At 64.5% G+C, this 110949-nt stretch carries 121 protein-coding genes (2 of these 121 cut by a window edge); 57 read left to right on the top strand and 64 right to left on the bottom strand.

Going from position 1 to position 110949, the window contains the following annotated elements; translation table 11 throughout:
• From meaB to KU306_RS08745, 6 genes are all read right to left on the bottom strand, one after another.
• Window positions 1-656: the 5' portion of a methylmalonyl Co-A mutase-associated GTPase MeaB gene (gene meaB / locus KU306_RS08770; RefSeq protein ID WP_049918895.1), read on the bottom strand. Its footprint begins 433 nt before the window's first position; only the first 656 of its 1089 coding nucleotides appear in the window; it begins with the start codon at window positions 654-656; the stop codon falls past the left edge of the window.
• A 2-nt stretch (window positions 657-658) separates the two neighbouring features.
• The gene (locus KU306_RS08765; RefSeq protein ID WP_008323397.1) at window positions 659-1078 is read right to left on the bottom strand and encodes a cobalamin B12-binding domain-containing protein; all 420 of its coding nucleotides are present in this window, start codon (window positions 1076-1078) and stop codon (window positions 659-661) included.
• 72 nt (window positions 1079-1150) lie between these two features.
• The gene (locus KU306_RS08760; protein ID WP_258301723.1) at window positions 1151-1579 is read right to left on the bottom strand and encodes an RDD family protein; all 429 of its coding nucleotides are present in this window, start codon (window positions 1577-1579) and stop codon (window positions 1151-1153) included.
• 103 nt (window positions 1580-1682) lie between these two features.
• The gene (locus KU306_RS08755) at window positions 1683-3485 is read right to left on the bottom strand and encodes a S9 family peptidase (RefSeq protein ID WP_258301722.1); all 1803 of its coding nucleotides are present in this window, start codon (window positions 3483-3485) and stop codon (window positions 1683-1685) included.
• Between the two features lie 41 nt (window positions 3486-3526).
• Complete coding sequence (locus KU306_RS08750; RefSeq protein WP_258301721.1) at window positions 3527-4249, bottom strand: hypothetical protein; 723 nt, start codon at window positions 4247-4249, stop codon at window positions 3527-3529.
• Window positions 4250-4265: 16 nt separating this feature from the next.
• A complete protein-coding gene (locus KU306_RS08745; RefSeq protein WP_007545282.1) occupies window positions 4266-4523 on the bottom strand; it encodes an MTH865 family protein in 258 nt (85 codons plus the stop codon).
• 131 nt (window positions 4524-4654) lie between these two features.
• Here KU306_RS08745 and KU306_RS08740 point away from each other — a divergent pair, with 131 nt between their 5' ends.
• Window positions 4655-5701, top strand: coding sequence for a M42 family metallopeptidase (locus KU306_RS08740; protein WP_007545281.1), 1047 nt, complete (start codon window positions 4655-4657; stop codon window positions 5699-5701).
• A 174-nt stretch (window positions 5702-5875) separates the two neighbouring features.
• Entirely contained in the window at window positions 5876-6505 is a 630-nt protein-coding gene (locus KU306_RS08735) for a halocyanin domain-containing protein (protein ID WP_007545280.1), read from the top strand.
• 106 nt (window positions 6506-6611) lie between these two features.
• Here the strand turns inward: KU306_RS08735 and KU306_RS08730 are convergent, their stop codons facing one another.
• From KU306_RS08730 to KU306_RS08715, 4 genes are all read right to left on the bottom strand, one after another.
• Complete coding sequence (locus KU306_RS08730) at window positions 6612-7670, bottom strand: glycosyltransferase family 4 protein (RefSeq protein WP_258301720.1); 1059 nt, start codon at window positions 7668-7670, stop codon at window positions 6612-6614.
• A 113-nt stretch (window positions 7671-7783) separates the two neighbouring features.
• Window positions 7784-8413 carry a DUF420 domain-containing protein gene (locus KU306_RS08725; RefSeq protein ID WP_007545277.1) on the bottom strand — a complete coding sequence of 210 codons (630 nt, stop codon included), beginning with the start codon at window positions 8411-8413 and terminating at the stop codon, window positions 7784-7786.
• A gap of 78 nt (window positions 8414-8491) precedes the next feature.
• Window positions 8492-8956, bottom strand: a complete 465-nt coding sequence (locus tag KU306_RS08720) for a GNAT family N-acetyltransferase (protein ID WP_258301719.1) — start codon at window positions 8954-8956, stop codon at window positions 8492-8494.
• Window positions 8957-9187: 231 nt separating this feature from the next.
• Window positions 9188-10234, bottom strand: coding sequence for an NAD(P)-dependent glycerol-1-phosphate dehydrogenase (locus tag KU306_RS08715; protein ID WP_007545275.1), 1047 nt, complete (start codon window positions 10232-10234; stop codon window positions 9188-9190).
• A gap of 157 nt (window positions 10235-10391) precedes the next feature.
• Here KU306_RS08715 and KU306_RS08710 point away from each other — a divergent pair, with 157 nt between their 5' ends.
• On the top strand, window positions 10392-11264 hold the full coding sequence (locus tag KU306_RS08710; RefSeq protein ID WP_007545272.1) for a DUF726 domain-containing protein: 873 nt from the start codon (window positions 10392-10394) through the stop codon (window positions 11262-11264).
• 72 nt (window positions 11265-11336) lie between these two features.
• On the opposite strand, the gene KU306_RS08705 is transcribed toward KU306_RS08710, so the two are convergent.
• The 4 genes from KU306_RS08705 to KU306_RS08690 all read right to left on the bottom strand — a co-directional run bounded on the left by KU306_RS08705 (window position 11337) and on the right by KU306_RS08690 (window position 14750).
• Window positions 11337-11984 (bottom strand): LysE family translocator, encoded by a 648-nt coding sequence (locus KU306_RS08705; protein WP_049918897.1) that lies wholly within the window; start codon window positions 11982-11984, stop codon window positions 11337-11339.
• A 99-nt stretch (window positions 11985-12083) separates the two neighbouring features.
• Window positions 12084-12779: a TMEM165/GDT1 family protein gene (locus KU306_RS08700; RefSeq protein ID WP_007545268.1), complete on the bottom strand. Its 696-nt coding sequence runs from the start codon at window positions 12777-12779 to the stop codon at window positions 12084-12086.
• Entirely contained in the window at window positions 12776-13480 is a 705-nt protein-coding gene (locus KU306_RS08695) for a metal-dependent transcriptional regulator (protein WP_007545266.1), read from the bottom strand. The genes KU306_RS08700 and KU306_RS08695 overlap by 4 nt, the downstream gene beginning before the upstream one ends.
• 100 nt (window positions 13481-13580) lie before the next feature.
• Entirely contained in the window at window positions 13581-14750 is a 1170-nt protein-coding gene (locus tag KU306_RS08690; RefSeq protein ID WP_258301718.1) for a threonine synthase, read from the bottom strand.
• Between the two features lie 94 nt (window positions 14751-14844).
• Between KU306_RS08690 and KU306_RS08685 the strand changes: the two genes are divergently transcribed.
• A complete protein-coding gene (locus tag KU306_RS08685; protein ID WP_258301717.1) occupies window positions 14845-16125 on the top strand; it encodes an NAD(P)/FAD-dependent oxidoreductase in 1281 nt (426 codons plus the stop codon).
• An 18-nt stretch (window positions 16126-16143) separates the two neighbouring features.
• Here KU306_RS08685 and KU306_RS08680 read toward each other — a convergent pair whose 3' ends face one another.
• Complete coding sequence (locus tag KU306_RS08680) at window positions 16144-16836, bottom strand: metallophosphoesterase (protein WP_258301716.1); 693 nt, start codon at window positions 16834-16836, stop codon at window positions 16144-16146.
• Window positions 16837-16951: 115 nt separating this feature from the next.
• On the opposite strand from KU306_RS08680, the gene KU306_RS08675 reads away from it, so the two are divergent.
• Window positions 16952-17731: a DUF7839 domain-containing protein gene (locus KU306_RS08675; protein ID WP_007545256.1), complete on the top strand. Its 780-nt coding sequence runs from the start codon at window positions 16952-16954 to the stop codon at window positions 17729-17731.
• A 54-nt stretch (window positions 17732-17785) separates the two neighbouring features.
• On the opposite strand, the gene KU306_RS08670 is transcribed toward KU306_RS08675, so the two are convergent.
• A complete protein-coding gene (locus KU306_RS08670; RefSeq protein ID WP_007545254.1) occupies window positions 17786-18385 on the bottom strand; it encodes a J domain-containing protein in 600 nt (199 codons plus the stop codon).
• Window positions 18386-18818: 433 nt separating this feature from the next.
• Between KU306_RS08670 and ppsA the strand changes: the two genes are divergently transcribed.
• The 8 genes from ppsA to KU306_RS08630 all read left to right on the top strand — a co-directional run bounded on the left by ppsA (window position 18819) and on the right by KU306_RS08630 (window position 27800).
• Window positions 18819-21086 (top strand): pyruvate, water dikinase, encoded by a 2268-nt coding sequence (gene ppsA, locus KU306_RS08665; RefSeq protein WP_007545253.1) that lies wholly within the window; start codon window positions 18819-18821, stop codon window positions 21084-21086.
• A 102-nt stretch (window positions 21087-21188) separates the two neighbouring features.
• A complete protein-coding gene (locus KU306_RS08660; RefSeq protein WP_258301715.1) occupies window positions 21189-21926 on the top strand; it encodes a CPBP family intramembrane glutamic endopeptidase in 738 nt (245 codons plus the stop codon).
• 86 nt (window positions 21927-22012) lie between these two features.
• On the top strand, window positions 22013-23086 hold the full coding sequence (gene mfnA / locus KU306_RS08655) for a tyrosine decarboxylase MfnA (protein WP_258301714.1): 1074 nt from the start codon (window positions 22013-22015) through the stop codon (window positions 23084-23086).
• 44 nt (window positions 23087-23130) lie between these two features.
• Entirely contained in the window at window positions 23131-23697 is a 567-nt protein-coding gene (locus KU306_RS08650) for a YqaA family protein (RefSeq protein WP_007545247.1), read from the top strand.
• 241 nt (window positions 23698-23938) lie between these two features.
• Window positions 23939-24616: a LiaF transmembrane domain-containing protein gene (locus KU306_RS08645; RefSeq protein WP_007545245.1), complete on the top strand. Its 678-nt coding sequence runs from the start codon at window positions 23939-23941 to the stop codon at window positions 24614-24616.
• 264 nt (window positions 24617-24880) lie between these two features.
• Window positions 24881-26971 carry a methionine--tRNA ligase gene (metG, locus tag KU306_RS08640; RefSeq protein ID WP_258301712.1) on the top strand — a complete coding sequence of 697 codons (2091 nt, stop codon included), beginning with the start codon at window positions 24881-24883 and terminating at the stop codon, window positions 26969-26971.
• 79 nt (window positions 26972-27050) lie between these two features.
• Complete coding sequence (locus KU306_RS08635) at window positions 27051-27356, top strand: DUF7979 domain-containing protein (protein WP_007545243.1); 306 nt, start codon at window positions 27051-27053, stop codon at window positions 27354-27356.
• A 138-nt stretch (window positions 27357-27494) separates the two neighbouring features.
• Entirely contained in the window at window positions 27495-27800 is a 306-nt protein-coding gene (locus tag KU306_RS08630) for a DUF7979 domain-containing protein (RefSeq protein WP_258301711.1), read from the top strand.
• A 10-nt stretch (window positions 27801-27810) separates the two neighbouring features.
• Here KU306_RS08630 and KU306_RS08625 read toward each other — a convergent pair whose 3' ends face one another.
• Window positions 27811-28629, bottom strand: coding sequence for a cytochrome b family protein (locus tag KU306_RS08625; RefSeq protein WP_258301710.1), 819 nt, complete (start codon window positions 28627-28629; stop codon window positions 27811-27813).
• Window positions 28630-28790: 161 nt separating this feature from the next.
• Here KU306_RS08625 and pyk point away from each other — a divergent pair, with 161 nt between their 5' ends.
• The 8 genes from pyk (at window position 28791) to KU306_RS08585 (ending at window position 36916) form a co-directional block, all read left to right on the top strand.
• The gene (gene pyk, locus KU306_RS08620; RefSeq protein WP_007545241.1) at window positions 28791-30551 is read left to right on the top strand and encodes a pyruvate kinase; all 1761 of its coding nucleotides are present in this window, start codon (window positions 28791-28793) and stop codon (window positions 30549-30551) included.
• An 89-nt stretch (window positions 30552-30640) separates the two neighbouring features.
• The gene (locus tag KU306_RS08615; RefSeq protein WP_258301709.1) at window positions 30641-30856 is read left to right on the top strand and encodes a DUF7312 domain-containing protein; all 216 of its coding nucleotides are present in this window, start codon (window positions 30641-30643) and stop codon (window positions 30854-30856) included.
• 153 nt (window positions 30857-31009) lie between these two features.
• Window positions 31010-32740 (top strand): DUF7282 domain-containing protein, encoded by a 1731-nt coding sequence (locus tag KU306_RS08610; protein ID WP_258301708.1) that lies wholly within the window; start codon window positions 31010-31012, stop codon window positions 32738-32740.
• On the top strand, window positions 32737-32934 hold the full coding sequence (locus KU306_RS08605; protein ID WP_258301707.1) for a hypothetical protein: 198 nt from the start codon (window positions 32737-32739) through the stop codon (window positions 32932-32934). Before KU306_RS08610 ends, KU306_RS08605 begins: the two co-directional genes overlap by 4 nt.
• Window positions 32934-34076: a DUF4352 domain-containing protein gene (locus KU306_RS08600; RefSeq protein ID WP_258301706.1), complete on the top strand. Its 1143-nt coding sequence runs from the start codon at window positions 32934-32936 to the stop codon at window positions 34074-34076. Before KU306_RS08605 ends, KU306_RS08600 begins: the two co-directional genes overlap by 1 nt.
• A 78-nt stretch (window positions 34077-34154) precedes the next feature.
• On the top strand, window positions 34155-34751 hold the full coding sequence (locus tag KU306_RS08595; RefSeq protein ID WP_007545237.1) for an NfeD family protein: 597 nt from the start codon (window positions 34155-34157) through the stop codon (window positions 34749-34751).
• A 120-nt stretch (window positions 34752-34871) separates the two neighbouring features.
• Complete coding sequence (locus tag KU306_RS08590) at window positions 34872-36134, top strand: SPFH domain-containing protein (protein WP_258301705.1); 1263 nt, start codon at window positions 34872-34874, stop codon at window positions 36132-36134.
• Between the two features lie 161 nt (window positions 36135-36295).
• A complete protein-coding gene (locus KU306_RS08585; RefSeq protein WP_258301704.1) occupies window positions 36296-36916 on the top strand; it encodes a winged helix-turn-helix transcriptional regulator in 621 nt (206 codons plus the stop codon).
• A 175-nt stretch (window positions 36917-37091) separates the two neighbouring features.
• On the opposite strand, the gene KU306_RS08580 is transcribed toward KU306_RS08585, so the two are convergent.
• Window positions 37092-37361 (bottom strand): DUF7123 family protein, encoded by a 270-nt coding sequence (locus KU306_RS08580; protein WP_258301703.1) that lies wholly within the window; start codon window positions 37359-37361, stop codon window positions 37092-37094.
• 222 nt (window positions 37362-37583) lie between these two features.
• Between KU306_RS08580 and aglD the strand changes: the two genes are divergently transcribed.
• Window positions 37584-39452 carry a flippase domain-containing glycosyltransferase AglD gene (aglD, locus tag KU306_RS08575; protein WP_007545225.1) on the top strand — a complete coding sequence of 623 codons (1869 nt, stop codon included), beginning with the start codon at window positions 37584-37586 and terminating at the stop codon, window positions 39450-39452.
• Between the two features lie 18 nt (window positions 39453-39470).
• Here aglD and yjjX read toward each other — a convergent pair whose 3' ends face one another.
• Window positions 39471-39998, bottom strand: a complete 528-nt coding sequence (yjjX, locus tag KU306_RS08570) for an inosine/xanthosine triphosphatase (RefSeq protein ID WP_007545223.1) — start codon at window positions 39996-39998, stop codon at window positions 39471-39473.
• A gap of 20 nt (window positions 39999-40018) precedes the next feature.
• Window positions 40019-40813, bottom strand: coding sequence for a helical backbone metal receptor (locus KU306_RS08565; protein WP_258301701.1), 795 nt, complete (start codon window positions 40811-40813; stop codon window positions 40019-40021).
• Window positions 40814-41049: 236 nt separating this feature from the next.
• Between KU306_RS08565 and KU306_RS08560 the strand changes: the two genes are divergently transcribed.
• From KU306_RS08560 to KU306_RS08545, 4 genes are all read left to right on the top strand, one after another.
• Window positions 41050-42054: a transcription initiation factor IIB gene (locus KU306_RS08560; protein WP_007545220.1), complete on the top strand. Its 1005-nt coding sequence runs from the start codon at window positions 41050-41052 to the stop codon at window positions 42052-42054.
• 149 nt (window positions 42055-42203) lie between these two features.
• The gene (locus KU306_RS08555) at window positions 42204-43313 is read left to right on the top strand and encodes a DNA-methyltransferase (RefSeq protein ID WP_258301700.1); all 1110 of its coding nucleotides are present in this window, start codon (window positions 42204-42206) and stop codon (window positions 43311-43313) included.
• Between the two features lie 111 nt (window positions 43314-43424).
• Complete coding sequence (locus KU306_RS08550; protein ID WP_258301699.1) at window positions 43425-44120, top strand: type I 3-dehydroquinate dehydratase; 696 nt, start codon at window positions 43425-43427, stop codon at window positions 44118-44120.
• 27 nt (window positions 44121-44147) lie between these two features.
• Complete coding sequence (locus tag KU306_RS08545) at window positions 44148-44546, top strand: DUF7575 domain-containing protein (protein WP_007545217.1); 399 nt, start codon at window positions 44148-44150, stop codon at window positions 44544-44546.
• A 9-nt stretch (window positions 44547-44555) separates the two neighbouring features.
• Here the strand turns inward: KU306_RS08545 and KU306_RS08540 are convergent, their stop codons facing one another.
• The 7 genes from KU306_RS08540 to trpC form a co-directional block, all read right to left on the bottom strand.
• Complete coding sequence (locus KU306_RS08540; RefSeq protein ID WP_258301698.1) at window positions 44556-45731, bottom strand: 3-dehydroquinate synthase II; 1176 nt, start codon at window positions 45729-45731, stop codon at window positions 44556-44558.
• A gap of 560 nt (window positions 45732-46291) precedes the next feature.
• Window positions 46292-46486, bottom strand: coding sequence for a hypothetical protein (locus KU306_RS08535; protein ID WP_258301697.1), 195 nt, complete (start codon window positions 46484-46486; stop codon window positions 46292-46294).
• A gap of 406 nt (window positions 46487-46892) precedes the next feature.
• A complete protein-coding gene (locus KU306_RS08530) occupies window positions 46893-47315 on the bottom strand; it encodes a methylated-DNA--[protein]-cysteine S-methyltransferase (protein WP_258301696.1) in 423 nt (140 codons plus the stop codon).
• 83 nt (window positions 47316-47398) lie between these two features.
• Window positions 47399-48199 carry a 2-amino-3,7-dideoxy-D-threo-hept-6-ulosonate synthase gene (locus tag KU306_RS08525; RefSeq protein WP_258301695.1) on the bottom strand — a complete coding sequence of 267 codons (801 nt, stop codon included), beginning with the start codon at window positions 48197-48199 and terminating at the stop codon, window positions 47399-47401.
• A gap of 24 nt (window positions 48200-48223) precedes the next feature.
• The gene (gene trpA, locus KU306_RS08520; protein WP_258301694.1) at window positions 48224-49057 is read right to left on the bottom strand and encodes a tryptophan synthase subunit alpha; all 834 of its coding nucleotides are present in this window, start codon (window positions 49055-49057) and stop codon (window positions 48224-48226) included.
• The gene (trpB, locus tag KU306_RS08515) at window positions 49057-50295 is read right to left on the bottom strand and encodes a tryptophan synthase subunit beta (RefSeq protein ID WP_258301693.1); all 1239 of its coding nucleotides are present in this window, start codon (window positions 50293-50295) and stop codon (window positions 49057-49059) included. The genes trpA and trpB overlap by 1 nt, the downstream gene beginning before the upstream one ends.
• Window positions 50292-51053, bottom strand: coding sequence for an indole-3-glycerol phosphate synthase (gene trpC, locus KU306_RS08510; protein WP_258301692.1), 762 nt, complete (start codon window positions 51051-51053; stop codon window positions 50292-50294). Before trpC ends, trpB begins: the two co-directional genes overlap by 4 nt.
• 153 nt (window positions 51054-51206) lie before the next feature.
• Between trpC and KU306_RS08505 the strand changes: the two genes are divergently transcribed.
• On the top strand, window positions 51207-51662 hold the full coding sequence (locus tag KU306_RS08505; RefSeq protein ID WP_258301691.1) for an MGMT family protein: 456 nt from the start codon (window positions 51207-51209) through the stop codon (window positions 51660-51662).
• A 27-nt stretch (window positions 51663-51689) separates the two neighbouring features.
• On the opposite strand, the gene KU306_RS08500 is transcribed toward KU306_RS08505, so the two are convergent.
• From KU306_RS08500 to lonB, 4 genes are all read right to left on the bottom strand, one after another.
• The gene (locus tag KU306_RS08500; protein WP_258301690.1) at window positions 51690-52181 is read right to left on the bottom strand and encodes a DM13 domain-containing protein; all 492 of its coding nucleotides are present in this window, start codon (window positions 52179-52181) and stop codon (window positions 51690-51692) included.
• 90 nt (window positions 52182-52271) lie between these two features.
• On the bottom strand, window positions 52272-52610 hold the full coding sequence (locus KU306_RS08495; protein ID WP_007545198.1) for a hypothetical protein: 339 nt from the start codon (window positions 52608-52610) through the stop codon (window positions 52272-52274).
• 50 nt (window positions 52611-52660) lie between these two features.
• Window positions 52661-53575, bottom strand: a complete 915-nt coding sequence (locus KU306_RS08490; protein ID WP_258301689.1) for a CPBP family intramembrane glutamic endopeptidase — start codon at window positions 53573-53575, stop codon at window positions 52661-52663.
• A gap of 6 nt (window positions 53576-53581) precedes the next feature.
• Window positions 53582-55663 carry an ATP-dependent protease LonB gene (lonB, locus tag KU306_RS08485; RefSeq protein WP_007545194.1) on the bottom strand — a complete coding sequence of 694 codons (2082 nt, stop codon included), beginning with the start codon at window positions 55661-55663 and terminating at the stop codon, window positions 53582-53584.
• A 169-nt stretch (window positions 55664-55832) separates the two neighbouring features.
• On the opposite strand from lonB, the gene KU306_RS08480 reads away from it, so the two are divergent.
• Genes KU306_RS08480 through KU306_RS08470 form a run of 3 tightly spaced genes read left to right on the top strand, consistent with a single transcriptional unit; the run spans window position 55833 to window position 57776 of the window.
• Complete coding sequence (locus KU306_RS08480; protein WP_007545193.1) at window positions 55833-56378, top strand: nicotinamide-nucleotide adenylyltransferase; 546 nt, start codon at window positions 55833-55835, stop codon at window positions 56376-56378.
• 1 nt (window position 56379) lies between these two features.
• Window positions 56380-57162: an SAM hydrolase/SAM-dependent halogenase family protein gene (locus KU306_RS08475; RefSeq protein WP_258301688.1), complete on the top strand. Its 783-nt coding sequence runs from the start codon at window positions 56380-56382 to the stop codon at window positions 57160-57162.
• Entirely contained in the window at window positions 57162-57776 is a 615-nt protein-coding gene (locus KU306_RS08470; protein WP_007545191.1) for a trimeric intracellular cation channel family protein, read from the top strand. The genes KU306_RS08475 and KU306_RS08470 overlap by 1 nt, the downstream gene beginning before the upstream one ends.
• Before the next feature lie 30 nt (window positions 57777-57806).
• Here KU306_RS08470 and thsA read toward each other — a convergent pair whose 3' ends face one another.
• The 3 genes from thsA to KU306_RS08455 all read right to left on the bottom strand — a co-directional run bounded on the left by thsA (window position 57807) and on the right by KU306_RS08455 (window position 60589).
• Window positions 57807-59369, bottom strand: coding sequence for a thermosome subunit alpha (gene thsA / locus KU306_RS08465; RefSeq protein WP_049918888.1), 1563 nt, complete (start codon window positions 59367-59369; stop codon window positions 57807-57809).
• A 134-nt stretch (window positions 59370-59503) separates the two neighbouring features.
• Window positions 59504-59785, bottom strand: a complete 282-nt coding sequence (locus tag KU306_RS08460; protein WP_074791598.1) for a HalOD1 output domain-containing protein — start codon at window positions 59783-59785, stop codon at window positions 59504-59506.
• Window positions 59786-59911: 126 nt separating this feature from the next.
• Entirely contained in the window at window positions 59912-60589 is a 678-nt protein-coding gene (locus tag KU306_RS08455) for a helix-turn-helix domain-containing protein (RefSeq protein WP_258301687.1), read from the bottom strand.
• A 147-nt stretch (window positions 60590-60736) separates the two neighbouring features.
• Between KU306_RS08455 and KU306_RS08450 the strand changes: the two genes are divergently transcribed.
• On the top strand, window positions 60737-61561 hold the full coding sequence (locus tag KU306_RS08450; RefSeq protein ID WP_258301686.1) for an amidohydrolase family protein: 825 nt from the start codon (window positions 60737-60739) through the stop codon (window positions 61559-61561).
• A 75-nt stretch (window positions 61562-61636) separates the two neighbouring features.
• Here the strand turns inward: KU306_RS08450 and KU306_RS08445 are convergent, their stop codons facing one another.
• Window positions 61637-62539, bottom strand: coding sequence for a glycosyltransferase family 2 protein (locus tag KU306_RS08445; protein WP_007545185.1), 903 nt, complete (start codon window positions 62537-62539; stop codon window positions 61637-61639).
• Between the two features lie 69 nt (window positions 62540-62608).
• Window positions 62609-63367, bottom strand: a complete 759-nt coding sequence (locus KU306_RS08440; RefSeq protein ID WP_007545184.1) for a class I SAM-dependent methyltransferase — start codon at window positions 63365-63367, stop codon at window positions 62609-62611.
• A 378-nt stretch (window positions 63368-63745) separates the two neighbouring features.
• Between KU306_RS08440 and KU306_RS08435 the strand changes: the two genes are divergently transcribed.
• From KU306_RS08435 to KU306_RS08420, 4 genes are all read left to right on the top strand, one after another.
• The gene (locus tag KU306_RS08435) at window positions 63746-64018 is read left to right on the top strand and encodes a winged helix-turn-helix domain-containing protein (protein WP_049907542.1); all 273 of its coding nucleotides are present in this window, start codon (window positions 63746-63748) and stop codon (window positions 64016-64018) included.
• 100 nt (window positions 64019-64118) lie between these two features.
• Window positions 64119-64916 (top strand): MBL fold metallo-hydrolase, encoded by a 798-nt coding sequence (locus KU306_RS08430; RefSeq protein WP_258301685.1) that lies wholly within the window; start codon window positions 64119-64121, stop codon window positions 64914-64916.
• Window positions 64917-64961: 45 nt separating this feature from the next.
• A complete protein-coding gene (locus tag KU306_RS08425; protein ID WP_258301684.1) occupies window positions 64962-65687 on the top strand; it encodes a YkgJ family cysteine cluster protein in 726 nt (241 codons plus the stop codon).
• A 61-nt stretch (window positions 65688-65748) separates the two neighbouring features.
• On the top strand, window positions 65749-66153 hold the full coding sequence (locus KU306_RS08420; protein ID WP_007545178.1) for a TRAM domain-containing protein: 405 nt from the start codon (window positions 65749-65751) through the stop codon (window positions 66151-66153).
• A 278-nt stretch (window positions 66154-66431) separates the two neighbouring features.
• Here KU306_RS08420 and KU306_RS08415 read toward each other — a convergent pair whose 3' ends face one another.
• Window positions 66432-68129 carry a radical SAM protein gene (locus KU306_RS08415; protein ID WP_258301682.1) on the bottom strand — a complete coding sequence of 566 codons (1698 nt, stop codon included), beginning with the start codon at window positions 68127-68129 and terminating at the stop codon, window positions 66432-66434.
• A 197-nt stretch (window positions 68130-68326) separates the two neighbouring features.
• Between KU306_RS08415 and KU306_RS08410 the strand changes: the two genes are divergently transcribed.
• Window positions 68327-68485 (top strand): DUF7559 family protein, encoded by a 159-nt coding sequence (locus KU306_RS08410; protein WP_007545175.1) that lies wholly within the window; start codon window positions 68327-68329, stop codon window positions 68483-68485.
• A complete protein-coding gene (locus KU306_RS08405; RefSeq protein WP_258301681.1) occupies window positions 68482-68991 on the top strand; it encodes an Hsp20/alpha crystallin family protein in 510 nt (169 codons plus the stop codon). Before KU306_RS08410 ends, KU306_RS08405 begins: the two co-directional genes overlap by 4 nt.
• Before the next feature lie 46 nt (window positions 68992-69037).
• Here KU306_RS08405 and KU306_RS08400 read toward each other — a convergent pair whose 3' ends face one another.
• Both KU306_RS08400 and KU306_RS08395 read right to left on the bottom strand, forming a co-directional pair.
• Complete coding sequence (locus tag KU306_RS08400) at window positions 69038-70165, bottom strand: NAD(P)/FAD-dependent oxidoreductase (RefSeq protein WP_258301680.1); 1128 nt, start codon at window positions 70163-70165, stop codon at window positions 69038-69040.
• 360 nt (window positions 70166-70525) lie between these two features.
• On the bottom strand, window positions 70526-71308 hold the full coding sequence (locus KU306_RS08395) for a DUF7388 family protein (protein WP_258301679.1): 783 nt from the start codon (window positions 71306-71308) through the stop codon (window positions 70526-70528).
• A 390-nt stretch (window positions 71309-71698) separates the two neighbouring features.
• Here KU306_RS08395 and KU306_RS08390 point away from each other — a divergent pair, with 390 nt between their 5' ends.
• Window positions 71699-72229 (top strand): DoxX family protein, encoded by a 531-nt coding sequence (locus tag KU306_RS08390; RefSeq protein ID WP_007545167.1) that lies wholly within the window; start codon window positions 71699-71701, stop codon window positions 72227-72229.
• A 139-nt stretch (window positions 72230-72368) separates the two neighbouring features.
• Here the strand turns inward: KU306_RS08390 and KU306_RS08385 are convergent, their stop codons facing one another.
• From KU306_RS08385 to KU306_RS08375, 3 genes are all read right to left on the bottom strand, one after another.
• The gene (locus tag KU306_RS08385; RefSeq protein ID WP_007545165.1) at window positions 72369-72965 is read right to left on the bottom strand and encodes an NUDIX hydrolase; all 597 of its coding nucleotides are present in this window, start codon (window positions 72963-72965) and stop codon (window positions 72369-72371) included.
• Window positions 72966-72994: 29 nt separating this feature from the next.
• Entirely contained in the window at window positions 72995-73483 is a 489-nt protein-coding gene (locus tag KU306_RS08380; protein ID WP_258301678.1) for a DUF7109 family protein, read from the bottom strand.
• A gap of 151 nt (window positions 73484-73634) precedes the next feature.
• On the bottom strand, window positions 73635-74798 hold the full coding sequence (locus tag KU306_RS08375; RefSeq protein WP_258303387.1) for an MFS transporter: 1164 nt from the start codon (window positions 74796-74798) through the stop codon (window positions 73635-73637).
• A 135-nt stretch (window positions 74799-74933) separates the two neighbouring features.
• Between KU306_RS08375 and KU306_RS08370 the strand changes: the two genes are divergently transcribed.
• On the top strand, window positions 74934-75104 hold the full coding sequence (locus KU306_RS08370; RefSeq protein WP_007545159.1) for an HVO_0758 family zinc finger protein: 171 nt from the start codon (window positions 74934-74936) through the stop codon (window positions 75102-75104).
• A 26-nt stretch (window positions 75105-75130) separates the two neighbouring features.
• Here the strand turns inward: KU306_RS08370 and KU306_RS08365 are convergent, their stop codons facing one another.
• The 12 genes from KU306_RS08365 to KU306_RS08310 form a co-directional block, all read right to left on the bottom strand.
• A complete protein-coding gene (locus KU306_RS08365; RefSeq protein WP_258301677.1) occupies window positions 75131-76222 on the bottom strand; it encodes an aldo/keto reductase in 1092 nt (363 codons plus the stop codon).
• Window positions 76223-76298: 76 nt separating this feature from the next.
• A complete protein-coding gene (locus tag KU306_RS08360; RefSeq protein ID WP_258301676.1) occupies window positions 76299-77483 on the bottom strand; it encodes a DHH family phosphoesterase in 1185 nt (394 codons plus the stop codon).
• Window positions 77484-77583: 100 nt separating this feature from the next.
• Window positions 77584-78480 carry an SDR family oxidoreductase gene (locus tag KU306_RS08355; RefSeq protein WP_258301675.1) on the bottom strand — a complete coding sequence of 299 codons (897 nt, stop codon included), beginning with the start codon at window positions 78478-78480 and terminating at the stop codon, window positions 77584-77586.
• Complete coding sequence (locus KU306_RS08350; RefSeq protein ID WP_008323278.1) at window positions 78477-78896, bottom strand: DUF5791 family protein; 420 nt, start codon at window positions 78894-78896, stop codon at window positions 78477-78479. The genes KU306_RS08355 and KU306_RS08350 overlap by 4 nt, the downstream gene beginning before the upstream one ends.
• Window positions 78897-78974: 78 nt before the next feature.
• Window positions 78975-82067, bottom strand: coding sequence for a DUF7286 family protein (locus KU306_RS08345; RefSeq protein ID WP_258301674.1), 3093 nt, complete (start codon window positions 82065-82067; stop codon window positions 78975-78977).
• Entirely contained in the window at window positions 82055-82933 is an 879-nt protein-coding gene (locus tag KU306_RS08340; protein WP_258301673.1) for a DUF7284 family protein, read from the bottom strand. The genes KU306_RS08345 and KU306_RS08340 overlap by 13 nt, the downstream gene beginning before the upstream one ends.
• Window positions 82930-83328, bottom strand: coding sequence for a DUF7285 family protein (locus KU306_RS08335; RefSeq protein ID WP_007545152.1), 399 nt, complete (start codon window positions 83326-83328; stop codon window positions 82930-82932). Before KU306_RS08335 ends, KU306_RS08340 begins: the two co-directional genes overlap by 4 nt.
• Entirely contained in the window at window positions 83306-83866 is a 561-nt protein-coding gene (locus tag KU306_RS08330) for a DUF7283 family protein (RefSeq protein ID WP_258301672.1), read from the bottom strand. The genes KU306_RS08335 and KU306_RS08330 overlap by 23 nt, the downstream gene beginning before the upstream one ends.
• A gap of 51 nt (window positions 83867-83917) precedes the next feature.
• Window positions 83918-85651 carry a hypothetical protein gene (locus KU306_RS08325; protein ID WP_007545150.1) on the bottom strand — a complete coding sequence of 578 codons (1734 nt, stop codon included), beginning with the start codon at window positions 85649-85651 and terminating at the stop codon, window positions 83918-83920.
• Window positions 85645-87663, bottom strand: a complete 2019-nt coding sequence (locus KU306_RS08320; protein WP_258301671.1) for an ATPase, T2SS/T4P/T4SS family — start codon at window positions 87661-87663, stop codon at window positions 85645-85647. The genes KU306_RS08325 and KU306_RS08320 overlap by 7 nt, the downstream gene beginning before the upstream one ends.
• Window positions 87664-87752: 89 nt before the next feature.
• Entirely contained in the window at window positions 87753-88193 is a 441-nt protein-coding gene (locus KU306_RS08315; protein ID WP_007545147.1) for a DUF7311 family protein, read from the bottom strand.
• Window positions 88190-88702, bottom strand: a complete 513-nt coding sequence (locus KU306_RS08310; protein ID WP_258301670.1) for a DUF7310 family coiled-coil domain-containing protein — start codon at window positions 88700-88702, stop codon at window positions 88190-88192. The genes KU306_RS08315 and KU306_RS08310 overlap by 4 nt, the downstream gene beginning before the upstream one ends.
• Before the next feature lie 194 nt (window positions 88703-88896).
• Here KU306_RS08310 and KU306_RS08305 point away from each other — a divergent pair, with 194 nt between their 5' ends.
• A complete protein-coding gene (locus KU306_RS08305; protein ID WP_007545144.1) occupies window positions 88897-89979 on the top strand; it encodes a tubulin/FtsZ family protein in 1083 nt (360 codons plus the stop codon).
• Between the two features lie 91 nt (window positions 89980-90070).
• Here the strand turns inward: KU306_RS08305 and KU306_RS08300 are convergent, their stop codons facing one another.
• On the bottom strand, window positions 90071-91420 hold the full coding sequence (locus tag KU306_RS08300; protein ID WP_007545142.1) for an alkaline phosphatase family protein: 1350 nt from the start codon (window positions 91418-91420) through the stop codon (window positions 90071-90073).
• A 176-nt stretch (window positions 91421-91596) separates the two neighbouring features.
• A complete protein-coding gene (locus tag KU306_RS08295) occupies window positions 91597-92445 on the bottom strand; it encodes a hypothetical protein (protein ID WP_258301669.1) in 849 nt (282 codons plus the stop codon).
• Window positions 92446-92596: 151 nt separating this feature from the next.
• On the opposite strand from KU306_RS08295, the gene KU306_RS08290 reads away from it, so the two are divergent.
• The 3 genes from KU306_RS08290 (at window position 92597) to KU306_RS08280 (ending at window position 95366) form a co-directional block, all read left to right on the top strand.
• Complete coding sequence (locus tag KU306_RS08290) at window positions 92597-93037, top strand: DUF5788 family protein (protein WP_258303386.1); 441 nt, start codon at window positions 92597-92599, stop codon at window positions 93035-93037.
• Window positions 93034-94782 carry a DNA polymerase/3'-5' exonuclease PolX gene (polX, locus tag KU306_RS08285; protein ID WP_258301668.1) on the top strand — a complete coding sequence of 583 codons (1749 nt, stop codon included), beginning with the start codon at window positions 93034-93036 and terminating at the stop codon, window positions 94780-94782. The genes KU306_RS08290 and polX overlap by 4 nt, the downstream gene beginning before the upstream one ends.
• 98 nt (window positions 94783-94880) lie before the next feature.
• Window positions 94881-95366: a Mut7-C RNAse domain-containing protein gene (locus tag KU306_RS08280; protein ID WP_258303385.1), complete on the top strand. Its 486-nt coding sequence runs from the start codon at window positions 94881-94883 to the stop codon at window positions 95364-95366.
• 47 nt (window positions 95367-95413) lie between these two features.
• Here KU306_RS08280 and KU306_RS08275 read toward each other — a convergent pair whose 3' ends face one another.
• On the bottom strand, window positions 95414-96502 hold the full coding sequence (locus tag KU306_RS08275; RefSeq protein WP_258301667.1) for a cell division protein CdpA domain-containing protein: 1089 nt from the start codon (window positions 96500-96502) through the stop codon (window positions 95414-95416).
• A gap of 146 nt (window positions 96503-96648) precedes the next feature.
• Here KU306_RS08275 and KU306_RS08270 point away from each other — a divergent pair, with 146 nt between their 5' ends.
• The 4 genes from KU306_RS08270 to KU306_RS08255 all read left to right on the top strand — a co-directional run bounded on the left by KU306_RS08270 (window position 96649) and on the right by KU306_RS08255 (window position 98741).
• The gene (locus KU306_RS08270) at window positions 96649-96930 is read left to right on the top strand and encodes a DUF5789 family protein (RefSeq protein ID WP_007545131.1); all 282 of its coding nucleotides are present in this window, start codon (window positions 96649-96651) and stop codon (window positions 96928-96930) included.
• 2 nt (window positions 96931-96932) lie between these two features.
• A complete protein-coding gene (locus KU306_RS08265) occupies window positions 96933-97604 on the top strand; it encodes a CPBP family glutamic-type intramembrane protease (protein ID WP_007545129.1) in 672 nt (223 codons plus the stop codon).
• Window positions 97601-98176, top strand: a complete 576-nt coding sequence (locus KU306_RS08260; RefSeq protein WP_007545127.1) for a GrpB family protein — start codon at window positions 97601-97603, stop codon at window positions 98174-98176. Before KU306_RS08265 ends, KU306_RS08260 begins: the two co-directional genes overlap by 4 nt.
• Before the next feature lie 109 nt (window positions 98177-98285).
• Window positions 98286-98741, top strand: a complete 456-nt coding sequence (locus KU306_RS08255) for a DUF302 domain-containing protein (protein WP_007545126.1) — start codon at window positions 98286-98288, stop codon at window positions 98739-98741.
• A 32-nt stretch (window positions 98742-98773) separates the two neighbouring features.
• Here the strand turns inward: KU306_RS08255 and KU306_RS08250 are convergent, their stop codons facing one another.
• The 3 genes from KU306_RS08250 to KU306_RS08240 all read right to left on the bottom strand — a co-directional run bounded on the left by KU306_RS08250 (window position 98774) and on the right by KU306_RS08240 (window position 101356).
• Window positions 98774-98947: a DUF8066 domain-containing protein gene (locus KU306_RS08250; RefSeq protein WP_007545124.1), complete on the bottom strand. Its 174-nt coding sequence runs from the start codon at window positions 98945-98947 to the stop codon at window positions 98774-98776.
• Window positions 98948-99027: 80 nt separating this feature from the next.
• Complete coding sequence (gene nreA / locus KU306_RS08245; RefSeq protein WP_258301666.1) at window positions 99028-100290, bottom strand: DNA repair protein NreA; 1263 nt, start codon at window positions 100288-100290, stop codon at window positions 99028-99030.
• Window positions 100291-100378: 88 nt separating this feature from the next.
• Entirely contained in the window at window positions 100379-101356 is a 978-nt protein-coding gene (locus tag KU306_RS08240; protein ID WP_074791536.1) for a transcription initiation factor IIB, read from the bottom strand.
• Window positions 101357-101475: 119 nt separating this feature from the next.
• On the opposite strand from KU306_RS08240, the gene rnhA reads away from it, so the two are divergent.
• Together rnhA and KU306_RS08230 are read left to right on the top strand one after the other, a co-directional pair.
• A complete protein-coding gene (rnhA, locus tag KU306_RS08235) occupies window positions 101476-102069 on the top strand; it encodes a ribonuclease HI (RefSeq protein WP_007545119.1) in 594 nt (197 codons plus the stop codon).
• The gene (locus tag KU306_RS08230; RefSeq protein WP_007545117.1) at window positions 102062-102625 is read left to right on the top strand and encodes a DUF7108 family protein; all 564 of its coding nucleotides are present in this window, start codon (window positions 102062-102064) and stop codon (window positions 102623-102625) included. Before rnhA ends, KU306_RS08230 begins: the two co-directional genes overlap by 8 nt.
• A gap of 20 nt (window positions 102626-102645) precedes the next feature.
• Here the strand turns inward: KU306_RS08230 and KU306_RS08225 are convergent, their stop codons facing one another.
• Window positions 102646-103005 (bottom strand): PadR family transcriptional regulator, encoded by a 360-nt coding sequence (locus tag KU306_RS08225; protein WP_007545115.1) that lies wholly within the window; start codon window positions 103003-103005, stop codon window positions 102646-102648.
• Window positions 103006-103395: 390 nt separating this feature from the next.
• On the opposite strand from KU306_RS08225, the gene KU306_RS08220 reads away from it, so the two are divergent.
• From KU306_RS08220 to KU306_RS08200, 5 genes are all read left to right on the top strand, one after another.
• Window positions 103396-103929: an inorganic diphosphatase gene (locus KU306_RS08220; RefSeq protein WP_007545114.1), complete on the top strand. Its 534-nt coding sequence runs from the start codon at window positions 103396-103398 to the stop codon at window positions 103927-103929.
• A gap of 171 nt (window positions 103930-104100) precedes the next feature.
• On the top strand, window positions 104101-104223 hold the full coding sequence (locus tag KU306_RS08215) for a hypothetical protein (RefSeq protein WP_258303422.1): 123 nt from the start codon (window positions 104101-104103) through the stop codon (window positions 104221-104223).
• Window positions 104224-104350: 127 nt separating this feature from the next.
• Window positions 104351-105274, top strand: coding sequence for a rhomboid family intramembrane serine protease (locus tag KU306_RS08210; RefSeq protein WP_007545113.1), 924 nt, complete (start codon window positions 104351-104353; stop codon window positions 105272-105274).
• A gap of 1 nt (window position 105275) precedes the next feature.
• Window positions 105276-106085 carry an endonuclease V gene (locus KU306_RS08205; protein WP_007545112.1) on the top strand — a complete coding sequence of 270 codons (810 nt, stop codon included), beginning with the start codon at window positions 105276-105278 and terminating at the stop codon, window positions 106083-106085.
• A gap of 62 nt (window positions 106086-106147) precedes the next feature.
• Window positions 106148-106990, top strand: coding sequence for an SDR family oxidoreductase (locus KU306_RS08200; RefSeq protein WP_258301665.1), 843 nt, complete (start codon window positions 106148-106150; stop codon window positions 106988-106990).
• Window positions 106991-107008: 18 nt separating this feature from the next.
• On the opposite strand, the gene KU306_RS08195 is transcribed toward KU306_RS08200, so the two are convergent.
• Entirely contained in the window at window positions 107009-108280 is a 1272-nt protein-coding gene (locus tag KU306_RS08195) for an ArsA family ATPase (protein ID WP_258301664.1), read from the bottom strand.
• 140 nt (window positions 108281-108420) lie between these two features.
• Here KU306_RS08195 and KU306_RS08190 point away from each other — a divergent pair, with 140 nt between their 5' ends.
• Complete coding sequence (locus KU306_RS08190) at window positions 108421-108945, top strand: CinA family protein (protein WP_258301663.1); 525 nt, start codon at window positions 108421-108423, stop codon at window positions 108943-108945.
• Window positions 108946-109028: 83 nt separating this feature from the next.
• Complete coding sequence (locus tag KU306_RS08185; protein WP_007545108.1) at window positions 109029-109553, top strand: metal-dependent hydrolase; 525 nt, start codon at window positions 109029-109031, stop codon at window positions 109551-109553.
• A gap of 24 nt (window positions 109554-109577) precedes the next feature.
• On the opposite strand, the gene KU306_RS08180 is transcribed toward KU306_RS08185, so the two are convergent.
• Window positions 109578-110312 (bottom strand): PHP-associated domain-containing protein, encoded by a 735-nt coding sequence (locus tag KU306_RS08180; RefSeq protein WP_258301662.1) that lies wholly within the window; start codon window positions 110310-110312, stop codon window positions 109578-109580.
• Window positions 110313-110440: 128 nt separating this feature from the next.
• Between KU306_RS08180 and KU306_RS08175 the strand changes: the two genes are divergently transcribed.
• Window positions 110441-110743 (top strand): DUF7565 family protein, encoded by a 303-nt coding sequence (locus KU306_RS08175; RefSeq protein ID WP_007545106.1) that lies wholly within the window; start codon window positions 110441-110443, stop codon window positions 110741-110743.
• A gap of 92 nt (window positions 110744-110835) precedes the next feature.
• On the opposite strand, the gene KU306_RS08170 is transcribed toward KU306_RS08175, so the two are convergent.
• Window positions 110836-110949 carry the final stretch of a transcription elongation factor Spt5 gene (locus KU306_RS08170; RefSeq protein ID WP_007545105.1) on the bottom strand. It continues 339 nt past the right edge of the window, so 114 of the gene's 453 nt are visible here — the last part of the coding sequence; its start codon lies beyond the right edge, outside the window; its stop codon occupies window positions 110836-110838.

Raw genomic sequence — 110949 nt, 5'->3', positions numbered from 1 at the left:
GGGTCGTCGCGGAGGTGAATCATCTCCTCTAGCTCGGCGACCGTGCGCGACGCGCCGGCCATGTCGGCTTTGTTGACGACGAACACGTCGCCGATTTCGAGGATGCCAGCCTTCAGCATCTGCACGTCGTCGCCGCTGCCGGGTTGGACGAGGACGACTACCGTGTCGGCCGTCTTCACGACGTCCACTTCGTTTTGGCCCGCGCCGACGGTCTCGATGATGATGCGGTCTTTGCCGAACGCGTCGAGCGCTTTGACGGCGTCAGACGTCGCAGTCGAGAGGCCGCCGAGTTGGCCGCGCGCGCTCATCGACCGGAAGAACACGTCCATGTCGCCGACGTTCGAAGCCATGCGAATGCGGTCGCCGAGGACCGCCCCGCCCGTGTAGGGCGAGGAGGGGTCCACGGCGATGACACCGACGGTCTCGCCTCGGTCGCGGTAGAACTTGGCGAGTTTGTCGACGAGGGTGGACTTGCCGGCACCGGGACTGCCGGTGACGCCGACCACCGAGGCGTGGCCCGTGTGTGAGTGGATGTCGGAGATGATGTCGCGGTAGCCGGGTGCACGCGACTCTATCTTCGTGATGACGCGCGCCAGCGCCCGGTGTTCGCCGTCGAGGAGTCGCTCGACGAGGTCGGATTCCGCCGCCTGATTCATCGTCACGTCCGCTCGGGTGCGTTTTCCTTCACGAAGTCGATGGTCTCCTGCATCGGCGTCCCGGGGCCGAAGATGGCGTCGACGCCCTCTTCGAGCAGTCCCGGTCGGTCTTCCTCGGGGATGATGCCGCCGACGATGACGAGCGTGTCGTCGAGTGCGCCGTACTCTTCGAGACCGGCCATCACCTTCGGGACGAGCGTGTTGTGCGCGCCCGAGAGGATAGAAATCCCGAGCACGTTGACGTCCTCTTGGACCGTCGCCTGAATAATCTCGTCTGGGGCACGGTGGAGGCCCGAGTAGATGACCTCGAATCCCGCGTCGCGGAAGGCGCGAGAGATTACGTGTGCTCCACGGTCGTGCCCGTCCAGTCCCACCTTCGCGATGAGACACCGGATAGTCTGTTGTTCCGAGTCCGCGCTCATGGACAGAGCTTCGGCGTGCCGTGGTTTGACTCTAACGGAAGATAAGGCAGTTTACCGTGCGACTGCTGACCACTATTGGTCGCGGACGACCACGGTACTGGCGACGATGTCACCGAGGCGCTGTCGTTTGTCGGTGCGAGCCATCGAAACAAAGCCAACGAGGTAATAGAGGATGGCGTCGACGACGCGGAGCACGTTTCTCACCAGCGACGATGTGAGGTCACAGGCGTCGCCGTCGACTGTCACGACTTTGATTTGGAACAGGCGCTTCCCGAGGGTCCGTCCATCCCACAGCCCTTCGAGCAAGAAGGAGTACACGAAAGCCACGACGAGGAACAAGAGGTCACCGTATGACCGAGACCCACCAGCCGCGTCGCCGAGTGGAACGCTCAGTGCGAACATGAACACCAGCACGATGAGCGTGTCAGTTATTCGTGCTCCGATTCTGGCACCGACGACGGCTGTGTCGTCACGGTCGGGCGTCCGGTCGTAGCCGCTCATGTATCAGGCGGTGAACCGTGGCCCGAAGTAAACGGTTTCGTCTACTCTCTGGATTGACATTCTCGAATCGGCGGTCCGAAAAGAGCCACCTCGAACGGTCCGGTTAGACGAACTCGTCGAGGAAGTCGGCGATTTGGGAGTACGCTTCGATGCGGTTTTCGAGCTTCGAGAAGCCGTGTCCCTCGTCGTCGAAGATGAGTTCGCGGACGTGGGCGTGCTCGCGTGCCTCCTCGACGAGTTGGTGTGCTTCGCTCACGGGCACGCGCGGGTCGTTCTCGCCGTGAAGGACGAACAGCGGCGCACGAATCTTCTCGATGTTGTTTATCGGCGAGATGGATTCGAGGAACTCGCGGTCGTCTTCGAGAGAGCCGTATTCGGCCTCGCGGAGTTCACGCCGCCAGTCGCCCGTGTTTTCGAGGAACGTGACGAAGTTGGCGATGCCGACGATGTCGATGCCGGCGGCCCACAGGTCGGGGTACTCGGTCATCGACGCGAGGACCATAAAGCCGCCGTAGGAGCCGCCCATGGCGACGATTTTGTCGGGGTCGACCGCCGGATGGTCGTGGAGCCACTCGACCGCCGCCTCGATGTCGGCGACGGAATCCATTCGCTTTTCCACGTCGTCGAGGTGGCCGTAGGCCTTGCCGTAGCCCGCAGAGCCGCGGACGTTCGGTTCGAAGTAGGCGTACCCCCGCGAGAGGAAGTACTGCTTGACCGCCGAAAAGGAGGGCCGGCGCTGCGATTCCGGACCGCCGTGAATGTCGACGATGACCGGTGTCTCGCCTTCTGGCGACTCCTCGGGCAGGGTGAAGAACGCCGGGATATCGCGGCCGTCGAAGGTCGGGTAGTGGACGAGTTCCGGCGGCACGAACGTATCTCTCGGGATGCCCGCCGTAGCTGCGCGCGTCCAGCGTTCCGCCTCGCCGGTCTTGAGGTCCACGACGTAGACGTTTGCCGTGTCCGCGCTCGCGGTGACGGTGACGGCAGCGCGGTCGCCGTCCGGCGAGAACGAGATTCCGCCAGCGACTCCCTTCGGGAGGTCCGGTTCGGGGTACACGTCGATTTCGTCCGGGGCGGTGAGTTCGCCGAACGTGAGTTCGGTGTAGCCTTCGACGTTGCGGGCGTAGACGATGCGCCGCGAGTCTTCGTCGATGCCGACGCCTTCGATTTCGTAGTCGCCGCCGGATTCGACGAGCGAGAACTCGCCCGAGTCGAGACTGTAGCGGACGAGTTCGAGCGTGTCGCTGGCGCGGTCCGACACCATGTAGACGTTCTCGCCGTCCGGCCCCCACGTGGCGCTCTGGAACCGAACGGTCCCCTGATGGGGCGTGATATGCGTCAGTTCGCCCGTCGCGAGGTCGAGGACGGAGACGTCTTGGTCGAAGTTCGAGTACGCTTCGGCGACGATGAGTTTCGAATCGTCGGGGGACCAGCCACCGAGCGTGAGCCACCCGTCACCTTCGTGAACGAGTCGAGCGTCGGCTTCCGTCGCGTCGCGGTCCTGTACGTACACGTCGAAGACCGAGTTGTCCCGACGGTTCGACGTGAAGGCGAACTGCTCGCCGTCGTGGCTCCACCCGCCCCAGCGGTGTTTGGCGTCGGGACTCTGTGTCAGGTCGTCGATGACGCCCGTATCGGGTTCGAGGCGGAACAACTGCTGGCGCTCGTTTCCGCCCTTGTCCATCCCGAAGATGACCTCGTGGTTCTCCGGCGACCACGACGCGAACGTGACGCGCTCCTCGTAGAAGGTGCGCTGTTCGGGCCACGCACCCGGTTCGTCGACAGTCCACACCTGCGGGACGCCCGTCGTGTCCATGAGAAACGAGAGGCGCTCGCCGTCGGGCGCGAAGGAGGCACCGTACGCGCTCCTGATGTTGAGATACCGCTCGATGTCGTAGGTTCGCATACCACCAGTGTTGGCGCGGTGGCGAGAAATCGGTTTGGGTGTCAGAAGTCCGAGAGTCTCGTGTCCTCGCGGTCGGTCCAGCCGCGCATCTTCGCGTACGCCTCGGGGTTCGTCGGCACGCCCTCGGTGTTCAAGAGTCGCTCGGGAAACAGTTCGAACGCGATGCCGATGAGTTGGTATTCGAGTTCTTCGAGGTACGGCCGAGTGTCTGGATACGGTCCTTCGGTGCCGACTTCCCACGGTTCGACCCAGAAGTAGACCGGCTCACGAAGGCGAAGCGGGTCGGTCGATTCGAACAACTCCGAGACCCACCGGTCGTACTTGCCCGGCCCGTCGTCGGTGAACACCGCCGCAGAGAGGTCGCCGAAGTGGTAGTATCGGCCGTATCCCCAACGTGCGAGTTTTCCGTCGTTCGTCTCGACGCTCTTGAGGTTGCTGTTGAGGGCGGTTCCCGACGCGCCGAACTTCCCGCACTTGCCGAGATATCGCGGAACGACCACGTCGCCGTCGAGGGTGTACATCATGTATACGAGACCCTCGTAGCGACCGGTCTGTCGCTCGTGGTCGGCGACGACACTGCCACCGGCTTCGCGGAGGACACGCTCCATGCGGTGGCCTCGTTCGAGTACAGGACGGTTCGACCGGCCGTACTCGATAGCCTGGACTGTTCTGTCGTCGGTTGTCTCGAAAAGTGGTATCGGGTCGGCGGTGTCGACGAAGCGGTCGACCCACCGTTCCCAGAGCGTTCGCTTCGTGTGCGTCACGGCGTGGGTGCCGTGATTAAATCATCCCTTCTTCCTTGAGTCCCGCGATAACGTCGTCGACGAGACTCTCGGCGTCTTCGTACGGGAAGTCCTGGTGCTTGCCGAGCTTTGCGGCGAGTTCCATCGCCGTAATCGTCGTGTCGCCGGCTTCGAACTTCGTGCCGGGGCCGTTCGGGAGCGCGGGAACGAGCGACATCTGGTTGTTCACGGGGAAGCTGGCGTTTTCGAACGCGTCCATGAACTGCTCGCGGAGCTGGGATTCGACATCTGACATACACGCTACGTCCGCAGTGAACTCCAAAAGGGTTCCGGAACAACCAACAACTCGTTTGGTGTTTGTTAGGACGTGACGAACGTTCGGTCGAGACTGATGGACTTATCTACAGTGGCAAATCATGCACAACCATGAACTTCGATTTCGACAAACTGAAAGAACTCACCGAGACCAGCGGCGTCCCCGGGTACGAAGACCGCATTCGCACCATCGTACGCGCAGCCCTCGAAGAGACGACAGACCGCGTTCGCGTCGATGCGATGGGGAACGTCGTCGGGACCATCGAGGGGTCGAGCGACTACGAAGTCGCCGTCGCCGCCCACATGGACGAAATCGGCTTCATGGTCCGCCACATCAACGACGACGGCTTCCTCCAACTCGACGCGCTCGGCGGCTGGGACCCCCGCGTGTTGAAGGCCCAGCGCGTCACCGTCCACACCGACGACGAGGACCTCACGGGCGTCATCGGCTCTGTTCCCCCGCACACGCTCACTGAAGAGCAGAAGAAGAAAGAACCGAAGGTCGAAGACGAGTACGTCGACCTCGGGCTTCCGAGCGAGACGGTCGAAGAGAAGGTGTCCGTCGGCGACCTCGTGACGATGCAGCAGACGACCGTCCGGATGGGAGACCACGTCACGGGCAAGGCCATCGACGACCGCGTCTGTCTGTTCGCGATGCTCGAAGCCGCAAAGCGCATCGAGAACCCCGACGTCACCATCCACTTCGCGGCGACCGTCCAGGAAGAAGTCGGCCTCCGCGGCGCGCAGGCACTCGGCGTCGACCTCGACCCCGACCTCGCGCTCGGTCTCGACACCACCGTCGCGAACGACGTCCCCGGCTTCGACCCCGCAGACCACGTCACGAAACTCGGCGAGGGCGCGGGCATCAAGCTCAAAGACTCCAGCGCCATCGCGAACCCGAAAGTCCACCGCCGACTCCGCGCGGTCGCCGAAGAGAACGACATCCCATTCCAGATGGAACTACTTCCCGCGGGCGGCACGGACACCGGCGGCTTCCAGAACACCTACGGCGCGAAGCCCGTCGGTGCCATCTCGATGCCGACGCGCTACCTCCACACAGTCACAGAGAGCGTCCACAAAGACGACGTCGAAGCCTACATCGACCTCCTGACCGCCTTCCTCGACAGCGAGACGGGCGAGTTCGACTACACGCTCTGAACTGCGTCCGGGCACACGCTGTACAGCCTCGACGGACACTGCACAGCCTCGACACTTATTGCGGCGGTTTTTTCTTCCGGCGGGAGCTGCTGCCCTGTAAATTGAGGTCCGCCCCGTGGGTGGTGACGGACGAGAACCAAAGTATTCACTACAGGCCCACACCAAGCGCCGGACATGACCGACGGCAACGTGGATATGTCTCGGCGGGCGTTCCTCGGGGCGGCCGCTGGTGGCGCGGCGGTTGCCGCCACCTCGGGTACGGCCGCGGCGCAGACGGAAGAACCCGACTTCGGCGGTTGGCTCGACGGTATCGACGGGGGTTACGAAGACCTCCGCGGCCAAAGCGAAGTCACCATCGAGGTTGGTGCTGAGGGGAACGGCGGCGCACTCGCGTTCGCTCCCGCTGGCATCTGGGTCGACCCCGGAACGACAGTGACGTGGGAATGGACCGGCGAGGGCGGCGGCCACAACGTCAAGATGGAAGAAGGCCCCGCGAGCCTCGACTCCGGCGCGGCAGTCGCCGAAGCCGGAACGACCTACGAGTACACCTTCGAAGAGGGTGACGCTGGCATCTCGAAGTACTTCTGTGAACCGCACAAGGCACTCGGCATGAAGGGCGCAGTCGCCGTCGGCGGCGACGTCGCGACCGTCGAAGTCGGTGGCGGTGGCGGGGGTGCGAACCTCCCGAGCGTCCCGGACAGTGCGAAGGCACTCGGCGTCGCCACCTCGTTCGCGATGGTTGCGACGCTCGGCCTCGCGTACTTCTTCATGAAGTACGGCGGCGACTACGAGATAGACGAGTAATCTCGCCGTCTCTCTTCAATTATCACCGACCGCGAGCGGCGGTGCTGTCCGACTCTCTCGCTGCTTCGGTTCACTGGAAAGCGAGCGCCGCCAGAAACGAGCGCCGTCAGAAGAAGCCGTAGTCGTCGATTTCCGTTTGATACACGTCTTCGAACTGGTCGACGACGGTACGGAAGTCGTAGTGGGAGAAGTCATCGTCTACAGTCTCGTGGTCGAACCTGCGGGCGGCGACGATTTCGTCGGCGAGTTCTTGCGGGTTCGTGACGAGCGAGCCGCGTTCGCGGCCTTCGACGAGTTCGTGTGCCGACGACCGCGCCTGATACTCGACGATGCAGACGCACCCGCAGGCGAGCGCCCACAGGAGGTTCGTCGCAAACGGTTCGACCGTCGCCGTCTGCGCGAAGACGTGTGCGCCCTTCATAATCGGGACTGCCTTCTCGGCTGGGAGTTCGCCGAGGAACTCCACGCGGTCGTCGATGCGCAGGTCGCGGGCCGTCTGCTCGGCCGTCCCCCGCTCGGGACCGTCACCGATGACGACCGCATTCCAGTCTTTGTCCCGGAGTTCGGCGAGTGCGAGCAGGAAGCTCTCGACGTTCGCGTGTTCGTCGAGGTCGCGGGCGTAGACCACGTCTGCGACCTCCTTGACGGGTGCATCGCGGACGAGACCCATGTTGAGCGGTTCTGGAACGAGGCGCGTCGCGTCGGCCGACGCGCCCAGTTCGCGGACCTGCGTGCGAATCATCTCGGAGGGGACGACGACCGCGTCGGGGGACTTCGCGGCCCGCCGATACGCCCGGTTTCCGCCCCGGTCGTCGCGGTTCCACCAGTCGGCGACGACCGGCGTTCGGAGGAATCGTGCCGCGGTCTTGACCGCCGAGACGTGCGACGGCGGGTAGCTCGCCACCTGAATCACGTCGGGCGCGACATCGCGGAGAACGAAGGGGACTTTCGAGGCGAACGCACCCACCGACGGCGACTCGGTCACGCGGCGGTAGGTCACGTTCTGGTGCTCGAACTCCGGCACCTCGCCGTCCCACCACTGCGAACAGAGGACGACCACCTCGTGCCCCCGGTCGGAGAGCAGTTCGGCAGTCCGTCGCGTCCGTCTCGTCGCCCCCGTCTCTTCGTGGTGCGTCGTGTACATCGAGACGAGCGCGACTCTCATATTCGCCGCCACTACGCGATGCAATAAAAATCCACAGCTTTCGGTTCTGGACGGGGCGTCGCTATCGAGTCAAGCGACCGTCGCTGCCGAGTCAGGCGACCGCCGGAACCCGTTCAGACGACGACCGGAACGACGAGCGCGGCCGCCCGCGAGACGACGTACTCCCAGCCGTAGACGTGGTTGAGAAGCAGGTACGTGACGACACCGAGTGCGAGCGAGAGCAGCCACGCTCCCGCGGCGATGCGGCCGACTCTCCGGTGTGGCGTCTCGGTCCTGAGTTCGCGTTCGGAGTGGGTCAAACCGAGGACGAGCGCGTGGAGGACCACCGGCACCGAGACGATAGAGAGGATGATGTGAATCGCCAGCATCGCCAGATACGGGTAGTACGCGAACGCCGGGCCGACGAACTCCTTGGTGCCGCCGCCGCCGATTTTCGTGAGGTACATCACGAGGAACACGAGTATGAGCGTGAACGACGTTATCATCGCCAGCTTGTGCTTTCGGACCTCGTTGCGGCGAATCCAGCGCCACCCCATCGCGATGACGAAGACGTTCAGCGTGTTCACCACGGCGATAGCGTCCGAGAGGCGGTTTACCTGTTCGAGCGACAACTCTGGGAAGACAGTGCCGGGGACCCACCCGAGGAAGGTGCCGACGACGACCGTGTAGCCGACGACCGAGAGGACGGCGGTCACGGCCGCGGCGTGTTCCTTCAGCGGGTTATCGGCGCTCGCAGTTGCCATGGCCGGGGGTTAGGAAGGAGCCGTCTTGCCTCTTCGGGTTCAGGACGGCGTTTGAGAGTGGTACCAACGAGGCTCGATTCAATCCAGCGGCTGTGCGAAGTCGACTTGCTTCGGTCGGAACCCCGTGTCACGATAGAATCGGCGTGCACCCTCGTTTTGCCATTCACAGGAGACCTTGAGGTGGTCGCACCCTCGGTCGTGGGCGATGTCTTTCACTCGTTCGACGATTTCCGTGCCGTGACCCCGGTTCCGGTACTCGTCATCGATAGCGAGGTTCACGATGCGAAGGTACTGTGAGTACTGGCGGGACGGGTGGGAGTCCTCACGGAGCGTGACGAACCCGATAGTCTCGCCCTCGTGGACGACGAGGTAGTCGGTGACTGCCTCGTCGTCGAGATGAGCGCGGAAGCCACTGTCGGCGGTTTCGGTGACATCCGCGACGAGAGCGTTCAGTTCGTCGTATGATTCCATCGCTTTCGAGAGCGAATACCAGCGCTCGACGAGCGCGTCGAGGTCCGATGCGGTGGCTTCGACGAGTTCCATACTGTGCACCCTCGGCGCTCGCCCTTTAGACTTCACCCCGGTTCCGAAAACACCACGTCGTGTGACTCAAACGCGCTGTACCACGAGCGAGGCCGGAGGCCGAGTCTCGTGGCTTTTTCCCTCCACCGTGAGACGCGCCGCGTCTCACGAGCCTTCGCTCGCTGACGCTCACGAAGACAGGTTTTTGCGCCGAGTGGTCGCTCCGCGACCCGAGGCGTAAAAAGGTGGGTTCTAGATAACGCCCGTAATCGTCGCCGCCTCGATAGCCGCATCCTCGCTGACGCCGTCGCCGAGGATAGTGTAGCGGTCGCGAATCTCGTGGGCGGTCGTGAGCGCGTCGATGACCGTCTCGTCGTCGATGCCGAGGTCGTCTGCCGTGGTCGGCGCGCCGACTGTCGAGAGCGCGTCGCGGATGTCCTGCCACTCGCCGCGGGGGCCGCTGTGGAAGTACTCCGTCAGAATCGAGCCGACACCGACCTGATGGCCGTGGAGGGCACGATTGGGGGCGATACGGTCGAGTTGGTGCGAAAAGAGGTGTTCTGCGCCCGACGCCGGGCGAGACGACCCGGCGATAGACATGGCGACGCCGGAGGAGACGAGCGCCTTCGTCACAATCCACGCGGACTCTTCGAGACCCGGTTTGATGGAGTCCGCGCTCTGGACGAGCATCTCGGCGGTCATCTGCGAGAGCGCACCCGCGTACTCGGAGTACTCGACGTTCTTGAGGCGGTGGGCGAGTTCCCAGTCTTTGACCGCCGTGTAGTTCGAGATGATGTCGGCGCAGCCGGCGGTCGTGAGTTCCCACGGCGACTCCGCGAGGAGTTCCGTGTCGGCGACGACTGCAAGCGGCGGGTCGGCAGCGACCGAGTGACGGGTGTCGCCCTCGGGAATCGACGAGCGCCCGGAGACGATGCCGTCGTGACTCGCAGCGGTCGGAACCGAGACGAAACCGCAGTTCAGTTCGTCGGAGGCCATCTTCGCCACGTCGATTGGCTTCCCGCCACCGAGGGCGATGAGGTAGCCCGCGTCGTGCTCGCGGCCGACCTCGACGACACGTTCGACCGACTCGAAACTCGCGCGGTCCAGAGAGACCGTGGCGACGTCGTCGAACTGCGCCCGCACGCGGTCGCCCGCGATGCGTTCGGGCGACGGACTCGTGACGAGAAGCGGGTCGCCCGAGAGGTACAGATCGGCGACCGCGTCGGCGAGGTCGTCGAGCACGCCGTGGCCCTGCAGGACGTTCCGCGGGAGCTTTATCCACGTCGATTTGTCGAACATAGCCGAGAGTCGGCCACGATGGTTCATAGTGTTTCTCGTCTCGGGAGGGTATCCAGCCGCGCCCATGTGTGTATTAGTCAGTGTACCAGACCGTAGTTTGATTTATCATGTTCCGGTGTGCACAGAAGATACCCATCGTCATATGGGTGAGCATACCATGGCAAGCAGACGACGATTCCTCAAGACGACAGCAGCAACGTTCGCAGGATTGACCGTCTTCGGTGCCACGTCCGGAGCGGCGGCATCGACGCCGTACATTTCGACTCGGGACCACTTCGACGACGACGCGAATCTCACGTCCGGCCACACGGCACGGGGGTACGACACCTCCGGTGACGTTCCCGTCGTCGACTCCGGGAGCGCATCCGAGGTTTTCGTGTTCGCTCACGGGTGGGACAAAAACAGCGACAACCCGGAACAGGACGCCCTCGAAAAGATAGCGAAGGCCGACACGAAACTCACCGAAGCCGGATACGACTGTGAAGTCGTCGGGTACACGTGGGACAGCGACAAAGGCGACGGCTGGGAGTTCGGCTGGTTCGAAGCCCAAGAAATCGCCCAAAAGAACGGTCGGAAACTCGCACAGTTCGCACTCGACGTGAAGCGTGCCTCGCCCGGGACGACAGTTCGGTTCACCAGCCACTCACTCGGCGCACAGGTCATCTTCAGTGCGCTTCGGACGCTCGACAGTCGCAGCGCGTGGACCGACTCGGGGTACACAATCGAGACGATGCACCCCTTCGGAGCCGCCACCGACAACGAGGTGCCCGGAAAAGAGGAAGGCCGCGACACGTACGAGGCCATCCAAGAGAGCGCCGGACACGTCTACAACTACTACAACGCGGCCGACGACGTCCTCCAGTGGGTCTACAACACCATCGAGTTCGACCAGGCACTCGGGGAGACCGGCCTCGAAGGTGGCGACACGTCGGCGGCGAACTACACTGACCGCGACGTCGAGAGTCAAGTCGGCGACGACCACGGTAACTACCTCGACACTATCGCTGACGACATCGTCCGCGACATCTGAACTGACGGAGAAGCACCAGCCTGCTCTTCTTTTTCGAAGCGAAAGACGCTCTTTCGAAGCGAAGCGTCGTCCTCAGAGGACGAGTGCCTGCATCGCGTCCCAGAGGAAGAAGACGCCGAAACCGCCGAGGACGACGGCGCTGAGAGCCGCAACTGCGGGGGCGAACGAATCGACACGCTGTTCGGCCGCGACGAGTGCTGCGGGGAAGCCAGTCGCCCAGATGGCGATTCCACCGAAGAAGCCGACGATGAGCGCTGGCGTCCCCGTCTCGACGATGAGGAGGTTCGTGAGCGACGCGCCGACGTAGGGCATGTGTGAGAGCACGTCGACAGTGCCGGTTTCGAGCAAGCCGACGCCGATAGTAAGCCAGAAGAGAATCTGATACGGGTTCGTCAGCGCGAGCACGAACGCTTTCGTGAAACCGGCGCTGTCGGCGTCGTGGTCGGCAGCCTCACGGAAGGTCGTGCTCGTCTCCTGTGCAGCACCGTAGGCGAAGTAGAGCATGAGAACACCGCCAGCACCGACCATCACGCCGCGAACGGTCGGAAACTGCTCGACGAAGGCAACGAGACCGAGCGCAGCGAGCACGAAAAACAGCGCGTCGGCGCTCATCGCACCGAGTCCGGCACGCGCCCCGGCAGCCCAGCCGCGGACGACGCTCTCCTCGGCGATGACTGCGTTCATCGGGCCGGGAGGCGCCGCGAGGGCGAGGCCGAACACTAACCCGGCACCGAGTGATGGGAGCGTTGACATCGACTATTCTTGGGCGCGAAACCGTGAAAAATGACGCGAAAGCGATGGAACCGGCGCGTCCGAGCGTCAGACGAGCGAGAGAATCGCGTCAGAGACGGTTCCGACGAGCGTCTCCCACACCGAGAAATCAGTGACGATGGCAAGTACCGTATCGGCGGCGAAGAAGGCGAACAGCCCTGCGGCACCGAGGTAGGCCTTGCGCTCGTCGAAGCGGTCCGAAAACCGGTGGAAGAAGTACGCGTTGGCGATGCTCACGGGGATAATTGCGAGCATCTCACCGGCCCAGATTGCCGGGTGTGCACCGTACTGCACGGCGAGTCCGATAGTCACCAACTGTGTCTTGTCGCCGAATTCACCGGCCGCCATCATCGCAAAGATGGGGAAGAACCCGCCGAACCGGGTGCTCGTGAGTTCGTGGCCGAAGACGGTCGGCGTGAAATCGTCGTCCGCGAAACCGCCGTCAGTCGCCGGGGCAGAGTCAGAACCGGACGGTGCGGCCCGAATCAACAACACTGCGAAGAGCCCGAACAGTATCGCCGTAATCGAATCGAGAACGACCGGTGGGAGGGCGTTCTTAAGCGCCTGTCCGAGCACGATTTCGAGCGCGGTCCAGAGAGCGAACGCCGACCCCGCCGCCGCGACGACGACTTTGGGGTCGAATCGCGTCGAGAGTCCGGCGATGATAAACTGGACTTTCTCACCGGGGAGCACAGCCAACTGAGCGACGAGCGCGACGACGAGAATCTCTCCCCACGAGGTCACGCCATGGACACCTCTTCGTCCTCGCCCTGACAGTCGCCGTCAGGTTCTCGGACGCGAATGGTGCGAGCGACGGATTCGGGAAGGCTCTGTTCGGATTCGGTTTCGACCACGCGCACCGTGACCATCCCGAAGGGTGCGATGTCGGTCACGTCGATAGTCGTCCCCGGAGTGATGCCCGCCTCGGAGAGGTACTCCAGTTCTTCGGGGTTGCGGTCGCTGACTCGGCAGACGACGACCGTGTCGCCGACCCCGTGGTCGGAGAGCATCGAAAGACCCGACGAGTCGGGAGGAGTGAGGTCGGCGCTCGGAATCGGGTCGCCGTGGGGGTCCACTTTCGGGTTCCCGAGGGCGGCCGCGACGCGCCGTTCGAACTCTTCGCTGATGTGGTGTTCGAGCGCGTCCGCTTCCTCGTGAACCTCGCTCCACGAGTAATCGAGGTGTTCCGTGAGATACGCTTCCAACAGGCGGTGGTGTCGAAGCACTTCGAGCGCGACGGTCTCTCCTTCGTCGGTCAACTCGACCCCCTTGTACTTCTCGCGTTCGACCAGTCCTCGCTCTTCGAGTTTCCCGACCATGCTCGTCACCGTCGGGGGCGTCTTCCCGAGGTACTCCGCGATATCTGACGTGGATACCGGCGGACCGTGTTCCATCTGAAGCGAGTAAATTGCCTTCAGATAATCCTCCATCACGTCGCTCAACATACCCCGGATTAGACGCGTCTAAAACAAATACCTGATGGAGGAGTTTGACGGGAGAGAACCCGGTTTGAAAGCCCGATTCGGGGGATTTCCGTCGTAGTCGTTAGATTCCCTGCCCCATCAGGTGGCTCCGAAGGATGTCGGCGTTCTTCGACCCCGACTCGGTGTTGACGACGACCACGGTGTCTTCGTCGTCGAACTCGTCTGCGAGGTCCCAAACGGCCGCGAGCGCGACACCACCTGCCGAGCCGACTTCGACACCCGCTTTTTGCGCTGCGGTGACTGCCGATTCGAGGGCGTCGTCGTCGCCGACAGACGCCGCGAGACCGTCTGTCTCCTCGATAGCGCGAAGTGCGAGCGCCCCGCCTTCGGGGTCGGGGATCTCCAGTTCGCCGACGATGGTGTCTGGGTGGTTCCACGCCTCGGTGTCGTCGTTTCCGGCCTCCCACGCGGTGGCGATGGGTGCACAGCCAGCAGACTGCGCCGCCACCAGTCGGGGCACGTTCTCGACGAGGCCGAGTTCGGCGAGGTCGCGGAAGCCCTTGAAGACGCCGTAGACGAGTTCACCCGTCGCAGCGGGGACGACGACCCAGTCGGGGACCGACCACTCGAGTCGCTCGGCGATTTCGTAGGCGATGGTCTTCGCCCCGTCGTGTCGGTACGGGTTGTCGAACTCCTGAAGCGTGTACCAGTCGCTCTTGAGTTGCTCGTGGAGCGCCGAGAGCGCGTCCGGGTAGCGCCCGCCGACGACCTTCATCTGGCCGCCGTGGACGTTCACCATCGCCTTGTTCGGGAACGGCGTCCGCGAGGGGACGAACCCATAGGAGCGGACATCGACGAGGCCTGCGTAGGAGGCCGCCGACTGGGCACCGTTGCCGGGAGAGGCGTGCGCGACAACCTCGGCCTCGGCGTTACGGGCGGCCGTCGCCGCAAGAGAGAACCCACGGTCGAGGTACGTCCCCGTGGGGTTTCGCCCTTCGTCCTTGATGAGCAGCGTTCCCACCTCGGCCTCGTCGCCGAGAGCGGACGCTTCGACCAGTGGGGTCGCCCCCTCGTTCGCGGTTACGGGGTCGGAGAAGGGAAGCAGTTCGCGGTAGCGCCACATCGAGTCGAACGCTCGACCGGCGAGCGTGTCGGCGTCCCAATCGACCGCATCGAGGTCGTACATCGGGTCCAGTGGCGCACCGGCCTCGCTGCGACCGGTCACGTCGGCATCGTATTCGGTGCCGGTCTCCGTACACTCCAGCCCAGAGAACGTGTCGGACGGTTGCATAGGCGGCCCTTACGGGGGGAGGGACTAAGCCCTTCTCGTCGGCCGACGGCGGACACCCGCAGGGGCTTTGTGTCGCCCGTCCGAGAGACCGGGTATGGACGATAGCCACATCGTGGTTGTTGGCGCGGGACTCGCGGGACTCGTCGCCGCACGCCACCTCGCCGCCGACGGGGCAGACGTCACCGTCGTCGAACGTCGTGACGAAGTCGGTGGTCGCGTTCGAACCCGGACCAAGGACGGCTTCACGCTCGACCGCGGGTTTCAGGTCCTCCTGACCGACTACCCCTCGGTTCGACGTGAACTCGACCTCGACGCCCTCGACCTGCGGCGGTTCACGCCGGGTGCGACGCTCTGTCGGCCGAGTCGGCGCTCGGTGCTCTCAGACCCGCTTCGGGACATCGAAAGCGTGGTCGACTCGCTTCGGAACCCGGAAATCACGACGAGCGACAAGCTTCGGACGCTCGCTCTCAGACAGGACGTGAGCACCCGCGACGAAGCCGAGATATTCGACGGTCCCGACCGGAGCATCCGGGCACACCTCCGCGACTGGGGCTTCTCCGAGGATTACATCGAGCACTTCGTCGCACCCTTCTACGGTGGCATCACGCTCGACCGGTCGCTCTCCACGTCGAAGCGCGTCTTCGAGTACACCTTCAAGATGCTCTCGACCGGGTCGACCGCCGTTCCGGCCGCTGGAATGCAGGCTATCCCCGAGCAACTCGCCGACAGCGCCCGCGACGAGGGGGCAACCATCCGCCTCGGCGAGCGCGTCGAATCGCTTCAGAGCGACGCCGGCGGCGCGGTCGTGACGACCGGGCGAGAGTCAATCGAAGCCGACGCGCTCGTCGTCGCGACCGACCCGAAAGAGGCCCGGCGACTCACGGGCGTCGAGTCGATTCCGACCGACGCGCGCGGCTGTGTCACCCAGTACTACACGCTCCCGACCGACAGCGGTCTCGACGCCGGAAAACGCATCATGCTCAACGTCGCCGACCCCGACCCCAACACCATCGTTCCACTCTCGACGGTCGCCCCCGAGTACGCACCCGGCGGGACGGAACTCCTGAACGCGACGTTCTTGGGGCCAGCAGTGCAGGACGAGTCGGAAGACGCGCTGTTCGAGAAGACCCGCCGGACGCTCGAAGCGTGGTATCCCGAGCGCTACTTCGACGACCTCGAACTGCTCCACACCGACTACGTCTCCTTCGCGCAGTTCTCCCAACCGCCGGGCGTCCACGACTCGCTTCCCGACGCTCGTGACCCGAACGGCCGAACCTACCTCGCGGGCGACTACACCACGTGGTCGTCGATTCACGGCGCGATGCGAAGCGGTCGCGAGGCGGCCGACGCGATTCGTCGAGACCTCCCGAACTAAGGTCGTCTTCGACCGGGGTCAAAGCATCCGGCGCAGTTTCTGCAGCGGCGGGAACGTGAGCGTCTCGCCCGCGTCCTCGTCGCGGACGAGTGGCCGAAACACGCCCGCACCCTCGACCAGTGGCGATTGAAAATCGCTGGCCCGCATCTGATTGACTTCGACGCCGCCAGCCAACCGGGTGAACGACGGAAGTATCAGCACGTCCGCGCCGCGGTACGCGTCGGGACCGTAGAGCACACAGGGTCGCGTCCGACCGTCGATAGTGATTGTCGGGTGGTCGTGTCCGATGACGTGGAGGTGCGACGAACCATTGGGATGGCGATGGCCGTGCGAAACCAGTGTGTCGTCCGAGAGTCTGTACTCGTCGTGGATGTCGCCCGGCCACGCGTCGGCGAGGACGGTGTCGTGGTTCCCCGCGACGAATACGGGGCGCGACCCGGCGTCGCGACACGTCTCGACGAGTGATTCGACCGTCTCGGAAACGCGGGACGAGACGTGGTCGAACCGGTGGACAACGTCGCCGGCGAAGACGACTTCCGCCGGTTCGAACTCCTCACACAGCGCGTCGAGTCGCTGGCTGAGGTCCGCACGCTCACCCAGCGGGAACGACACGTCTGAGGCCTCGGCGCGGCCGACGTGGAGGTCGGCGACGACGACAGTATCGGCTTCCGGGAGGTAGACAGCGCGGTCACGCACGGCGACACTGAGCACACGCGGGAGAAGGGGTGGCGCGAACAAAGCGTCTCCGCCACGCCGAGCGGGCACTCCGACGCTGACGCCGCTGGAGCGCGGGCCTTTTTTATGAAACCGGTCCTTCTACCGGATAATGAGCGGTGCCCTCGAGGACAAGCGTACAGCGACGAGACTCCGCATCCTCGCCGAGATTGCCGAGCGCCAACCGGCCGTGAGCCAAGGCGAGATTGCCGAGGCCGTCGGCGTGACGAGTCAGGCCGTTTCGGAGTACATCCGCGGCCTCGTCGAAGACGAACTGGTCGAAAAAGAGGGTCGCTCGCGCTACCGCGTCACCAAGGAAGGCGTCGATTGGCTCTTTCGTGAGGTCCGCGCCCTCCAGCGATTCGCCGACCACGTCACCGACGACGTACTGGAGAGCGTGAACGAAGACGCCGCCATCGCCACCGACGACGTGTCGTCGGGTGAGACGGTGACGCTCTCGCTCCGAGACGGCCTTCTCCACGCCGAACCGGGGGAGGACGGCCCGGCAGTCGGCGTCGCGACCACCGATGCCGAGGCAGGCGGAGACGTGAGCGTCACTGGTTTCGAGGGCGTCATCGAGATGGAACCCGGTGCCGTGAGCGTCCTGCAAATCCATCCGGCCCGACTCGGCGGCAGTTCAGAAACCGACCTCGACGCGTTCGCAGAGCGGTGTGCAGAGGCAGATATCGTCGTCGCGAGCGGCGTCGAGGCCGTGGTCGCCTGCCGGAAAGAAGACGTCGAGGTCGCCACGTGGTTCGCACCGGGAGAAGTCGCAGCGGACGCCGCCGCTCGCGGCCTCGACGCTGTGGTCGTCGCCAGCACCGACACCTCCGGGCGCGTGACGGACGCGCTCCGAGACGCGGGCGTGGTGTTCGAAGTCACGGAACCGTAGCGAGGACGCACTCGGCGGGGAGCGACAGCGTCGTCTTCGGCACAGAAATCCAGCTTAGTCCTCGGCGTGGTCACGCGCCATCGTGTACGCTTCACGAAGCTGTCGGAAGCTCTCTCTGTCGCCGCCGTGGTCCGGGTGCACGTCTTTTACCTGTTTCCGATACGCGTCGCGGACCGTTCCCGACGACGCGTTCGGCGAGACGCCGAGTCTGTCGAACGCGGCCGAGACGGGGTCGTCGAGGTCGGCTAGTTCCGGTTCGATAGTGGGCACGTCGAACGGGAGTCGTCGCCCGAGTTGGTGGCCCGGCATCTCGTGTTCGCACAGCACGGTGTAGACACCGGCGCGTTCGAGTCGGAAAAACGCCTGTGCGTCGAACGTGATGGCGACGCCACGCTCGGGGAGGAAAAACGCGACCTCCTCGTCGTTGATGCGCTGGTCCTCGACGAATCGCTCGTCGATGGCCGTGAGATAGTCGCGGATTTCGTACCGGCGGCGACCCACACCGTCGACGCGAGTCGCGGACGAGACCCGCGGCTCCGGAAAGAGGCGATTGCCGACGACGAAGATTCCGGCGACCACGACCGAGGCCACCGCGCCCACGACGAGGCCGACGACGAGCCACGACGGGAGCAGAAAGACCCACTCCGGAAGCACGCTAGCAATATGGTGACGAGCAACCAAGAACCCCTCGCTACCCATCCCGTCTTGTCGCGGCTGTCGCGTTGCCCGCTCCCGAATTACGCCTCCAAATCCACTCCCGAATTACGCCTCCAAATCCACTCCCGAATTACGCCTCCAAACCCGCACCCGAACTACGGCCCTAGGCTCGGTCTCGAATTCGCTCTTCGCGTCTCCCAACGGGTCCTCGATTTTGGATACTGCTGGTCGAACCCGAAGATACATTGGGTTTCCAGACTAACGTTCGGGAAGTCTCCTGCAATCCCCGCGTCGTCGCCCGGTATGAGGGCTGAAGCCCTTGAATTTCGGTTCCTGCAACAATTTCATACTCGCCCGCGAGTTATTTTTTATTCACAGATGTGACGTTCGCAAACTTCTTTATCCGTGTGTGGGACCATACGGATACCACATGGCTGTAGTCTGGCTGGACGACGTACGGGCCGACGACCTCGACTTGGTCGGCGGCAAAGGCGCGTCACTGGGCGAACTTACGAGCGCGGGGCTTCCGGTCCCGCCGGGGTTCGTCGTGACGGCGGGCACGTACCGTTCCTTCATCGAGGACTCCGGAATCGACGACGAACTCTTCTCCGCGGTTGACGTCGACCACGAAGACTCTGCGGCGCTGAAAGCGGCTCACGAGGCAGCACACGAACTCATCATGGAGACGCCGATGCCCGAGAGCGTCCGTGAGGAGATTCTCGACGCGTACGGCAGTCTCGGCGAAGGGGACGCGTTCGTCGCGGTTCGCTCCTCTGCGACGGCGGAAGACCTCCCCGACGCCTCCTTCGCGGGACAGCAAGAGACGTTCCTCAACGTCACCGAGGAAGCCCTCCTCGAACGCGTCAAGGAGTGCTGGGCCTCGCTGTTCTCCGAGCGCGCAATCTACTACCGCAACCGGAAGGGCTTCCCCCACGATAAGGTCGATATCGCGGTCGTCGTCCAGCAGATGGTCGACTCCGAGAAGTCCGGCGTGATGTTCACTCGCCACCCCTCGACGGGTGACGAGCAGATTATCGTCGAAGCCGCCTGGGGCCTCGGCGAAGCCGTCGTCTCCGGTACCGTCTCGCCCGACAACTACGTCGTGAGCCGCGAGACCGGCGACGTGGAGACGGCCACCATCGCCGACAAGAAGATGATGTGCATCCGCGACGAGGAGACCGGCGAGACGGTCGACCGCGAGGTGCCGAACGAGAAGCGCCACGCCCGCGTGCTCTCGGACGAGGAACTCGACAGACTCGTCGAACTCGGCGAGTTGGTCGAAGACCACTACGACGCCCCACAGGACGTCGAGTGGGCCGTCTACGACGGCGAAGTCTACATGCTCCAGTCGCGCCCGATTACGACCATCTCGGGCGACGGTGACGGCGGTGCTGCCGAGACTGCGAGCAGTTCCTCGTCCGGAGATGGCGACGTCATGCTTCGCGGTCTCGGCGCAAGCCCTGGTATCGCCTCGGGACGCGCCCGAATCGTCACGAAACTCGACCACCTCGACCAGGTCGGCGAAGGCGACATCATCGTCACCGAGATGACGATGCCCGACATGGTGCCCGCGATGAAACGCGCCGCCGGCATCGTCACCGACGAGGGCGGAATGACCTCCCACGCCGCCATCGTCTCGCGCGAACTCGGCGTTCCGGCCGTCGTCGGCTCCGGCGAGGCCACGAAGACCATCTCCGACGGCGAGGTCATCACCATCGACGGCGACAAAGGGACCATCCGCGAGGGCGAAGAACCCGAAGAGAAGCAGCGCCAACCCGTCGAAGAAGCGCGTCCGAAGACGCCAGTCAAGCCGATGACCGCGACGGAAGTCAAGGTCAACGTGTCGATTCCGGAAGCCGCGGAACGCGCTGCGGCGACCGGCGCAGACGGCGTCGGCCTCCTCCGTATCGAGCACATGGTGCTGACGCTCGGCAAGACGCCCGAGCGCTACATCGAGCAGAACGGCGAGCGCGCCTACGTCGACGAGATTATCTCCGGCGTTCGCGAGGTCGCAGAGGAATTCTACCCGCGACCCGTCCGCGTCCGCACGCTCGACGCGCCGACAGACGAGTTCCGCCAACTCGAAGGCGGCGAGAACGAACCGCGCGAGCACAACCCGATGCTCGGCTACCGCGGTATCCGTCGCGGCCTCGACAATCCGAACATCTTCCGCCTCGAACTCGACGCCTTCCGGCGACTGTTCGACATGGGGTACGACAACGTCGAAATCATGTTCCCCCTCGTCAACGACGCCGAGGACGTACTCCGCGCGAAAGAGCACATGATAGAAGCGGGTATCGACCCCGACAAGCGCGAGTGGGGCGTCATGATAGAAACCCCCGCCGCGGCGCTCGGCATCCGTGAACTCGCCGACGCGGGCATCGACTTCGCCTCCTTCGGGACGAACGACCTGACCCAGTACACGCTCGCGGTGGACCGCAACAACGAGCACGTCGCCGGTCTCTACGACGAACTCCACCCGGCCGTGCTCAAACTCATCGGCGACACCATCGAGACGTGCCGCGAAGAGGGTGTCAAGACGAGTATCTGCGGCCAGGCCGGCTCGAAGTCGAAGATGGTCCAGTTCCTCGTCGACGAGGGTGTCAGTTCCATCTCGGCGAACATCGACGCCGTCCGCGACGTCCAACACGAGGTCAAGCGCGTCGAACAGCGCCTCATCCTCGACTCGGTTCGCTAAGCCGCGGCGCGCGGTTTTTCGGTATCGAACTTCGAACACTCGACGCCCGCCTTTTTGTCCGTCACCGTCGTCTCTCTAGGCTGACCGATTCGTCTGTCTCCCATGCCCTCCATCGCAGCGGTACCCTCCCGCACGGGCGTCCTCGCCCACGTTCGCGCCGTCGCCGTGGCACTCGCCATCGTCGTCGCCGGTCTCGCGCTCGGGGTCGTCCTCACTATCGCGGCGTTCGTTCCCTTGCTAGCACTCGGCATCCCGATCGCCGAAGAGCCATCAGTCGTCCTTCTGGTCGCGTTGCTACCCTCTCAGCTCGGCTTCGCCATCGTCGGTGTGCTCGCCGCCGTGACACTCCTCGATGGAGTGCCGATTCGAACCCCTACGCGACGCGACCTCACGTGGGTCGCCGTCGGACTCGGCGGGAGTTTCGCTGCTGTCGCGGTTCTCCTCGTCGCGTCGACCGTTGTCGACCTCAGCCCGCTTCGGTCGGTCTTCGGTGCATCCGGGACGGCAGACCCTCGGCTACTCGTCGCGCTCGCGCTCCTCTCTATCTTCGTCATCGCGCCCGGCGAGGAACTGCTCTTTCGCGGCGCGGTCCAAGGGCGACTTCGGGCGACGTTCGGCCCCGTCGGCGCGATTGCACTCGCCAGCGCCATCTTCGCGTCGCTTCACGTGTTCAACTTCATCGGAGGCGGCGTGCTCGTGGTCGTCCCGCTCACGACGCTGTTTCTCGTCGGTGCAGTCCTCGGGACCGTCTACGAACGGACCGGAAATATCGTCGTTCCCATCGCGGTTCACGCACTGTACAACGCGACGCTGTTTCTCTCGACGCTGGCCGTGGGATGAACGTGAACTCGACATCGAGTTCGCGGTGAGACACACCGTCGCACCGGAGCGGAACCGATTTACTGGGGGCCCATATACAGAGATGCATGCAGCGCGCGGCACCGCAACAATTCGACCGCGTCCTCTCGTCGATGTGCACGAAGCCACATCCGGCCGCCCGCGAGGCCGCAGAACGATTTCTGGCGACGAATCCCGGCGACCCAGCCACCTACCAAGCGGTGGCTGCCCAGGAGGAGGACGCCCTCGCATCCCTCGGGGAGATAACCGGCCTCGACGAGCCACACGGCTACATCGCCAGCGGTGGCACAGAGGCGAATATTCAGGCCATCCGGGCCGCGCGAAATCTCGTCCGAGACGACGACCCGAACGTCGTCGCACCCGAGAGCATCCACTTCAGTTTCCAGAAGGCCGCGGACGTACTCGGCGTCGAGTTGCGAATCGTCCCGGTCGACGGCGACTACCGGGCCGACACCGAGGCGGTCCGCGGAGCGGTCGACGACCACACGATTCTCGTCGCGGGCGTCGCCGGCACGACCGAGTTCGGCCGCGTCGACCCGATTCCCGAACTGACCAACATCGCACACGACGTCGGCGCGCTCATGCACGTCGACGCCGCGTGGGGCGGCTTCATCCTCCCCTTTACCGACCACGAGTGGTCGTTCGCCCACGCGCCAGTCGACTCCATGACTATCGACCCCCACAAGTACGGGCAGGCGGTCGTCCCCGCGGGCGGACTCTTGTTCCGCAATAAGGAGGTTCTCGACGCGCTCGCGGTGGACACGCCGTATCTCGAATCCGCGTCGCAGGCGAGCCTCACGGGCACGCGAAGCGGCGCTGGCGTCGCGTCCGCCGCGGCCGCGATGCGCGAACTGTGGCCCGACGGCTACCGCGACACGTACGAGCGCCAGCAGGCGAACGCGAACTGGTTCTACAACGAACTCGTCGCCCGCGGGTACGACGCGGTCGAACCGGAACTCCCGCTTGTCGCCGCGCGTCTTCCCGAACCCGAATTCGACTCGCTTCGCGACCTTGGGTGGCGCATCTCGCGAACTGCTTCGGGCGAACTCCGCGTCGTCTGCATGCCGCACGTCACCCGCGAGTCGCTTCGGGCGTTCCTCGCCGACCTCGACGATATTTCACGCGCGCCTGCGCGTAACTGACCCGAACCTGAAAGCTTACATCCGCCTAGTTGTGACCCTCTGGTGTGACTCTGGACGCGCTCGTGTCGCTCGCTGACCTGACACTCGGTGTTTTCCCCGACTTCTCGTGGCTCTCGTCGCTCGTCGAGACGGCGACCGGGTGGGTCGGATTGGCAATCATCTTCGTCTACTCGTTTCTCATCGCGTTCGCGCTTCCGGGCGTGAGCGAAATCGTCCTCGCGGCACCGCTCGACCTCGGCCTGTCCCGTGGTGCCCGCCTCGCGCTCATCATCCTCGTCAGCGGCGCGGGCAAGTCGGCTGGCAGCGTCTTCGCGTTCCATATCGGCCGCGAGACGAAAGAGTCGGGCTACTTCGAGCGATTCCTCGCGCGACTCCCGGTCGACGTGATGGGGTGGTCCGAACGAAAGGCGGTCGAAATCGCCCAAAACTGGGGCTTCGCCGGGCTCGCCGCCGCCCTCTGTGTCCCCGGGTTCCCCGACACGCTCTCTATCTACGCCTTCGCCGTCCTCGAAGACGACTACCTCAAGTTCGCCGCGGCGACGTTCGTCGGCTCCTGCGGCCGTCTCATCGTGACGCTCGTCGGTATCGAGGCCATCGCGGCGGTTATCTGAGCCGCGACAGCGCGGACGCGAATTCTCGTCCGCGGGTCTGACTGTTTCCCCTCAAGCGCCGAGTCTGACTGTTTCCCCTCAAGCGCCGAGTCTGACTGTTTCCCCTCAAGCGCCGAGTCTGACTGTTTCCCCTCAAGCGCCGAGTCTGACTGTTTCCCCTCAAGCGCCGAGTCTGACTGTTTCCCCTCAAGATGTGAGAATCGGCAGTCTGGGTTATCTCTCAGTGCCGTGTACTAGAACCATGGCCTACAGACGCATTTCAAATCAGGTCGTCGTCGGGGGCGCAATCGTCGTCGTCGGCCTCGTACTGCTCGCGAACACCACCGGTCTCTACGACACGACCGGGCTCCTCCGATATGTCCCGTCACTGTTCGTCCTCGCGGGCGTCTACGCGCTCGTCGCCAGCGGCTTCCGCAACGTCGGCGGCCCGCTGGTCCTCATCACCGTCGCGGGAGCGTGGCAAGCCGTCGCGCTCGACGTCGTGACCGGGTCGCAACTCGTGTCGTTCTGGCCCGTCCTGCTCGTCATCCTCGGGCTTTCGATGGCACTCGGCCGATTCCGCTCGTCCGTCGAACCCATCACGGGCGACCGTGTCGACCTCGTCGCCGTCTTCGGCGGGCGCGAAGCACGCGCGACGACTGGCCGGTTCGCCGGTGGCGACATCACCGCGCTCTTCGGCGGTGTCGACCTCGACCTCCGCGACGTGGTCGAACTCGACAGTCCGGTCCGGGTGAACACGACGTGCCTGTTCGGTGGCGTCGAAGTCGTCGTCCCGCGCGACTGGAACGTCCAACTGGACGTGTTGCCCGTCCTCGGCGGTGTCGAAGACGAACGGCCGAGACAGGAACCGACCCACGACTCGGTAGACCTCGTCGTCTCGGGCTTCTGTGCCTTCGGTGGCGTGACGGTCAAAGACTGAACTCGGCGTCGCTGGCCGTCGACGGTAGTAAGCCCGACATTTTATATTCGCCCTCTGCTTTCGTTTCGGTGTGACAGCGACGGGCCTCCCCGACAACATGCGCATGCGCTATTCCTTTTAGCCACGGGTGGACCCGTTCTCGGTGCTCGCCGTGGTAACACACGGCGGGTCCGAACCCGGCGAACCCCGGGCCGTCTCCGCATCGACTGACAGACACATCCGTACCGGCGGGCTTTAGGCCCGCATCCGAGATACACGACACATATGAGTCACGAGGATTTCCCCACACAGAACCCAGCGGTGGTGACGTGCGGGTTGCCCTACGCCAACGGCGACCTCCACATCGGCCACCTTCGAACGTACGTCGGCGGCGACATCTACAGTCGCTCGCTGCGAACACTCGGCCAAGAGACTGCCTTCGTCAGCGGCTCGGACATGCACGGCACCCCGGTCGCCGTCAACGCCGAAGAAGAGGGCGTCACACCCGAGGAGTTCGCGCTTCGCCACCACGAGAAGTACGAGGCGACGTTCCCGCGGTTCAACATCGACTTCGACAACTACGGCCACACCCACGACGAGACGAACACCGAACTGACGCAGGAAATCGTCCGCACGCTCGAAGCCGAGGGCTACGTCTACGAAAAAGAGATTCCGGTCGCCTACGACCCCGACGCGGACCAGTGGCTCCCCGACCGCTACGTCGAGGGGACCTGCCCGTACTGCGGCGCACACGCCCGCGGCGACGAGTGTGACGAAGGCTGTGGTCGCCACCTCGAACCCGGCGAAATCGAGAACCCGACGTCGGTTCGCACCGGCAACCCCGCGGAGTACCGCGAGCGCGAACACAAGTTCTTCGCCGTCTCCGACCTCCAGGAGTACCTGCAGGAGTTCATCGACCGCCTCGAAGGCACCTCGAACGCGCAGAACCAGCCGCGCGAGTGGATAGAGGGCGAACTGCAAGACTGGTGTATCACCCGCGACATGGACTGGGGTATCGACTACCCCGACGACGACGAGGGCGAACTCGTCCTCTACGTCTGGGTAGACGCGCCTATCGAATACATCGCCTCGACGAAGCAGTACACAGAGCGCGTCGGTGCCGACACCTTCGACTGGGAGGCCGCGTGGAAGGAGTCGGAAGGCTCCGAATCCGGCGGTGATATCGTCCACATCATCGGCCGCGACATCATCCAGCACCACACCGTCTTCTGGCCGGCGATGCTCAAGGGTGCAGGCTACACGGAGCCTCGCGCCGTCATGGCCTCCGGCTTCATCACGCTCAACGGCAAAGGCTTCTCCACGTCGCGCAACCGCGCCGTCTGGGCCGACGAGTACCTCGACGAGGGCTTCCCCCCCGACCTGCTTCGCTACTACCTCGCCACCAACGGCGGGTTCCAGCAGGACGTGGACTTCTCGTGGTCGAAGTTCCAAGAGCGCGTGAACAACGAACTCGTCGGCACCGTCGGCAACTTCCTCTACCGCTCGATGCTCTTTGCCTACCGCAACTTCGAGGGGACGCCGGAAGCAGACCTCTCCGCCGAAGTTCGCGACCGTATCGAGGAAGCCATCGAGGAGTTCGAAGCCGGTATCAACGACTACTCGATTCGGAAGTCCGGCAACGCCGCGGTCCGCCTCGCGCAGTTCGGCAACGAGTACATCCAGCGGAACGAACCGTGGAAGCTCACCGACGAGGACCCCGAGACCGCCGCACAGGTCATCCGCGACTGCGTCCAGATTGCGAAGGCCGTCGCCGTCCTCTTCCACCCCGTCGCACCCGACAAGATGCAGGCGCTCTGGGAGCAACTCGGCGAAGACGGCGCTGTCGCGGACGTCGGCGTCGATGCAGCCTTCGAGGCCCCGGCAGCGTCGTTCGACGAACCCGAAGCGCTCTTCGAGAAAATCGAAGACGACCGCGTCGAGGAACTCAACGAGAAACTCGCCGAGCGCGTCGCTGCGACGGAATCCGAAAGCGACGAGGCGGAGGAGGACGCAGACGACGATATGGAAGCCGACTCTGACCTCGAACCCATCGCCGACGACCGCATCTCCTTCGAGGAGTTCCAGGACCTCGACCTTCGCGTCGGCGAGATTCTCGACGCCGAAGGCATCGACGGAGCCGACAAACTCGCCAAGCTGACCGTCGACATCGGCGTCGAAGAGCGTCAAATCGTCGCCGGAATCAAACAGCTCCACGACCTCTCGGAACTGGCTGGCAAGAAGGTCATCATCGTCGCCAACCTCGAAAAGGCCGAGCTGTTCGGCACCGAGTCCAACGGCATGCTGTTGGCCGCAGGTGAGCAGGCCGACCTGCTGACGACCTACGAGGACGCCGTCCCCGGTACCAAGGTCCAGTAGCTCCGCACACCTGGTTTTTTGATTCGAATCCGAATGCGATTTCGTAGCCGCTATCTGTCCTGACTGCCGAGCGATGGCTATGGAACTCGATGGCCGAACTGTCGCCGGTGTCGTCGTCGTGGCCGTCGTGGCCGTGGTCGCGTTCGGAATACTGGGCGGGTCCGCAGGAACGCTGACCGTCGAACAGGTAGACGACCTCCCGCAGGGACAGGGTGCAGTCTCCTTCCACAACCTCGACCCCGACCAACGCGAGGCCTTCCGAGAGGCGCTCCAGACGGGAGACGGCGTCGAGCTACCGAACGAAGCCGCGCGTAACGAATTCATCGACCCCGGCTACGTCCGCTACGACGGTGGCATCTACAAGACGACCGTCACGTCGAACTGAGTCGTCGCACGCGGATTTTCTGCCGTTCACGTCTCGACCGTCGAATGCATTCGTATCTCGACTGTCACGACACGTTCGCGTCTCGAATGTCGCAGCGCAACCGGAGTCACTTTTATTCCTAACGGTGGACCGTCGGGCATGCGACTCACCGGTTCGGTCACCGTTTCACTCGTCGTCGTGCTCGTCGTGCTCTCTGCGGGCTGTCTCGGCGGGAGCAACGGGACGGGCCAGTTGACCGTCGAGGCGGTCGACGAACTGCCGGCGGGCGAGGGTGCCGTCTCGTTCGAGAACCTCTCACCGGAGCAGCAGTCGGTGTTCCAGCAGGCGCTCGAAACAGACGGTGGCGCGACGATTCAGAAGGGAACCGACCGAAACGAGTTCATCGACCCCGGCTACGTCCGCTACGACGGGTCGGTGTACAAGACCAGCGTCGCGGTCCCGTGACCAAAAAGCCCTATCGTGGCGGTCTGAGCCGGTAGTAGCGGCGGTTGAGGTTGTACATGTATCCCTCTTGCATCGTCTTGAGCACCGCGTAGGTGACGATGCCGAGGACGATTGGGAGCAGGAACGTCAGGTCGAACAGCAGGTCGACGTTCATCGGCATGAGGTTCTTGACTGCCAACAGCGAGATGGTCAGCGCGAAGACCACACCGAAGACGCCGACGGCCGCCCAGAACGGCTCTTCGACCGGGCGTCTGGCGCTTCCTTTGTTGAGGAAGGGGACGATGGCGATGAAGCCGACGACCACACCGTTCGCGAGAACGCCGTAGGTACGGTCGGCCATGATTTTCTGCCCGCCGAGGATGGCGAGGTCCGGATTCAACGGACTGAGTTTGAGCAGCCCGAACGACCAGTAGAGGTACCAGTCGGGCAGGATAATCGCCGGCGTCTGACTCGGGTTCGCGGGTGCGCCGATGTGTGGCGGCATCGTCGCCGAGAGGAACAGAATCATCCCGACGAAGAACGACGCAATCGAGAGGTTCCGAACCGTCTCGTGGGGCCACGTCGGGAACGCGAGCACGTCGCGCTCGACGTAGTCTGACGACTGCCTCAGCTCTTGGTCCTCGTAGCGAGAGCGTTCGAAGTACTCGTAGGTGAGCCGAGCGAGCCCCGTCTTTCGTTCCTTTCGTTCGCGCCACGTTGGCGTCTCGTCGTCCGGTGGAACGGGCCCCGTCGGGAGACCGCCGTCGGCTTCGGGTGAACTGTCTGCCCCGGATGTGTCGCCCGCACCGGTTCCCCCATCGGTCCGAAGTGGGCCGTCAGTTCGGCGCATGCTCCTAGGTTGGTCTCTGAGAGCAAAAACAATGTGGAACGTTCACAACCAACAAATGAGAAAACGTCGGGGCTGCGTCTCAATAGCGTACGTATGTGAACCAATTACTCGACACCGAGTTTATCATTGGGCTTTTTTATTTCTCGGCCGTAGGTCGCGCTATGCGAAACGCGAAAATCGTCTGTACTCTCGGTCCGTCTTCCTTCGACCGAAAGACGATTCGTGGGCTCGCCGACGCTGGAATGAGCGTCGCCCGGATGAACGCGAGCCACGGAGACGTCGAACACCGGTCGGAGGTCATCGACAGCATTCGCGCTGTCGACGACGCGACCGAGGAACCGCTCGCGGCCATGCTCGACCTGCAGGGCCCCGAAGTACGAACCGCCCCTATCGACGACGACATCTACCTCGAAACGGGAAGCGAGGTCCAGTTCTACGAGGGCGACGAGGCGACACCCGAAGCAGTAGGTCTCTCGTATTCTATCTCCGCCGCAGAACCGGGTGCGAGAGTGCTCCTCGACGACGGCCGCATCGAAGCGACCGTCGAGCGCGTCGAAGACGACTCCGTCTACGCGAAAATCGTCTCCGGCGGCCAACTCGGCTCCCGGAAGGGCGTGAACGTCCCCGGCGTCGACCTCGACATCGACCTCATCACCGACAGCGACTACGAGAACCTGAAACTCGCCGCCGAGAAGGAAGTCGACTTCGTCGCCGCCTCGTTCATCCGCGACGCGGCCGACGTGTACACCATCAGCGACACGCTGGAGGAACTCGGCGCTGACATCCCCATCATCGCCAAAATCGAGCGCGTCGGTGCGGTCGACAACCTCGACGAGATTATCGAGGCCGCCCACGGCGTGATGGTCGCCCGCGGCGACCTCGGGGTCGAGTGCCCGCTCGAAGAGGTCCCAATCATCCAGAAGCGAACCATCCGCAAAGCGCAGGCCGCTGGCGTCCCGGTCATCACCGCGACCGAGATGCTCGACTCGATGGTCCGTGCCCGCCGGCCCACCCGCGCCGAGGCCTCTGACGTCGCAAACGCCGTCCTCGACGGCACCGACGCCGTGATGCTCTCCGGCGAGACGGCCGTCGGCGACCACCCCGTGCGCGTCGTCGAGACGATGTCCCGTATCGTCCAGGAGGTCGAAGCCAGCCCCGAATACGACGAGAGCCAAGAACAGCGCGTCCCGACGGCCGACGAAAGCTCACGAACCGAGGCACTGGCCCGCTCTGCGCGCTACCTCGCCCGCGACGTGAACGCCGCCGCCGTCGTCGCCGTCTCCGAGTCCGGGTACACCGCCCGAAAGACCGCGAAGTTCCGGCCCGGCGTCCCCGTCGTCGCGGTCACGCCGAACGACCGCACTCGCCGCCAACTCTCCCTCTCGTGGGGCGTCTCCGCCGAGTACTCCGACTACAGTGACAGCGTCGAGGCCGTGATGGACGACGCCGTCACGGCCGCCCTCGACGCTGGCGTGGCCGAGTCCGGCGACACAATCGTCGTCCTCTCCGGGATGATGACCGAACTCGAAGGGACGAACACGACGAACATGCTCAAGGTCCACGTCGCCGCCGAATCCGTCGCCAACGGTCGGAAAGTGGTCGGTGGCCGCGTCGCCGGTCCCGTCTACCGGACGAGCGACGGCGACCTCTCGGACGTGCCCGAGGGCGCGATTCTCTCGCTCACTGCCGACTTCGACGGCGAGTTCGACGGCGACGCCGACAAGCTTGCAGGTATCGTCGACGCCCGCGCCGGGATGACGGGCTACCCCGCTCTCGTCGCCCGCGAACTCGATATCCCGATGATTTCGGGCGCACCCCTCCCGACCACGGTCAGCGATGGGTCGCTCGTGACGCTGCACGCCGAACGTGGCATCGTCTACGAAGGCGACGTCATCGGCTTCGACCGCTCCGAGCGGGACTAGTACGGTACCCGCTTCGCACACGAGTTCAGGAGTCTGCTCCGACCACGAGTGCGGTAGCCCTTTCAGAACGCATCGCGTATTCGAAACTGATGTCACGTTCCCCCAGTTCCGAAGCCGACGACGATGGCGACTGGCGATCCGGCGTCGACGAGGTCGGTCCAGAGGGACTTATCGAAGACCAACCCCCAGAGCAAGAGCCAATCGAACCTGGGTCGCCGAACGCCGAGAACGTCCTGTTCGTCGTGCTCGGGGTTCTCTTGACGGTCGGGCTGCTTCTGTCTGCGGTGTTCCCGAACGCTCTCTGACTGTCGGCCTGCTCGCTGGTCACACCAACGCGACCGCTTCAGAGCTACGCGAACCGAGCCGCCGCCCCTCGAATTTCCGATTTTGATAACCGAGCCTCTTGATTTATAACCTCCCGGTTGGAATCCTCGTCAACCCCCAACCGGGCATACGACATGAGTTACGCAGTCCGCATACCCTCGCTACTCGTCGCCGTGATGGTCCTCGTCGCGTCGTTCTGGGTTCCGGTCTCGGTAGTCGCGGCCGACGGACCGAGTGCGTCGTTCGAGAAGGATGTCACGACTGTCACCCGTGGTGACGAAGTCGAGATACAAGTCTCGCACTCCGAATCCGGCACCCTCCACATCGGTGGTGACGACTACGGCTACCACCTGACGGTCGAGCTTACCGGGTCGGGAACGACCACCGTCACTATCGACACGTACAATTCGACCGCCAACAACGCGTCCGATTACATCAGCGGCGGCGGTGCGAAGAACCTCACGACCGCCTCGCTCGACGAACCCATCGAACCCTCGACGTACCTGATGAACGTGACCATCGGCGGCGTCGAACGGGCAATCGGCCAGCTCAAAGTGACGCCACGTGGGAACACCTCTGCAGAGACCCACGTCGCACCGGCGAGCCTCAACGATTCCGACGACGGCATCTCGGCCGACTCGCTTCCGGGCTCGATGACGAAACGCCAGATGGTCGCCAAAGGTGACTACGCAGTCATCAAACTCAACGAGAGCGGCCTCGAATCGGCGTTAAAACCCGATGACATCTCCGGCGGCCCGACAGCCAACGGTATCAAAGTCTCGATGAACCAACTCGAAGTGCGTCCGAACCACGAGCAAGAGACGTTCCTCGCGACGCCAGAAAACGGGGCGACGGTCGTCGAAGACCTCGAAAACGACCTCATCTACGTCGTGTGGGACACGTCTGACCTCCCGCTCGAAGGCGACACAGAAGAGTACGAGGTGACGGTCACGCTCGAAGGCGAGAACAACAGCCTCGTCGAAGAAGACACCATCACGGCGCGGTCGCGTGTCGAACTCGTCGAGCCGACCATCTCTATCGACGTCCACAACGAGACGACCTACCCGTGGGAGGCCCTGCAAGTCAACGTCACCGGCGAAACGACGATTGCACCCAACAGCGTCCTCGAAGTTCGTGCCCGTGCACCCGGCCAACCGTTCTTGAAACTCGTTCCGGTCACGGTGAGCAAAAACGGGACGCTCAGCAAGAACCTGACCTTCGCTCCGGAGGACCGCGGCCTCTCGTTCCCACTGTGGATTCGCGGCGATTACTACGACCTCCGCGACCAGACCGAAACGAAGCTCGAACTCCTCGAATCCGACGCCGGAATGCGCTTTGTCGACCAGGAGACCGACGGAACCTACGTCACCGTCAGTGAGGTGACGCTCTCTGTCGGTGGCTTCGTCCGCGTCGAGACAGCGGACGAAGAGCCGCTGGGAACCAGCGCGTACCTGCCACCGGGAACCCACGAGAACGTCATCGTCGAGTTCGACCGGCGACAGTTGGCCGACGGCGAACTGCTCGCTGTCGCTCACACCGACCAGAACCGCGACGAGAACTTCTCGGTGAGCGACGACCCGCCGTACCGGACGAACGGAACGAACGGAAGCATCGTCGCCGACGACGCGATGGTGCGCCTCGAACCGGACGCGAAGACGCCGACGCCGAACCCGACGACGGCGACCAGTACCGAAGAAGCGGCCGAACAAGTGACGGCGACGGCGACGGCAACGCCCTACCCCGTCACCGAACGGACGCCGTTAGAACCCTCGGGGTCGGCGACGAACACGGGAATCCCGCTTTCGCCCGGGTTGGTCGTCGTCGCGCTCGTCGTCACCGGACTTCTCGCACGGAGGCGCCAATGACCGACACGACGCATCACAGCAGGCTATCGACGATGAACGAACGAACCGAGACCGACTCAGGCGAACGCGTCGAGCACGGTGACTGCGACGGTAGTTTTAATCTGAATCCTGCTCGTCACTCGAACAGATACGAACGTGACATGGCCGGACACGACGAACATCCCGACAGCGCGGGTGGCGAGGTGAACTGGTAATGCCGCGGTTGGTCGAACTCGGGTCGAAGCAGTTCGTCCGCTTCCTGTCGGACCTCTGGACCCAACGCAATTGGCAGACCAAGATACAACCCCGTGGCGAAGGTCGTTTCCTCGTCCAGGGCCAGCGCGCAGACGGGACGAAGGGGATGATGCTGGTCCTCCCGACCGTCGACGCAGAGGTGACGAAGGACCACGTTCGCGGATTTATCGCACACGCCAAAAAGCGACAGATAGACGTCATCGTCGTCGCCTCGCAGGGCGAGTTCGCAGACGAGGTTCGCGGCCTCGCCACGAACCACGACGTGAAACTCCTCGACCGCGACGAACTCGGCGAGACCGTCGAAAACGAAGGCATGGAAGAGTCGGTCAGACAGTACACCGACGGCGACGTGTACGAGACCGCAGAAGTCGAGTTCGGACTGCCGTTCGACCTCCCCGAACCAATCGAAAACGCGCTTTCGTCGCTCCCGTTGGCGGCCATTCAGGAGCGAATCAGTGGTCTGACTGGCGGCGGTGATGGAGATGGTGGCTCGGGCGGCAGTTCCGACGATGGCTCGTTCCGTGACCGCCTGCCGTCCTCGCTCGACGACCTCAAATCTAGCTCACCGCCGAGCGTTCGCGTCGTCGTCGTCGCCGTCCTCCTTCTCGTTCTCGCCCTCGGGTCGGTCGCCGCACTCGGTCCCGTGGTCAACGGGTCCGGAGGGTCCGGCGGTCCGAGCGGCGTCGCCATCTCTGCGGTCTCGACCGCGCCATCGTCGTCCGCAGACATGACTGCTCGGTGGAACGCGCAGACGACATCGTCGATAACGGTCGGAAACAACACGTTCACCGCCCCTGATGGCGAGCAGTTCGTCGTCGTGGCGTTCAACGTGACAAATCAGGGGTCTTCGCCGGGCTCGCTTTCGCAGTCGGCCGTCGTCTTCGAATCTGACGGCGTCCGCCACGGCCACCAGCCGCTTCGGAACGTGAGTGCGTTCGGCGGCGGTCTCTTCGCACCGAACGACTCGAAGACGGTCTGGACCGTCTACGCCGTGCCCGAGGACACGAAGACCGGCACGCTGGTCGTCCAGCCGTCGAACGAAGACACCGTCGCGTTCGTCTACGACGACTCGCTGGCGGCGGAACCACAGACCGAATCGTAAGCCGGCCGCTGGTTTTTCCGACGCGACTCACGCAGTTCGACCCTCAACCCTTAATCAGGTCACGTCCCTAGGGCCTGTATGGTTTACCCGCCGTTCCCGTTGCAGGCTGGTCTCATCGGCCCCGAGACGCTTCCGTTGCTCTTGGTTCTCGCCGGGCTCGGCCTGTCACTCGCCGAAGCAATCGTTCCCGGTGCGCACTTCGTCGTCGTCGGGGTCGCCCTCCTCGCTGCGGGTCTCGTCGGGCTGCTGTTCCCGCCGCTCGCAGCACCGTTCGTCCTCGGACTGTTGGTGTTCGGCTTCGGTGCCCTCGCACTGTATGGCTACCGCGAACTCGACATCTACGGGGGCAAAGGCGAGGGCCGGACGAGTGACTCCGACGCGCTGAAAGGAAAGACCGGCCGCGTCACGGAACGTGTCACCCCGACCAGCGGCGAGGTAAAACTCGACGAAGGTGGCTTCAATCCCTTCTACGCAGCGCGCTCGGTCCACGGCGATATCGAAGTCGGAAGCGAAGTCGTCGTGGTCGACCCCGGCGGCGGCAACGTCGTCACTGTCGAAGGATTCGACGTCGGACAAGACGAAATCGACCGCGAACTCGCCAGAGAGCGCGTTCGGCAGGCCGAAGCACGAGAACAGGAGCGCGAGAAAGAACGCGAAGGCGCAGAAGAGGTCTAACCAACGCACTTCGGGGACCTCGGAGGGCCGAGCGTCCACCACCGACGCGAAGCAGAAACCGTCCGACGTGGCGGGGCTGGCACACGAATACTTATCACATGGCCAACCCTAGACCGGGATATGGACCTACTTGCCCTCCAGGCGGGGCTTGGGTTTGGGAGCGTCGCTATCGGCGTTCTCGTCCTCGTGCTCGCCATCGTGACGGTGTACCAGATGGTCGAAATCGTAGACGCCTACGAAAAGAAGGCCCTCACCGTCTTCGGTGAGTACCGGCGTCTGCTCGAACCGGGTATCAACTTCATCCCGCCGTTCGTCTCTCGCACGTACGCGTTCGACATGCGTACCCAGACGCTCGACGTGCCGCGGCAGGAAGCCATCACCCGCGACAACTCGCCGGTGACCGCCGACGCAGTCGTCTACATCAAAGTCATGGACGCCAAGAAGGCGTTCCTCGAAGTCGACGACTACAAGCGCGCCGTCTCGAACCTCGCCCAGACGACGCTCCGCGCCGTCCTCGGCGACATGGAACTCGACGACACGCTCAACAAACGCCAAGAAATCAACGCCCGCATCCGCAAGGAACTCGACGAGCCCACCGACGAGTGGGGTGTCCGCGTCGAGTCCGTGGAAGTCCGCGAGGTCAACCCCAGCGCCGACGTGCAGCAGGCGATGGAGCAGCAGACCTCCGCCGAGCGCCGTCGCCGCGCCATGATTCTCGAAGCGCAGGGTGAGCGTCGCTCCGCCGTCGAGAAGGCCGAAGGTGAAAAGCAGTCGAACATCATCCGCGCACAGGGTGAAAAGCAGTCGCAGATTCTCGAAGCGCAGGGTGACGCCATCTCGACCGTCCTGCGTGCGAAGTCCGCCGAGTCGATGGGCGAACGCGCCATCATCGACAAAGGCATGGAGACGCTCGAACGCATCGGTCAGGGCGAATCGACGACGTTCGTCCTGCCGCAAGAGCTCACGTCGCTGCTCGGCCGCTACGGCAAGCAGCTGACCGGCTCTGACGTGAAAGATGCGGAGAGCCTCTCCAGCCTCGAATTCGACGAAGAGACGCGCGAACTCATCGGACTCGACGACATCGAGCAGATTCTCGGCCAAATCGACCAGGCGGCCGAGATGGACGTCGAGCAACTCGAACAGGAGGCCGAAGCCATCAAAGCGGGTGCCGAAGTGAACAACATCAAGTCGCCCGACGAGGTCATCGCCGAGGCCGACGAAGAAGACGAACAGTCCATCAAACCCGCCGACGAAGTCGTCTCGGAAGCTGACGCCGACGAGACCGCGGCCGCGTCGAACGACCAATCTGGCAGTGACAGCAGCGGCAGCACGGACAGCAGCGACGACGAAGAAGCGATGGAGTTCGAGAAAGACCTCGAATAGTCGCTGTCGCCGTCGCTGTCGGTATCGTCGCTATTGTTGGTATCGTCGGTATCGTCGGTCTTGTCGTCGAATACAGACTAGTTCCGATAACCGACAATCATCGTTTCAGACGAGTGAAATGCCGAAGCGCTTTTCTTCCGTCCACGTCCTACTTCCGGTAGATGTCGGACCGCCGGATAGATGAAGACAAGCGTGCGACGCTTCGTCGCTTCGCCGCGCTCGGGGCCGCGACGCCGCTCGTCGGCCTCGGAGGTGGTGACGAAAGCGACGACTCGTCGAAGTCGAGCGACGCGCGCGACGCCATCGTCGGCTACGTCGCGGCCACGCCCGGCGCACACTTTTCGAAGGTGCGAGACGACCTGCAACTCGGGACCGGAGAGACGCAGTACCACCTTCGAAATCTCGTCGACGACGGCACTCTCGACGTGCGGCGCGACGGAGACTACAAGCGATTCTTCCCCGCAAAACGGTTCTCGGAGTTCGAACAGGTCGCGCTCGGCTACCTTCGGCGCGACACGCCGCGCGGAATGCTGATTCACCTCCTTCGGGACCCGGATGCGACCGGGAGCAAACTCGCCGATACGCTCGACGTCTCGCGCGCGACGGTGAGCACCTACGCGAAAGAACTGGATTCGGTCGGCCTCCTCTCGCGGGAGGACGGCTACGCAGTCAGTGAACCCGAGACGGTTATCACACTCTTGATTCGGTACGCCGACTCCTTCGGCACCGACGCCGCGGCGTTCGCAAACGACGCCGCCGGGTTCATCCGATTCGACCCCTGAGACGGGGTGGGTTGCGTCGGTCGTATTGTAGTGTTTTCCGCAGCCTGACCGGTGAGCGGCGAGCCTCGACGAGCCACACGACGACCCGCGATGTCACTCGACGGTGACAGGCGACAACAACTCCGAACGAAAAAGGTGGAGACGACGGCGTCAGCGGTGGCAGGCGACAGGAACGTTAAACCGTAACTTTCCACGTCGTTCCCGACGAGTAACCCCACTTTTCGACGTCGACGTCGAAGTTCCCGTCGAGAAGCGGGCGCATGTTGGCCCCGACTTCCTTCGCCGAGAGACCGAGGTCGTCGGCGATGAGTCGGGATTTGAAGTACGTCTTCGTGCCCGCGTTGCGGCGGAGGTACTGGAGGATGCGGTGCTGCTTTTCGGTGAGGTCGGCGGGGACCTCCGAAACGTCGGCTTCGACGGCAGTTGCCGTGGCGGTCGTGCTCATACTTACAGAGAGTACCGTATCGCCTATCAGGGGTTTGGTACAGGAGGTTAACACGTCGCTGTCTTGCGATTAGGTGCCGTCGATGGGGGTTCGGGTACGATGTTCGGGCCGCCGCAGGTACAGTCAGCTAACACTCGGGGAAACCGGAGAATCCAGCAGGGAGACACGCTCCGCGGGGGCAAGACAGAAAATACATACGCCGATAGCGGCCATAGGTCGATAATGGGTCGCCCGACAGATGGGCGCTCGGCCACCGCTACGCCGGCCAGCGTCGACGTGAGTGTCGTCCTCCCCGCGTACAACGAGGAGCGGACCATCGAAAACACCGTTCGCGTCACCCTCCAGACGCTCGAATCGTTCCTCCCCGCCGACGCCTTCGAGGTCATCGTCGCCGAAGACGGCTGCGACGACCGCACGCCAGAGATAGCCGACCGCATGGCTGCCGAAGACTCGCGTGTGCGCCACTTCCACAGCGACACGCGACTCGGGCGCGGCGGCGCGCTCGAACACGCCTTCGCGGCCGCACACGGCGAGACGCTCGTCTACTTCGATACGGACCTCGCGACGGACATGCAACACCTCGAATCGCTCGTCGAACGCGTCCGCTCGGGAGAGTACGACGTCGCCACCGGGTCGCGGTGGATGCCCGAGAACGTCGCCGACCGCCCGGTCAAACGCGGCTTCCCGAGTCAGGTCTACAACGGGCTCGTTCGCGTCTTCCTCCGGTCGGACCTCCGCGACCACCAGTGTGGGTTCAAAGCGTTCAGCAGGCAGGCGTTCGAGACGCTCCGCGACGACGTCGAAGACGAACACTGGTTCTGGGACACCGAGATGCTCGTGCGCGCCCAGCGCGCCGGGTTCCGGGTCGCCGAGTTCCCCGTCGATTGGGAACCGAAAGGCGACACGAAAGTCGACCTCGTCCGCGACGTACTCGGGATGGGCAGTCAGATTCTTCGGACGTGGTGGCAACTCTCGGTTCGGCCGCGTATCACCCGCGAGGTGACAATCGTCTCCGGGTTGCTGTTGACGCTCGTCGCAGTGGCGCTGATGACGCTCTACATCGACCCCTCGGAGGTCCTGAGCGTCCTCGGCGACGCCGACCCGACGCTCGTCGCGGCCGCCGCCGCAATTTACGTCCTCTCGTGGCCGCTCCGTGGACTACGCTACCGCGACATCCTCGGCGAACTCGGCTATCACGAGAAGACGGGCTTCCTCACGGGGGCGATATTCATCAGTCAGACCGGGAACCTCGTGTTCCCGGCCCGCGCGGGTGACGCGGTGCGCGCGTACGTAGTGAAGGCACGACGCGGCATTCCGTACCCCTCCGGATTCGCCTCACTCGCCGTCGAGCGCGTCTTCGACCTGCTCACAATCGCGGGTCTCGCGGGCGTCGTCCTCGTCGGACTCGCCGCCACCGGCGGCCTCAACGACATCGCGTCGGTGCTCGCAACAGGCGTGAGCGGTGGCAACGTGGACGTGTCGGCCAGTGACGTGCGTACCGTCGCCTACGTCGCCACGGGCGTCGGCGTCGTCGCCATCGCGGGCGTCCTCGCTATCGCCCTCTCGGCCCGCGCCGACAGCAACCTCGTCCGCGCCGTCGTCGGTCGGTTTTCGTCGGATTCGTACGTCGAGTACGTCGCGGGCGTCATCGAGCAGTTCGTCTCCGACCTGCAAGCCGTCGCCGGAAACCGCGCCGCCTTCGGGCGCGTCGGCGTGTCCAGCCTCGCCATCTGGACGATAGACGTGGTGACAGCCGTCGTCGTCCTCTTCGCGCTCGGCGTCGATATCGACCCGACCGTCCTCGTCGGCGTCTCCTTCTTCGCGGTGAGCGTCGGCAACCTCGCGAAGGTCCTCCCGCTGTCTCCGGGCGGCGTCGGTCTCTACGAAATCGCCTTCACCGTGTTCATGGCTGCGCTCGCGCCCGTCACGCCCGCGATGGCGCTCGCCGCCGCCGTCCTCGACCACGCGGTGAAAAACGCCGTCACCATCGTCGGCGGTGTCGCGTCGATGCTCTCGCTCAACGTCTCGCTGACGACCGCCGTCGAAGAGAGCGCAGACGTCCGCGAGCGTGAACTCGCCGAATCGGAGTAGGCAAGAACTAACGCGTCTTCAGTAGAGGTCGCAGTTGAATGGGGCGAGCGCTGCTGTCACGGCCGACTGGAGCGCGTCCGTCCGGGTGACTTGTCCACCCGTGAACACGCCTGCGGCACCCTCGTTCGTCGCGATATCTTCGGTCCCGAGCACGTCGTCCATCACCGGCCCGAGTTCTTCGCCGTCGTGAATTCGCTCGGCGATGCGGTCGGGGAGGAGGAAACTCGGCCCGGCACCGCGGCCGACCCGCGTGCCGTCGGTCGCTGCGGCCCACATGACCAGATAGAGGTCGCCGTCGCTTGCGACCGCTTCGGTGTCGGTCGAAAACGACGCGACCCCGCCTTCAATACCGACGCCGAAGCGGTAGTCGCCGGTCTCGAAGACGCGCTCGGCGCGGGTGATCGCACCAGTCAGTGTCTCGTCGTGCCCGACGGGTTGCTCCGAGACGCCCGAATCGACGGCGACGGCTGCGACGCGGGCGTCGGGACAGGCCAACTCGACCGCACGCCGCTTCACCGGATTTCCGCTTCCGACTGCGATGTCCATATCGGCAGGCGAGTGGGAACTCATATCGCTCCATCGGATTCTGTCTCGGCGGTCGGGACCCACGGTTCGGGGAGGTCGGCGTCGGGGTGGAACAGTCGGGCAAGCCGGTCGACGCCGCCGACGAGCGCAGGGCTCGGTTGATTGAGAAGCGAGTCGTCGACGGCGTGGACGGCCGCATCGACGTTCCAGCCGCGAGCGTCGAACGCTTCGGGGTCGCCTCGTTCGCCCTTGCCGCACGGATGGAGAACGACGTGGTCCGGGTCCGCGGCGGCAACCTCGTGGCCGGAGAGTTCGCGCGAGCGTTCGCCCGCGTCGACGAGCGAATACGACCCACCGGCGGCGCGAACCACGTCCGGAACCCAGTTGCCGGCCGCCATCGGCGGGTCGGCCCACTCTTCGCAGTAGACTTCGGGAGCATCGCGGCCGGAGACGGCGTCTGCAACACGCGAGAGGTGTGCTCGGCAGTCGTCGGCGAGTCGCTCACCGGCAGCGGCGTCGCCCGCGGCCGCACAGATTCTCGGGAAGGTCTCGAACACCTCGTCGAGTGTCGATGGTTCGACGTGGTGAACCTCGTAGCCGTGTTCTCGGGCCTCCGTCGCGACGTCCTGCTGCAGTGGGTCGCTCGTGCAGACGACGTCCGGGTCGAGTTCGGCGAGACGCTCGAAGTCAGGGTTCAACCACCCACCCACGAGTGGCCGGTCGAGCGGAGAGTGAGCGGTCGCGCCGACGATTCGAGCGGCGAGACCGGCCGCGTCGAGGATGGCCGCCGCACTCGGGGCCAACGAGACGACTCGGGGCGGAGAGTCCGTGCGCATAGTCCGCAAACGTTCCTCCGAGAAAAATATGTATCGTGTCCACTGTGTCCGGAGGAGACACGAGTTCGGGAGGTGAGTAAATGGTCCGTGTGGGGCGTCTACACACAAAAATTGTGGACAACCGGCGGGCGATACCAAACCATTTATGCGTTCGTCTGCGGTCGTACGTGTTACGGACCGCCTCCGGGTTCTAGCCGAATCTAATCCCCCCTTCCGGAGCACCCGCCGTCGTAGCCATGAGTGAACGAATTTGGACCCGAAACCCCGGCGCACAGGAGCAGAAACAGAAACAGCGAGGCCGACGACAGAGCCAAGAGGAAGAAGAGACCACCAAGGGAGACACGCTCAAGTGTCCTGAGTGTGGCGGCCACGTCGTCACCGACGACGAACACGGTGAGACCGTCTGTGACGACTGTGGTCTCGTCGTCACCGCCGATTCGGTCGACCGCGGCCCCGAGTGGCGCGCGTTCGACGCCCGCGAGAAAGACGAAAAGTCCCGCGTCGGTGCACCGACGACGAACACGATGCACGACAAGGGTCTTTCGACCAACATCGACTGGCGCGACCGTGACGCCTACGGGAACTCGCTGGGCGCTCGCCAGCGCCAGAAGATGCAGCGCCTCCGCAAGTGGAACGAGCGCTTCCGCACCCGCGACTCCAAGGAACGCAACCTGAAGCAGGCACTCGGTGAAATCGACCGCATGGCCTCCGCGCTCGGTCTCCCCGAGAACGTTCGCGAGACGGCATCTGTCATCTACCGCCGTGCACTCGACGACGACCTGCTCCCCGGCCGTTCTATCGAGGGTGTCGCCACCTCGTGTACCTACGCCGCTGCCCGCATGGCCGGCGTCCCCCGTTCGCTCGACGAGATTGCGGAAGTCTCGCGCGTCGAGAAGAGCGAAGTCGCCCGCACCTACCGCTACATCGCTCGCGAACTCTCGCTCGAAGTCAAGCCCGCCGACCCCGAGCAGTACGTCCCCCGGTTCGCCAGCGAACTCGGCCTCTCGGACGAGTCGAAGATGCGCGCCCGCAAGCTCCTGAAGAACGCCAAGGAGAAGGGCGTCCACTCGGGTAAGTCGCCGGTCGGCCTCGCCGCCGCCGCCGTCTACGCCGCCGCACTCCTCACCAACGAGAAGACGACGCAGGCCGCAGTCAGCGAAGTCGCCGACATCTCGGAAGTCACCATCCGCAACCGCTATCACGAACTCCTCGAAGCCGAGGAGAACCTCGGCCTCGTCTAAGGTATCACTCCGCGACGGCGCTTTCAGACCGGTCGCGACATATCCTCGCTTATTCGACAGCTGAGCGGTTGCGCTGTTCGCTGGTTCCGGTGTGACGTCGAGTTCAATCGGGGAGAAACGTTTTGACGTGAGAGCGACACGTCCGTACGATGCGCACGGAACACGCCCTTCGCGTGGGCGACGCCGCCGACACCGAGCTCGCCGACGGGAGCGTGGACCTCGTCGTCACCTCCCCACCGTATCCCATGATAGAGATGTGGGACGACCTCTTTTCGGCCCGCGACGACGCGGTCGCCGACGCGCTCGACGCGGGCGACGGTCAGGCGGCGTTCGAGGCCATGCACGACCAACTCGACGCGGTGTGGGACGAACTCGAACGCGTCCTCGCGCCGGGCGGCCTCGCGTGTATCAACGTCGGCGACGCGACGCGCAGCCTCGACGGGTCGTTTCGGTTGTATCCGAATCACGCGCGCATCCTGACGGCGCTCTCCGAGCGCGGGCTCTCGCCGCTTCCCGACGCACTCTGGCGAAAGCCGACCAATCGCCTGACCAAGTTCATGGGGTCGGGGACGCTGCCGACCAACGCCTACGTCACGCTCGAACACGAGTACGTTCTCATCGTGCGCAAGGGCGACTCGCGGTCGTTCCCGCCGGGCGACGACGACCGCTACGAGAGCGCCTTCTTCTGGGAAGAGCGAAACGAGTGGTTCTCCGACCTCTGGGAGTTCACGGGTACCGAACAGCGTCTCGATTCGGGGGCCAGAGAGCGCTCGGCCGCGTTCCCGGTCGAACTGCCGCTTCGACTCATTCGAATGTACTCGGTGTACGGCGACACCGTGTACGACCCGTTCGTCGGGACCGGAACCACCACGTTGGCAGCGATGCTCGCCGGGCGCAACTCGGTCGGCTACGACCTCGATGCCGGACTCGTGGACGCGTTCGAAGACCGGTTGACGGACGTGTGTGAACGCTCCCGTGCTGCTGTCGAAGCCCGACTCGATGCACACCGCGACTTCGTCGCCGACAGAGACGACGAACCGGGCTACGACGCGACCTATTACGATTTCCCGGTCGTGACCAAACAGGAGCGGGACATCCGTCTGTACGCCGTCTCGTCGGTTACGAAGACCGAGTCGGGTGACAATCGCCAGTTCGTGGCCGAGCACGAACCGGTCGACGACACAGACGCACGCAGTACGCAGGGCGACGCAGTCGCCGACAGCGACGCGACCGAGGAACTCGACGCGGACGACGACTGACTGCGGACTCGTCGGCGACGACGCCACCCCGTTCGCCGCCAACGCCCGACTGCCCCGCAGACGTTTGCGGGCACGGACACCGATTTAGTCCCCGCCGTCGCAGTGACGGGTATGGACCTCTCGTTCGACTCGTTCGTTCTCGCAGCGAGCACCGCCGACCTCGGCGACGAACCCGCCGCCAGAGCCGACGCAGACGCCATCGAGTTCCGGATGGACCTCGCCGACGACCCGCTTTCGGCCCTCGACGACTACGACGGGGACCTCCCGATTATCGCGACGAACCGCGCGGAGTGGGAAGGCGGTGAAGCCGATGGCGACGAAGTCGACCGCCTCGACGCGCTCGTCGCGGCCGCGGAGACCGACGCCGTGGCCGCGGTGGACATCGAACTCGAAAGCCTCCACAAAGCGGCTGGCGTCGACGCCGCGACCCGCGCCCGCGCAGTCGACGTCGACGTAATCGCGTCCGTCCACGACTTCGAGCGAACGCCAGCGCGCTCGGAACTCACGCGACACCTTCACGAGGCGGCCACGCTCGGCGATGTCGGGAAACTCGCCGTCACCGCCCACACCGACGCAGACGCACTTCGCCTGCTGGACGTGACGCGCGCGGCGACCGAGTGGGACGACACCGTCGCGACGATGGCGATGGGTGAAGCGGGCAGACACACCCGCGCCGTCGCGCCAGTGTACGGGTCGAAAATCGGCTATGCACCGGTCGACCCCGAAGACGCGACCGCGCCGGGGCAGTACGACGCCGCGACGCTCCGAGCCCTCGTCGGCGACCTGTCCAGCAAACCGGACGTTTAAGACGGCAGACAACGACGGCCACGCACGATGGCCGATGCTCGTCGTCGCGCGCTCGTGGCCGCCCTCGTCGGGATTCTTGGCGCATCGCTCGGAATCGCCGGCGCTGGGCACGTCTACCTCCGCGAGTGGCGACGCGCTATCGCGTGGTTCACGTTCGTCGTCGGCGCTGGACTGGTCTTACTGTCGGCATTTGCCGACCCGGCGACGGCGACGCTCAGCGAACTGCCGACCGAAGTGACCGTCCCTATCGTCGGACTCCTCTTCCTCAGCGCGCTGGACGCCTATCGAATCGGAATGCGAGGCCCAGGGCACCAGCAGAACGACGGGCAACCAACCTGTCCCGCCTGCGGCGGTGGACTCGACCGAAACCTCGATTTCTGTCCGTGGTGTGCCGAAGAACTCGAATGGCACACCGAAGAGCAATAAACCGGCGCGTTACTTCTCGATAATGCTCTCTTCGACCGCTTCGCCGAAGTGTCGAGCAGTGTCTTCGTAGTAGATGAGTACCTCGTCACCCGGTTCGAGGTCGGTCACTGCGGTTCGCCCCTCTTTGGTTGGAACCTTGATGGTCTCGGCGTTCTGGAGGAGCGTCGCGACTCGGTCGCCCTCGTAGTCGGCGACGACGCGGAACATCGGGCGTTTTTCGATTTTCACGCGTCCGACGATGGCCTCGCGGGTGTGGCCGTCGGTGTCGATGAGTTGTACCTCGTCGCCGCTTTCGAGTTCCGAGAGGTACGTCGTTCCGCCGTCGGGGGTTCGGGCGTACGCGTGGACTGCACCGGCGTTGACTCTGAATGGCCGAGACGCGACATACGGGGACTCCGCCGTCTCGGCGTGTACAAAGAAAAGGCCACGAGACATCGACCCGACGAGCATCCCCTCGTCGTGTTCCATGAGAGAGCCGGTGTCGACACAGACGCGGTCGGCCATGCCCGTGCGTTCGACTTCCTGAATCTCGGCCCACACGAGGTCGAGCGACTCGCGTTCTGCCTCGTCGCGAACCTCGACGGTCTTGCGAATCTCGTCGTGGTCGTCGCTGTCGAGGAGGACGCCATCGGACCCAATCTCCAACGTCTCGAAGGCCGTCTTGGCTTCCTCGGCGGTCGTGACGCCAGCGATGAGTTCGGTCTCCTCGCCGATGCGGGCGATGAGATTCTCCAGCGGGATGATAGTCCAGTCCTCGCCGACGACGATGGTGTGGTCGCCGTCGCGGGCAGCCTCTTCGGCGAACGATTCGTAGTCCTTGCTCAGGATGCGGATGTACGACCCGTTTGCGTGGTCGTCGCCGCGGCGGAGCGTCGTCAGGTCTGCAGATCCGGAGAAGTCAGAGGGGAGTTCGACCGTCGCGTCGCCCTCGCCGTCTTTGCCGACGATGTAGGCGTCGGCGAGCGACCCACCGTCTTCGTCACCTTCTGCTTCCATCACGTGGACGTCGGCGTCGGTGCGGAACGCGGCGACTTTCACGTCACCGAGTTCGCGCACCTTCTCGACGTCGTCCTCGTCGACGAGGACCCAGTCGACACCGGCTTCGAGGCCCGCCGTGATGCGTCGCTTCCGCGTCTCCCAGTCGCCGACCGTGTCGTCGGCTTTGAGCCAGACGCTGCGTGTCATTATCGACTTCACTCGGTGGTCAGGCTTGAACGTGGCGGATGAATCAACAGCGGGCGGGCAGAATAACCCGATTCTCGTTCGAACCGAGAATCACTATTTCGTATCGCAGTATGTGATTTATAGGACCGATATCGGACAAAAATCGGCCCAGTTGGGGACTGAGTACAGTAGCTGTAGACAGCGGCGCTGCTACGCGGGCAAGACCGTCATCGAGACCCGTGACTATTCACAGCGAGATGCAAGCTAGATTGAGAGTAGGACAGAGTGAGTATCGAGATGAGGACTTCACTATCGCAAGAGTGAGTTCACGATTGTCGAGTGCTGCCTATCGCTTCCTATCGAGGTCCTCGCTGACGAGACGTTCGCTTGTCGCCTCAATGCCACCACACGCGTGGAACGACACCCGGCCGAGTGGCTCGTGGGCACCGTAATCCAGTACGCAACTCCGGGGGTTCACACCCGGAAGAGACCGTTCCGCGTTAGAGTGATTCGTACGATACGAGTCTGATTCGTCATAGCCACTCGCCGTCGGACAGAGACTTTCGATTTCGGGGTGGCCGCTATCTTGCGCGACGTTCGGAAATCCACCGAGCAGCGCCGATGGAACACAACACGATAGCGTACACACTCGTCGAGGCTACGTCGACGAACCCCAGATAGTCCGCGCCCGCAAGGAGTATCACTAGCAGGCCGACGAGTTGCATCCCTCTGCCGATGGCGGTCTCAGAGGCGAAGCGTTCGACACTGAGTGTCATCAGGCTCTTGTATTCGACAGAGAATCTTTAATTTTCAGTCGGGTGGCGTCTAGACTCCTCGTCCCGTACGACACCCGGCAGACGCGTCTCGAACCAGTATGGCGCACGTCGTCCTCCGACTCAGATGCGACTCTGTTTTTCGGACGGGGCGCCTCTCGACCACCCTAATCGAGTGAAACGATAGAAATTCTCGGTAGAGCCGTTGAGAATGGTAATTTCGTCATCTACGAAGGCATCCCAATCCCGATGGATGAATCGTATACTGCGATATAGAATCGGAGAATTAGGCGACGGAACAGCCTTTGTGAGTGGAGCAGGGATAGACTCGACGTGTAGTGCGAGAATCGTCAGGGTGTCAGTCGGCGTAGTGGGGGGAGGGGAAGATGCGTACCATCTCGCGTTTCGATTAGGAACGATACGCAGACAGGTCCAACTGCGTCGTCTCCCGGTCGCGTTCGTGTTCGAGAAGTGCACGCTTCAGGTCGGTCCCGCCAGCGGCAGAGAACCCACCGAGTGAGTCCGAGCCGACGACACGGTGACACGGAACGACGACCGGAACGGGGTTTCGCCCACAGGCCTGACCGACGGCGACAGCGTGGCTGTCGAGTTCGGCCGCAACGTCGCCGTAAGTTCGCGTTTCACCGTACGGGATGTCGAGCATCGCTCGCATCACGTCACCAGTGAACGAGTCGGGGATTCGAACGTCGGCGTCGAGCGCTCGTCTGTCGCCGCGTTCGTACTCGGCAAGCTGCTCGCGGAGGTCGGCTTCCGAATTCTCGACCAGTCGCTCGTCCAGTTCCACGTCGAACCCCCATATCGTCACGTGCATCGACCACCGTTCGCACTCGGCCACTATCTATGTATGGCGTGTGCGCCGCGAGAAGAGAGAAACAGCCGTGACAAAAACCGGTGTTACGCTTCGAGGCTCAGCCCGGCGCGTTCGAGCGCCGAATCGGTGTCGGCGTCGTCGTGGATGACGGCGCTCACGGCGCGGGTGATAGCTTCGGGGTCGTCGTGCTGGAAGATAGACCGTCCCATCGAGACACCGGCAGCGCCGGCGTCCATCGTCCCGCGGACCATCTCGACCGTCTCGCGGTCCGTGCCGCGACTGCCGCCGGCGATGACGACCGGGAGGCGCGTGGCCTCGACGACGCGGCTGAAAGACTCAGCGTCGCCGCTGTAGGCCGTCTTGACCACGTCTGCGCCGACTTCCTCGGCGAGGCGGACAGCGTGGGCGAGTGCTTCGGGGTCCTGTTCGTCGATGCCAGCGCCGCGCGCGTAGGACATCGCGAGAACGGGGACGCCGAAGTCGGCGGCGCGAGAACAGAGATTGGCGAGTTGCGTCATCTGGTCGGGTTCGTGTTCCGACCCGACGTTGATGTGGAACGAAACGGCGTCGGCACCGACGCGCAGTGCGTCTTCGACGGTTCCGGTGAGCCGTTTATCGCTTTCGTCCGGGCCGATGACCGTCGAGCCGTTGACGTGGACGATGTATCCTTTGCCGTTTTTGTTCGGGTGTACTCTGGGTGCTGTCCCTTTGTGTGTGAGGACGGCGTCAGCGCCGCCCCGTGTGATACCGTCGATTGTCGATTCGATGTCTACGAGGCCTTTGACCGGGCCGAGCGTGATGCCGTGGTCCATCGGGACGACGAGGTATCGTCCGTCGGTGGAGATGCGTTCCAGTCGTGCCGAGATTCCAACGTCAGTGTTCATGTTTGTGAAAGGGTGACAGAGCAGTTATGTGCGTTCCGAATGCGGTGGGCGTTGCGAGACGCCATCTATCGCACCCGATTTGAGTTCGTGGGCGAGCGTTTCGAGGCGTTCTGCGGTCGTTTTCGCGGACTCGTCGTTCTCGTGTCCTTGGGCGACGATGTCCACGAGCGCGCTGCCGACGATGATGCCGTCAGCGCCGCCTCGGACGATGCGTTCTGCGTGTTCACCGCTACTGATTCCGAACCCGACGGCCTTGGGTACGTCGTAGTCGGACAGGCGGTCGAGGCTGGACCCGGTCTGGTCGGAGACGTCCGACTTCGCGCCCGTCGTCCCGAGACGCGCCTGCACGTAGACGTAGCCAGAGACCTGTCGCATGATTCGGTCGAGGCGGTCGCCGCGCGTCGTCGGCGCGACGATGAACACGAGGTCGAGACCGAACTCGTCGCAGGCCTCACGCAGCGGGTCGGCTTCCTCGGCCGGAAGGTCGGGAACGACGAAGCCTTCGATACCGACGTCGGCCGCCTTCTCGACGAAGGGGCGCGGTCCCTCCGCGTCGCCGTAGCGGTAGATGAGGTTGTAGTAGGTCATGCAGACGACCGGAATCGACACGTCGAGGTCGTCGACGAACTCGAAGTAGCGCTCCGGGGTCATCCCGCCTTCCAGCGCGCGGACGATGGCGTTCTGGATGGTCGGCCCTTCCGCGATTGGCTCCGAGAAGGGGAGTCCGAGTTCGATAACGTCGGCACCGCCGCGTTCGAGCGCCTCGACGTATTCGAGCGACGATTCGTAGTCCGGGTCGCCAGCGACGAGGTACGGGACGAACGCCGGGCCGTCTGCGAAGGCGTCGGCGAGCGACATCACAGTCCCCCCGTGAACTCGTCCATGTTCGGCGCGATGTCGATATCGCGCTCGTAGGTCTCTTCGATGGCCGATTCGAGGTCCTTGTCGCCGCGGCCCGAGAGGTTGACGACGACGAACTCGCCGAGTTCGTCGGAGTGTTCCTCCAAGTAGCCGAAGGCGTGGGCAGACTCCAGTGCAGGGATGATACCCTCCATCTGTGAGAGGCGGTGGAAGGCGGTCAGGGCGTGGTCATCGTCGACGTTGACGGCGGTGACGCGCCCGGTATCGACGAGGTGTGCGAGTTCCGGCCCGACACCCGCGTAGTCGAGGCCGGAGGAGATGGAGTGTGACTCCATAATCTGCCCGTCGTGGTCCTGTAGGAGACGCGTGCGCGCGCCGTGAAGCACGCCCTCGGACCCGGTCGTGAGCGACGCGGAGTTCGGCGCGACGCCCGCTTCCTCGTCGACGTCGAGCGTCGAACCGCCCGCTTCGACGGCGTAGAGTTCGGTCTCGTCGTCTTCGACGAACTCCGCGAACGCCCCCATCGTGTTCGACCCGCCGCCGGCGCAGGCGAGGACGGCGTCTGGCAGACGACCCATCTTCTCACGGGCCTGCGTTCGCGCTTCTTCGGAGATAACCGACTGGAAGTCACGAACCATGCTCGGGAAGGGGTGCGGACCGACCACAGAGCCGATGACGTAGTGGGTGTCTTCGACGTTGGTCGCCCAGTCGCGCATCGTCTCGGAGATGGCTTCCTTGAGGGTCCCGCGGCCGACGGTGACGGGGTTGACCTCGGAACCGTTGAGTTTCATCCGGAAGACGTTGGGTCGCTGGCGGTTGATGTCGCGCTCGCCCATGTAGACTTCACAGGGCATGTCGAGATGCGCGCAGGCCATCGCCGTCGCCGTCCCGTGCTGGCCAGCGCCGGTCTCGGCGATGATGCGGTCTTTGCCCATGTACTTCGCCAAGAGGACCTGGCCGAGCGCGTTGTTCAGCTTGTGTGCGCCGCCGTGGACGAGGTCTTCGCGCTTGAGATACACCTCGCGGTCGTATCGCTCCGAGAGCCGGTCCGCGCGCTGAAGTGGAGTTGGCCGCCCGCCGAAGTCCCGCAGTCGCGTCCGAAACTCGTCCATGAAGCCGTCTTCGTTGTTCAGGACGTATCGCTCGTAGGCGTCTTCGAGTTCCTCGATGGCCGGCATCAGAGCCTCGGGAACGTACTGTCCGCCGTAATCGCCGAATTTTCCGTCTACACTCATGTCGATGTGGTCAGTCGCCGCGTATTTTGTCGTACGTTACCATCCATGATGGCGGTACCGACGAGGAGAGCGTCGGCCCCGGCCTCGCGCATCCGCCGAACGTCCGCGGGCGTGTGGATACCGCTCTCGGCGACGAGAAGCACGTCGTCAGGGACCTCCGGAGCCAACGTCTCGACGGTTCCGAGGTCGACTTCGAGTTTGCCGAGGTCGCGGTTGTTGATGCCGACGATGTCAGCACCAGCTGCGAGCGCCGCGGTGAGTTCCTCGCGGGTGTGAACCTCGACGAGCGGCTGGAAGCCGCGGTCGCGTGCTGCTGCGACGAGGGGTTCGAGGTCGTCGCCGACGAATCGGGCGATGAGAAGCACGAGGTCCGACTCGACGGCGTCGAGTTGCTCCTCGCGCAGGATGAAGTCCTTCCGAAGCACGGGCACGTCGACCGCCTCGCGAATGCGAGAGAGCGATTCGGTCGACCCGCCGAAGTGCTCGGGTTCGGTGAGGACCGACAGCGCCGTCGCGCCGCCAGCGACCATCTCTTGGGCCAGCTCGACGGGGTCGTCCTCACGGACGCCATCAGTCGTCGGGCTGGTCGGTTTTACCTCGGCGATAATCGGGACGCGTCCGTCTGCCTCGGTGGCCGACACGGCGTCCGGAAACGACCGCGCCTCGACCGAGACACGGGCGTCGCCGCCGGGTCGCTCCCGCGCGGCGTCCAAAATGGAACGCACCTCGGGGGCCAATTTATCTCCACTAGCGTTCATTGATGTTCACTAACGGACGTATCTGTACATAAGGCTTGTGTCAGAGGTACGTGTTTCTTTCTCGTGCGTGCGAACAGGCGTGGAACGAACCCCGATACCACCGCGGCAGCAGACGCCGGAAGGGTCAAGCGTCCGGCCCGGCGAGGCGAACACATGGACCTCGCCGGAATTTACGCCCGCGAATCGTCGGCACTCGACCGCGCCGTACAGATTGGCGTGGTCAGCAACAAACTCATCAGCGTCTCGTTTCCCGAGACGGTCCCCGCCGACGCAGAACCGGACCACGAGTACCTCGATTCGATTCTCGCCGCACTCGACGGTGAAGAGGCGAACCTCTCCGAAATTCCCATCGGTCTCACTGTCCCGACGGACCAACGAAGCGTGCTCGAAGCGCTCCGAAACGTCCCTCGCGGCGACACCGTCGATATCGCACTGCTCGTCAGAATGGCCGGTCTCGACCCCGAAGACGACGAGTCGGCTCGGACCGTCAGGACCGCGCTCGCGGGGAACCCGGTTCCGGTCGTCGTCCCCGACCATCGGGTGACAGATGGCCCGAGCGCTGCGCCCGAGTCGGTCGTTCAGGTGCTCCAACGGGCAGAAGGAATCTAGTCGGAGCGAAGCGGGGCGCTGTGATACTCACTCGACGGGCGAGAGCGTCGCCGCTCCGAAGGGAGTCGAGAATCTGTCGCACCAGATTGCGACGCCGCGGAAGCGCGTGGGGTCGCCCACGTCTTCGAGTCGCTGGGTGAACGTCCCGAGTTTCGTGCTCTCGCCCCCGTCTTCTCCGCCGTCGATGAGGACTTTCACCCCGTCGTCGACGGCGGCTTTCGTGTCCGGGTCGGCCTGAGGCGTCAGGTAGACGAACACGTCCGGGCCTTGTGTCTGCTCGTAGTCTTCGAACTGGAGGACGTGACCCTCGTCGTTGCGGGCGAGCGTGACCGTGCCGCTCACCTTATGGCCCGTCTTTCCGACGAACGACCCACGCGAGAGTGGTGTCGCATCGACAGCCCCTCCTTCGTCAGTGACCCGGGTCGCTCTCTCGGGGAGGAACAACTCTGCGGCCGCCGCCCCACCGACAGTAAGGGCGACACCGCCACCAACCAGCCCGAGCAGCGTTCGACGTTTCATACCCTGAGAACCGTCGTCTCGAAGCATAACCGCTGTGCCAAGTTGGTGCACAGTCAGTACCAAATCTCGGCGCAGCGTCCCGTGTTTCGCTCAGAACGGTGCGGCGTCGGTCTGTCGCCGTAAGACGAGGTAGCCGAGAAGCCCGCCGAGGAGGAACAGCGTGCTCGCGAGACCGATTGTCGAGTCGCCGACGGCCAGCTCGGCGAACTGGGCGAGCCCCGCGAGGAGGAAGCCGCCGCCTGCGACGTACTTCAACTGGTTGTCGACGGGGATCTGAAGCGTGACGACGCCGAGGAGGAGAGCAACGACGCCGAACGCGATGTCCACAGCGAGTACGACCGTCGGGTTTCCGGTGACGATGGACGCGACGACGAGCGCGACGTAACCGATGAGTCCCGCCTGTGTCAGCGTCCGCGTATCGATATCCATACTGGATACCCGGGGGCAGGGGACTTGAACGCCCTGCCTCGCAGGACAGTTTACCAGCCGAACACGTCGTGGCCGACGAACTCCAGTGCGTTCACGAGATAGTGGGCCACGACGACGACGAGCAGGCTCTGTGTGAGGACGAACGCCGCCGCGAGGGCGAACCCGAGTAGTCCGGTGACGACGATGCCGAGTCGCCCCTGTGCGCCGTGGCCGACGCCGAACGCGACAGACGAGACCGCGGCCATGAGCCACGGCGACACGTCGAAGCCGACGGCGAGCGCCCCGACGAGCGCCCCGCGAAAGAGCAGTTCCTCGAAGCCTGCGATGAGCGGCAGCACCACGAGCAGCAACAGCGCCCATCCGCCCGTCGTCTCGGGCGTGAGTGCGTCCCGCAGCGACTCGTCGGGAACGAGACCGAACTCGCGGGAGACCGACGACCCGGCCCGGTTCACCGCGTAGAGTACGCCACCGAGGGCGACGCCCACCGCGAGTTTCGACGGAAGGCCGGAAAGCGAGAGGCCGAGCGCCGACAGCGGAACGGACGTGTACCACGCGCTCGTGACGAGAAACGCACCCAACAGCCCCTGCGAGACGGCGACGTTGGCGAGCAACATGTGCGGCGGGATGTTCGCAGATGGCGACTCGTGGTTCTGGTCGGGTGCTGGCCAAGGGCCGTGAGCCTCGTCAGTCGCCGGTCGCGGCTCGCGCCCCTCGTCCGGCGTCGACGCTGGTGAGAGCGACGCGAGCGACGGGCCGTGTTCAGTTGCGTCGGTGGTCTGGTGACTGTCGTCAGCAGCGTGGCTCTCGGACTCGTCGTCGACAGCGGGCGCTCCCGAGTCGAGGTCGTGTGCAAAATGTGTGTCGCCACCGTCAGCGTGGGGAATGCCACGCGAGAGGTGTGCGAGCGTGAGGAGGACGGCGAGGATGACGCCGGTGAACCCAGCGAATGCCGCCCAGTCTGTCATTCGGCGTTACTGCGGACTCGGGCTGGACGGTCCGACGCCCTTGCCCTTGTTGAGTGCAGAGCCGGTGATGCTCTTGAGACGGTCGACGAGCGAGTCCTTCTCGGGTTCGCCTTCGAGGGCGACGTCGAGGACTTCGCTGATGTGCGAGACGGGGATGATGTCCACCATCTCCTTGTACTCGTCTTCGATCATGACGTCCTGCTCGTTGGCGGCCGGGATGATGACCGTGTCACAGCCAGCCTTGGCGGCGGCTTCGATCTTGTGGGTCACACCACCGACCGGGAGCACGTCACCGCGCACCGACAGCGAACCGGTCATCGCGACCGACTGGTCGATGGGGATGTCCTCCAGCGCCGAGATGACGGCCGTCGCAACCGTGATGGATGCGGAGTCGCCGTCGACGCCCTGCTGGCCGGTCTGGACGAACTGCACGTGCACGTCCATCTCAGAGAGGTCCTGGTTGGAGAACTTCTTGATGATGGCCGAGACGTTCTGGACGGACTCTTCGGCCATCTCCTTGAGTTGCCCCGTGGCGATGACCTGACCGGGGCCCTGCGATGGCGTGACTTCGGCCATCACGGGGAGCATGATACCGGAGTCCTGCCCCATGACTGCGAGACCGTTGACGCGGCCGGTGACGAACCCTTCGTTGACGGAGAGTTCGTAGTCCTTGCGGCGCTCGATGTACTGGTCGGCAATCTGCTGCTCGATGGAGCGCGCACGGCGCTTTGCCTGCAGCACGTGGTCGCGCGTCGTCCAGTCGGCAGCCTCGCCGCGGGCGATGTCGCCCGCGACGCGGACCAGCCCACCGAGGTTACGGAACTTGAGGGTCAGGTGACCCTTGCGGCCGGCACGGCGGCGGGCTTCGAGGATGATTTCCTCGACGGCCTCTGCGGTGAACGCCGGCAGGCGGCCGTCGTTGGCCACTTCCTGCGCGACGAAGCGCGCGTACTTGCGGCGCATGTCCGGGGTGTCCTCGATGGTGTCGTCCATGTACACCTCGTACCCGTACCCCTTGATACGGGAGCGGAGTGCGGGGTGCATGTTCTCCATCGCGTCGAGGTTACCCGCAGCAATCATGATGAAGTCCGTCGGGACGGGTTCGGTCTGGACCATCGCACCTGAGGAGCGCTCGGACTGGCCGGTGATGCCGAACTCGCCTTCCTGAATCGCCGTCATCAGGTGCTGCTGGCTGCGCACGTCGAGCGTGTTGATCTCGTCGATGAACAGCACGCCCTTGCTGGCCTTGTGAATCGCGCCGGGTTCGACGCGGTCGTGGCTCGGCGTCTCCATCCCGCCGGACTGGAAGGGGTCGTGGCGGACGTCGCCGAGGAGTGCACCCGCGTGGGCACCAGTCGCGTCCTGGAAGGGCGCGGCCTTCTGGTCTGCGTTGTTCACGATGAGGTTCGGAATCATCGCGTCGCTGCCGCGCGACCCATAGCGGAACGCGAGGTAGATGATACCTGCAGCGAGGATGCCGAGAAGAACCTGCTGGGCGATGATAAGCGAGTAGCCCAGCACGATGGCGATGATGATCCACATGAGGAACGAGCGCATCTGGTTGCGCTTGCGTGCCTCTTCTTTGTGCGCCTCGACGATTTGGTCACCCTTGCCCGCGGGGACAGTGCGGACCTTGGGCTGGTTCCCGTCGTCGGGGTTGTGGTAGACGAGAACGTCCTGTAACTCCTCGCGGGGGAGGAGTTCGGACATCGCTTTCGCGAGCATCGACTTCCCCGTACCCGGAGAGCCGATCATCATAACGTGGCGGCGCTGTTTGGCCGCCTTCATGATGACGTCGCGGGCGTGTTCCTGCCCGATGACCTGGTCGACAAGCCGGTCAGGGACGGAAATCTCGTCGGTAGACTCGATAGCGAGTCCGCCGAGGAGATCGTCTTCGTCCACGTCTTCGCGGATGTCGGCCTCGATCTCGACGTCGCTCCCGAGGTCGTCGATAGTCTTCTTGTCGACCTCATCGGCCTCCTCGTGCTGGTGGAACGACCCGCTGTCGCCGCCCGTCTCCTGGGGCGCGTCGTCGGGTGAATCCTCCCGCTCGCGGAGGCTGTCGTCGGTGTTCGTATCGTTACTCATAGAACTGTCGTCGCTACTTCTAACGTGGGCCCTACGCCTGATATACTTTCTCCCCGATTGCATCACACGTACCGGGCCGTATTATCCGGTTTCGACAGTCCTACCACCAGAATACCGAAATTAAGCTAACTCGGCGTATTTATAAGTGGAGCAACCCAAGCCCTGACCAATGCGGGGGTTCTACATCGGCCGGTTTCAGCCGTACCACAACGGCCACCACCGGATGGTCGAAGAGATAGCCGCAGACGTCGACGAACTCGTTCTCGGTATCGGGTCCGCTGGCGACTCGCACTCGCCGCGGAACCCGTTTACCGCTGGCGAGCGCATCATGATGGTCACGAAAGCCGTCAAGGACTTCGACGTCACGACGTACGCGGTTCCAATCGAGGACTTAGACCGCAACTCGGTGTGGGTGAGCCACGTCCAGTCGATGTCGCCGGCGTTCGACGTCGCCTACTCCAACAACCCGCTCGTCATCCAACTGTTCAAGGAGGCGGGCGTCGAGGTTCGCCAGTCTCCCATGTTCAACCGCGACGTGCTGGAAGGGACCGAAGTCCGCCAGCGGATGATCGAAGACCGGGACTGGGAGTCGCTCGTTCCCGATGCGGTCGTGGATGTTGTCTACGAAATCGGCGGTATCGAGCGCATTCAGCGCGTCACCGCCTCCGACGGGTCAGAGCACGTGGCGTCCGACGACGACCCGAACCCGTGTTGAGATGATTACGCTCGCGTCCGACTTCGGGTCGGCGTACCCCGCGGCGATGAAAGGCGTCGTGCTCTCGCGGACCGACGCCCGCCTCGTCGACGTGGCACACGACCTGCCCAGACAGGATATCCGAGCCGCCGCGTTCTGGCTTCGTGAGACGCTTCCGTACTTCCCGCCAGCGGTCCATCTCGTCGTCGTCGACCCCGGCGTCGGAACCGACCGTCGAGCAATCGTGCTCCGCGTCGGCGACCACATCCTCGTCGGGCCCGACAACGGCGTGCTTCGACCCCCAGCGCGCCGCATCGCCGACGAAGCCGACGGCTCTCCGACCATCGACGCCTACGAAATCCGCGTCGAAAACCCGGCATCCACCACGTTCCACGGCCGAGACGTGTTCGCCCCGGCCGCCGCGGACGCTCACGACGTGGCACCCGACGAACTCGGTGATATCGAGCGCTTTTCGCCACTCGATACAGACGACCTCGTCGACCTCGCGCTCCCGACTGCGACGGTCGATTCCGACGCCGGGGTCGCAACCGGCGACGTACTCGTCGTCGACGACTTCGGCAACTGCATCACGAACGTCCCGGGCGAGTTCGTCCGCGGATGCGACCACGTCGCGGTGAACGGCGAGGAAGTCCCGGTCGGTCACACCTTCGAGGCCGTCCCGCGCGGTGAGAGACTCGTCACCGTCGGGAGTCACGGCAACGTCGAGTGCGACGTGAACCACGGCCGCGGCGACGAGGCGTTCGGCCTCGCCCCGGGCGACAGCGTTCGCGTGGTCCGCGACTGATGGTCGACCTCGCCCCCTTCGCGGTGATGAACGTCGTCGGCCTCCTCGCGTTCGCCGTCGCCGGGTCGCTCAAAGCGGCCGACGCCGGACTCGACGTGTTCGGCGTCGCCGTCCTCGGCGTCGTCACGGCACTCGGGGGCGGGACGACCCGCGACATTCTGGTCGACCGCGTTCCGGCCTCGCTCGCGACGACCGGCGACATGTCGGTCGCGCTCGTCGGCGTCGGCCTCGCTATCGTACTCATCCACATGATGCAGGGTCGCGTCCGCGACCATCCCGCGTTCCTGACCTCCGACGCCATCGGTCTCGCAGCGTTCACTGCCACGGGCGCGCTGGTCGGCGTCGAAGCGGGCGTCTCGCCGTTCGGCGTCGTCATCCTCGGAACGATTACGGGTGTCGGCGGCGGCTCTATCGCCGACATCCTCATCGGGCGCGTGCCGGTGGTCCTCCGCGACGACTTCTACGCGACGCCCGCTGTCGTCGGCGGTCTCGCGTTTCTCGCCGCGCAATGGGTCGCCGCACCGACCGGGATTCCGTCCGGTCTGTGCGCCGCGATAGTGTTCCTCGTGCGGATGGCGGCGCTTCGGTACGAGTGGCGACTCCCGCGTGTGTGATCTGATTGAAAAGGTTGGGCGTCGACCCGCTTATTCTGCGGCGATAACGTCGTCGATGCGGACAATCATCGTCGCGGCTTCGGTGGCGGATTCGATGGCTTCGCGCTTGACCGCCGCGGGGTCGATGACGCCGTATTCGACGGGGTCGCCGATTTCGCCCGCTCGGCCGGTCGAGATGATGCCTGCGATACCCTCGTTCTCGTAGCGGGCGCGCAGGTCGACGAGCGCGTCGATGGGGTCGAGACCGGTGTTTTCGGCGAGGATGCGCGGGAGCGCCTCGACGGCGTCGGCGTAGGCTTCGACGGCGAGTTGCTTGCGGCCCTCGATACCGGCGGCCTTCGACCGGATGCGGTCGGCGATGGCGATTTCGGTCGCGCCAGCGCCGGGGACGACACCGCCCTTGTCGATGGCGGCGACGACGACATCTACCGCGTCATTGATGGCGCGTTCGAGTTCGTCGACGACGTGCTCGGTACCGCCGCGGAGGAACAGCGTCACGGCCTTGGCTGCCGCGCCGCCCTCGACGAAGGTGAGTTCGTCGTCGCCGAACGCACGGAGACTGACAGAGTCGACGTGGCCGAGGTCGTACTCGTCGATGTCTTCGAGCGAGCCGAGGCGCTTCGCACCGGTTGCGCGGGCGATAGCGCGGGCATCGGACTTCTTGACGCTCTCGAACGCGAGAATACCAGCATCCGCGAGGTAGCCAGCGACGCGGTCGTCGATGGACTTCGTACAGAATACGACATCGACACCGGCTTCTTTGAGCGACTTCGCGTAGCCGCGGAGTTCGGCGTCTTCGGCGTCGATAGCTGCGGTGAGTTGGTCGACCGAGGTGATGTTGTACTCGGTGTCCATCTCGCTTTTGCGTACGTCGAGCTTCACGTCGAGAACGGCGACAGCGGCGTCTTCGACCGACCGGGGCATGTTGTCGCTGGCGGGGTCTTTGTCGAGGACGACGCCCCCGACGAGTTCGGTCGCAGACGACGAGGCACCCGTGCGAGTGAGGACGCGGACGTTGTCGCGGTCGAACGCGCCGTCGTTGTCCTCGTGGACCATTCTGACGCCCTTGACGACGTGTTTCGCGAGTACGTCGGCGGTCACGTCGCCGGTTCCTTTGCCGGTCATGGACGACTCGGCGACCTTCTGGAGGAGGTCGTCGTCGAGTTCGGCGTCGAGAACGCTCTCGTCGATGGCGTCCTGTGCGATTGCCGCCGCTTCGGTGTAGCCTTCGACGATGACGGTCGGGTGGAGGTCGTCATCGAGGAGGTCCTCGGCGTGGGCGAGGAGTTCGCCCGTGAGGACGGCGGCGGTGGTCGTGCCGTCGCCGACTTCCTCCTCCTGCGTCTGAGAGACTTCGACGATCATCTGGGCAGCGGGATGTTCGATGTCCATCTTCTCGAGGATGGTCGCCCCGTCGTTCGTGATGACGACTTCGCCCGAGGAGTCGACGAGCATCTTGTCCATCCCGCGCGGGCCGAGCGTCGTGCGTACGGCCTCGGCGACCGCTTTCCCGGCGCGGATGTTTGAGTCCTGCGCGGACCGGCCGCGTGTTCGTTGCGAACCCTCTGCCAGGATGTACATCGGTTGCTGCATTCGTGAAGCCATGTTGAAACCTCAACCGCTATCAACGATTGCAGTTCTATAAATATCTTTCTCCGGTAGCTGCGACGTGTAATCACACGACAGAGCGCCGCTTACGTCGATTATTCCCCGCTCGCCAGAACTAGCTAACCTCCTTCTTCGTCGACGGTAAGAGAGCCATCGCCAGCGAGTGTGACGAGGTGTCCTGCATATCGAAACGTGAAGCTCAAAGACTGGTCGTGAGTGGTCCCGAAAAGTGTTTCAAGTGCTTCAGGGTCGACTCCAACGTCTGCGAGTGGTGGGAGGTCGAGCGGGTTGAGTTCCGCTGCCGTCGCCACGGCCGAGGTAACCGCGACCGCAACCTCTTCGTACCCGTCGAGAGACACTGAGACCACGGACCCAGCATTTCCATCGCGCTGGTTATCCATACTGTGTAAACGGAGATTGAGTACCTATGCGTATGGGTTGACTATGAAAGGCCTTACACTCTGACCCCACTATCGAGAGAAATCCTGTTCCTGTGTTGAATGAACTGGTGTGAGGTTGGTGGGAGTTCAATAGCCGACATCGCGATTGGAACGTTCGCTTTTGACCGCCTCGTCACGCACCTGTTCTGCGAGCGTCCGGTACGCCCGACGAAGTCGGCCGGAGACGGCCTGTCGCGAGATATCCAGTTCACGGCCGAGTTCGTCGAGTGACGTGCGTCGGTGGTCGTCGAAGTAGCCGCGTTCGAGCGCGAGCACGAGCGCCTCGCGCTGGTCGTCGGTGAGTCTCGTTCCAAGCGGTGCAGACTCTTCTGCGACCGACGTGATGCGGTCGAATTCGAGCGAGATACCGTGGGCCTCACAGCGTGTTCGGAGGTCGCTGAGAGACGTATGCGACGGTGCTCGAAGTCGCAGCTCCCACGACTCGTTCGTGCCGACACACTCCAAGAGCGTGATATCGAGGTCCGCCAGCGCCGTAAAGAGTGTATTCTGTGCAGCGTCCCACTGGAATCGATACAACGCTCCGCCGGGAATCGATTCGAGACACGAAACGTCGTCGAGGCTGGGGTCGAACACAGTGTGTGCATCGAAGTTCGACGCCCCCGGTCCCCACACCCACAGACGCTGCTGTCGCCGCTCGGCCGTCGGGACCGTCCGTTCGAGTTCGAGTTCGAGGTCACCGAGCGCGTCTGCCTCGACGAGTGGAAGCGCCGAGAACGGGGCGATTGCCTCTGCAATCAGACACACACCTCTCCCTACGCGAGATTCGGTCAAAAACGTGAGTCGTTGTGTACCACCGAAGAAGAAAGGCAGAAATGAATGTTTTCTCGTCTTACAGGTCTCTTGCGCTGTGGTTTCTAAACCTATTTGGCCCTCACCGATGAGCAACAGACGATGTTGGAGTTGGAACACGGGTTCAGGGTCGTCGACGTGAACACCCGCCTCGACCCCGACGAGCACTCGGTGGCGACGCGGGGACGGGAAATCAGTCCAGAACGGTTAGAGCGCGAACTGCACCAAGCGGGTGTCGTCCGCGCACTCGTCTCGCCGGGAACACAACCCGAGGGGCAGAGTTACCTCCGACCGAACAACGCCGTCGCGCGGATGAGCGTCGATAGACCGTTTCTGGCGTTCGCCCGCATCAACGGGCCGCGCGACCCGAGTGCCAAAGCGACCGCCCGCCTTCGCAACTTCACGTCTTCGCGGGCCGACCACCACACCGACCCCGGCGACATCGAGCAGTACGCCTACGACGACCGCTTCCACGGCTTCTGTCTCGCACCCGCGGTCGACGGTCTCCCGGACGAAGAGACGCTGGCGATGCTTGAACAGGTCGGCCTTCCCGTCTTCGTCCACGGCGGCCGCTCGTTCGAACCGTCCGCTGTCGAGTCGTCGCTTCTGGGGCGGTTCCCGGTCATCCTCTCAAGTTTCGGCGGATACCCACTCGACCGAGACCTGATGCACGAAGCTATCGACCTGCTCGACGACCACGACAACCTGTATCTCGACACGGGATTCGTCCGGTATCGAAGTGTTCTCGAACGTGCACTGCTGGAACACCCCGACCGCGTGCTCTTCGGCAGCGGTGCCCCCGAAACACACCCGAACGTCGGCATCATGGAGATACTGACGCTCGACGTCTCGGAAGACGCGATGGCGAAAGCGTTCTCGAAGAACGCCGCCCGCGTCATCGACGCGCTCGCACCCGGTGGAGAGTAAGGTAAGCGAGTCGGCGCTCGTGAGCGTCGTCAGAACCAAACTCGTGAGCGCCGCCGGGCAGCACCCGAAGATGCCTTACCGCCAGTCGTAGCGCGCGACGGCGCGGTCGGCCCGCTTCGAACACCCGTGTGGGTTCCGTGTCCGCGACCGGTCGCGAGCCCTCGCAACGAGACCGTCAGACGCACCCGTGGCGATTCCACCGAGGACGTCGCGGCCGGTTCCAACCCACCCAGACGGCGTGACGTCTCCCGTGAGTACACCGTAGGCGGCATCAGCAGCGTCAGAAAGAGCGTGTTTGAGTGTTCGTTTCGCCATCGCAGGTCGGGGGCCGTAGTTCTTTACGAGTCGATATGTGAGCGCTCGGTACTTCCAGCCCCAATCTCGTTCCGAGATACCGCCGTCGGCCTCGAACTCCCGGCGAACACACATCTCCGGTGCCCAAGCGACCTCTTTTCCGAACGCAGCGAGTCGGTGAGCAACGTCACGCGCGCCGCCGGTTTCGAGGTACTCGTCGAAGCCGTCGAGCGACTCGATGGCCTGTCGGCGGAACGCGACGTTCCCGCCGTTGAAGTACGTGACCGTGCGCCCGGCAATCGTGTTCCGTTCGAGTGACTCGGTCGTCATCCCGTTTCTGAGTGTCTGGTGGAGCGGTCCGGTGACGACGTCGGCGTCTTCGATACCGGCTTCGAGCGCCGAGAGCCACGACGACTCCACAGAGAGGTCGTATCGAAGCAGTGCGATGACCTCGCCGCTCGCCACTTCGAGACCGGCGTTGCGGGCGACGTTGAGATTTCGGTCGGAGAGTTCGACGAGCACGTCTACGTCGTCGCGTTCTCGTACCATCCCGGTCGTCCCGTCCGCCGACGGGCCATTGACGACGATGACCTCGGCGTCAGGGGCGTGGGCAGCCAGCGCGTCGAGGCTGGCCGCGAGACGGTCCCGTCCATTGAGGGTCGGGAGCACAACCGAGAGGTCCATACCCGACACTTGCGGTGGACGTACTTAAATGTGAATCGAGAATCGTGGTAATTCCTCCCGTAGCGAACGTCACTCGGCGTCACTCGCGCGGTCCGTCGCACGAGTGTCGGCGGCGGCCGACTGGGTGACGTGCGCGTTCCAGTACGAAACCGACGCGACGTCGTCGCCGACGGTGGAGTCGCCAATTGCCAAGTCGATGCTGCGGAAGGGTCGTGCGACGCCGTTGGGAATCTTTCGGTAGAATCCGAAGGGGAGGACGAAATCGTGCGCGGCGTCGACGAGGTCGAGACCCGCGTCGCTGAGGAGTCGCTGCACGTCACGCTCCGAGTAGAGGTGCGAGCCCATCGGAAGCAGCCAGTTGTAGGCGACCCGAAGGCTCTGGTCGTTGAACGTATCGAAGAAGACCTGTTCTTTCGAGACGCGCGCCATCTCCGCGAGGAACTTCGCCGGGGTGTCCGCGAGGTGGAAAAACCGCATCGCGAACACCGCATCGAAGTGGTCGTCCGGGAACGGAAGGCGAGCAGCGTCACCACGGAGGAATTCGATTCGGTCATCGACACCCGCTGCACGAGCCTTCTCCCGTCCCTGTGCCATCATCGCCCGCGAGATATCCAGTCCGACGATGTTCGCCCCCTCCTGTGCGAGCATCACGGTGAACCGGCCTGTTCCGCAGGCGATTTCGAGAATGTTCTTGTCCTCGACTGGCCCGAGCGCAGCTAGGACTGCCTCTTTCTCGCGCCGGTCGATGAGCCGACCGCCCTTGGAAAACCGCTTCGAGTCGTATTCCTGGGCGACGTCGTCGGCTTGGTACCACTCCTTTCCTTTCACGCTACGGGTAGTCGCGGGGGCGACCCTAAAACGGTACTGGATGCGTCTCGCCGTCGGGGGATACGTTTTCCTCGACAGAGGACGTATCATGGTATATGCCAACGTGTCGAATCTGTGGGGCGACCCACGACGCAGAAGACCTGGTTCGCCACACCCGCGGTGAGTGGTTGGTGATTCACTGTCCCGACTGTCACGCGGGACTTGGCCGGTATCGAACACAGTCGCCGGCCGTCGATACGATGCAAGAATCTGCATAGTCTCGTCGTCAGTCGGTATTCATATTGTTTCTTCATGATGATAATATGTGTATAAGGTGTCTGGATTGTTTTGACACACTTGAAGCTAACCCTTAACACAGAGGAGGTTGCTGTGATGGATATGAGCACCACCACTGCAGAGCCTGATACTGAAGACTTGCTCTCGGAAGCCGAGTTCCGTGAGCGCCTCCGTGAACTCCCACCGAGCGCAAAGCTCGTCGCAAAGGTCCTCGAGAGCGATGCACCTCTCTCGCAGGGTCAACTCGCGGACGAGTCGCTGCTACCGGACCGCACCGTCCGCTACGCGCTCAACCGTCTCGAAGAGTCGGACCTCGTCGGCTCGCGTTACTCCTTCAAGGACGCGCGCAAGCAGGTCTACTTCCTCAACACGTAATCTGCCGACACGACCGAACACCGCCCGTGGGGGCATACTCCCACAGACCAAGCCACCATTTTGCGAACCCGATAACTTCCCCCCGAGCGTAGCCGCCGCCATGCAGGTCACGCGCGTCTCCGTTCCGGTCGCGACTCGCGCTCCAACCGGTGCCACGAACGCCTACGTCGTCGCCAGCAGCGACGGGAGCGCCACAGACGATTCGCTCCTCGTCGACCCTCCCGCACGGACGCCCGAACTCGATGCCGTAGTCGAGTCCCAGAACATCTCACACATCGCCGTGACGCACACTCACAGCGACCACGTCGGTGCGGTTGCCTCGTATGCACGCGAGACTGACGCGACTGTCTGGTGTCGTCGCGGGCGAGAAGCGGCGTTCACGACCGCCACTGGGGTCGAACCCGACCAGACGTTCGTCGAGGGGGCGACCATCCCCGTTGGCACCGGTGTTACCGTCCTCGACACGCCCGGCCACGCCCGCGACCACGTGACCTTCGTCGCCGGGGACGACCTCCTCTGTGGCGACCTCGCGGTTGCCGAGGGCAGCGTCGTCGTCGGTGCGCCCGAGGGCGACATGCGCGCATATCTGGTCGCGCTTCGACGACTCCACGCCCGCAACCCCGGACGCTTGTGCCCGGGCCATGGCCCCGTGATAGACGACCCGCGGGCGGTTCTCGCCCGTCTCATCGACCACCGCCGTACCCGCGAGCAAGCGGTTCTCGACGCAGTTCGCGCCGGTCACGAGACGCCTGAGACAGTGACAGACGCCGCCTACGACAAGGATATCTCCGACGTCCGCGACTTGGCGCAGGCAACAGTCGTCGCGCACATCGAGAAACTTGCCGCCGAGGGGAGCGTCCAGTGGGGCCCCGAGACAGGCCGCGTCGAACCGATATGACTCCGAAACCGCGCCCCTCTTGGGCGTCGCGCTCGCAGGACGTGTATGGACCTCGAAGCCGAACTCGACCGCGCCCGCGACCTCGACGTGTCGGAACTGGCCGACGCCATCGAGTCCATCGGCTTCGAATGCACTCGCTGTGGAGCGTGCTGTAAGGGCTACGAGACCGACGAGGGCTCCGAACCCCACACTGCCACGGTGTTCCCCGACGAGGTGCGAAGTTTGCAGGAAGCGGCCGACGAGAACGACGACGCTGGCGGCGACGAAGTCGCTGCGGCCTCCACCTCGGACGCCTCGCTGGAGTGGAGAGACGTCGCCCGCCCGATGCCTTACGGACTCGTCGACGGCGAGGACGGCCCGGAAGGCGAGACGTTCGAGTGGGCGCTCCAGACTACCTCGTGCGGCGATTGCCGATTCTACGAGGAGGACGACGCGGGAATGGGTGCCTGCACAGTTCACGACGCCCGGCCACTCATCTGTGAAACCTACCCGTTTAGCGTCGCACTCGGTGGGACGAGCCAGCCGATGGGCGAAGCGGTAGACGAAGAAGGAGTGGTTCGCGCCCACGAATGTGAGGGGTTGGGGCGAGACATCTCGCGGGCGGACGCAGAGGAACTGGCACGGGCGCTGAAGACGCGCGCTATCAAAGAAGTCGAAGAAGCGATACGTCTCAGTGAGTCCTACGCGCCGGTCGAGACGAACCCCGGCGAGGTCGTCGTCCACGACTCCGAGGGTGCCAAACAGCCGGACGGAACACCGCTCGAAAAGTAGAATCCACTGACGGCGGTACATCTTTAAGACTTCGAACTGACCTATATGTGGAGGTCTAACGGTGGAAATCTCAGATAAACTCCTGTGTCTGTTCAACGCGGATGTTCGCGCCGAGGACGACCGATACGTCGTCGAGATTCCTCGCCGCGAGGTCGAAACCGGGACGGTCGAACCCGGCGAGACGTATCGCGTTGCTCTCATCTCTCGTACCGACTCAGAGACGACGACGTCAGAACCGAGCGGCGGTGCGACACCGTCTGCCGAACCACAACCCCCCGTCGAAACCGGGGAACTCCGCTACGTCGAAATCGAGGATATCGGCAAGCAAGGTGACGGTATCGCCCGCGTCGAGCGTGGCTACGTCATCATCGTCCCCGGAACCGAAATCGGCGAGCGCGTGAAAGTCGAGATTACGGAAGTCAAATCCAACTTCGCCGTCGGCGAAGTCGTCGACGAAGACTTCTAATCCGTCGTTTCTTTCGGAATTAGCGTCTGTACATCTCGTCGACGAGTATTTCTCACACCACCTCGGCCGGCAATCACACTGAACCGGAGCCGTCGCTTCTCTCGCGAGCCGCGAAACCGGAGGATGCTTCTGAGAACGCGAGGCCGAACCGTATCGTACGTGGACAGACCACCGGTACAAGTGAACTCCCCTCGCGACGGACGAACACCCCACCACGATTTCGAGTGAACACAGAGCACCGATTCAAGTGAAGAAAACAGAAAGAAGCGCTCAAACAGCTATCGAACGTACTTCGAGAGATTCGCTTTGGTCGGGGCCTCGTCGGGAGTCTCGTAGGGGCGGTTCACCACGATGTCACCGGCCGTCGACCGACCGATTCCCGGAATCGCAGTGAGTTCGTCCATCGACGCTTCGTTGAGGTCCATCGGGAACGGCACGCCCGTCACAGACCGGTAGCCGTGGTCGACGACGGCGGCGTCGATGGTCTGGCCGAGTTCCAACTCGCCCGGAATCCCCACGAGGAGCGGGTAGGTTCCGAGTTGGCGGCCGAAGGTTCGACCGTCTTGGTGGTACTCCAGATGGACGTTCGGGAGGACGGTTCCCGGCGGTGCGACCCGACGGAGCATCGGCCGGTCGATTTCCTCGCGGACCTCCTGTTTGTACTCCTGGAACAGTTGCTTGTGGTCGCGGGCGATGTCCGCACCGGTGTCGGACATGTCGGTCCCGTCGAAGGCCATGACCTGCCGGATGTTGATACGGCGGACCATCAGGCCCTCGTCGTAGACACGCTGGAGGAACTGTTTGTTGTGCTCGAACGTCTCCTCGCGTTCGCCTTTCAGACCGTGCAGGAGGTTAATTCCAGGGAGGAGCTTCGGCAGTCGGTCGGCGGCATCCGGGCCGTGTGTGGGGGCGTCTGCCGGGTCGTCACCGGGGCGCCAGCCGGCGACCTCGTTGACGATTTTGACCGCCTGGAAGCACTCCTCGGCGGAGACGTTGAGGTTGTTCTCCTCTTGGACCACGGGGTCGGCCGATTCGAGACCGAACGCGGCAGTGTCGCCCGCGGTGTTGTGCTCGGCGATGATGCGCAGCGCCTCGCGTGACTTCTCGGGCCACCCGACGATAGTGATGGGGTTGACGTTGTCGAGGTGGAGTGTTCCGAGGTCGGGTGCGACTTCGCGAATGCCACCGTAGAGTCGGCGGAGGGCGTCCGGGTTCGGAGCTTCGCCGTCGCCGCCGAACGCGAGGATGTCGGCCTGTCGGCCGAGACGGAAGTGTCGCGCACCGCGGTTGTAGAGGTTCTCGACCTCTTTCACGACGGAGTCGGCGGTACGGAACGCGGGATTCCCGTACAGCGGTTCGGTACAGAACGAACACCGATAGGCACAGCCCCGAGAGGTCTCCATCTCGCAGATGAGGTAGTCGGGGTGGTTCGGATGCTGTTCGACCACGAACGCGCCTTTGGCGGCCCAGCGGTCGAGTTCCTCGTTGTCACGCATTCGGTTGCCGAAGCCTTCGAGGCCGGAGTCGACGAGGTCGTAGGCGGCCGCCTCGATGTCGCCTTTGGCGACGAAGTCGTAGTCGAGGTTCTTGCGCTCCATGTCCTGTGCGCCGGCGTTCTCCTCGCCGACGCCGAAGCGAATCGGGCCACCCATCAGCGCTGTTCCCTCGGCGACCCACGCGAGTTCGCGGACTTCGTCGGGTTCGGCCGGGGTACCGCCGACGTACTTTCCGGGGACGGTCATCCCGCCGATGTAAATCATCAAGTCGGCGTCGGCGACGTCGCGCCACTTCTGTCGGTCCTCGCGGAGTTCGTCGATGGTGTGGTAGACGACGTTGGACTCGGAGACGCCCGCGTCGACCAGCGCCCCGGCGGTGAATCGCGGATACGTCGAGATGTACGGCGGCACGCCGAAGTGCGCCGGTTCGTCCACGTACCCGTCGACGATGGTCACAGTGAGGTCGGCGGGGTCAGTCATTGGTCGGGGTTCGAGTTCGACGCTGAAAACGGAACCGGTCGCGAGTTGTCGGAGCAGCCGAGTCACACACCGGAGCAGCCGAGTCACACACCGGAGCAGCCGAGTCACACACCAGAGCGGAGCGTACCGACATCGACCGACAGCACGCACCTTCCGCCTCCAGCGCGTTTATGGGCGTGGGAGCGCAACCAACCCCTATGCCCGCGACCCTCGAAGTCAAGTGCGCCAACGCGGACTGCGAACTCGACATGTTCGAGTTGCACTACACCTACGACATGCCCGACGACACGACGGTGGCGGACTTTACCTGCCCGTACTGTGGTGAGGGGCAGTTCCTGGAGGAGATAGCGCTATGAGCGACCTCCGAAAGTTCGGTGAGTCGGCCGCCAACGCCGTCCTCGAACGCGTCGGCCGCGGCGTGAGCCAGATGCAAGAGCGAAAGCCGCTCGCGTACGACCTCCTCGAATCCGAAGACGCCTATCTCGTCGTCTTCGACGCCCCCGACGCCCGCAGCGAAGACGTCCAAGTGCGATTCCTCGAAGGAGAAGTCGAGATTCGAATCGACCGCTTCCGCGACTTCCACGAGGGATTCGAGATGCGTTTCCCCGGCCGCGGCCTCACGCTCTCCGGCAGTGCCAAACTCCCCTCCGACGCCAACGTCGAAGCCGCCGAGGCGACCGCGACCGTCAAGAAAAACGGCACGCTGCAGGTCGAGATTCCCAAAGACGGCTCCGCCAGCGACATCCACGTTACCGAAGAAAACGACGAGGAAGCCGAGACGGGCGACGACCACTCAGCGGACGTCTCGCGCCCGGACGACGACGTAGACGTCCTCGACGATCACGACGACCACGACGCCTAAAAGTAGACGACCAAGACGCCTGAAAAGCCCGAACACCGACTGCGACTCACTCGTCGAGCGTCATCCCCTCGACGACCTCGAACTCCTCGTCCCCGTCGAATCGGCAGGGGTCGAACGAATCTGGAACTGACTCGTCAGCGCCGAGCACGTCGGCCGCGAGCAGTTCGCCGATTGCGGGTGCCCACATGAACCCGTGGCCGTGCCAGCCGGTTGCGACGTAGACACCCGACGCGACAGCGCCGACCAGCGGATTCCGGTCCGGCGTCGCCCCGCAAAGCCCCGCCCACGCTCGCTCGACTGTCGGGGCGGTCTCGGTTCGGTGGCGGACGGCGGCGGTCGACTCTGCGACGAACCAGTCGTCTGCGGCCGGGTCCCAGTCGTCGAAGTCCGCTTCGACCGCTTCGACGCCGTCGCCGGCGAGAACACCGGCGGGATGCGGCCGAAGGTACGACCCGTCGGTGGCGTCGTAGACGGTCGGCCCGTCGTAGTCGCACTCGGCGACGAGCGCCTGTGCTCGGTAGGGTTTGAGTGCGATTGGATATCCGGCCGCGGCGAGTATCGCGCGCGAGTGGACGCCCGCCGCGACGACCACTGCGTCGTAGTCGAAGACACGCTCGCCATCCCCTCCGACGACACCCGGTGGGTCGGTTCGAATCGAGACCGCCTCGCCGACACGGAACTCGACGCCTTCGGCTTCGCACTTCTCGACGAACAGGTCGACGTACGCCTTCGGGTCCACCCAGCCGGCGCTGTCGCTCACACCCGCGAGACCCACGTCGTCGGTGCGAATGGAGAACCGCTCGCCCAATTCGTCGGCGTCGACGAGTTCGACCGACCGGTCGTGGACCCGCATTCGGTCGACCGCTTCCGAGAGGGCGGTCGCGCCAGCGTCGTCGCCCTCGCGCGCGAGAAAGACGTACGGCACTTCGTAGAACTCGAATTCGCGGTCGCCGTCCAACTCCCTGAATCGACGCATCGCCCGGTCTGCAACCGCTACGTCCACGTCCTCAGCATAGGCGTCGTAGCAGATGCCAGCCGCGCGACCCGTCATTCCTGACCCTGGAGTGCCTCGTTCGAAGACTGTCACAGCCGCGCCGCGGGCGGCGAGGTCGTACGCGGTCGTGAGACCGACCGCGCCCGCACCGACGACCGCGACTCGCTCGGGAACGTCCATACCCGGTTTGGGTCGGCGAGTAACTTGAATAGCCGTTGCTCGTCGGTCGTGTAGGAGCATCGTCGAGCGCACGTCGCAGTCGCTCACAGTTTTAGAGAGACGGGGTAGGTTGGCCAGCAGTAACCCGCGTGGAAACCACGTGGGTCGAAAGGAGCCGTCCAACCGTGCCGTCACTTGTCTTCTCCGGTGGTCTCGTAAAACACCTCCGGTACTCGAACTGGCAATCGTCTGACTACGTTAGGGTCAGTTGGGGTCGTCTGAACACGCCGGACGCAGTTGGTAGTCGTCGACACGCGCTGAACGCAGCACGGTACGAGCAGCGAAAAAACGGAATCGAGTGCGTGTGAGCGACGTGTCCGACTACCCGACGAACTCGTCGACTCCGCGGGCCGGATAGCCGACGAAGATGTCGACGCCCGTCTCGCGCAGTTCGTCGACACGGCCGCGGACGTCCGCGACCGAGCCGATGAGGGCGTAGTCTTTCGCCGCTTTCAGCAGTACCTCGCGGGCGCGACCGTCGGCCGACGAGTCGGTGGCGGCGGCGTCGGGAAGTGCCCGAGTGACGGGTCGCCGCCGCGAGACGTAGGCACCGACGGCGTCGAGGATTTCGTCCTCGTCGTCGGAGAGGACCGTCGGCGCGTAGACGGCGATTTCGCCGTCGAATCCGGCCGAGCGGAGCGCGCGAACGTCCCGCCGTGTCGACCGCGAGAGGAGTTCGTACTGCGTGCCGCCCGCCGCGAGCGCGATGCGCTCGATGCCTTCGGTGCCGACCCACGCGTCCGGTGCGCGCTCTCTGGCCGCCCGGAGGCGAGGCGCAATCGGCCGTCGCTTCTCGTCGTCGGTCAGATAGGCGCTGTGGCCGGCGACGAGGACCTGCCGAACGCCGTCGGGGAGCCACTCGTACAACGAGTCGTCACCGAGCGGGTCGAACCCGTCCGCTCGGACGGGCGTCGTCAGACGGACCTCTTTCTCCGTCGCGAGTTCTTCGAGGACCGACGACGCCGGAAGGTGATGTCGCCCCTCGTAGTCGATGGCGACGACATCGAGCGGGATGTCGAGCGCCCGACGCACGTCGCACTCTTTGGGTTTGAGTGCGACTGCGTCCAATCCTGCTTTCGAGACCGCACGCTCGGCGGTCAGCATGCTATCACCACAAAAGTTTCAGTACCGTCGCGGAACGCGATCCATCGTCTGTGCGACCATGTGCTACCGGATAGCGCAGATGACGCCAAAACCCTATCGGTGACGGCATCGCTGGCGACTCCGGAGACCATTTATATACCCGAGTGAGGCAGTCGAGGGCTGCTACTCTAGCTGTCATGAGAACATTTGACATCCGAGATACCAGCTAGTACGAGACTCGAAACACCACGATTCGACATCGAACATATTCGGAGTAGAGTAAAAGTCAGTCGAATACAAAGTGCGAGCTTCGACAATCGATTTCGCTCGTTCCCAGTTCCATGGAGTCGAAAACCACACACCCTTTATATGGTCTTCTCGGCCGACGGTTCAATTGTAAGGTGAACTACGATGGCTGAACCCGCACAAATCGAGATGATGGGGAACCGCATGAACTTCGACTACTCAGAGGGCGTCACGGGCTACGTCCTCGTCCTCGTCCGTCTGCTGACGGGCTACTGGTTCCTCCACGCTGGCTGGACCAAGCTCGTCGGTCCCGAGGCGTTCGACGCTTCGGGCTGGATGATTCACGGAGCCGAGGGCGCGCCGATTCACGGCTTCCTCGTGTGGGCCGCCAACACGCCGTGGATGCTGGAGCTCACGAACTTCATGATTCCCGCCGGTGAGTTCCTCATCGGCCTTGGAATCATGGTCGGTCTCCTGACCCGCCTGGCCGCCTTCTTCGGTGGCTTCCTGATGGTGTTCTTCTACCTCGGGAACGCCGACTGGGCGCACGGCTACGTCAACGGCGACCTCTTCGGCCTCCTGATGTTCGTCATCGTCGGCACCCTCGCCGCGGGACGAATCTACGGCCTCGACGCCATCGTCGAGAAGATGGAGTTCGTCCGCCAGCGCCCCATCCTGAAGTACATCCTCGGCTGAACCGGGGACGTTATCTCCTCGGCTTCGCGGCCGGGGTACTCGCGGGGGCAGCCGTGACGAAGCGATTTTTTACTGCGTTTTACCGTGACTGGTGAGGCGGTGGCTCTGAGAAACTAAACGAGTGCTCCGAGTCGCGACACTACACCCGAAAATCGGCGTCCGGGTCGACCACGCGGTCGACTTCGGGCGGGACTTCCCAGTCGGTCGTGAGTTCGAGGAGTTGCACGAGCATCCGACCGGTCGCACCCCAGACGGTGTAGCCGTCGACGTGGAAGAAGTGGAGTCGAATCTCACCGTACTGTGGGTGGTCGCGGAGTTCGGATTCGTAGTTCGTGCGGTCGGTCAGGTCGTCGACCGAGAGGACGGCGATTTCCGCGACCTCGCGGTCGTCTGGCTCGTACTCTCGGTCGGGAATTGTGGCGACGAACGGCGAGACCGCGTAGTCCGTCACCGTGAGGATGTCGTCGAGGCGGCCGTAAAACGCGGGTTCGTCCGCCCGAAGTCCGATTTCTTCGTTGGCCTCGCGGAGTGCGGTCGCTCTGAGGTCTACATCGCTGGGCTCGCGCCCACCGCCGGGGAAGCTCATCTGCCCGGGATGTTCGCCGAGGTGGTCGGCTCGCTTCGTGAACAGCACGTGCGGCCGGTCGTCACGCATCACGACCGGTGCGATGACCGCTGCGTGCCGCCCCGCCTCGACAGTCTCCGGGTCGTGTTGGGCGACTCTCGCGAGGTCCATCGTCACGACAGAGAAAGCGGCGGTGCGACTTAGGCCTGCCCCTCTTCTGCCAATGCTGCGTCCAGACGCTCGCGAATCGAGGCGACGTCGGTGTCTGCCCACGCTTCGAGGTCGTAGGTGATATCGAGCAGTCGAGCGGCCTCGTCGGTGTCTCCCGACGAGACGGCTTTCGCCGCCGCAGTTCGAAGTCGGCCTTCGACCTGCTCGACCAGTTCGTCGCGCGGGACCGTCCGCGTCGGATAGTCGAGGATGTGCGGGAGGTCCTCTGCTCGCGGCGGGAGCGTCGGGAAGGCCACCGGGCCGACCGTCAGCAACTCGGCATCCGCTTCGTCCGACTCGTATGGAACGAGGTAGTACGCGTCCACAGCGTCCGAAATCGCACCAGAGAGTGCATCGGTGTCGGTCTCGTGTCCCTGTTTGAAGGCCAGTTCGTCCAGGGCGTCTTCGAGTTCCTCGCGAGTGAGTGCGCCGAAGAGGTCGACGACGCCTGCCAACTCGTCGTAGGTCTCCTCACTCATCTGTCTCCCCGAACCGTGTTGGGTCGCCGCCCGTGTGGTGTTCGAGTGTCGCCCGTGTGGTGCCCGTGGGTCGTCATTAGCCCGGAGGTCACACGCAGCGAATAAAAGTGCGATGGGCGTCGGAGTCGGTCCTCAACTCACCGCTGTGGGGTCAGGCGCCACCGTTCGGAATCCGTCCAGCGCGCTGTAGAACGAGGAGTCCCGCGACGATGACGCCAAGCCCGACCGCGAAGCCGACGAACACCTGGTCGAACGTGTACGCGACATCGGTCAGGTACCCGACCGCACCCGCGCCGGTGGCCTGGAAAATCATCATCCCGAACGAATACACCGAGTAGGCGCTGCCGCGACTCTCGTCCGGGAGCGTGTCGAGCAGGTAGGCGTCGAGTGCCGGAAAGAGGCTGTGAATAACGTACCCGAGGATGGCCGTGACGACGAGTAGCGGAACGAGTCCCTGTGTCTGTGTGAGGACGAGGACCGACACGACGAACGCGACGAGGACGCCGAGGATGTACGGGACACGCGGGAGTTTGTCGGCGAGACGACCGGAGAGGAAGAACGCCGGGACGCCCGCGCCGAAGACGACAGTGAGCATGTTCCGCGCCGTCGCCTGCGGCAGTCCCTTCGAGGTCATGTACAACTCGTAGAAGTTGAACACGCCCTGCCAGACGAACCCGGTCGCGCCGAGGATGACGACGCCGGTGAGGATGACGCGCCACTCCTTGCGGACGGCACCGAGCAGGTCGCGGTCGTCGGCCCCGGCGTCCGGCAACTCGGTCGAGCGAGCCGTCAGATAGAGCGCGACAGTGACCACGGCGGCCGCGAGGCCGACACAGACGAACACGAGTTGCCACGACGCCGAGATGAAGGGAACGTCGAGGTCGGCACCGACCGCGAGGACGAGGGTGACGAAGGGGGCGACGCCGACGGCCGCGAGCTGGCTCGCAGTGCCGTGGATGCCCATCGCGCGACCGACGCGCTCCGGGTAGAGTTCGCTCACGAGCGGGTTCGCAGCGACGAAGTACGCACCGGAGGCCAATCCCATCGACGCAGCACCGACCATCAGCATCTCGATAGACCGGGCGCTGGCGGTGAGCGCGGAGGCGAGAACCAGAACGATACCGGTTCCGAGGACGACGCGGTGGCGGGGAATTCGGGTGAGAAGCCACCCCGTTGGAACGCGGAGGCTGGCGCTGCCGAGCCAGACGAGCGTCGCCACGAAGCCGACGGTGGCCCGGTTCACGTCGAAAAAGAGGATGAACTCGCCGAGAAGCGGCGCGAAGACGACGCGGGCGAGGTTGACGAGCAGCACCATCCCACACAGCGTACCAAAGAGACGGCCACGGGACACGCTCGGAGACGCGCACCGCGTGATGACAATCCTTTCGAACGGGGATTCGGTTGCCGGGTCGGCGGCGGCTTTTTATGTTCGTTGGACAAACCAGCCGGTATGAAGACAACGCGGAAAGGGCTTCGTGACGGGGAGCTGAAAAAGGATACCTACGGGCGATTGACCTGCTCCGAGTGCGGGGAGTCGCTGAAGAAGAAGAACGACCCCGACGAAGTGTTCTCACTCCGAATGTGCCCGAACTGCGGAAGCGAGTGGAAAGAACTCCGATAGCAGTATCGCAGCGCCCGAACCGACGCTCACTCGAAGACGGCGTCGAACGACCGCGCCCCAAGCGGGTCGAACGTCCCGGCGGCGACGTTCTCCGCGACGTGCTCGGGCGACGCCGCGCCAACTAACGCCGCGGTCACGCCGGGCGCGCTCCGCGAGAAGTTGAGTGCCCGTTGCGCAAGCGTCTCACCCGTCAGCAACTCGTTTACCGATTCTGGAATCTCTCGTGAGAGGTCTCCCTGTGCGAGACTCGCGCTCGTGAACACGTCGAGGTCGTGTTCGTGGGCGTACCACAGCGCGCTCGTCTGTTCTCCGTCGTCGGTTTCGTGGGCGTCCACGGTGAACGCGTCCGCCATCACGACGTTGAACGGGAGTTGAACCGCGTCGAGGCTGGATTCGTCGTTGCCGACGGTTTCAGCCGCCTGTTCGGCCCGCCGAACCACTTCCGGAAGCGAGAGATACGAGTCGTGGCCCTCGGGGACGCGGAACGCCTCCCACGTGGCGACGCCGTACCGACCGATGTCGTCGGCCGCGACGCGCCGTTCGAGCACTTCGAAGGCAGATTCGATGCGGTCGTAGACAGTGTCTCTGTCTGCGACTGCGAGTTGCGTCTCCGGGTTGTGGAGATAGTACAGGTCGATGTGGTCGAGGCCGGTCAGGTCGAGCGAGCGGTCGACCATCTCGTCGATGAACGTCGGGGCGATGGTGTGGCTGCCGTGGGCGAGTTCGTCGGCAGCGGCTAATCCGGCGTCGAGCACCGTCTCTCGGACGTACTGGGCGGGATTCTCCGGGCGAGTGCGGTCGAACGGGACGAACCCGGCTTTCGAGGCCACGACGATAGCGTCGCGGTCGATATCGGCCTCACGAACCGCCTCGCCGACGACGCGCTCGGAGCGCCCGTGGCGGTAGTTCGACGCGGTGTCGAGGAGGTTGATTCCGCTTTCCAGCGCGAGGACGAGCGACTCGCGGTACTGCTCGTCGACCTCGTCGGTCGGGTCACCGAGGTACGTCCCGATGCCGATACTGGAGACGACGCCCGGCCCGAAGCGTCGGAAGAACGTGCGGCCGAAACTGTCGCCGAAGCGGTCGCGGTACGCCCACGTGCCCCGTCCTGTAGCCATAGGCGGGCGTTGGAACGCGGACGGTTAAGGCTCACCGGTCGCTGTCGGGGAGTCACGACAGCGGACAGGGTGTGCCTCAAATATCGCCAGAAAGCGCCTCGAACACCCGCTCGACCAGTTCGTCTCGCGGGACGTGGTTTCCGTTGCCGCCATCTGTGACCGCGTCCGGGCGGAGAATCTGGCCGCCGCCCATGCGGGCGTGGCCGCCGGCGCTCGCACCGCGATAGTCTTCGAGTGCGGCTTCGAGCGTTCGACCCATGTGGACCCTGTCGTCGCGGGAGCGACCGGAGAGATAGACGTTGTTGTCGCGCTCGCCGCAGATGACCGCGGCGGTGACGCCTTCGAGTTGGATGAGTTCGTCGGCCGCCTGCGGAATGGCATCGACGTTCGAGATGGTTCCGATGTCGGCGACGGCGAACGGACCGCGGACGTCGCGTCCAGCGATTGCGCGGGCCTTCGCTTCGAGCACCTCGCGAGATACTTCGGGGTTGGCGATGCGGTCGAGGTGGTCTTCGTTGACGCCGGGGAAGAGATAGCCCGCCGCGTCGAAGTCGGGGGCAGAACACCCGGCAGTGAGTTGTTTCGTGTCGGTGAGAATCCCGTACACGAGCCCCGTCGCAACCTCCGAGGGCACGGTGTACGACGAGTTGACCTCGCTTGCGTGCATGTCCGGCGGGACGGGTTTCGCGCCCACGTCGCGGAAGTACTCCGCGATGATGCTCGAACAGGCCCCGTAGTCGGTTCGAACGTCAGTGAACGCCTCGCCCGTCCCGTCTCCGGGGTGGTGGTCGACGACGGCGTAGGGGAGAATTCCTTCCGCGCCCGCGAATCCGCGAGGGGTGTTGTGGTCCACGAGGATGACCGCTTCCGCAGCGAGGTCGCTCACGTGGTCGATAGAGTCCAAGTCGAGGTCGAGAACGGTCCGAAACGCGCGATTTTCCTGATGTCGAATCTGCCCGGCGAATTGAATCGTCGGTGTTGTCCCGACCTGTTCGGCGAGACACGCGACGCCGATTGCAGCGGCCATCGCGTCCGGGTCCGGGTTCGGGTGCATGAGCACGGCGACTTCGTCGACGTCTGCGAGCGCCTCGGCGAAGCGCGCACCCATCGGGCGTTTGAATCGAATCGCCGCGTACGCCGCGAGCACGAAGGCAGCGAGACCGACGACGACAGCAGCGACTACCTCTGGATGGGTGTTGACGAACGACCCGACCGACTCGGCGATCTGTGCCGAGTCGACTTGTCCCACCGAACCAGCCATACCACACACGTCCAACCCCGGTGTCATCAATATTCCCCCTAATCCATCGTTTCCGTGTGACAAAAAAGCGGGGACCGAGCGCCGCTCGGTCGCAGACGTCTCAGGCGTGGTCGCCGCGGTAGGCGTCGATTGCGGCGCGGTATCCCTCCCGATACGTGGGGTACCTGAATTCGTAGCCGAGGTCGCGAAGGCGGTCGTTCGAACAGCGCTTGCTCGTCAGAATGCGCCTCCGAGCAGCCTCAGAGAGGTCGTCAGCCGCCAATCGCTCTTCTTTCGAGTACTTTTCCGGCCGTGGGACGCCGCACTCGTCGGCCAGCCAGTCGGCGAACTCGTGTTTCGAGACCGGCTCGTCGTCGACGACGAGGACGACCTCGTCGCGGGCGCGGTCCTCTTCGAGGAGGAATCGAACCGAGCCTGCCGCGTCGTCTCGGTGGACCATGTTGAGATAGCCCGCAGTGACAGGCCCGGACAGATATCGTTCCAGCCGGTATCGGTCGGGACCGTACAAGCCTGCAAACCGGGCGACCGTCCCGTCGATTCCCTTCTCTGCGGCGTATTCGCGGGCGACACGTTCGGCTTCGGCGAGGACCTGCGTCTTGTCTGTCGTCGGTTCGAGTGGCGTCTCCTCGTCGACGAAGTCGCCGCCGTGGTCGCCGTAGACGCCCGTACTGGACGTGTAGACGAGTCTGTTGGGCGCATCGTCGCTGGCGGCGAAGTGGTCGATAGCGGTTCGAAGTCCATCGACGTAGACGGTGCGGGCTGCCTCGGCTCCGCGACCGCCCGAACTGGCGGCGAAGACGACGTGGTCCACGTCGGGCACCGCCGACAGCGATTCGGCGTCCGTCACGTCGGCGCGGACAGCTTCGGCCCCGGTCTCGGAGACGGCGTCGAGTCCCTCGTCGGAGCGCCTGACGCCCCAGACCTCGTGGCCGTCGGCGACGAGGTCACGTGCGAGTTCGAGGCCGACGTATCCGCACCCGAGGATGGCGACTCTCATCGCTCGTTACGGACGGCGATAGCGTGGTGGATGGCAGCCAGTTCGTTCAGCGTGACGGACGTTCGGCCCTCGATTGCCTGTTGAACCTCCTGTCCGCTGAGGTCGAGGTCGACCGCGGACGCGAGGCTGTCTACGTCGAGAATACCCGTCGTCATCCCCATGAGAAGGTGGTCTCGGAACTCCCAGACGATGGCGTCGGCGTCCGGGTTCTCGTCGGTCAGCGCGAGGATTTCGGCTGCCTGTTCGAGCGTCAGTTCCAACATCCCGTTGGAGAGTGCCTGTTCGGAGACGTCAGCCGCCGCTGCGGCCGCGTCAGCGCCAACCGTCTCGACCGCCGCGCGAAGTTCGTCTTCGTACGCGGCTCGAAGCTCGTCGGCCGAGACTGCACCGGGTTGCTCCACGGCGTCGTACAACATATGCCGGGTGTGAGGCGTGGGGCGGGAAAACGATTGTTACTCGCACAGCACCGCGGTGACAACGACGGCATCCGGCTATCAGGACTGCCGACAGTCCCCGACGGCGGTACAGCCGGGTCCGCCAGCCCAGCCAGCGGAACGTTCGTCGGCGTCGCCGTCGATGTCGCCGACGCCGATTCCCGACGGCGGGACTGCGACGACGATGGCCGTCTCGACAGTGAAGTTGACGCGCTCACCGCGTCCAACGTCTTCGCTGGTCCCGTCGCCGTCCCAGTCGAGTGCCACGGAAGACCCATCGCGGGCGTAGGTCAGCGACTCCGTGTCACCGCGAGCGTGGACACGGAACTGCGCGAACTCGCCCGCGAGTTCGACGTCCCACACGTTGACCGTCGCGTACCAGTAGCCCGGCACGGGTGCGACCGGGAATCCAGCGGGAACGCGCCGGAAGTTCTTGCCGAGCCGGGACGAGAGCGTCTTGTTCACCCGCTTCGACACTGCCTTTTCAGTTGCACTCATCGCGGCGTCTGTCGCAACGGTCGCGACTGCGTCTTCGCGAACCGACCGAGTCGTGTGGACAGTCCGGTTCGTGAGTCGCTGCGGGACCGTCGCTCCCGTCTGCTTGCGGGCGGTCCGGAATGCCTCGTCGAGACGGAGTTCGAGGAGGTCGGCCTCCGTGGTTCCCGCGCCCGCGGCTTCGACAGCAATCGCCCGTGACGCCGACCCGTTCGTGACGGCGAGCGCGCGGTTGCCCGGACGCTCCCAGCGACCGAGTGCGGTTCGAAGGACGCGCCGACGCTCGGCGTTCGAGAGGTCGGTGTGTTCGGCGAGCGTCGTTGCGGCCGCGGTCGTAGGGGGCCGCATCGCTCGGGTGACAGCCGCTTCGAGGTGGGTGTGGCGGGCTTCGAGGCGGTCCCGTCTAGCTTCGAGACTCTCGTTCGAGGCGTTCGACGCAGCGAGCGTCGCGTCCGCGGCGAGAAGTGTCCGCGCCGCGACTCGGAGTGGGACCCGGCGGCTCGCACCGAACACGGGTTCGAGGACCGTGTCGGTCGCGTCGCCGTAGGGAAGCGTGAACAGGTTGGTGTTGCGGGCGACGAGCGGGTGGTAGGTCCCCGCCGAATCGACAGCCGGGAGCGACGAACCGGCGCGGCCGTCGAGCGAGAGATACATCGGGTCGGCGTCGGGGACGTACCGAACGCCGTCGGCCGACTGGGTCGCGTTTGCGGACCCGAGCGTGTCGCCTGCTGCTCGTTTCGCGGCGACGGCCGCAGAGAGTGACCCGACGTTCGAATCCTGCGACGCATCGTCTGCGGCACCGGTCGCGTCGGCGGTTCGGTTCGCGCGGCGGTCGAGTTCGGTGAGGACGCGGTCGAGGTAGGCCGCACGGACTGCGACGCGGGCGCGGTCGGCGACGCCGTCGTAGGTGGTCGGTGCGTCGAGAAGTTCGTCTCTGTCCGCTCGAATGTCGGCCGCGAGTTCGGCCGCAGGGTTGGATTCACCCGCCGCGAGCGACTGCGCCGAGACGGTCACGGTCCGGTTGCGGACGCGCTCGTGAAGGTCGAGCAGGTCTCCGCGAATCCACGTGTCGAGCTTCGATGGACGAGTTACGGCGACAGAATCCGGGGTGGGCGCGTCACCGGCAGCCACGTCGCGTGCGAGACCGTCGAAGCCGCCACTCGTCTCCAGCGTGTCGGCGGCGACATCCGCCACCGACTCGTAGTTCGGACCATTCAGTGCGCCCCCGCGGGAGAGTGCGGGAGAGATGTCGCGGTTCGGTCCGGGCACGCTTCGCGGGTCGACGACGACAGCGAGGTCGACGCGAGTTTCGGTGGTCGACCGCGCTTGCGACGAGAGCGTGTCGTTTCCGCGACGCCACGTTCGCGTCGTCGTCTCGGTCGTCGTGACCAGCCGGGAGGCGGAATCGACGACGACAGTTTCCACGTGCGTGTCCGGCGTCCGGGTCGGCAGTGACGTGACCGTCGTGTTCGACTCGGTCTCCGTGCCGACGAGTTCCCACCCGTCGCCCGGCCGAGTCATCTGGGTAGTCGTTTGCTCGACTGTTCGCTCCGCGACGACTGCGGCGTCCGCTCGGTAGGCATCGGTGACGACACCGTCGAACGATTCTACATGGTCGCCGTCCTCGCCACCGGATTCGTCGCCGTCGAGGAGCGCGACGAGCGCGTGGTCTGCGGCCGGTCCGACAGACGAGTTGATGGTGCGGTTCTCCGGGTCGGTCGGCGTCGGAGCGTCCGAGTTTTCAGACGGGTTCGGCGCGGGAAGCGCGTTGGCCAACTCGGGCGCAGCGGGGGAGCCGGTCAGTGTTAGGAGGTCGCGCGCGCCGGTCTTGACGGCCGCTCGGCCGAGTGCGCCAGTCGCGTCGCGGTCGGTCGCGCCGAAAGCCTGCTGCTCGGCGAGGAGGACGCCCGCGTTCGCTGCCAGCGCGGCGTGGTCGTTCGTGACGACGTTGTCGATTGGTGCGCCCGCGTACTGTCCCCAGCCACGGGTCCACGCGGAGGCCCAGAGCGCGGTCGTGACCGTCGCGTCCATGGTTCCACCGTCAGTGATGCCCGCGTCGAGACGATGTTCGAACCGTTCGGTTCGGTCGTGGAGCGCGAGTACCGGCGTCTGGACGCCGACGGTCGTCGTTATCGTGTCGTCGACCACGTGGCGACCGTCGCGCCACGCATCGACCGAGACGTTCTCGACAGTGACGACGAGCAGTGTCCCGTTTTCTCGTTCCTCGATTGCGACGCGGTCGAGCGCCGCCCGAAGCGCAGATTCGTTCGGCGTCGGCGGGAGCGACGCGGTCGCACACACGCCGCCACGTCGGACGGTCGTCGTGTGCAGGCGCTCGGACGCAGCGAGTGCGATTCGGAGTCGGAGATAATCGCGGAACGTGTCGTTCGCCGAGAGGACCCGACCGACGGTCGTGTTCGACCGTGTCGTGACCGGATTCGCGGCCGCCTCGCGCGCGGCGTCGTGAACCGCTGTGCGAACTGCGGTATTCGTCTCGGCAGTGACCGTCTCGACTGCCTCGTCGACGCGGCGGTCAGCAACCGGGTTGTGGGTCGAGAGCGCGCCGGAGAACGTCGCGCTGGCGACGAGCAAGAGGATACCGAGGAGCGCGAAGGGGACGCGTCCCCGGTTGTCGTCTGCGAGTCTCACAGCGACCACGTCCTGACGACGATGTCGACGTGGCCGACCGAGACAGCCCGTGCGGCCTCAGTCGGCGTCTCGTAGTTTGCCTGCATGTCGGCTGCGAGTTTGGATGCGAGCGCCGCTTCGAGGTCGGCGTTAGCGGCACGAGGCTCGACGCTCTCGACTTCCGGTTCGACAGACGCGTTCAGAAGCGTGCCCGCCCGCTCGTAGCGGTGAGCCATCATCGTCGAAACCGGCTCGTCGCCGTGAAGCGCCAGCCGAGCCTGTTCGGGCGGGAACAAGCCTGCAACCGTCCGTTTCGCGACGACTCGCGCCACAGCGTCGAATCCGTCGTCGCTCGCGGCGAGCGCGTCGTCACGTGCTGACGGGAAGCCACTCGGAACGCGAATCGAGGCCGAGTGAACCGTCGCGGCCGCGGAGGGACGAGGGCCGAGCGTGTCGGTCGCTCGAACCGGCGCACCGGGGTACGGTGCCCACCGAACGGCGACGTTGACACCGCGGACCGGGAGTTCCGAAGCGACGCGTTCGGCGACGCCCTGACGCATGTCGTCGCGGGTGTGAGTGAGTCGAACGCCATCGATAGCGACTGTCCCCAGGGTGCTTCGGGCGAGTAACCCGACGAGACTACCGTGTGCAGTGCGGTCGAGTTCGCGCGCATCGACGCCACCCGACTCCAGAAGCGACGGGTCCGCGGCTTCGACGCCGGGGTCGAGGTCGTAGTAGACCGTCGCCGTGCTGGTCGCCAGCGACGTTGCGATACCGTCTGCGTCGAGTGCGTTGTCAGCGCCCGTGAGGCTGCCTTCGTCTGCGGTGACGACGACGCCGACGCTCGCACTCACGAGGAGCAGACAGAGCGTCACGTCGAGGACGAGGTCGGTCACGCCCAGACCTCCACGCGAAGCGTCCCGAAGCCGACGTGGCCGGGTTCGGAGCGAACGCTCACCTGCGTGCTCGCCGTGTCGGTGGTGGTCCCTTCCGGAACTTCCGCGCCTGCGACGCGCCGCTCGTCTCCGACCGCCACGACGAGACGGCACGAGTATCCGGTCGGGCACGCGTCGAGGCCCGCCGAGAGACGAGAGACTTCGACGACGCCGGAATCGTCGGCGAGGGCCGACTCGACAGCAGTCAGCGTCGAGGGTGCGAGGTCGCGGTCGGCGGTCGGAAGCGACCGGTCGAGAACCGCCGCATAGCCCGAGACGGCCGCACACACGACGACGAGACCGACGAGCGCAGACGTCGGCGATAACTGGCCTCTACGCTGCGACGATAGTGACATCAACTCCCTCCCAAGTGACGTGACGGACGACGAGCGATTCAGGGGCAGGACGCCACGAGCGACCGGGTTCGTGGGTCGCAGTCGTGGAGTTACGGGTTGCGGTCGCAGTCGCGGGGCCGCGGATTGTGGTCGCAGCCTCGTGAGTTGCGGCCGAGACCTCGCGGGACTCGGCAGCAGCCTCCCGGAATACGGCTGGCGACTCGAAGACGTCGCTCGGGGCTGCGCCCGTGGCGACAGCACCGAGACGCGAATCCAACGTGGTGGGGACGACAGGGCCGAAGGCGAGTGTCGCGTGCGCGGCACCGCCGTCGTTCCGCAGGCCGATTCGCTGCGGGCCGAGCCGAATTTCGGCCGCTCCGAGTGGAATCTCGGCCGTCGCGTCGTACTCGGCGACTGCGACGTCGTCGATGGTCTCGGCGACCTCCTGCGCGTCCGGTGCCGGCGTCGTCGGGAGTCCTGCCACGACGCCGACGAGGAGCGTGGCACCCACCGAGAGCGCGACCAGCGTGTACATCGATTCGAACGGAACGTCCAACATAGCACGGGGTGGTCCCGTTCGAGTATATAAACCTCAGCACCGGGCAGGGTATCAGAGCAGCGTCCCTGCGGCGACGAACGCAGCGAGGAACGTCACGGTCGCCGAGAGGAGCGCGCGCCCGACGCGGGTCGCAACGAGGTGACGGTCCAGTCCGTTCGCCACGCCGACCGAGAGCGTCGTCAGAAGCACCGCAGAGAGGAGAACGTAGACGCCGACCGCCAGCCCGAGGTCGGCTGTTGCCAGCGGTGCAGTGACGGCAGTCTGGTCGAGCGTTCGCGCCGGAGCCATGCCATCGGCGAGGGCGACCGTCGCGCCAGCAACGAGCGGCCCGAAGACGGACGCCGTGTTCGACAGCGTCTCGGTCACGGTCGCGAGTTCGCGGCGAGCCTCGGCGTCCAGTCGGGCGAGTGCGTCGAGTTGGTCGGCCATCGAGACGATGGCGCGACCCGCAGGTCGGCCCTCGTGTGCGGCGAGTCCGAGGAGCGTCACGACGCTGGCGACACGCGGGCTCGGCAGCGATTCGAGAACGCCGTGGTCGCCGCAGAACGAGTCGACGACGCCAACCCGAAGTCGGCGCTGAACGCCGACAGCGTCGGAGAGCAGGTCCCCGGTCGCGCCGGGTGTCGTCTCTGCGGCGCGGGCGAGCGCCGATTCGACGGCTTCGCCCTCACCGACAGCCCTGCCGACGAGGTACATCGCGTCCGAGAGTCCGTCTTCGACCGCTCGAACCCGTTCGCGGAGTTTGACGACCGGGCGGGAGCCGACGACGAGCGCCGCACCCGACGCGAGTCCGACTGCCCCGAGTGGCGCGGCCCACGGCGCGACGAGCGCGTTGGCACCGACGAATCCGGCCCCACCGGCGACGAGACCGGCGACAGCAGCCAGCAGTCGGGTATCCTCGACCGCCGGGTTCGAGGCGTCGATAGAGAGCGGTGCAAACGCGACGGGACGGCGAACCAGTACCCACGCGACAGCAGCGAAGAGACACACCGGAAGGACGATATCGTAGAGCGCGACGACGTGAGCGACACCGACGCCGACGCCAGCGACGCGGGCCGCCGGGAGCGCCCCGACCAGCGCGAGCGGGAGCAAGACGCCGAACGCGTACACGGCGGTAATCGGTCCGCGAACCTCACCGACGAACGTGGCGAGTCGGTCACGCGTCTCGACGCGAACGACCTCGTGGGCTCGTTCGAGTGTTCGGTCTCGTTCGCCGGCAGGCACGTCCGCGGCAGTTTCGACGAGCGCGGTCGCTCGGTCGAGCGCGGGGAACCACGAGCGCCACGCGGCGGCGAACTCGCCGAGGCCGCTGGTCGGCGTTCCGCGGGCGCGTTCGACGTGCGTGTCCAGCGAGTTCGCCAAGGCGTCGTCGCCAGCGTTCGCGGCGAACACCGCCGCGCGCTCGACAGACGGTTCGAGTCGCATCCGAAGCACGAGTCGCCCGACGAGTTCCGGCGCGCGGCCGAGTGCCCGCGTTCGGTGGAGTCTGGCGAGCCAGACCGGAGCGGTGTGAATCGCGTGCGTCGCACCCATCGCTACGGCGAGGAAGACGAGTCCGATGGTCAGGGGCGGGACGCCGACGAGCGCCGCGAGCAGACCGCCGACGAGACCGGCCGGAACGCTCGCGCCGTATCCGGCATCAACGACGGTCTGGGCGTCGAGGTCGGCGGTGAGAAACGCCAGCGATTGGGTTAGCTCGTCGCCGGGGTCGACAGAGACCGGTGAGAGCCGTGCAAGTGCTGGCAGAGCGGTGTTGACCATCGTTCGCGTCGCCCCGTTCAGCATTGGGACACACCCCCTGCGCGGGCGTCGGCGAGGTCAGTTGGCGTCGTTCTGCCCGTCACGGCGAGCGATTCGAGTCGGCGTGCGCGCTCGTCGATTGCATCGAGCACGTCGGCGTACGACTCGCCCGGTCGCGCGAGCGACTCGATTGCGGCGCTGTTACCGCGCGAGACACACCCGGTCGGCGTGAGCGACGACCCATCGTGCGAGAACAGCGTCTCGAACGACGCGTCGCCGTCGGTCGGGCGCACCTCCTCGATGCGGGCGACGCGGTGGTCGTCGGCGCGTTCACAGGTGACGACGAGGTCGGTCGCGGCGAACGACGAAGCCGGGACGCCGAGGTCCGAAACGACCCGCTCGCGCACGTCGGCCGCTCCGTCGCCGTGAATCGTCCCGAGGACGGCGCTCGCGTTCGCGCCGACGCGCATCGCCTCGTAGAGCACTGACGCTTCCTCGCCGCGAACTTCGCCAACTGCGAGCGCACCGTCACCCAGTCTGAGCGCGGCGTGGAGGGCCTCTTGCGGCGTCGGTTCTGGCCCGCCAGTCGTGTCGGTTCGAAGCGTCTGTACGTCTCTATCTGCGGCGCGAAGTGCCGCCGCCGGAAGCTCGGGCGTGTCCTCGATGAGAACCGTCCGAACCGAGGCGGGCAGTTCCCAGACGAGCGAACCGAGGAAGGTCGTCTTCCCCGCTCCGCGTGCGCCGGCGACGAGGACCGACGCACCGCGCTCGACAGCAAGCGAGCAGAGGGCGGCGGCGTCGGCCGAGACGGTTCCGTTTTCCACCAGTGCGGGGAGCGTCAGCGGTGTCTCGTCGTGTCTGCGGAACGCGAACCCGAGCCCGTCACTTGCAGGCGCGGTCACGCCCGCGACGCGAACCGTCGCCCCGCCAGCTTCGACGACGGTGTCGAGCGTCGGGTCCGCACGGGAGAACGACGCGCCACTTACGCGACGGAGGCGCGACGCCAACGACTCGGCACCGCCGGGGACGAGTCGGACGTTCGTCGGCATCGACTCGCCATCGACGACGACGCGAATCGGGTTCTCGTCGGCCGGCGTCGAGACGTACACGTCCGACACCGCCGGGTCGGAAAACAGGTCGTCGAGGACGCCGTGGCCGTGGGTGTGCTTCGCCAGAATCGACGTGAGCACGTCGACCGGGTCGTCGGCGTCGGCGACGAGACGAACCGCACGTCCGGGCGCTCGCTCGCCGGCCTCGACGCGACCCTGTGCGAGCGCGTCGTGAGCGTCTGCGAGCGTCTGCGCCGAGTCGGCATCGAGCGTCGAGGCCAGCGGGTCGAGGTGGTAAACGGGGCCGTTCGGAGCCTCGTACCGGCGGGCGACCGCACCCGAGTCGAGTTCGCTGGTGGAGACGAGTCGCGCGTCTGCTGGCGGTTTCGGGTCGATACGCGAGCGGGCAATCGTCGGCCCGACTACAGCGCGGAGCGCGTCGTCGTAGTCGGCGGCGCGGGCCGCTCCCTCGGTGAGGCCGGTTTCGACGGCGGCGCGCTTGACCGGTCCCGCTCGGCCGGTTGCCTCGTGCGCGGCGGCGAGTGGGTCGCGGCGAGCGCGTTCGGCCAGTCGGTCGTCACGAAAGCCGACGCGTTCGGCGAATCGTCCGGCAGCGACGAGGAGCGCGGTCGAGGCGTCGTCGTACCGCCACTCTCGGCCGCCTTGGCGGACGACGACCGAATCGGCGTCGCGGTCCTCCAGCGCACCGATTGCCGTCGCCCGACACGACGGCGAGGTTGCGAGCGACCCGCCATACGGGCACGTGCTCGCATCGACGAGAAGCACCGCATCGTCGTCGTGCAGGTCGTCGGTCGGGGTCGAAAACGTCGGCGCACAGTCGCACGCCGGAGACGAGTCGGCGTCGTCCGAAGCGACGAGCGAATCTGGAAGGGAATCCGCGACGGGAGAATCGCCGAGGTAGTCAGACACCGTGCGCGAGAGAGACCGTCCTGCATCGGGCGACGAGGTGTCGTCGAGTCCGAGTGCGGCGGCGAGGTCGAGAGGCATACACCGGGGTGGTCCCGTTCGGGTATTTGAACCTACGCCCGGAGAAGTGAGAGTGAAAACGGTCGAACAGTGGGGTTGTGAACGCCGATTCACGCCGGTTCGACCACGACGACCGAGCCGCGCGAATCGGACTGGAGCGTGAGGTCGAGCGTGTGCGTGCCGGGACCCAGCGAGAGTCGTTCGCCGACCACGTGAACGCGTGGCCCGCCGACGCGACGAACGACAGTCGGACCGCCCGCTGTCGTCGCCGTGAGTTCGACACCGTCGCCGCCGCGAATCGTGAGTTGAGAGACGCGCGCCGACCGCCACGACCCAGAGGGAACGTCGAGAACGACACGTCTCCGAGCACCGTCGAGACCGACCGGTGGCGGGTCTTCGGTCGTCGCGAGCGAGGTGGCCGCCTGTGCGAGCGTGTCTGCCATCGACCCGACGCTGACGGCGGTCGCATCCGCTCTGGCGGCGTCGGCCGCTGGGAACGCGACGCCCGCAATCGCCACGGCGAGACAACACGCGATGACGACGCGAATCACAGCACGTCGCGGAGGCGAGCAGCCAGACCGCTGTTCGGGTCGTCTGAGCGGTCGCCAGCGGTGGAATCGACCGAGCCGTGTTCGACACTATCGGTTGGCTCGGGAGACGCCGTCGCCTGCGCTATCGACGATTGCTGGCGCGCGGCATCGGATTCGTCGACGAGGGCGGCCTCCAGCGACTCGGCTTTAGCGAGTGCCGCGTCCGCCCGGCGCTCGACCGACTCGTTGACCGCGCGAACGCCGCCGAGGTACCCGCGGATGGCCTGCGTCGCAGCGTCGATGTCGTCCATGCGCTCGGTGAGCGTCTCGACGGTCGATTCGAGGTCCGAGACGCGTTCTTCGACCGCAGCGAGGTCTTCGAGGTCCGAGACGGGCGCGTCGGTCCCCGTCAGTGTCCGTTCGACGGCGTCGAGGCGAGCGACGAGTTCGGCTGTTCGGTCGGCGGCCGCGGCATCTGACGTTGCTCGGGTGTTCTCCTCGGTGGTCGTGTGACCGGTGGTGCGTGTCATACGCCGGGGTGGTCCCGTCATATGGGATAAACCTGCGTCTCGGTTGGGTGTCGCCACGGAGCTACAGACAGGTGCGGTCGCTCGCTTTCGAGAGGGTGCAGTCGTCCACCCCCAAACGCGGCAGCCACCCGCTTCCGAGCGGGCCCCGACTCGCGTGGGGAACGTTGAAGAGCGACCCCAGAGTGGTGTTGGATATGAAGACAGTCCTGATTGGTCTCGGCCAAGCGGGTGGGAAGCTCACGGCGGCCCTCCAGTCGTTCGACGAGCGAATGGGATTCGGTGCTGTCCTCGGTGCAGTCGGGGTTAACACCGCAAAGGCAGACCTCACGCAACTACCGTTCGAGACGGTCCTCATCGGACAGGACCGTGTCAACGGCCACGGCGTCGGCGGCGACAACGAACTCGGTGCCGAAGTCATGCAAGCGGACAAGACGGAAGTACTCTCGGCGCTCGACGGTCGTGTCACGGCCGAAGCCGAGTCGATATTCATCGTCGCCGGACTCGGTGGGGGGTCCGGTTCCGGTGGTGCGCCCGTCCTCGCGAAGGAACTCCAGCGAATCTACGACATCCCGGTCTACGTCCTCGGCATCCTTCCCGGCGAGGACGAAGGCGCGATGTATCAGGTGAACGCCGGTCGGTCGCTCAAGACCGTCGCTCGTGAGTCTGACGCCGTGCTCCTCGTCGACAACGACGCCTTCCGGTCGTCTGGCGAGTCGATGAGCGAAGGGTTCGACGCGATAAACGAGGCTATCGCCCGTCGCGTCGGCCTCCTGCTCGCCTCCGGCGAGGCGACCGAGGGCGTCGGCGAGAGCGTCGTCGACTCGTCCGAGGTTATCAACACCCTCCGTGCCGGGGGTATCGCGGCACTCGGCTATGCGAGCGCCGAAGCGGCACCGAAGGCAGAAGAGAACATCAACGCCGTGATGAGCATCGTCCGCCGTGCTGTCCTGACGGGGACGAGCCTCCCGGACGCGAGCGACGCGGACTCCGCGCTCGTCGTCGTCGCCGGAAAGCCCGATTCGATTCCGCGAAAAGGTGTCGAGCGCGCCCGACGGTGGGTCGAGGAAGAGACCGGAAGTCTGCAGGTCCGCGGCGGCGACTTCCCGCTTCAGAGTGACCGACTCGCGGCACTCGTCCTCATGGGCGGTGTCGAGCGCTCCGAGCGCGTCGAGTCGTTCATGGAGCGCGCTCGCGAGGCCATCGACGAGGCGGAAAACGAGACGCGCGAGGACCCGAGTGAGATGTGGCAGAACGACAAGATAGACGACCTTATCTGAGCGGCGCGCTCGCGCTGGTCGGTAGCTGAGTCGTGAAAGAAAGACCGGTTTTCGACGATACCGCGTTCGACTGAGAGACGATTCGCTCGCGTTACTGGTGGACGAGACTCGCGCCGTCGAGTTCGGTGCGCGCGTAGTCGATTTCCATCAGGTCGAGGATAGTCGGTGCGATGTCGTAGAGGTCGGCGTCTTCGATTTCGGCGTCGGGGTTGTCGATGAGCAGCGTCGCGTTGTCGAAGCTGTGCATCCCGTTTCGCGGGCCGATACCGAAGACTTCGTCGTGGCCCTTGAACCCGGACTTGAGGTCGAAGCCGTGGTTCGGGATGACGACGAGGTCGGGTGCGATATCGTCGTGGTCGCCGCGGAAGGCCTCTTCTTTGACGACGACGCGGTCTGCGACTTTCTTGCCGTCCGGGCCTTCGAGGGCTTCGAGTTCGGCTTTCAGTTCGTCGCGGACGTCCTCGTACTCGTCCTGCGGGACGGAACCGCGGGGTTCGCGGTCTTCGAGGTTGATGAAGAAGCGACCGGGGATGAGCGAGTACGCGCGGGACTCTTCGGCGATGTCCGAGAGCGCCTCGTGGTCGTCGTCCTCGTAGGAGAGCCACCCGTTCTCTTCGAGCCACGTGTTGCAGTGGACCTCGTAGTCGAGCGACGTGAAGCCGTGGTCGGACGCGACGACGAGCGTCACGTCCTCGGGAAGGAGGTCGCGAATCTTGCCGAGGTAGTCGTCGACCTTCCGGTAGAACTCCATGAAGGCGTCTTTGTTCTCGCCGTCGCGCTCGTAGTCCTTGAAGAGGAAGTGGTTGAGACGGTCGGTCGTCATGAAGACGCCGAAAAAGAGGTCCCAGTCGTCTTTTTCGAGGTAGTGTGTGAACGCCTCGTAGCGCTTGTCGAGCGTCTCGTGGGCGTCCTCGACGAAGTCGGACTTGTCGTCTTTGTGTCCGAGTTTGGCGTTGACGTCGATTTTATAGCCGATGTCCTGAAGCGTGTCTCGGAGTTCGTCGGGGAACGCCGCCTTGTCGACGCCCGGCGAGAGGAAGCCAGAGACCATGCGCTGGACGTTTCGCTGCGGCGGGAACGTCACAGGGACGTTCATCACGGTCGCGTCGCGGCCAGCGTCGGTGACGCGGTCCCAGACACGCGTGGCCTGGACGTCGCGACCCATCGGGACGTACGTGTCGTACGACCGAACTTCGCGGTCCTGGAAGCCGTAGACGCCGGTCTCTCCGGGGTTGACACCGGTCGTGAGTGCCGGCCAACACGCGCTGGATTCAGGAGGGACGATGCTGTCGATGGCACCGGCAGCGCCTTCGTCGGCCAGTGCCGCGACGTTGGGGAACTCTTCAGGGTGGTCAGAGAGGAGACTAAAGGGCACCCCGTCGATGCCGATGAAAGCGACACGCGGATGGTCCTTACCGCGGAGTCGGTCGAACAAACCCATACCTCACGATATCCAAGATAAGCATAAGAAGGTTCGTCTCTGCACGCGCGTTTGCGGCGATATACGACGGACTCCGTCTGCTGACCGAGACTGCGGCGAGTTTCGCCGGGCGAAGAGAAACATGCCGAGAAACCGCCGGGCGAAGAGAGCCCATCCGAAACGACTGCTCGTCTGTGCTACTCTGGCGTCCGAGGGCTCCCCGGCATCGACAGCGGCCGTTCCTGTGCGAGTGAGGTCCGACCGCTCACGCGGAGTTCGCTCGTGGCGACGAACGCCAGCCCCCACGCGACGAGTGCGACAGCCCAGACGGCATCGATGCTCGACGCTTGCGCCGGGAACGTCAGCGAGAGCGCGCCGAAGTAGACTGCGAGGCCCGCAGAGAACCACGCGACGATACGGTGGCCGGGTGCGCCCGCAGCGCCGACGAGCCCCGTCAAGAGGAGTACGATGGACATGACCGCCATCTCCATGTAGTGGCCCATCATGGCGTGGCTATCGCCGGTACTCTGAAGCCCGAACTGGTTCACTGCGAAGGCCAAGACGGGAACCGATGCGACGGCGACGAGGCCGAGCAGTGCCGGACTGTATTCGTCACCGACCGAGAGAACGTCGCGTCCCGCCGGGTGGAACAGCGTCATCAGACCGGTCAGCACGAAGAACGGCACAACCTCTTCGACCGGGCCGTTTCCGATAATCGTCCCGGCGAGGACGAGCGTCGTCACGGCGAACGCGATTTGCATCAGTGCCACACGCTTCAGCGGGCGGTACAGTTGCGCCGCGACGCCGAGGATAATCATCCAGACGGTCGATGCGATGACCATGAGGTGCAGGCGGTGTATCCCGAGTTCTTCGCCGCCCGCACCCCAGCCGAGTATCGAGTACGACAGCAGTTCAGTGACGAACGCCGCCGCCATCCCGAGCGTCACGAGCGCGAGCAGATAGAACGTATAGAGGCGCGCCCGAGCGAACGTCGTCGGCGTTTCACCGTTCGATGTCTCTTCTCCGTTAATAGTTTCGCCAGACATGATTCGTGTTGATAATACAACGAACTGCCGCATAACCATTTTTCAGCAATTACAGACAGTCTGGCAAACAGTTGAACAGTGAGTGTTCGGCCGACTCTGCGAAGACGGCGGCGGCGAAGGAGCGAAGTGTCACGCACGGCAAGGTCAGGTCGTGAAGGAGTTCGAGCGCAAGCAACTGTTAGAGCGCGTCAATCGGGAGGGCGCGACGGTGGGCGTACAGATTCCCGAGACTATCGAGATACAGGGTGAGATGATTGACCTGCGAGAGTTCGTCTTCGAAATCAAGCGTCGAGACACCATCCCTGCAGGTGAACGCGAGCGCGTCGACCAAGCAAAGCGAAACCTCCGGCGGGAGCGACTGGAACGCCTCCAACCTATCGAGGACAACGAGGTGAGCTACGAGGAGGGCCGACAACTCGCCAACGACATCGTCGGTATCGACCGGGCGCTGAACGCACTCGAACAGCTTCGCCCGGTGGACCTCACGCAGGAAGAAAAACTCCAGAACGCGGCCGACCAGAAGCGCTGGATGAACTTCCTCAAGAAAGCGCTGGGTCGCGGAGGCGGTGCAAGCAAGCGAGGCGGTCGATGAGCCGAAACGACGAGATTGCGACGCTCCTCGAAGAGTTCGCGGACCTCCTCGACGCGAAGGGCGTCGAGTACAAGCCGTCGAGTTACCGCCGCGCAGCGGAGAACGTCCGCGAGCATCCGAACCCCATCGAAGACCTCGCCGACGAAGGCGAAGACGCGGTCCAAACAATCGACCGCGTCGGCGACGCCATCTCCTCGAAGATAGTCGAGTACTTCGAAACCGGACACATCGAGGAGTTAGACGCCCTCCGAGACGAGTTGCCCGTCGATATGGCCGGGCTGACGAGCGTCGAGGGTGTCGGACCAAAGACGGTCGGCACGCTCTACGAGGCGCTCGGTGTCACCGACCTCGACGAGTTGGAGGCCGCCGCCCGCGACGGAGAGATTCAGGAGGTCAAAGGCTTCGGTGCGAAGACCGAGCAGAACATCCTCGACGGCATCGACTTCGCCCGCGAATCGACCGGCCGTGAACTGCTCGGAAAGGCGCGCCCCGTCGCCGACGACCTGCTGGCCTCCCTCAGCGAGAACGACGCCGTCGAGCGGGCCGAACCCGCCGGGTCGATGCGCCGCTGGCGCGAGACGGTCGGCGACATCGACATCCTCGTCGCGAGCGACGACCCCCAATCGGTCATCGACTCCTTCGTCGATTTCGAACTCGCAGGCGACACCATCGAAGCGGGCGAGCAGAAGGCGAGCATCCGGGTGAACGCGATGCGGGTGGACCTCCGCGTCGTCGACCCCCACGAGTACGGCGCAGCCCTCCAGTATTTCACCGGGAGCAAGGACCACAACGTCCACCTCCGCAACATCGCCATCGACCGCGGCCTCAAGATGAACGAGTACGGGATGTTCGACATCACAGCAGTCTCCGACACCGACGACGGTCCCCGCGTCGGCGAACGAGTCGCGGGAGACACCGAGGAGTCGATGTACGCCGCACTCGACTTACCACTCGTTCCGCCCGAGATGCGCGAAGACACGGGCGAGATAGAGGCCGCGACCGACGGAGCACTCCCGAGCCTCCTCGAAGAAGGTGATATTCGCGGCGACCTCCACACCCACACCGAGTGGTCCGACGGCGACACCACCATCGCCGAGATGGTCGCCGCGGCCGACGAACGCGGCTACGAGTACCACGTCGTCTCCGACCACGCGACCGGTCCCGGCATGGTCGGCGGCGTCGGCGTCGAAGACGACGAACTGCTCGAACAGGCCGAGGAAGTCCGCGCTGTTTCCGAAGACGCCGACATCGCAGTCTTCCACGGTGTCGAAGCGAACATCGACGCCGAGGGCGGTATCTCCGTCGCAGACGACGTGCTCGACCAACTGGACGTGGTGGTCGCCTCGCCCCACAGCGCGCTCGACCAAGACCGCGAGACGGCAACCGAACGCCTCGTGCGTGCGATGGAACACCCCGCGGTCGATATCCTCGGCCACCCGACCGGACGCCTCATCAACCAACGTCCGGGGCTTCCGCTCGATTACGAACGAATCGCCGAGGCGGCCGTCGAAAACGACGTTGCACTCGAACTCAACGCGAGTCCGTACCGACTCGACCTGAACGGCGAAGCGCTCAAAATCGCTGTCGAGGCGGGCGCGACAATCGCCATCAACACCGACGCGCACCGACCCGCCGAACTCGACCACGTCCGGTACGGGGTTCACACCGCCCGACGCGGGTGGGTCGAAACTGCGGATGTGCTGAACGCCCGCCCGGTCGAAGAGTTCCGGGACTTCGTGCAGTGACCGAGGACCGCGACACCACCGACACCGACGCCAGCAACGACACCGACGCCAGCAACGACACCGGCAGCGATAGCGTCGGGCCCGACCATCCGGGGACCATCGCCTCGGGCATCGACAGCGGAAGCGCGGCAGAAACGAGATTCCTTCTGGACGTGATGCTCGGCAAGCTTGCCACGTACCTGCGGATGTGCGGGTACGACACGGCCTACGCGCTCGACGAACACGACACCGACCCCGGGGATTCGACCCTCCTCGACCGCGCGGCCGAGGAATCGCGGGTGCTCCTCACCCGCGACGTGTCGCTCGCCAAGCGAGCGACCAGAAGCGTTCTGCTGGCGACGAAACGCCCACTCGACCAACTACGCGAACTCGATTCGGTCGGTTTCGACATCTCGCTGGACGAGAAGCCAGCGCGTTGCGGCGTCTGCAACGGGACCGTCAAAGAACTCGGCAACGACGAGCCGATTCCCGAATACGCCCCGAGCGACGGAGAGACGACGTTGTGGCGGTGTCGCGACTGCGGACAGGTGTTCTGGCGCGGGAGTCACTGGCGAGACGTCGAATCGCGGGTGAGCGAATTGTAAAAGAGTGATGTAGCGGAACGGTGCGAAAAACGCGCAGTGGCGTCTCTCTACTGACGTCCGCGCGGGAACCACGCGTCGCAGGCTTCCATGTCCTGCATCATCTCGTCGTGGATTGCGCAGTAGGGTTTGAGTCCGTCCGAAGTGCGGACGTATTCGAAGTACGCGCAGTTACCACAGTAGCGGTCGCCGACCGTCGCGTTCTCCGGGCGGTCCGCGTCGGGGTGTTCGGAGGCGTCCGAGGCCTGCATGTTCTGGCCCTGCGAGGGCGACGAGGCTCCGGCGCTCGCAGTCGTCGACCCAGATGGGTTCTGGGTTTGGTTCGGACTTTGGGTTTGATTCGGACTTTGGGTCTGGTTCGGACTCTGGGTTTGGTTCTGACGCTGGTTCGGGGCTTGGCTCTGTGCTTGGCGCTGGCCGTCGAGCGGAGACGAGATTTCCTGTGTCGATGCGCCGCCGTCGGTGGCTCCGGTTGTCGTCGCCCCGAACGAATTCGACTGCGAGTTCGAGGGCCGCTGGTTCTGTTTCGACTGGGCGTTGGTCTGGGTATCGACGTCGCCGTCGGGCGTGCCGCCGAGGAAGCCGATACCGCCGAGACCTCCACGAACGCGTTTTTCGACTTCGACGACGCGCGTCTCGCCCTTCTTCGTCACCTGGACCGTCGCGGTGCCGCCGGGGTCGTTCCGCGTCTTGAAGTTGGCGACGCCGACGAACAGACACCAGAAGGTCGTGATGGCGCCGAAGAAGTAGACGCCGACGGTCTCCAGTGTCAGGTCTCTGAGCCCCTCGCCGCAGGTCGCACCCGACCACTGACACGGGTACGCGTGCGAGAAGAGCGCGACCCCGAGGATGGCGATGCTCGCGCCGATGATGGCAGCAGCACGGGTCCGACGGCTGGCGGGGAGGACGGTGAACACGCCGAGGAAGACGGCGGGCACACCCACACCACCGAGAATGCCCCCGAGTTCCCGTGCTTCGCCGAGCGTCGCGCCACCCGACGTGTACACGTCTGTCGTGGCGACTACGATGCCCGCGATGACGAGCAGCGCGCCGGCGAGGAACACCCCGAACCCCAGGGAGAGCCGTCGGAGACTCGGGCCACCGCGGCCACCGTGATACGCCTCCGAAAGACTGGTCATGAGACCGTATATGAAACGAGTCCCTAAAACGATGCGTCAGACGATTGTCTGTTCCCCGACACGTAGCTGGCTATTGATTTCGGCGGTGGCTCCGAATCGATGCGAATCTCGAAGGGATTATCATGCGCGGTAGCCAACCGTCGCCCATGGCTGACGAGGAAGCAGACGAGGAACCTGTGGTCGAACTGGGCGAGGGCGAATCCGTCGAAGGAGCGCCGCTCGCACGCGTCGCCTCTCGGCTGACGTGGCCCCAAGAAAAGAGCAGCATCCTGAACAAGGAAGGCGACGCGGTCATCCGCACGCCGTCCGGTCCCCAGACCCTCGAAGCGATACTCGAAGACGCTGACGAGACGTACTTCGACACCCGCCAGACGTTCGTCGAGGACGTGCTCGACATCGTCGGTCGGGAACCGGTCGCAACCGAATAACGGTGCTTCGCCGCCGGTTCGCGCGGCTTCCGTGGCTCCATCGCGCCCTCCTCGCCGGGGGCGTCATCGGGGCCGCGTGGAGTCTCTGGCCGATACCCGGCGGTGACCTCACGTACCGTGCGGTCCACGACGCGCTGCTCTTTATTCTCCTTCCCGGCGCGCTCGCCGTGTCGCACGGCCGCAACCTCGGCTGGACAGTGGACCGCACCGCGCTTCGGAACACGGTCCTCCTCGCGCTGTTCGTCCTCCCGTTCTACCTCGTCGGGTCGTCGCTACCGTCGATTCGGACGTACTACCCGATGTGGCACACCTCGACGGCGCTCGCGGAGTTCCTGCCGCACGCCGCACAGCAACTGCTCATCGTCGTCGCCGCCGAAACCTACTATCGCGGCTTACTCTGCGTCGGCGTCCGCGACATCGGCCGCAAGAGCGCGCTCATCAGTCCCATCCTCTACGCGTTCCACCACGTCGGCAAACCCCCGATAGAGCTTCTGCTGTCGGCTCCGACGGACGTGCTGTTCGGTCTCGTGGACTACGAGAGCAACTCGATTCTCCCCTCTATCGTCGCCCACGGGTTCGGACTCATCCTCCTCGACTGGTTAGTGCTTCACCCGCCGATTTTCCCGCCGGAGAAGGTCGTCTCTGCGCTTCAGTGGCTCCCGATTCCAATATGACCCGAGACGAAAACAGCGACCACGCCCCCGAGACACACCCCAGTCTCGGCCTCGCCCGCGGGACGGTCGAACTCGTCGAATACGACCCTGCGTGGCGCGAGGCGTACGAATCCGAAGTCGCTCGACTCCGCCCGCGACTCGGCGAGAGCGTCCTCGGCTTCGAGCACGTCGGAAGCACCTCGGTCCCGGGACTCGCCGCGAAGCCAATCGTCGATATGCTCGTCCTCGTCTCCGACCTCGACGCGACCGAGGACGTTGCACGCGTCCTCTCCGATGCGGGCTACGAAGAGCGCCCGAACGACGACGTTCCGGACCGGCGGTTCTTCGCCCGCGGACCGCCATCCTGCCGGACGCACTACCTCTCTGTGACCGAACGCGGAAGCGACTGCCACCGCGAGCAGGTCGCATTCCGCGATGCACTCCGGGGAAACCGGCCGCTCGCCGCAGCGTACGAGGAACTGAAACGCGGCCTCGCGTCGGTTCACCCGGATGACCGCGATGTCTACACCGAAGCGAAATCGTCGTTCGTGCAGTCAGTCCTCGACGGGACGGACGCCGTCGCGGACGAGTAGAACGACTCGTCCGAAAAGTGAGTAGATAAGTGGAACACCTTCCCGCCAGTGAGTGCGCGAACCGCACAATACAGGTAGCTTTTCCACGCCGGGGCGTCAACGGGAGGGCATGGCACTCCCAATCGACCCGACAGCCATCAAATCGGACGACATCGGCGAGGAGCGCGCTGTTCTCCACATGGAACACGAGGCGGCAATCGAGCACGTCCGCGAGGCCTTCACGGACGCCGGGTTCGGTGTCGCCACCGAATTTTCGCCCTCGGAACTACTCAACGAAAAGGTCGACGCCGACCGCGACCCGTACTACGTGCTCGGCGCGTGCAACCCCGCGATGGCAGACCGCGCACTCGACGCCAGCGACAACCAACTCGGCGCGCTCTTCCCCTGTAACGTGGTCATCTGGGAGGAAGAACCCGGCACGCAGGTCGTCTACCACGTGAGCATCATGCGCATCGCTCGCCTCGTCGGCATCGCCCCCGACGACGAGGAGATGGCCGATATCGTCGCCGACACGGGCGAACTCGTCGACGCGGCGATTGCCAACCTCGACGCTGTCGAGGCGTAGGCCGCCCCCTCGACGCCGCCCCAGAATAGGGCCTACACCGAGTCGAGTTCTTCGAGCGCGTCGGCGATTCGCTCGATATCGCCGCGAATCTTGTACAGCAAGTAGATGCCGACGACTGCCGCAACGACCGGCAGGAGGCCGACGACGGCGTAGAGGAGGAAGATAACGAGCAGTTCTGGACCGCCGGGTACCTGTAACGGGAGCATACGTGAATCTCCCGCGCTACTGTCAAAATACTTCACTCGGCCGAAGTCGAAGTCGCTCGTCCGACGGCGATGGCCGTCGCTCACCCGAAGTCGAAGATATTCGTCTGCAACCCGGCCGCCATCGTCGACTTTCGCTTGAGGTCAGCCAGCGAGATGGGTAGGTACTCCGTCACGTCGCGCACGGCGTCGCCGAACGTCTCAGCCTCCGCTTTCTCGCCGTCGAAGGCGTTGCGGACGGACTCGCGGACCTGCCAGACGCCGACCGGACCCCAGTACTCGTCGGAGACGTGTCTCAGGACGATTGCCTTCGCCTGTCTGCCCCGGTCGTGGAGGTGTTCGAGCACCCCGAGACGGGAGGCGTGGTACGCGCCGGCCGTCTCCTCGACGTATCCAGACCGACCCTCGTAGCCCTCGCTGTCGGCAGCGAGGTACATCCCCGCCTGCGGGTCCGGGTTCCAGACGCTCCCTGGCGCTTTCATCTCCACCAGTTCGAACTCCCAGCGCCCCGGGGCGAGAATCACCCAGAAGGCGTTGCCGAGGAACTCGTTTCGGTAGATTTCCACGCCGTCGATGGAGGGCGCGTGTTTCACTTGCCCGCGGATGTACTTCCCGACGGTGTCGTCCACGGCGGTGATAGACCACCGCGTCGGGACGAGTCGGCGCTGTTCGGTCTGACCGAGTGCGCCGGCCGAGAGGATGGTGTTGATGTCGTACACGTCGAAGCCGCGGCGGTAGAGAAACGCCATCGCACCCTGTGCGTTCCAGTCGTCGTCTTCCAGCGTCTTCTCCACCAGTTTCGGGACGTGCGGATTCTCCGCGAGGTCGGCAGAGCGAGCGCGTGCACGCGGCCCGACCGGAGTCGCCACGTCGTCGGCGCTGGCGTCGAGGTTCAGGTCCGGTTTGCCGTCGAGTCCGATTTCGACGGTGACGGGCCGGTCGGCGATAGCGACTTCGCGCTGCGTTCCGAGAAAGCCGTCCCACGAGTCGGCGACGTTCGTCACCTTCGTCCCGCGATTCGAGTTCAAAAGTGAGGTGCGGCGCTGAAACACGTCTTCGATACTCACGCCCTCGTCGTACCACGCGGCGCTCGTCTCGAACGCGGCGGCATCCTCGTCGTGGCCGACCGGCGAGAGGATGCCCGTCGAGACGCGCGGGTAGTTCGAACGCCCGACGAAGATGGACGGCGAGACGCCACCGTACAGCGAGTCTCCCTGCACCGTCTCCTCGAAGCGGTCCTGAAACGTTTCGAGGTGGTCGAGGATGCCGTAGGACTTCTCTTCGGCGAGGCGGCGGCGCTCGGCGCGCTCGTCTCGCTCGATGTCCATGTACTCGTCGAGCCGCATCACCGGAAGTGAGTCGTCCGGCGGTATGAACCTTCGGCGACGGCGCGGTAAATGAAATTCGGCGTGTGAACTCGAAACGACGGCCCGCTTAGGTGTGGATGCCCATCGCTTCGATTTGTTCTTGGTAGCGATTGCGGATGGTGACTTCGGTCACCTGCGCGACGTCTGCGACTTCGCGTTGGGTCTTCTTCTCGTTACAGAGGAGCGAGGCGGCGTAGATTGCCGCGGCGGCGTAGCCGGTCGGCGACTTGCCCGAGAGCAAGCCCTGCTCGGCCGTCGTCTCGATAATCTCGTTGGCCTTCGACTGGACCTCCTTCGAGAGGTCGAGTTCCGACGAGAATCGCGGGACGTACTTCTTCGGGTCGACCGGGCGCATCTCCAGACCGAGTTCCTGTGAGACGTACCGATAGGTGCGGCCGATTTCTTTTCGCTCGACGCGAGAGACCTCGGCAATCTCTTCGAGCGAGCGTGGAATCCCTTCCTTCCGGCAGGCGGCGTAGAGACAGGCGGTCGCGACCCCCTCGATAGAGCGCCCGCGAATCAGGTCTTCGTCGAGTGCGCGGCGGTAGATGACCGACGCGACCTCCCGGACCGACCGCGGGACGCCGAGTGCCGACGCCATGCGGTCGACCTCGCTGAGTGCGAACTGCAGGTTTCGTTCACCGGCGTCCTTGGTTCGAATTCGTTCCTGCCACTTGCGCAAGCGGTGCATCTGCGACCGCTTTCGTGACGAAATCGACCGCCCGTAGGCGTCTTTGTCCTTCCAGTCGATAGTCGTCGTCAACCCCTTGTCGTGCATCGTCTTGGTCGTCGGCGCGCCCACGCGCGACTTCTCCTGTCGCTCCGAGTGGTTGAACGCGCGCCACTCCGGGCCGGGGTCGATTCGCTCTTCTTCCAATACGATACCAGTCTCCTCGTGGATCAACTCACCGTCTGCCGTGCGGACGACCTCGTCAGAGTCCAAATCGTCGAGGTCGATGTCCGTCTCGGCTTCGTCGTCCGCTGACTCGTCTCCCCATCGAGTCCGGTCGTGCTCGCGCTCCCGCTGGCGTGTGGGCCGTTTCATCGCATTTATATACTGTTTAGAGCTTCCCACTTCAAACTTATCCCGGGAGGAGATAGTTTCCAGAAATCTATAGAGGACCGAACGAACCGACTTTACCCTCCCACCGGCGAGGTGTGGACATGCCGACGGTCGAGTGTGACCCCGACGAAGCGCGACGACGGCTCGAAGAGGCGGGTGTGGACGTCACCCCCGGAAATACCGACCACGAACGGTGGCGAGCCGAGCGTGGCGACGCGACTGCGGTCGCCTACGACGGAAAAGTCGTCGTGCAAGGCGGGTCGCCGACGGACCTCTTGCCCATCTTGGAGCCCGGTGGCGGCCGTGCACACGTCTACTTCGACGGAGCGAGCCGAGGGAATCCCGGTCCCGCAGCGATTGGGTGGGTTATCGTCACAAGCGACGGTATCGTCGCCGAGGGGTCGAAGCGAATCGGAAAGACGACGAACAACCGCGCGGAGTACGAGGCACTCGTCGAGGCGCTCACCGCCGCCGCCGAGTACGGGTACGACGAAGTCGACGTCAGAGGCGACTCGCAACTCATCGTCAAGCAGGTGCGCGGCGAGTGGAAGACGAACGACCCCGGACTGCGCGAACACCGGGTGACGGTGCGCGAACTTCTCGACCAGTTCGACCGCTGGTCGCTCGAACACGTACCGCGAGAGATAAACGAACACGCCGACTCCTTGGCCAACGAGGCGCTCGACAATGCCTGAGTCAGACGACATCCCGGAAGACGTACAACAGGAAGCCGAGCGATTGACGAGGCTCGCACGCGACGCCGTCGACCCTGACGAGCGTGAGACCTACCAGTCGGCGCGCGACGAACTCGTCGAACCGTACGGCTTCACCGCACGGGTTCGTGAGGAAGACGACGTGCTCGTGTTGCACCCGGAGTCGTGGGTCGACGACGACGGACTCGTCCATCCGGGCAATATCGACGACATCGACCGCGGCATCGAACGGCCGCTTCGCGGAACCGGCGAAGACCACGAGTGGAACGCAGTCGAGTCGCACAACGCCGAACTCGTCGAGTCGGTCGCAGAGGAACACGGTCCCGTCCACGCGGCGAACGCCCGCGCGTTCGCGGACTTCCTCGGGAACCACTACGTCCGGCGAATCGAGACAGCAGGCGCTCCCGAGGTGCGTGAGTTCGTCGAAGAATATTATCCACGCAATGCGTGGCCGACCGATAAACAACGGTCGTTGCTTCCCGAGTCGTTACAGTTGCTCTTCGACGCCGCAGGCGCCGAAGTGCCCGAGTACAACTGACGAGCCCGGTGTATGCCAGATTACAGCTTGGCGTTTACGCGTTCGATGACCTTCTCGGCGCGTTCGTCGTCGGTGACGAACTTCGCGAACATCCAGTCGAACCGGTCGAGAACAGCCTGGAGGCCGTCTTCGGTCAGTTCGTACTGGTTGGTACGCTTGTCGAGTTCGCTCTTCTCGACGAGACCCATCTCGACGAGGTCGTCGAGGTTGGGGTACAGGCGCCCGTGGTTCACTTCGGTGCCGTAGTACGTCTCGAGGTGACGCTTGATTGCAAGACCGTACATCGGTTCCTCAGCCAGGATGACGAGGATGTTCTGCTGGAACGCGGTAAGGTCGCGAGCCGCGCCAGACTCATTGCCAATTGTTTGTGCCTCTGACATGGATGTGGAAATGTCACCTATCTATTTAAACTTTGTCAACGCAGGTCCGCTTTTCCGATGTGATAATAGGCATAGCACCGGCAAAATCAGGGTGGAAACCTAGTGAATGCGTTATTATACTGTAAAACCACTCAGTGGTATATACCTTCCCAACCAGCTGGTATGCCCTTAGCATTCCCCGAATAATACGTGAATGCCACGTATTGTAGTATCAAGAGAATACTGAAAGAATACCTCTGAATCTGGATACGTTCAGAACAGTACTTTCTCTACAAAATCACCATTGTCAGTGCATGACACACCAAATCCGGATGCGCTATCGGTCGCGCAGTTATGTCACCGGCGACCGATGCCGAAAGGACTTTTGCTCGTATGGAGGATGAGTTCGGTATGGTGAACCTCTGGGAAGATATGGAGACCGGCCCGAACGCGCCGGACGAAATCTACGCAGTTGTCGAGTGCCTCAAAGGCGAGCGCAACAAGTACGAGTACGACAAGGACATCCCCGGTGTCGTCCTCGACCGCGTGCTCCACTCCAACGTCCACTACCCGTCGGACTACGGCTTCATGCCGCGGACGTACTACGACGACGAAGACCCCTTCGACGTGCTCGTTCTCGTCGAAGACCAGACGTTCCCGGGCTGCGTCATCGAAGCCCGTCCCGTCGCCCTCATGAAGATGGACGACGACGGCGAGCAGGACGACAAGGTCATCGCCGTCCCCATCGAGGACCCGCGCTACGACCACATCGAAGACCTCGAAGACATCCCGCAGCAGACGCTCGACGAGATTGACGAGTTCTTCGCGACGTACAAGAACCTCGAAGCGGGCAAAGAAGTCGAGACCCTCGGCTGGGAAGACAAGCAGGCCGCGAAGGACGCCATCGAACACGCGATGGACCTCTACGAAGAGAACTTCGCGTAAGCGACTCCCGAATTTCTTTCTTCGACCGCGAACCCGTGAGCGACTGCGCTCTCACCGCTCGACGAAATCGACAGCCGTCGTCACCGCACATACCCACCGGTTATCGGACCCCCACGAGGGGATAAATTATGCGCATGGGTAATTATTAGTCACTTCGACGGGTAGCTACTGATGAGAATGGCAGCCAAACAACCCCGCCTCGGTCTCCACCACACGACCGTCGTTCCGACGAACTTCACGCCCGCATCCGCGGAGAACGGAGACGCCGACGAAGCGTCGTCCGACGACGAGTAAGCCGTCTGTTTTCTCTGGACGCCCGCACTCTGAGCGGCCGCGCCGGTCTGCGTCGCCCGCGAAAGGTGTGTGACATCGACGCGCAGGAGGCAACCCCTTTTTATCTCGCCGCTGCAAGTCGTCACTAATGGCTACCTGCGACGAGTGCGGTCGGCACGAGAACCTGCCGTACCGCTGTTCTCGATGTGGCGGCACGTTCTGTTCAGAACACCGCCTTCCGGAGAATCACGAGTGTCCGGGGCTTTCAGACTGGGACGACCCGTCCGGTGTCTTCGAAAGTAGCTTCGACGACTCGGTGAGTTCCCAGCGTGGCCGTGCGAGCGGTCTTCTCGACTCGCTCACCAGCACGGGCGGGCTGCTCGGATACTTCCGCGGGAACATGTCCTACGTCTTCCTCGGGGTCATGTGGATTATGTTCGCACTGGAGTGGGCCGTCATCCTCGGGATGCAGGCTGGCATCTTCCCCCGCGGGACGTTCGGCGCGCTGTTTACCCTGAGTACGGAGAACCCACTCTTCGTCTGGACCTGGGTCACGTCGGTGTTCTCACACAGCCCAGTGTCGTTCTTCCACATCGTCGGCAACAGCATCGTGCTGTACTTCTTCGGCCCGCCAGTCGAACGCTACATCGGGTCGCGGAAGTTCACCGCGCTGTTCGTCATCGCCGGGATGGCCGCGGGACTCGCTCACATCGGGAGCAGTTTCGTCCTGACGCCAGGTATCACCACGTCGGTCCTCGGCGCTTCAGGTGCCGTCTTCGCCATCCTCGGCGTTCTCACGGTCCTGAACCCCGGACTTCGAATCTACCTGTACTTCGTGATTCCAATCCCGCTGTGGCTGTTTACCTTCGGCTTCGCGGCCCTCTCTGTCGTGTTCTTCCTCGACCCAGGAACGGCCGCGACGGCCGGACAGGGCAACGTCGCCCACTTCGCCCACCTTGTCGGCCTCGTCATCGGCCTCGCGTACGGCCAGCGCGTGAATGGAAAACGGAATATTCCCAACCAGATGTCGCTCGGCGGCGGGCGTCGCGGTGGTCCCGGCGGCCGCTTCTAAGATGCGACCGGCCACCCCGGACCTCGCACCGCGCGCCGGCCTCTCGCGCGACGAGATGGAGGCGCTTCAGCGTCGCGTCGCCGAGGCGGCGGTGTTCGAAGACGACCTCCCGTTCGACCCGGCGAGCGTCTCGCTCGACGACCCTGATGCCACGACGCTCACGGGGACTGACTCGGGTTCGGACACCGACCCACCCCTCGTCGCTGGCGTCGACCAAGCATTTCTCGACGACCGCGCGGTGAGCGCCGTCGTCGTCTTTCGGGGCGGCGAAGTCGTCGAGCGCGTCTACGCCGTGTCAGACCTCGATTTACCCTACATTCCCGGGCTGCTGTCGTTCCGCGAGGGCGGCCCGATTCTCGACGCACTGGCCGAACTCGAACACGACCCGGACCTCCTTGTCTTCGACGGCTCCGGGCGCATCCACTTCCGACAGGCCGGACTGGCGACCCACGTGGGCGTCGTCTGCGACGTGCCGAGCATCGGCGTCGCCAAGTCGCTCCTCTGTGGCACTCCCGACGAAGACGTGGACGGACACCCGGAAGGATGGAACACGCCAATCCGCGCCGACGACGCTGTCGATGCGGTCGGTGGCCACCCGGCCACACCGGAGACTGTCCTCGGCTACGCGTTCCAGTCGCGGCAGTACGACTCACAGCCCATCGTCAATCCACTGTACGTCAGTCCCGGCCATCGCCTGTCGCCGGAGACGACCGTCGACCTCGTCGCACGACTCGGCGGCGACTACAAACTCCCCGAACCGACACGTCTCGCGGACGCCTACGCCGACGAAGTGAAAACGCGATACGAGTGAGTTCGGGAGTCTTCTCGTGGCGAACCGCGTACACTTAACAGCGCACAGTTCGACCTACCGGCGTGCATCAGAAGTCGGTCCTCATCACCGGTTGTTCCTCGGGAATCGGGCGCGCGGCCGCGCTCGAATTCCTCGACGAGGAGTGGGAGGTCTACGCCACCGCGCGAAACCCAGCAGACATCGAGACACTGGGCGAACGCGGTGCGACCATCGCGACGCTCGACGTCACAGACCAGTCGGACGTCGACCGCGTCGTGGACCGCATCATCGACGAACAGGGTCGTCTCGACTGTCTCGTCAACAACGCTGGCTACGGCCAGTTGGGTCCCGTCGAGGACGTGCCGACCGAGATGGTTCACGACCAGTTCGACGTGAACGTCTACGGCCCACACCGACTCACACGCGCCGTGCTGCCGCACATGCGCACACAGGAGGATGGGACCATCGTCAACGTCTCCAGCGTCATCGGGCGCGTCTCGCTGCCGGGAAGCGGCGTCTACGCGGGGTCGAAGTTCGCGCTCGAAGCGATGACCGACGCCCTCCGCAGCGAGGTCGAAGAATACGGTATCGACGCCGTCCTCGTCGAACCTGGCCCGGTCGAGACGAACTTCAACGACCGCGTCGACGCCGAGGTCAACGGCGGCGAGAAGTCAGACGGTATCGAGCGCTCCGGCGCGTACGAGACCATCTACAAACTCCTCGACGACACGGCGGCCCTCGGTGGGAGCGGCCCCGGCGCGATTCCGCCGGAACGAGTCGCAGAAGACATCGTCGACGCCGCGAGTTCGACCAAGCCGCACGCCCGCTACCAACCCGGCGCAGTCGCGCGAGTCGGCGTTCTCGGTCGGTTCGTTCCCGACGCGTGGCGCGACGCGCTGTACGGGTTCGTCCGAAAATTAGTGTAAGCGGCTTCCGTTCTCCCGTCAGTCGAGACAGGCGGCGACGACACGAAGCGCGTCTTCGCCTTGCACTTGGTCCGCGAGCAGCGGGACGCGTTTGACGTCGCGGCCGCGGAACAGGTCGGTCGCAGAGCGAAGCGCCTGCTGTTGGACGTCCCAGCGACGCTGACAGAACGAACAGTCGTCGAGGTCGGGCGAGACGAACCATCGGGGGTCCACGTCGGCCACGTCGTCGACGGGTTCCATGACGCGATTGACGACGAGCGTCTGGACCGGAATCCCGAACTCGTCGAGGCGCGACACGAGGCGGTTCGACTCGACGACGCTCATCTCCTCGGGAATCATGACGACGCGGAAGTCCGTCTTCGCCGGGTCGCGGAGGATGGCCCGAAGGCGCTCGATGCGCTCTCGAAGGTCGTCGAGGTCGGCCATGCCCGCCTGCGGGTCGTCCGGGCCGCCGCCGAACATGCCTTTGATGTTGTCCATCATCCCCGAGAACTTGTCGCGCATTCGGACGATGCGACCGAGCATCGAGTCCATTATCTCCGGCAGTTCGAGCAGTCGGAGGGTGTGACCGGTCGGCGCGGTGTCGATGACGACGCGGTCGAACCGCGGGTCGTCGAGATATTCGAGGAGTTGCTGCATCGCCGCCGCCTCGTCGGCACCGGGCATCGGGCCACCCATCCCGAGCGGACCGTCGCCGCCGAGCATGTCTTCGAATCCGCCCATGGCGTCACCCATCCCGCCGAACGGCGAGTTCGAGGCGTCACCGTTGCCGACGAACGGGTTGTCGGCGTCGTACTCGGAGGTATCGTACTCGGTTTCGTCTGCCGCGCCTGCCCCACCAGCCGAGCCCGTTCCGCCTGCTCCGCCAGCTCCAGCCGCGTCGCCCATTCCAGAGTCCGCGAACGGGCCGTCCATCACGGAGTCGGGGTCGATTTCGGCCGCGTACAGTGGCATGTCCTCGTTAAGCCGCGTCGGTTCGGCGGGAACCGAGACGCCGAGGGTGTCCGAAAGCGAGTGTGCGGGGTCGGTCGAGACGACGAGCGTCGCGGTGCCGTCGGCCGCGCTGGCGAGTGCCGTCGCCGCGGCCATCGTCGTCTTTCCGACACCGCCCTTCCCACCGTAGAGGACGTACTCGGGGGCGTCGATGCCGCGCGGGAGGTCAGCCCGCTCGGTCGTCGCCGTCTCGGGGTCCGTGACCTCGACTTCGATTTCGGCGGGGCCGCCGTCGTCGCCGGTGTCGCCGTCGCTGTCGTCGTCCGGGCGCTCGGTCGGTTCGACGTCGATATCCATGTCGGTCCCTGCACGGCCCGCACTTGTGTACTTCTCGGTCTCGGAAGCCCGTGCGGGCGAGTGGTGTCAGCAGTGGTGGGCGAACGCTCGTGGTGTCAGTGGCGGCCGGGTTTTTGTCCCGGCCGAGCGTCGGCGTACCTATGCGCGAATTCGCATCCGACCCGCCCGAAGAAGAGCGCGTCGGCGACGCCCTGCGCGACGCCGGCCACACTGTCGCCACCGCCGAGTCGTGTACGGGCGGCCTCATCGGGTCGCTCCTCACGGACGTTCCGGGGTCGAGCGACTACTTCGACCGCTCGCTCGTCACCTACTCCTACGACGCCAAGCGCCACGAACTGGCCGTCTCGCGCGAGGCGCTCGACGAGGATGGGGCGGTCTCCGAGGCTGTCGCCCGCGAGATGGCCGCTGGCGTCCGCGACGTGGTGGACACGACGTGGGGCGTCGCCACGACCGGCATCGCGGGGCCAGAGGGCGGCCTCCCGGGGAAGCCAGTCGGGACCGTCTTCGTCGGCATCGCCTACGCCGCTCCGTGGGGGTCGGGTGACTCCTATACCCGCGTCGAGCGCTTCGAGTACGACGGGTCGCGGACACAGGTGAAAGAACAGATTGCGCGCGGCGCGCTCAGGATGCTGGCGGCGGACATCGAGTCGGTCGACGGCGACTAACTGCGGGAGGTCCCAGTACAGTCGGACTGCCGTCTGGCGACCGCGTGGGAAACCTTTGTATCACGTGCGGTCACTTTCAGCCTATGAACAAGAAGGGACACGTGCTCAACGCCATCCTGTTGGCGCTCGGGCTCGGCGTCATCCTCACCGTCGACCCGCGGTCGTTCGAACCGACTGTCGACTCGCTGTTTCTCCTCGCACAGAAGATTGGCCAACTGTCGCTTCCGGTCGTCCTCGGCGCGCTCTTTCCCGACGTCGACACCGCCTTCGGCAAGCACCGCAAGACGCTCCACAACCTTCCGGTGCTGATTGCGTTCCTCGCGTTCCCCATCGTCTTCGGCAACCTCCACTTCGTCTGGATTGGCGTCGCCACCCACTACGTCCTCGATATGGTCGGGTCCAAGCGCGGTATCGCGCTGTTCTACCCGCTGTCGCCGCAAGAGTACGACTTACCGACCGGCGTGGCGACGAGTTCGAAGTACGCCGACATGGTGACTGTGGTCGTCACCGTCGCCGAACTCGGCGTCCTCGCGGGTATCCACTACTACCTGTTCTCGCTCGACGTGTCGCTGGCGGCGGCGACGGCGTCGCTCGTCGGGTCGTTCTAACGCACAGCAGGTCGTCGAGTTCTCTTAATAGACGCTCACGTCGTCGAACCGGCCGTCGTACGCGATGTGTCGCGGGTGTGTGGGTTCCATCCCGGACAGAAGGAGTCGGTCGAGTTTCCCCCACGAGTTCTCGTAGCCGAGATGGGCGAACTCGGCTGCACCGCGAATAGTGTGCGAGAGCCCGGACCGACGCATCGCCCGTCGCTCGGCTCCGTCGCGGAGTGCTTCGACGAGGTCGGCTTCCGAGTCGATAGCCCGGTCGAACTCGGTCCACGCCTCGCCGAGCGTCCAGCGGACGTGCGCGTACGACGAGGCGAATCCGGGGAGTCCCGTCTCGGCCGAGATTTCGCGTCCTCGCTTGTTCTGTCGCGAGAATGCCTTCGCGTTGTACGTCTCGACGGCGTGGATGTCGTCGCGGTACCGTTCGATGTCGGACGAGGTCAGACTCACGTTGAGCAGTTCGGGGTGCGGGATGAGAACGGCAGCACCCTGTCGGTCGAACTCGGCCATCGTGCCGTCGAGGGTCAAGAAGTCGGGGACCGGTTCGGAGAGGCCGACTGCGAGTACGTGTTTTCGGTCGCGCCACGAGCCGGTGAACACCTCACGGCCGGGGACGACGAGCAGGTCGTCGTCAGAAAACCGGGCTGCACGGGCGCGAATGTCGGGGAGACGGACGAAGTGCGGGGCGTAAACCAACACGTCGATGCCGCGGGCTTTCGCACGCGAGACGACTCGCTCGTCGAGAATCTTCACGTGCATATCTACCCGAGTCGTCGTACTCGCGGTCACGCGAGAATCTCTGAACAGGCGACAGTTAGTGATTGCTATTTCGCTAACGTCGGCTGCCCGAAGAAACGATTTTGTCCCCCACGGCCGTCGGGTCGCACATGTCCCGGTGGAAATGCGGTATCGAGGGGTGCGATGCGCGATTCGAAGACGTCGAAGGTGCCATCATCCACCAGACGACGGAACACACACGCCACGAGTGCAAAGTGTGCGGAACGATTGTCCCGGACGGCTACTTCGCCATCCGTCACGCGTTCGACGAACACACGCGCGCCGAGTTCGTCCGCGCCTACGACGCGGACTCCTCTGCGGTCCGTGTTCGAGAGGAGATAAAATCGGACGTCGAAGAAGAAGCAGACCTCAACAGCGTCGTTCGGACGCTCCGTGAACAGGGCGCGCTCTGAGCAGACGCCGAGAAATCGCCCACGCGAAACACGAGACGCGCCGCTGGTGGGGGCCGACGCAAAGAGAGAAGAGAGATATCGCGGGCGCGGTCTTACCGCTCTTCGGAGTCGAGGACGCGAATCTGGTCTCCGCGGACCGTGACCGGAATCGGAACCGTCGCCTCGTAGAGTTCGACGGTGACCTGGTCTTTCGTCTCGTCGATGCG

The sequence above is a fragment of the Haloferax larsenii genome (assembly GCF_024730625.1).
Lineage (GTDB): Archaea > Halobacteriota > Halobacteria > Halobacteriales > Haloferacaceae > Haloferax > Haloferax larsenii.
The sequence above is the reverse complement of the archived record's forward strand: the minus strand, read 5'-3'. Positions and strand labels throughout refer to the sequence as shown.

Bases quoted from the DNA above. Each gene is read 5' to 3' on its own strand.
- KU306_RS08305 (WP_007545144.1), top strand. From the start codon at position 88,897: ATGAAGACAGTCCTGATTGGTCTCGGCCAAGCGGGTGGGAAGCTCACG.
- KU306_RS08410 (WP_007545175.1), top strand. From the start codon at position 68,327: ATGCCCGCGACCCTCGAAGTCAAGTGCGCCAACGCGGACTGCGAACTC.
- lonB (WP_007545194.1), bottom strand. From the start codon at position 55,663: ATGAGTAACGATACGAACACCGACGACAGCCTCCGCGAGCGGGAGGAT.
- nreA (WP_258301666.1), bottom strand. From the start codon at position 100,290: ATGCGGCTCGACGAGTACATGGACATCGAGCGAGACGAGCGCGCCGAG.
- KU306_RS08725 (WP_007545277.1), bottom strand. From the start codon at position 8,413: ATGGCAACTGCGAGCGCCGATAACCCGCTGAAGGAACACGCCGCGGCC.
- KU306_RS08735 (WP_007545280.1), top strand. From the start codon at position 5,876: ATGACCGACGGCAACGTGGATATGTCTCGGCGGGCGTTCCTCGGGGCG.
- yjjX (WP_007545223.1), bottom strand. From the start codon at position 39,998: ATGGACATCGCAGTCGGAAGCGGAAATCCGGTGAAGCGGCGTGCGGTC.
- KU306_RS08400 (WP_258301680.1), bottom strand. From the start codon at position 70,165: ATGGACGTTCCCGAGCGAGTCGCGGTCGTCGGTGCGGGCGCGGTCGGT.
- KU306_RS08390 (WP_007545167.1), top strand. From the start codon at position 71,699: ATGGCTGAACCCGCACAAATCGAGATGATGGGGAACCGCATGAACTTC.
- KU306_RS08585 (WP_258301704.1), top strand. From the start codon at position 36,296: ATGTCGGACCGCCGGATAGATGAAGACAAGCGTGCGACGCTTCGTCGC.
- KU306_RS08450 (WP_258301686.1), top strand. From the start codon at position 60,737: ATGTTGGAGTTGGAACACGGGTTCAGGGTCGTCGACGTGAACACCCGC.
- KU306_RS08355 (WP_258301675.1), bottom strand. From the start codon at position 78,480: ATGAGAGTCGCCATCCTCGGGTGCGGATACGTCGGCCTCGAACTCGCA.
- KU306_RS08395 (WP_258301679.1), bottom strand. From the start codon at position 71,308: ATGCTGACCGCCGAGCGTGCGGTCTCGAAAGCAGGATTGGACGCAGTC.
- KU306_RS08600 (WP_258301706.1), top strand. From the start codon at position 32,934: ATGCCGCGGTTGGTCGAACTCGGGTCGAAGCAGTTCGTCCGCTTCCTG.
- KU306_RS08740 (WP_007545281.1), top strand. From the start codon at position 4,655: ATGAACTTCGATTTCGACAAACTGAAAGAACTCACCGAGACCAGCGGC.
- KU306_RS08660 (WP_258301715.1), top strand. From the start codon at position 21,189: ATGCCCTCCATCGCAGCGGTACCCTCCCGCACGGGCGTCCTCGCCCAC.
- KU306_RS08460 (WP_074791598.1), bottom strand. From the start codon at position 59,785: ATGGATAACCAGCGCGATGGAAATGCTGGGTCCGTGGTCTCAGTGTCT.
- KU306_RS08425 (WP_258301684.1), top strand. From the start codon at position 64,962: ATGGACCTCGAAGCCGAACTCGACCGCGCCCGCGACCTCGACGTGTCG.
- KU306_RS08325 (WP_007545150.1), bottom strand. From the start codon at position 85,651: ATGCTGAACGGGGCGACGCGAACGATGGTCAACACCGCTCTGCCAGCA.
- KU306_RS08330 (WP_258301672.1), bottom strand. From the start codon at position 83,866: ATGTTGGACGTTCCGTTCGAATCGATGTACACGCTGGTCGCGCTCTCG.
- KU306_RS08710 (WP_007545272.1), top strand. From the start codon at position 10,392: ATGGCAAGCAGACGACGATTCCTCAAGACGACAGCAGCAACGTTCGCA.
- KU306_RS08335 (WP_007545152.1), bottom strand. From the start codon at position 83,328: ATGTCACTATCGTCGCAGCGTAGAGGCCAGTTATCGCCGACGTCTGCG.
- KU306_RS08760 (WP_258301723.1), bottom strand. From the start codon at position 1,579: ATGAGCGGCTACGACCGGACGCCCGACCGTGACGACACAGCCGTCGTC.
- KU306_RS08190 (WP_258301663.1), top strand. From the start codon at position 108,421: ATGCGCGAATTCGCATCCGACCCGCCCGAAGAAGAGCGCGTCGGCGAC.
- KU306_RS08615 (WP_258301709.1), top strand. From the start codon at position 30,641: ATGTCACGTTCCCCCAGTTCCGAAGCCGACGACGATGGCGACTGGCGA.
- KU306_RS08765 (WP_008323397.1), bottom strand. From the start codon at position 1,078: ATGAGCGCGGACTCGGAACAACAGACTATCCGGTGTCTCATCGCGAAG.
- KU306_RS08505 (WP_258301691.1), top strand. From the start codon at position 51,207: ATGGACCTCGCCGGAATTTACGCCCGCGAATCGTCGGCACTCGACCGC.
- KU306_RS08545 (WP_007545217.1), top strand. From the start codon at position 44,148: ATGGCCGATGCTCGTCGTCGCGCGCTCGTGGCCGCCCTCGTCGGGATT.
- KU306_RS08715 (WP_007545275.1), bottom strand. From the start codon at position 10,234: ATGTTCGACAAATCGACGTGGATAAAGCTCCCGCGGAACGTCCTGCAG.
- KU306_RS08250 (WP_007545124.1), bottom strand. From the start codon at position 98,947: ATGCTCCCGTTACAGGTACCCGGCGGTCCAGAACTGCTCGTTATCTTC.
- trpA (WP_258301694.1), bottom strand. From the start codon at position 49,057: ATGTCGCTCGCCGACGCCTTCGCAGACGGCCCGGCGTTCGTCCCGTAC.
- KU306_RS08500 (WP_258301690.1), bottom strand. From the start codon at position 52,181: ATGAAACGTCGAACGCTGCTCGGGCTGGTTGGTGGCGGTGTCGCCCTT.
- KU306_RS08490 (WP_258301689.1), bottom strand. From the start codon at position 53,575: ATGACAGACTGGGCGGCATTCGCTGGGTTCACCGGCGTCATCCTCGCC.
- KU306_RS08675 (WP_007545256.1), top strand. From the start codon at position 16,952: ATGAGCGGTGCCCTCGAGGACAAGCGTACAGCGACGAGACTCCGCATC.
- KU306_RS08560 (WP_007545220.1), top strand. From the start codon at position 41,050: ATGAGTGAACGAATTTGGACCCGAAACCCCGGCGCACAGGAGCAGAAA.
- KU306_RS08260 (WP_007545127.1), top strand. From the start codon at position 97,601: ATGACCCGAGACGAAAACAGCGACCACGCCCCCGAGACACACCCCAGT.
- KU306_RS08215 (WP_258303422.1), top strand. From the start codon at position 104,101: ATGAGAATGGCAGCCAAACAACCCCGCCTCGGTCTCCACCACACGACC.
- KU306_RS08755 (WP_258301722.1), bottom strand. From the start codon at position 3,485: ATGCGAACCTACGACATCGAGCGGTATCTCAACATCAGGAGCGCGTAC.
- KU306_RS08540 (WP_258301698.1), bottom strand. From the start codon at position 45,731: ATGACACGCAGCGTCTGGCTCAAAGCCGACGACACGGTCGGCGACTGG.
- pyk (WP_007545241.1), top strand. From the start codon at position 28,791: ATGCGAAACGCGAAAATCGTCTGTACTCTCGGTCCGTCTTCCTTCGAC.
- KU306_RS08180 (WP_258301662.1), bottom strand. From the start codon at position 110,312: ATGCACGTGAAGATTCTCGACGAGCGAGTCGTCTCGCGTGCGAAAGCC.
- KU306_RS08475 (WP_258301688.1), top strand. From the start codon at position 56,380: ATGATTACGCTCGCGTCCGACTTCGGGTCGGCGTACCCCGCGGCGATG.
- KU306_RS08595 (WP_007545237.1), top strand. From the start codon at position 34,155: ATGGTTTACCCGCCGTTCCCGTTGCAGGCTGGTCTCATCGGCCCCGAG.
- KU306_RS08530 (WP_258301696.1), bottom strand. From the start codon at position 47,315: ATGCACGTGACGATATGGGGGTTCGACGTGGAACTGGACGAGCGACTG.
- KU306_RS08695 (WP_007545266.1), bottom strand. From the start codon at position 13,480: ATGTTGAGCGACGTGATGGAGGATTATCTGAAGGCAATTTACTCGCTT.
- KU306_RS08370 (WP_007545159.1), top strand. From the start codon at position 74,934: ATGAAGACAACGCGGAAAGGGCTTCGTGACGGGGAGCTGAAAAAGGAT.
- KU306_RS08210 (WP_007545113.1), top strand. From the start codon at position 104,351: ATGGCTACCTGCGACGAGTGCGGTCGGCACGAGAACCTGCCGTACCGC.
- rnhA (WP_007545119.1), top strand. From the start codon at position 101,476: ATGCCGACGGTCGAGTGTGACCCCGACGAAGCGCGACGACGGCTCGAA.
- KU306_RS08690 (WP_258301718.1), bottom strand. From the start codon at position 14,750: ATGCAACCGTCCGACACGTTCTCTGGGCTGGAGTGTACGGAGACCGGC.
- KU306_RS08435 (WP_049907542.1), top strand. From the start codon at position 63,746: ATGAGCACCACCACTGCAGAGCCTGATACTGAAGACTTGCTCTCGGAA.
- thsA (WP_049918888.1), bottom strand. From the start codon at position 59,369: ATGCAGCAACCGATGTACATCCTGGCAGAGGGTTCGCAACGAACACGC.
- KU306_RS08360 (WP_258301676.1), bottom strand. From the start codon at position 77,483: ATGGCTGGTTCGGTGGGACAAGTCGACTCGGCACAGATCGCCGAGTCG.
- KU306_RS08195 (WP_258301664.1), bottom strand. From the start codon at position 108,280: ATGGATATCGACGTCGAACCGACCGAGCGCCCGGACGACGACAGCGAC.
- KU306_RS08415 (WP_258301682.1), bottom strand. From the start codon at position 68,129: ATGACTGACCCCGCCGACCTCACTGTGACCATCGTCGACGGGTACGTG.
- KU306_RS08240 (WP_074791536.1), bottom strand. From the start codon at position 101,356: ATGAAACGGCCCACACGCCAGCGGGAGCGCGAGCACGACCGGACTCGA.
- KU306_RS08205 (WP_007545112.1), top strand. From the start codon at position 105,276: ATGCGACCGGCCACCCCGGACCTCGCACCGCGCGCCGGCCTCTCGCGC.
- KU306_RS08320 (WP_258301671.1), bottom strand. From the start codon at position 87,663: ATGCCTCTCGACCTCGCCGCCGCACTCGGACTCGACGACACCTCGTCG.
- KU306_RS08350 (WP_008323278.1), bottom strand. From the start codon at position 78,896: ATGTTGTACGACGCCGTGGAGCAACCCGGTGCAGTCTCGGCCGACGAG.
- KU306_RS08630 (WP_258301711.1), top strand. From the start codon at position 27,495: ATGCGACTCACCGGTTCGGTCACCGTTTCACTCGTCGTCGTGCTCGTC.
- KU306_RS08365 (WP_258301677.1), bottom strand. From the start codon at position 76,222: ATGGCTACAGGACGGGGCACGTGGGCGTACCGCGACCGCTTCGGCGAC.
- polX (WP_258301668.1), top strand. From the start codon at position 93,034: ATGAGCCGAAACGACGAGATTGCGACGCTCCTCGAAGAGTTCGCGGAC.
- trpC (WP_258301692.1), bottom strand. From the start codon at position 51,053: ATGAACGCTAGTGGAGATAAATTGGCCCCCGAGGTGCGTTCCATTTTG.
- KU306_RS08625 (WP_258301710.1), bottom strand. From the start codon at position 28,629: ATGCGCCGAACTGACGGCCCACTTCGGACCGATGGGGGAACCGGTGCG.
- KU306_RS08730 (WP_258301720.1), bottom strand. From the start codon at position 7,670: ATGAGAGTCGCGCTCGTCTCGATGTACACGACGCACCACGAAGAGACG.
- KU306_RS08580 (WP_258301703.1), bottom strand. From the start codon at position 37,361: ATGAGCACGACCGCCACGGCAACTGCCGTCGAAGCCGACGTTTCGGAG.
- KU306_RS08555 (WP_258301700.1), top strand. From the start codon at position 42,204: ATGCGCACGGAACACGCCCTTCGCGTGGGCGACGCCGCCGACACCGAG.
- KU306_RS08375 (WP_258303387.1), bottom strand. From the start codon at position 74,798: ATGGTGCTGCTCGTCAACCTCGCCCGCGTCGTCTTCGCGCCGCTTCTC.
- mfnA (WP_258301714.1), top strand. From the start codon at position 22,013: ATGCAGCGCGCGGCACCGCAACAATTCGACCGCGTCCTCTCGTCGATG.
- KU306_RS08310 (WP_258301670.1), bottom strand. From the start codon at position 88,702: ATGACACGCACCACCGGTCACACGACCACCGAGGAGAACACCCGAGCA.
- KU306_RS08445 (WP_007545185.1), bottom strand. From the start codon at position 62,539: ATGGACCTCTCGGTTGTGCTCCCGACCCTCAATGGACGGGACCGTCTC.
- KU306_RS08380 (WP_258301678.1), bottom strand. From the start codon at position 73,483: ATGAGTGAGGAGACCTACGACGAGTTGGCAGGCGTCGTCGACCTCTTC.
- metG (WP_258301712.1), top strand. From the start codon at position 24,881: ATGAGTCACGAGGATTTCCCCACACAGAACCCAGCGGTGGTGACGTGC.
- KU306_RS08225 (WP_007545115.1), bottom strand. From the start codon at position 103,005: ATGTCAGAGGCACAAACAATTGGCAATGAGTCTGGCGCGGCTCGCGAC.
- KU306_RS08645 (WP_007545245.1), top strand. From the start codon at position 23,939: ATGGCCTACAGACGCATTTCAAATCAGGTCGTCGTCGGGGGCGCAATC.
- KU306_RS08525 (WP_258301695.1), bottom strand. From the start codon at position 48,199: ATGAACACTGACGTTGGAATCTCGGCACGACTGGAACGCATCTCCACC.
- aglD (WP_007545225.1), top strand. From the start codon at position 37,584: ATGGGTCGCCCGACAGATGGGCGCTCGGCCACCGCTACGCCGGCCAGC.
- KU306_RS08175 (WP_007545106.1), top strand. From the start codon at position 110,441: ATGTCCCGGTGGAAATGCGGTATCGAGGGGTGCGATGCGCGATTCGAA.
- KU306_RS08300 (WP_007545142.1), bottom strand. From the start codon at position 91,420: ATGGGTTTGTTCGACCGACTCCGCGGTAAGGACCATCCGCGTGTCGCT.
- KU306_RS08270 (WP_007545131.1), top strand. From the start codon at position 96,649: ATGGCTGACGAGGAAGCAGACGAGGAACCTGTGGTCGAACTGGGCGAG.
- KU306_RS08275 (WP_258301667.1), bottom strand. From the start codon at position 96,502: ATGACCAGTCTTTCGGAGGCGTATCACGGTGGCCGCGGTGGCCCGAGT.
- KU306_RS08470 (WP_007545191.1), top strand. From the start codon at position 57,162: ATGGTCGACCTCGCCCCCTTCGCGGTGATGAACGTCGTCGGCCTCCTC.
- KU306_RS08535 (WP_258301697.1), bottom strand. From the start codon at position 46,486: ATGACACTCAGTGTCGAACGCTTCGCCTCTGAGACCGCCATCGGCAGA.
- trpB (WP_258301693.1), bottom strand. From the start codon at position 50,295: ATGAGTGTAGACGGAAAATTCGGCGATTACGGCGGACAGTACGTTCCC.
- KU306_RS08565 (WP_258301701.1), bottom strand. From the start codon at position 40,813: ATGCGCACGGACTCTCCGCCCCGAGTCGTCTCGTTGGCCCCGAGTGCG.
- KU306_RS08430 (WP_258301685.1), top strand. From the start codon at position 64,119: ATGCAGGTCACGCGCGTCTCCGTTCCGGTCGCGACTCGCGCTCCAACC.
- KU306_RS08295 (WP_258301669.1), bottom strand. From the start codon at position 92,445: ATGTCTGGCGAAACTATTAACGGAGAAGAGACATCGAACGGTGAAACG.
- KU306_RS08185 (WP_007545108.1), top strand. From the start codon at position 109,029: ATGAACAAGAAGGGACACGTGCTCAACGCCATCCTGTTGGCGCTCGGG.
- KU306_RS08255 (WP_007545126.1), top strand. From the start codon at position 98,286: ATGGCACTCCCAATCGACCCGACAGCCATCAAATCGGACGACATCGGC.
- KU306_RS08590 (WP_258301705.1), top strand. From the start codon at position 34,872: ATGGACCTACTTGCCCTCCAGGCGGGGCTTGGGTTTGGGAGCGTCGCT.
- KU306_RS08550 (WP_258301699.1), top strand. From the start codon at position 43,425: ATGGACCTCTCGTTCGACTCGTTCGTTCTCGCAGCGAGCACCGCCGAC.
- KU306_RS08745 (WP_007545282.1), bottom strand. From the start codon at position 4,523: ATGTCAGATGTCGAATCCCAGCTCCGCGAGCAGTTCATGGACGCGTTC.
- KU306_RS08685 (WP_258301717.1), top strand. From the start codon at position 14,845: ATGGACGATAGCCACATCGTGGTTGTTGGCGCGGGACTCGCGGGACTC.
- ppsA (WP_007545253.1), top strand. From the start codon at position 18,819: ATGGCTGTAGTCTGGCTGGACGACGTACGGGCCGACGACCTCGACTTG.
- KU306_RS08605 (WP_258301707.1), top strand. From the start codon at position 32,737: ATGACCGACACGACGCATCACAGCAGGCTATCGACGATGAACGAACGA.
- KU306_RS08635 (WP_007545243.1), top strand. From the start codon at position 27,051: ATGGAACTCGATGGCCGAACTGTCGCCGGTGTCGTCGTCGTGGCCGTC.
- KU306_RS08220 (WP_007545114.1), top strand. From the start codon at position 103,396: ATGGTGAACCTCTGGGAAGATATGGAGACCGGCCCGAACGCGCCGGAC.
- KU306_RS08230 (WP_007545117.1), top strand. From the start codon at position 102,062: ATGCCTGAGTCAGACGACATCCCGGAAGACGTACAACAGGAAGCCGAG.
- KU306_RS08385 (WP_007545165.1), bottom strand. From the start codon at position 72,965: ATGGACCTCGCGAGAGTCGCCCAACACGACCCGGAGACTGTCGAGGCG.
- KU306_RS08610 (WP_258301708.1), top strand. From the start codon at position 31,010: ATGAGTTACGCAGTCCGCATACCCTCGCTACTCGTCGCCGTGATGGTC.
- KU306_RS08495 (WP_007545198.1), bottom strand. From the start codon at position 52,610: ATGGATATCGATACGCGGACGCTGACACAGGCGGGACTCATCGGTTAC.
- KU306_RS08720 (WP_258301719.1), bottom strand. From the start codon at position 8,956: ATGGAACTCGTCGAAGCCACCGCATCGGACCTCGACGCGCTCGTCGAG.
- KU306_RS08405 (WP_258301681.1), top strand. From the start codon at position 68,482: ATGAGCGACCTCCGAAAGTTCGGTGAGTCGGCCGCCAACGCCGTCCTC.
- KU306_RS08480 (WP_007545193.1), top strand. From the start codon at position 55,833: ATGCGGGGGTTCTACATCGGCCGGTTTCAGCCGTACCACAACGGCCAC.